An 81,231-nucleotide genomic window follows, 5' to 3' on the forward strand; every position below is an offset into this window, starting at 1 on the left:
GGCGAGGCACTTGCAGCCGGGGCGGGCGAAGCCGTCGGGGCCGGCGAGGGACTTGCCGATGCGGCCGGCGCCGGGCTCGCGGTCTGCGCCAGAGCGCCTGACAGCCCATGCGACAAGGCCGCAGCCGGGATCAGCGCGGCCAAAGCGAGGCGACGAAAAGTGTTCATTTTATTCTCCCCGAGGCCCGCTTCGTCGGGGCCTCAATTCATCAAGGCCTTACCCACCAAGGCCTTAACCCGTCCGCGCGTCCCGGTTCGCGCGAACCGCGCCGTTCTAACACGCGAGCGCCGAATTCGTCCCATGACAGATGCGTCATGGCAGGCAACTTGCCCGATGTCCCGACCCGGGTGGCAAATCACTGGCCAAGCGGCCGAGGATCGCCATATAAGGCAGGCGAAATTCGGGAATTTTCATGAGCGCGCTGGCCAACCACGCATTTGCCAAGATGAACGGCATCGGCAACGAGATCGTCGTTGTCGACTTGCGCGATTCGGCGGCCAAGGTCACGCCGGACGATGCCCGCGCCGTCGCGTCCGCGAACGGCGGCGTGGCTTACGACCAGCTCATGGTGCTGCAGAGGCCGCGGCTCGACGGCACCGAGGCCTTCATCAGCATCTACAACAATGACGGCTCGGAGGCCGGTGCCTGCGGCAACGGCATGCGCTGCGTCGTGCGCCGCATCTTCGAGAAGACCGGGCAGACCAGTGCGACCTTCGAGACGGCCGCCGGCCTGCTCAATGCCTGGCAGGGTCCGGCGCCCGACCTCTACACAGTGGATATGGGCGCGCCGAAATTCGGCTGGCAGGACATTCCGCTGGCGGAAGAGTTTCGCGACACCCGCTACATCGAATTGCAGATCGGGCCGATCGACAATCCCATTCTGCATTCGCCCTCAGTGGTGAGCATGGGCAATCCGCACGCGGTGTTCTGGGTCGACGACGTCAACGCCTACGATCTCGGCCGCTTCGGTCCGCTCTTGGAAAACCATCCGATCTTTCCCGAGCGCGCCAACATCACGCTGGCCCATATCGTCGATCGCGAGCACATCACGATCCGCACCTGGGAGCGCGGTGCCGGCCTGACCAAGGCGTGCGGGTCGGCGGCCTGCGCCACGGCGGTCGCCGCCGCGCGGCTGAAGCGCGCCGAGCGCAAGGTCGAGATCACATTGCCCGGCGGCAAGCTCGGCATCGAATGGCGCGAGCGCGACGACCACGTGCTGATGACGGGCACCGCGACCTTCGAATATGAGGGCAGCTTCGATCCGGCGCTGTTCGCGCCGGTCGCCTGATGGCCGTCGACATCGTCACCTTCGGCTGCCGCCTCAACGCCTTCGAGGCCGAGGTGATCCGCAGCAAGGCGGAAGTCGCAGGGCTTTCCGACACCATCGTCATCAACAGCTGCGCCGTCACCAACGAGGCGGTGGCGCAGGCGCGCCAGTCGATCCGCAAGTTGAAGCGCGAGCGCCCCGAGGCGCGCATCGTCGTCACCGGCTGCGCGGCGCAGACGCAGGCTGCGATGTTTGCGGGCATGGCCGAGGTCGATCGCGTCGTCGGCAATGACGACAAGATGCGCGGCGAAGCGTGGCGGGAGACGCGCCACGCTTTCGATCTTGGCGCCAGCGAGAAGATCGCCGTCAGCGACATCATGGCGGTGAAGGAGATGGCGCCGCACCTCGTCGATGGCTATGCGAGCGGCCTGCCGCGCGTCTTCGTGCAGGTGCAGAACGGCTGCGATCATCGCTGCACCTTCTGCATCATCCCGTTCGGCCGCGGCAATTCGCGCTCGGTGCCGATGGGCGCGGTGGTCGATCAGGTGCGCACCCTGGTCGAGCGCGGCCATGCCGAGATCGTGCTGACCGGCGTCGATCTCACGAGCTACGGCGCAGACCTGCCCGGCGCGCCCAAGCTCGGCCTGCTGACCAAGCAGATCCTGCGCCATGTGCCCGAGCTCAAGCGCCTGCGTATCTCCTCGATCGATTCGATCGAGGCGGATGACGACCTGCTCGATGCCATCGCGGAGGATGCGCGCCTGATGCCGCACCTGCACCTGTCGCTGCAGTCGGGCGACGACATGATCCTGAAGCGCATGAAGCGGCGGCATTCGCGGCAGGATGCGATTGGCTTCTGCGAGCAGGTGCGCCGCCTGCGCCCCGATGTCGTCTTCGGCGCCGACATCATCGCGGGCTTCCCGACCGAGACCGAGGACATGTTCTCGCGCTCGCTGGGTCTCGTGGACCAATGCGGCCTGACCTTCCTGCACGTCTTCCCTTATTCGCCGCGGCCCGGCACGCCCGCCGCGCGGATGCCGCAGGTGGCGGGGCCGGTCATTAAAGAGCGTGCGAAGCGGCTGCGCGCGGTAGGAGAGGCGGCGCTGCAGCAACGGCTGCAAGCCGAGATCGGCGCAAGGCGCGATGTGCTGATCGAGAGCGAGGGGCAGGGCCGCACGGAGCATTATCTGCCGGTGGCGATTGCGGGCGAGCGGGTGGGAAGCATCGTGCGGCTGAAGATTGCTGGCATTGATGGCGAGCGGCTCACGACGTAAGCAGCTGCTCTCTTCCTTCTCCCCTTGTGGGAGAAGGTGGCGCGAAGCGCCGGATGAGGGGTTGTATCCGCGCAATCGCATTGAGAGGTCATGCGCGGAGAGAGACCCCTCACCCGTCTCGCCGCTCTCGCGGCGAGCCACCCTCTCCCGCAAGGGGAGAGGGAAAACTACGACGCCCTGACCTGCCAGAATCGCAGCGTGCGCTTGGCGTTCTCCGCCGTCATTCTCGCAAAATGCCCCTGTGTCCTCGCGATGTCCGCGGGCGTCATCGCGCCTGTCGCGAAACGGCATTCGAGCACGGCCATGGTGGTCTCCCAGCTGAGCTGTGCGGCCTTGCACGGCACCAGCAGGCCGTCCTCGCGGAGACTCTGCATCAGCGGTCGGATCACCTCGACCGTCGATCCCGACAACGCCGCCAGCGCCGCCACCGTCTCCTCATAGCGCCGCTGTCTGGCGAAGCCGAGCAACGTCGCCTCGTCGAGCTGGCCTGTAGCCTTCAGGCCCGCAATGGCACGCTTGGCACCTTCGAAATCGCGCACCGCCGACATTTCGCGCTCGGCGCCGATGGCGACGGCGGCGATCGCGCTCTGGATCTCCTCGAACAGATGCGGCGGGGCGCGCGACAGCAGGCGGGTGCGCACCGCGTCCGTCGCCGAGCGCAGCAATTGGCGGCGCAGCTCCGAGGGCAAGTCGACGCGGACGCCGACACTGACTGCGAGCTCCGGGTCGCTTTCGGCCTGGCCGACGATGATGGCGAACCCTTTTCCGGAGACGCGCGCGCCGGGATTGGCCGCAAGCCGCCGGCTGACGCTGGGGTAGCGGCGCGCCAGCAGCGCGTCGGTGACGATCTCCTTCAGCCACCAGCGGCCGGCGACCGCGAGCAGATGCGGCTCGCCCTTAGCTGATGCGATCTTCACCAGCTCGCCGTCGTCGAGGCGGGCGGATTCCTGCAGCACGGGGCCGGCGATGTGGATCTCGTCATTGTTGGCGAGACGGCGGATCACCGCCGGCGGCGCCTGCGCGATCGGCGCAAGCTGCGCGCTGATCTCGACCAGCGCGATGCGTGCTGCCACATCGGCGATGGCGCGCAGCTCGATGGTGCCGATCAGGCGCTCGAGCACGTCGTCGAACAGCGCGATCTGCTCGTCGTCGAAATTGCCGGCGGAGGAGAGGAACAGCTCGGTGACGCGCCGGGCCGTCGCCAGGCCCTTTTCCGGCGAGCCGATCCGCAGTGCGGATTCGACCTCGTCGATGATCGATAGCCCGGAATTGGTCATCGCGCGCGGCTCGTCCTGAGCGGTTACGGAAGCTTTTTCTAAGCAACCGTTATCATTAGAGGCGAGCGCTGAAGGTTTCGTAAACCATGGCACGGTAGCCGAGCACAGCCGCTTCTCGACCGACCACCGCTCCTCATCCCGAGGAGCCCGCGAAGCGGGCGTCTCGAAGGATGGATACGACCGCGATGCGCCTGCGGGCCTCTATGGTTCGAGACGGCGCTGACGCGCCTCCTCACCATGAGGGTCTAAGAGGCTACTCCCCCTTCCACCCGCAGGCCCGGAGCTTCTCGTGCATATGCGGCGGGGCCGGCGCCACCACGCGGACCGGCTCCTTGTTCCGGGAGATCGGCACCACGATCTCGCGCGAATGCAGGTGCAGGCGCGGCTCGCCGAAGCGCGGACCGTTGCCGTAGATGTTATCGCCGAAGATCGGCCAGCCGCTCGCGGCCGCATGCACCCGCAATTGATGGGTCCGGCCGGTCACCGGTTCCATGGCAAGCCAGGTGAAACCGTCGCCCCGGCCCATCACCTTCCAGTTCGTGATCGCCTTCTGCCCTTCCGGATCCGGCTTCTGCCACCAGCCGCGTTCGGCATTGAGCCGGCCGAGCGGCATGTCGATGGTGCCTTCGTCCTCGGCAGGGCCGCCTTCGACCACGGTCCAGTAGGTTTTGCCGATCTTGCCGTGCTTGAACAAAAGGCCCAGCGATGCCGTCGCCTTGCGGTGGCGGCCGAGCACGAGGCAGCCCGAGGTGTCCTTGTCCAGCCGGTGGGCCAGCACCGGCGGTCGCGGCAGGCCGAAACGCAGCGCGTCGAAGGAATCCTCCAGATTGGGGCCACCCTTGGGGCCGCGATGCACCGGCAGGCCGGCCGGCTTGTCGATGACCAGCATCAGGCCGTCGCGATGGAGCACGCGGCCTAAGATCTCATCGGCGGTCAATTGGGGAACATCGAGCAATCGCAGGACTTTCGGTCAAGGCTTTCGTTTACGGGCCGGAACGGCTAACACGCCACCATGAACGATACCACCTCCGAGACCCCCAAGCTGAGCTGGTGGCGCCGCCTGTCCAACGGGCTGAAGCGCACCTCGTCCTCGCTCGGGACCGCGGTCGCCGACCTCGTCACTAAGCGCAAGCTCGACCGCGCCATGCTCGACGACATCGAGGACGTGCTGCTGCGCGCCGACCTCGGCACGTCAGTCGCGGTGCGCATTGCCGATGCCGTCGGCACCGGCCGCTACGACAAGGCGATCTCGGCGGACGAGGTCAAGGACGTCGTCGCCACCGAGGTCGAGAAGGTGCTGTCGCCGGTGGCAAAGCCGCTCGTGATCGATGCGGCAAAAAAGCCGTTCGTCATTCTCGTGGTCGGCGTCAACGGTTCCGGCAAGACCACCACGATCGGCAAGCTGTCGCAGAAATTCGCCTCCGAAGGCCGCAAGGTGATGCTGGCCGCCGGCGACACGTTTCGCGCCGCCGCCATCGAGCAGCTCAAGGTCTGGGGCGAGCGGACGAAGACGCCCGTCATCGCGGGCGCGCAGGGCTCGGATTCCGCAAGCCTCGCCTTCAACGCGCTCACCGCGGCGAAGGAGCAGAATGTCGACGTGCTGCTGATCGACACCGCGGGCCGCTTGCAGAACAAGGCCGAGCTGATGAACGAGCTCGAGAAGGTCGTGCGCGTGATCCGCAAGGTGGATGACACTGCGCCGCATGCCGTGCTGCTGGTGCTGGATGCGACCGTCGGCCAGAATGCGCTGTCGCAGGTCGAGGCCTTCCATCGCACCGCCGGGGTCACCGGCCTCGTCATGACCAAGCTCGACGGCACCGCGCGCGGCGGCATCCTGGTGGCGCTCGCGGAGAAGTTCAAGCTGCCGGTGCACTTCATCGGCGTCGGCGAAGGCGTCGACGATCTCGCGCCCTTCACCGCGCGCGACTTCGCCCGCGCCATCGCCGGAATCGAATAGCGTCATCCTTCGGGACGCCGCTTGCGCGGCTCCTCAGGATGAGGTCGTGCCACACATGAGGTCCTCATCCTGAGGAGACCGCGAAGCGGTCGTCTCGAAGGATGGGAGATACGGAAGAGAGAATGGACAAGACCCAGCCGCATCCGCTGTTCAAGCTCGCGACCGAGCTCGGTCCGCTGCTCGTGTTCTTCTTCGTCAATGCGAAGTTCAATCTGTTCGCGGCGACCGGCGCCTTCATGGTGGCCATCGCGGTCGCGATGGCCGCCTCTTACATCGTGACGCGTCACATCCCGATCATGGCGATCGTCACGGGGGTGATCGTGCTGGTGTTCGGCACGCTGACCCTGGTGCTGCACGACGAGACCTTCATCAAGGTCAAGCCGACCATCATCTACGGCCTGTTCGCCGCGATCCTCGGCGGCGGCCTGTTGTTCGGCCGTTCCTTCATCGCCGTGATGTTCGACCAGGTGTTCAACCTGACGCCGCAGGGCTGGCGCATCCTCACCTTGCGCTGGGCGCTGTTCTTCGCCGGAATGGCGGTGCTGAACGAGATCGTCTGGCGCACCCAGAGCACGGATTTCTGGGTGAACTTCAAGGTGTTCGGCGTCACTCCGATCACGATGATCTTCGCCATCGCCCAGATGCCGCTGACCAAGCGCTATCATCTCGCGCCGGTCTCGCTGGAGAGAAGCGAGGCCGAGGCGGGGGATGTGAGCAAGGGTTAGGCGAAGGACAGGCGAAGCGTCGCTCCACATACCGCTGTCATGCCCCGGCTTGACCGGGGCATCCAGTACGCCGCAGCTTCTCCGTATACGACTGGCGTCTCTGGAATACTGGATCGCCCGATCAAGTCGGGCGATGACAGTTGAGCGTGTGGTACGAGCGCGGCATCAGCTTCCTGCCTTCAGCGCCTTCTCCAGCTCCGGCATCAGCACGGCCTTGAGATTTTGCGGCGTGATCGGCCCGACCAGCTTGTAGACGATGGTGCCCTCGCGCCCGACGACGAAGGTCTCCGGCACGCCGTAAACGCCCCATTCGATCGAGGCGCGGCCGTTGGCGTCCACGCCGACATGGCCGAACGGGTTGCCGTAGCGGCCGAGGAAGCGGCGCGCATTGTCGGCGGCGTCCTTGTAGTTGATGCCGACCAGCTGGAAGCGCTTGTCTTTTGCCATTTCGGTCAAAAGCGGCGCTTCGTCATGGCAGGGCACGCACCAGGACGCCCAGACGTTGACGAGGCTGACCTTGCCCTTGAAGGCGGCGGGATCGAGTCCCGGGACCTGCGCGCCATTCTCTTGCAATCCCTGGAGCGGCGGCAGCACGGTTTGCGGTGCCGGCCGGCCGATCAGCGCGGATGGAATCCGCGAGGGATCGCCACTGCCGAGCCGGAACCAGAACAAAAGCGCGAGGCCGATGAAGACGATCAGCGGCAGCATCACCAGGAAGGCGCGGCGCTGTGGCGGAGCGGAGGCAGGTTGATCGCTCATCGCGGCTCCGTCGCGCTGCGGCCCGACCGGCGGGTGATGCCGCGCTGCTCCAGCTCGCGCAGGCGCTGCGTCTGGCTGCGATAATCGAGCATGACCCAGCCGATCAGGATCGCGATCACGAGGGCGACAGCTGCGTAAGACGCCACGATGAAAGAGGCATAAGGACCGAGCGACATCGTCATGCAGCCCCAGCTTCTTTGGACGCGTTGTCTTCACGCGAACCGGCGGCCATGTCGCTCGAAAACGCGATCCGGCTGGCCTGCATCATCTGCAGCGAGCGGACACGGCGGCGCAAAATCTCGTTGCGCATCGCGGCCAGGTGCAGCGTGACGAACAGCAGCGTGAAGGCGACCGCCATCACCAGCAGCGGAATCAGGAACGACTTGTCAAGCGCCGAGCCGCCCATGCGTATCACCGAGGCGGGCTGGTGCAGCGTGTTCCACCAATCGACCGAGAACTTGATGATCGGCAGGTTGATCGCGCCGACCAGGGTCAGCACCGCGGCAGCGCGCGCCGCACGCGAGGGATCGTCGACGGCACGCCACAGCGCCATCAGGCCGAGATACATCAGGAACAGGATCAGCACCGAGGTCAGCCGCGCGTCCCACTCCCAATAGGTGCCCCACATCGGCCGGCCCCAGAGCGAGCCCGTGAGCAGCGCGAGGAAGGTGAAGGCGGCGCCGATCGGAGCTGCGGCCTTGGCGGCGACGTCGGCGAGCGGATGCCGCCACACCAGCGTGCCCAACGATGCGATGCTCATCACGCCCCACACGAACATCGACAGCCAGGCATTGGGCACGTGGATGAACATGATCTTGACGGTCGCGCCCTGCTGATAGTCATCGGGCGCGAGCGCAGCTTGATAGAGACCGATCGTGAGCAGGATGATTGTCGCGGCCGCCAGCCACGGCAACACCCGCGCTGTCAGCGCGAGGAACCGCGTGGGGTTGGCGAGGTCGATCAGCGTCATGGTATCCTGATAATCACCGGGGGCCGCTCAGGCAATCAGCACGAAAGCCCGTCGCGAAAGTTGATCCGGGTCAAGGTTCGTCGAGCCCATCTCAGTCGAGGCCATGCCGCAGGCTTGCTGCGGCCGCGAACGGGCCGATCACGAGGCTGACCAGCGACAGCGCGCACAGGATCGAAAACGGCGCGCCGAAGGTCATGGGACCGACGATCACCGCCTGCGAGGCCGCAACGCCGAAAATCAGCACGGGAATCGACAGCGGCAGCACCAGCACCGCCATCAACAGCCCGCCGCGATGCAGCGTCACCGCCAGCGCCGCGCCGATCATGCCGGTGAAGGTCAGGGCCGGGGTGCCCGCCAGCAGCGTCAGCGCCACCGCGGCCGTGGCGATCATGTCGAGGTTGAGCAACAGGCCGAGCACGGGGGTTGCGACAATCAGCGGCAGGCCGGCGGCGAGCCAATGCGCCAGCGCCTTGGCGGCGCAGGCGAGTTCCAGCGGCGTCCGGCTCATCGTGATCAGGTCGAGCGAGCCGTCCTCATGGTCGGCCATGAACAGCCGGTCGAGGGTCAGCAGGCTGGCTAGGAGGGCGCCGAGCCAGAGGATCGCAGGTCCCAGCCGCGACAGCAGCGCCAGATCCGGCCCGACCGCGAACGGCATCAGCACCACCACGGTCAGGAAGAACAAGACCCCGATCAGCGCTCCGCCGCCGACGCGAAGCGCAATCCTGATGTCCCGGCGGATGAGGGCGGTGAGGGCGGTCATGAGAGGCTTCCAGCTTCTGGGAACGCATCCGACAGCCACAGGCACACTGCGCTCCCTTCCCCCTTGTGGGGGGAGGGAATGGAGAGAGCCGAGCCCGGCCGCTTGGAAAACTGAGGGTGCCTGAACTTCACGCCCCACCCCCGATCCGCAGCTCCCGCGATTCGATCCCGAGCGGGGCATGCGTCGCCGCGACGATCATGCCGCCGCCGGCCAGATGCTCGCGCATCAGGCCGGCGAACATGTCCTGACCGGCGACATCAAGCGCATTGGTCGGCTCGTCCAGGAGCCAGACCGGGCGGCGGACCGTCAGCAGCCGCGCCAGCGAGAGCCGGCGGCGCTGTCCCGCGGACAGGAATCCGGCGGGCAGATGGATGGCGTGGTCGAGCCCCACCTTGGCAAGGCTCTCGACGGCATCGAAAAGCTCGCCGCCGAGAAAATCAGCCCAAAACGTCAGGTTTTCGGCCACGCTCAGCGCCGGCTTCAGGGCATCGCGATGGCCGAGATAGTGGCACTGCTCCGCCAGGGTCAGCTCACTATGGCCTCCCTCCAGCGCAATCGTCCCGCCGGCCGGAACGAGCAGGCCTGCGATCAGCCGCAGCAGCGAGGTCTTGCCCGATCCATTGCGCCCCATCACCGCCACGGCCTCGCCCGACCCGGCCGCGAAATCGAGCCCGGCGAACACCTCGCGCCCGCCCCGCACGCATCTCAGCCCGTGACCTGACAGCCGCATGTCGCCTTGGTTCAGTCCGCTCACAGCCGGGCCTCAGGAAATCTTGGGGTAGCGCATGGGAATTTTTGGCTCGCGAATTGCTGCGGCACGATAGTGGCTGTGGCGGCGCGGTTAGAAAGCTTCTATAAGCCCGGAACTACTTGATGCAGCAACTCAACCTGCCCCTGCAAGCGGCCCAGCCTGATACGCTGACGGTGTTAAAATACCCTGCCGGGTATAACTAGCAATTGGGATCTCCTACATGACCTCGCTCGACAGCTTCAAATGCAAAAAGACTCTCAAGGTCGGCGCTAAGACCTATGTCTATTACAGCCTGCCCACCGCCGAGAAGAATGGTCTGAAGGGAATTTCGAAACTTCCCTACTCGATGAAGGTTTTGCTCGAGAATTTGCTGCGCAACGAGGACGGCCGCTCGGTCAAGAAGGAAGACATCGTCGCGGTGTCGAAATGGCTGCGCAAGAAGTCGCTGGAGCATGAGATCGCCTTCCGCCCGGCGCGGGTGCTGATGCAGGACTTCACCGGCGTGCCCGCGGTGGTCGACCTCGCCGCGATGCGTAATGCGATGCAGAAGCTCGGCGGCGAGCCTGAGAAGATCAACCCCTTGGTGCCCGTCGACCTCGTCATCGACCACTCCGTGATCGTCAACTTCTTCGGCGACAACAAGGCTTTCGGCAAGAACGTCACCGAGGAATACAAGCAGAACCAGGAGCGCTACGAGTTCCTGAAGTGGGGCCAGAAGGCCTTCTCGAACTTCTCCGTCGTGCCGCCCGGCACCGGCATCTGCCACCAGGTCAATCTCGAATATCTGGCCCAGACGGTCTGGACCAAGAAGGAGAAGATGACCGTCGGCAAGAAGACCGGCACCTTCGAGGTGGCCTATCCCGATTCGCTGGTCGGCACCGATTCGCACACCACCATGGTCAACGGCCTTGCCGTGCTCGGCTGGGGCGTCGGCGGCATCGAGGCGGAAGCCTGCATGCTCGGCCAGCCGCTGTCGATGCTGCTGCCCAACGTCGTTGGCTTCAAGCTGAAGGGCGCGCTGAAGGAAGGCGTCACCGCGACCGACCTCGTGCTCACCGTGACGCAGATGCTGCGCAAGCTCGGCGTGGTCGGCAAGTTCGTCGAGTTCTTCGGCCCCGGCCTCGACCACCTCTCGGTCGCCGACAAGGCGACGATCGCCAACATGGCGCCCGAATACGGCGCGACCTGCGGCTTCTTCCCGGTCGATGCCGCCGCGCTCGATTATCTCAAGACCTCCGGCCGTGCCTCGGCCCGCGTCGCGCTGGTGCAGGCCTATGCCAAGGCGCAGGGCCTGTTCCGCACGGCCAAGTCGCCCGACCCCGTGTTCACGGAAACGCTGACCCTCGACCTCGGCGACGTCGTGCCGTCGATGGCCGGCCCGAAGCGTCCCGAAGGCCGCATCGCGCTGCCGACCGTGGCGGACGGCTTCTCGCTCGCGCTTGCCAGCGAGTACAAGAAGGCCGAGGAGCCGGCCAAGCGTTTCCCCGTCGACGGCAAGAACTTCGACATCGGCCATGGCGACGTCGTGATCGCTGCGATCACCTCCTGCACCAACACCTCGAACCCGAGCGTCCTCATCGGCGCCGGCTTGCTCGCGCGCAATGCGGCTGCGAAGGGCCTCAAGGCCAAGCCGTGGGTGAAGACCTCGCTCGCCCCGGGCAGCCAGGTGGTCGCGGAATATCTCGCCAATTCCGGTCTGCAGCCCGATCTCGACAAGGTCGGATTCAACCTGGTCGGCTTCGGCTGCACCACCTGCATCGGCAATTCCGGTCCGCTGCCCGAGGAGATCTCGAAGTCGATCAACGACAACGGCGTCGTCGCGGCCGCCGTGCTCTCCGGCAACCGCAACTTCGAAGGCCGCGTTTCGCCGGATGTGCAGGCGAACTACCTGGCCTCGCCGCCGCTGGTGGTCGCCTACGCGCTCGCGGGCAGCGTCACCAAGAACCTCGCCACCGAGCCGCTCGGCGAGGGCAAGGACGGCAAGCCGGTGTACCTGAAGGACATCTGGCCGACGACCAAGGAGATCAACGCCTTCATGAAGAAGTTCGTGACCGCGTCGATCTTCAAGAAGAAGTATGCCGACGTGTTCAAGGGCGACACCAACTGGCGCAAGATCAAGACGGTCGAGAGTGAGACCTATCGCTGGAACATGTCTTCGACCTATGTGCAGAACCCGCCCTACTTCGAAGGCATGAAGAAGGAGCCGGAGCCGGTCACCGACATCGTCGAGGCGCGCATTCTCGCCATGTTCGGCGACAAGATCACCACCGACCACATCTCGCCGGCCGGCTCGATCAAGCTCACCTCGCCCGCCGGCAAATATCTCAGCGAGCACCAGGTGCGTCCGGCCGACTTCAACCAGTACGGCACGCGTCGCGGCAACCATGAAGTGATGATGCGCGGCACCTTCGCCAACATCCGCATCAAGAACTTCATGCTGAAGGGCGCGGACGGAAACATCCCCGAGGGCGGCCTGACCAAGCACTGGCCCGACGGCGAGCAGATGTCGATCTACGACGCCGCGATGAAGTACCAGGAAGAGAAGGTGCCGCTGGTGGTGTTCGCGGGTGCCGAGTACGGCAATGGCTCCTCGCGCGACTGGGCCGCCAAGGGCACGCGCCTGCTCGGCGTGCGCGCCGTGATCTGCCAGAGCTTCGAGCGCATCCACCGCTCCAATCTGGTCGGCATGGGCGTGCTGCCGCTGACCTTCGAGGAAGGCACCTCCTGGCAGTCGCTTGGGCTGAAGGGCGACGAGAAGGTGACCATCCGCGGCCTCGTCGGCGACCTCAAGCCGCGCCAGAAGCTGACCGCGGAGATCGTCTCCGGCGACGGTTCGCTGCAGCGCGTTTCGCTGCTCTGCCGCATCGATACGCTGGACGAGCTCGACTACTACCGCAACGGCGGCATCCTGCACTACGTGCTGCGCAAGCTCGCGGCGTAAACGCGGATTTGTGAATGATGGCTCACTGCGAAGTGAGTAGAAGCCTTAACGAAGGCGGCCTATCAAAGGCCGCCTTCGCGCGTTTGCGGTACGCTTCAGACGGGCCCGCCCGGCGGAAAACCTCCCTTTGGACGGTGGCCCGGATGGATGAATGTACCGCGCCCCGTAAGACTACGGTGACCATCCGGCGATAAGATTTCCCTCTGAGAGCAACGGTGTGCGGCGTTCGACATGACGACAATGACGGCTTCCCATCTGATTCCACGTTGGTCCGGCGCCCTCTGGTCGGGAGCTCTCGGCATATGTGCGATCATCGCCGTCATTCGTCCTGCCGAGGCTGAACCCCGCGCCGTCGTCGAATTGTTCACCTCGCAGGGCTGCTCCTCCTGCCCGCCCGCCGACCAGATCATCGGCGATCTCTCCAAGGACCCCTCCGTCATCGCGCTGAGCATGCCGATCGATTATTGGGACTATCTCGGCTGGAAGGACACACTGGCGGATTCGCGCTTCTCTGCACGGCAGCGTGCCTATTCGCGCATGCGCGGCGACCGCGAGGTCTACACGCCGCAGGTCGTGGTCAACGGCTCCACCCATGTCATCGGCAGCGATCGCACCGGCATCGAGAACGCGATCGGCAAGACCGACAAGGGCACTGGCGTGATGAGCGTGCCGGTGACGATGTCGCTCTCGGGCAAGCAGATCAACGTGTCGGTCGCCGCAAGCAAGGAGCCCACGGTCTCTAAGGGCGAGGTCTGGATCTGCTCGATCGCAAAGTCGGTGCCGATCGCGATCACCCGCGGCGAGAACAAGGGACAGCAGGTCACCTATCACAACGTGGTGCGCAGCCTGCTCAAGGTCGGCGACTGGACCGGCCGTCCGGAGAGCTGGACGGTGCCGATCGAGAACCTCACGCGCGACGGCGTCGACGGCGCGGTGGTCTACGTCCAGGACGGCAGCCGCGAAAGGCCGGGCCCGATGCTGGGTGCGGCCTACACGTCGCTGCATTGAAGCAGGCAGAACGTCTCAGCAATTGATGCTCGTCATTCCGGGGCGCGCCTCTTGGCGCGAACCCGGAATGACGGCAGACCGCAAACATCTCGGCACAAACAAAAAAGGACCAACTTGCGTTGGCCCTCCTTGTCGTACGTACAGACCCGATCCTGTTCGACCCCGGGGGGCTGGGGGCTGAGGAATCCGGAACCGAAAGGACCGGGTCAACGCACGTCACCCTTTTCGCAGTGCAGGGCGGCAGGCGGTTGGCGGAAAAGCGGCGATACTATGATTCCTGCTAACGATCCCGTGACGGTTTGCCGCGACGGAGTTCCACCCTTGCGTGTGTCCTGATGCGACGCCGATTCGATGGGTCGAGCCCCTTGCGATGCGGAACGGTTGGCGCAATCATGCAATTGTCACGAACGCGGTTCCGGGACGATCTTGGCGGACGCGGGTAGCCGTGCGATGAGGAGGCGCTTCCCATGAGTCTGACGTCGGAGGATGCCGATCCGAGCGAGCAGCGCGCGGCGGCGCGTCCTGCCGCGGCGCATGCGCAGCCGAACGGGGTGACGTTCAACCGGCTCGAGCTGCACCGGATTCTCAATCTCTACGGCCGCATGGTCGCCGACGGCGAATGGCGCGACTATGCCATCGACTTCCTGAAGGACCGCGCCGTGTTCTCGGTCTATCGCCGCGCCTCGGAAGTGCCGATCTATCGCATCGAGAAGGACCCGCGCCTGGCGCGCAAGCAGGGCATGTACAGCGTGATCTCGGCGACCGGCCTGATCCTGCGTCGCGGCCACGAGCTCGAGCGGGTGCTGCTGGTGATCGATCGCAAACTGGCGGTGGTTTAGCCGAACCATCGATCGTCATTCCGGGGCGCGACGAAGTCGCTAGCCCGGAATCCATCCCTCCCTCCACCGCCCCTGCCGTTCAATGGATTCCGGGTTCGATGCTGTGCATCGCCCCGGAATGACGGATGAACTACTTCCCCGGCACCGTGCTTGCGCCCTCGCCGAGGTCGCGCTGCATCATCACGGTGTCCAGCCAGCGGCCGAATTTCAGCCCGACACTGGGATGCGTGCCGATCATCTTGAAGCCGCACCTTGTGTGCACGCCGATCGACCCGGCATTGGCGGAATCGCCGATGACAGCGATCATCTGGCGAAAGCCGCGCGCTTCGCATTCGACGATCAGCCGTTCCAGCAGCATTGAGCCGACGCCGCGGCGGTGGAAGGACGGATCGAGATAGATCGAGTTCTCCACCGTGAAGCGATAGGCGGGCCGCGGCCGGTAGGCGCCGGCATAGGCATAGCCGGCCACGCGGCCGTCCAGCATGGCGACCAAATAGGGATAGCCGCCGTCGATCAGCGCGCGATAGCGGCGCGTCATTTCCGAGAGGTCGGGCGGCTCCAGCTCGAACGTCGCCGTGCCCTCGCGGACGGCCTGCTGGTAGATGGCGGTGACGGCGGGGAGGTCGGCCTCGGTGGTGGGCCTGATATCGGGTGCGGACATGGGGGGAGGATAGAGCGTTCCCTGAGGGGCCGGAAGAGGCTGCGCTGCCTCCACACCCGTCATTGCGAGCGCAGCGAAGCAATCCAGAAATGCATCTGCGGAGGGGCTCTGGATTGCGTCGTCGCATCGGCGCAAAATTGCTGCGCAATCTTGTCGCGAGCTCCTCGCAATGACGGGGAGAGGCCGTACCCTCAAAACAAAAACCCCGGCCTTTCGGCCGGGGTTCGTGTCCGTTCTCTCGTCTCAGAGCTTACTCGCGCTGGCCGAGGAGCTGCAGCAGCAGCGTGAACAGGTTGATGAAGTTCAGGTACAGCGACAGTGCGCCGGTGATGGCCGAACGCTCTGCGACGTCACCGCCGGCCGAGGCATAGCCGTAGATGTAGTCGTTCTTCAGCCGCTGGGTATCCCAGGCGGTCAGGCCCGAGAACACCAGCACGCCGACCACCGACACGATGAACTGCAGCATCGAGCTGGCCAGGAACAGGTTCACCAGGCTGGCGAGAACGATGCCGATCAGGCCCATGAACAGGAACGAGCCCATGCCGGTCAGGTCACGCTTGGTGGTGTAGCCGTAGAGGCTCAGCGCACCGAAGGTCGCCGCGGTGATGAAGAACACCCGCACGATCGAGGTGTGCGTGAACACCAGGAAGATCGACGACAGCGAGATGCCCATCAGCGCCGCGAATACCCAGAACAGGATCTGGGCGGTCGAGGGTGCCAGACGGTTGATGCCCGCCGAGATCACGAACACCATCGCGAGCGGCGCCAGGATGAACAGCCACTTCAGGGGGCTGACGAACATGGCGTAGCCGAACGGTGTCAGGAACACCTTGCCGACGCGGACGGCGTCCGCCGTCGGAACGTCGGTCACGGCGGCCATGTAGACGCCGAGCGCGGCAAGGCCGGTGATGGCCAGGCCAATGCTCATGTAGTTGTAGATGCGCAGCATATAGGCGCGCAGGCCGGCATCGACCGTCGCGGCGTCAACACGCCCGGCGGCCCTGCCGAAAGGAGAAGCGTAGTTACGGTCTAGGTCCGACATGGTCGAATTCCCGTTGGTTGGTCCGGTCCGGCACGAGGGTCGCCATGCCGCCGGTTCGTCAAATTCTATCTCGGAGACCGCTGCCAGCCGATTTAATTTTGGCTCACAATCGGGACTCCGAACCCATCCGATATGTGGGAAACTAACACATTCGCCGCAACCTTCCACGCGCGGCTGAATGTCGCCCTCGGCGTCAATCCTGACGCGAAGCTGACGGGGTAGCGTGGTTAATCGCGGAAACCGGGCCGATTCCGGGCAGCTCGATCCGCCGCTACATTTTGTCACAAATTTCGCAACACCGTCGCGGGCTTTTTGTTCAATGCCAGCAGCGTGCCGGCAAGCCCGAGCCCGACGGTCACGACCAGCGCGGCGGCGACCACGCCGGCGGCGCTGCCGGCCTGCCAGACGAAGCTCAGCGTCATCAGCCGCGTCACGATCAGCCAGGCCGCGATGCTGCCCGCGATCACCCCGAACACCGCGGTGGCAAGGCCGATCAGCAGGTATTCGAGGGCATAGGCGCCGAGCAGCCGCAGCCGCGTCGCGCCGAGGGTCTTGAGGATTACCGCATCATAGACGCGGTGGCGGTGGCCGGCGGCGAGCGCCCCGCCCAGCACCAGGATCGCCGAGATCAGCGTCACGGCGCTGGCGCCGCGGATCGCCAGGGCCAGATTGGTCACCACAGAGCCGACCGTCTCCATCACCTCGCGCACGCGCACGCTCGTCACCATCGGATAGGCGTCGGCGACCTCCTTGATGATCTTGCCGTCGCCCGCCGCCTTTCCGCCCGCTTCTGTCAGCGTCGCGATATGGGTGTGCGGCGCGCCCTTGAAGGCGTTGGGCGAGAACACCAGGACGAAATTGATGCCGAGACCCTGCCAGTCGATCGTGCGCAAATTGCTGATCTTGGCCGGAATGTCGCGGCCGAGCACGTTGACCACGACCTCGTCGCCGAGCTTGAGGCCGAGCCCGTCGGCAATCTTCTTCTCCAACGAGACCAGCGGCGGGCCGGAATAATCGGCGCGCCACCATTCGCCCTCGACCAACTTGGAGCCCTTCGGCAGCTCGGCGGTGTAGGTCAGGCCGCGATCGCTCTGCAGCACCCATTCGGAATCCGTGGTCGGCTTGAGCTCCTCGGCGCGCACCCCGCGCGCGGCGACGATGCGTCCGCGCAGCATCGGCACGTCCTCGATCCTGGCGCCGGGGGCGATCTGGCGCAGATAGCCATCGAACTGCTCGGCCTGCGCGCTCGGAATGTCGATGAAGAAGAACGATGGCGCCTGGTCGGGGAGCGCCGCCAGGAACTGCCGGCGCAGATTGCCGTCGATCTGGGTGATGGTGACGAGCACGGCGAGCCCGAGTCCCAGCGACAGCACGACGGACGGCGTCAGCGCGCCCGGCCGGTGGATGTTGGCGATCGCAAGCCGCAGCATCGGCAGCCGCGTCCGTGGCAGCCGTCGTGCGATCGTCATCAGCAGGGAGGCGATGCCGCGCAGCAAGGCGAACACGACCACTGAGGAGGCCACGAACACCGCGGCGATGCGCCTGTCGAACGACAGGCCGATCACGACCGCGATGAGGAGTGCGATCACGACGGCCATGAACACGAGATAGCTCGCGCGTGGCCGGTGCCATTCGGAGCTGATGGTGTCGCGGAACAGCGCGGCCACCGGCACGTCGTGCACGCGCGCGAGCGGCCACAGGCCGAAGGCGAGCGCGGTGAGGAGGCCGTAGAGGAAGGACAGCGCGAGCTCGTCGGTGTGCACGGCCGGCACCACCGGCAGCGGCAACAGCTTGCCGAACAGGCCAACGATCGCAAAGGGCATCGCGGCGCCGAGCGCCAGGCCGATCACGGACCCGATCGCGGCCAGCAGGACCACTTGCGCCAGGTAGATGCCGAACACGTCCCGGCCGGTGGCCCCGACGGCCTTGAAGGCAGCGATCACCTCGAGCTTGCGGTCGATGTGACTCTTGACGGCATTGGCGACGCCGACGCCGCCGACCAGCAGCGCGGCAAGGCCGACCAGCGTCAGGAACTGCGTGAAGCGGTTGATGTTGCGCTCGAGCTGCGGCGAGGCGTTGGAGCGGCTGCGGATCTCCCAGCCGGCCTGCGGCGCGGCGCTGCGCGCATCCGCGATGAAGGCTTCGGTGGCGCGCTCATTGTTAGCAGCCTCCGGCAGCTTGACCCGGTAGACCCAGCGCACCAGGCTGCCGGGCTGGATCAGGCCGGTGGCGCGCAAGGCCGCCTCGCTGATCAAAAAGCGCGGCCCGAAGCCGATGCCGCCGGCGAGCTTGTCCGGCTCGGCCTCGACGGTCGAGCGGATCTGGAACGTTGCGGACCCGATCGTGACGCGGTCGCCGGTGTTGAGCGAAAGCCGCGCCAGCAGCGTCGGATCGGCGGCGGCGCCGAACGCGCCGTCGCGTTCCGCGAGCAGATCGGACATCTCCAGCTGCGGCGCAAGCTTCAACTTGCCGAGCATCGGATAGGTGTTATCGACCGCCTTCATCTCGACCAGCGCCAGCTTGCCGTCAGCCGAACGCGCCATGCCGCGCAAGGTCGCAGCCGCCGACAGCGTGCCGCGCGAACGCAGGAACGCGACCTCTTCCGGCTTGGCCTCGCGCTGGAACAGCACGAAAGAGACGTCGCCGCCAAGCAGCGTGCGGCCTTCGCGCGCGAGACCGTCGCTCAGGCTCGCGGACACCGAGCCGACGCCGGCAATCGCCATCACGCCGAGCGCGATGCAGGCGATGAAGACGTAGAAGCCGCGCAGGCCGCCGCGCAATTCACGCAAGGCGTAGCGCAGCGACAGCGCGACGGCGTTGGGCTTCGGGAACGATTCGGCCGCGGCGCTCATGCGGGCGCAGACTGCGTGTCGATGCGCCCGGAACGCAGGCGGATGACGCGATCGCAGCGATGCGCGAGCGAGGAATCGTGCGTCACCAGCACCAAGGTCATGCCGCGCTCGGCATGCTTGCTGAACAGCAGATCGACGATCTGCTTACCGGTTGCTTCGTCGAGATTGCCGGTCGGCTCGTCAGCGACCAGGATCGCGGGATCCGGCGCCAGCGCGCGGGCGAGCGCGACGCGCTGCTGCTCGCCGCCGGAGAGCTGGGTCGGATAATGATGCAGGCGGTCACCGAGCCCGACCGATTGCAGCTCCTCTGCCGCGCGCTTGGCGGCATCGGGGTTGCCGGCAAGCTCGAGCGGGACCGCGACGTTCTCCAGCGCCGTCATGGTCGGGATCAGGTGAAAGGACTGGAAGACGATGCCGACCTGGCGGCCGCGGAAGCGCGCCAGCGCGTCCTCGTCGAGGGCATTGAAAGGCGTGCCATTCACCACCACCTCTCCGCTATCAGGACGTTCCAGCCCCGCCATCACCATCAGCAGCGTGGATTTGCCCGAGCCTGACGGGCCGATCAGGCCGATCGTCTCGCTCCGGCCGACCCGCAGGCTGATATCCTTGAGGATGTGAACGCGTGCCGCGCCCGCGCCCAATGAGAGGTTGACGTTGGAGATGGCGATGGTGTCCGCGGTAGCGGCGAGCGAAGAGGGGTCGATGCGAGTGTCCATGGTCCGGTCATATGGCAAGTCCGCACGCGGGGTCGAGAGGCGTTACGGATTGTTCATGCACATAGCCGTGTTGATGCTCGCCATCATGACGATGGCGAACCCCGCTTGGGCGGGTGCGACAAAACCGGTCAAGCTGGTCGTCCTCGGCGATTCCCTGAGCGCGGGCCTTGGCCTTCCGGCCCAGGAGGCGTTCCCCCAAAAGCTTCAAAAAGCCTTGCGGGCCAAAGGCATAGAGGTCGACATGACCAATGCCGGGGTGTCCGGCGACACCACCTCGGGTGGCCGCGACCGGCTCGACTGGTCGGTGCCCGATGGAACTGACGGTGTCATCGTCGAGCTCGGCGCCAATGACGCGCTGCGCGGCATCGATCCCGACGTGGCGCGCGCCGCGCTGACCGACATCGTCCAGCGGCTCAAGGCGCGAAAGATTGCGGTCATGCTCTGCGGCATGCTGGCGCCGCCGAATTACGGCGCCGAATACGCCGCGCGCTTCAATTCGATTTATCCGGATCTGGCGAAGACATTCGACGTGCCGCTCTATCCGTTCTTCCTCGAAGGCGTCGTGGCCGAGGCCAAGCTCAACCAGGCCGACGGCATTCATCCGACCGCTGAAGGCGTCGACATCATCGTCGGCAGGATCATGCCCATGGTGGAGGCATTCATTGGCACGATCGCTGAGCAACGGCGTTGAAACCAGGCAGCGCTAACCCTAATTCCCAGGGTTTTACCGGGGTGAGGCGCGGTGTGCTTCGCAGAGTCACACAACTGCGATAGGAATCAGGGTACCGGTGATTCGTCGCCGGCTCTAATTTGGATATGGTTCTCGCTGTTCGAGCACCGTACCCAAGCATCGGGAGTGCGAAACGATGCCGCGTTTGTTCACGGGTCTGGAAATTCCGGCCGAAATCGGCCAGTCGCTTTCCAACTTGAGAGGTGGCCTCCCCGGCGCCCGCTGGATCGATCCCGAAAATTATCACGTCACCCTGCGCTTCATCGGCGACATTGACGGGGCTTCCGCCAACGAGATCGCTTCGATGCTGTTTCGCGTCGACCGCAAGCCGTTCGAGGTGAAGGTGCAGGGGCTCACCAGCTTCGGCGGCCGCAAGCCCCGCGCGGTGGTCGCCACGATTGCGCCGAGCAAGCCGCTGATGGAATTGCAGGCCGAGCTCGAGCGCATGATGCAGCGGATCGGCCTCGACCCGGAGGGACGCAAGTTCATTCCGCACGTCACGCTTGCGAGGCTGCACGATGCCTCCGACCGCGACGTCGCCGATTATCTCTCGCTGCGCGGCTATTTCCCGAGCAAGGCGTTCATGGCCGAACGCTTCGTGCTGTTCTCCTCGCGCGCATCGACGGGCGGCGGCCCGTATGTGGTCGAGGATGCCTACGAGCTGTGTGAGTAATTTCTTTCTTAACCTCTCCCCGCTTGCGGGGAGAGGTCGGATCGCTCTCGCGATCCGGGTGAGGGGGACAGGTCTTTCGATGGATCTCATACGCGGATAGAGCCCCTCACCCCGACCCTCCCAGCGCGAGCGAAGCTCGTCGCGCCCCCGTAAGAACGGGGCGAGGGAGAAGAAACGCGCATACCTCTGACCCCATTTCACGGCTTGCAATTTCCGTCCGTCTCTGGCGGTAAAGAGCCATGCTCTCCACCCCAAATCCCTCATTCCGCGAGGCCTATCAGGCCGAGATCGCGTCCGGCGCGATCGAGCCGGATCCCGCGCAGGCCGAGGTCGCCGAGGCCTATGCGGCGCTGGACCTGCGGCTTTCGACCTACAAGCCCACCCGCAAGCAGGGCCTGCTCAGCCGCCTGTTCAGCTCTGGTGACAAGGACGAGGCGCCGCGCGGGCTTTACATCCACGGCGAGGTCGGCCGCGGCAAGACCATGCTGATGGACCTGTTCTTCCAGCACTCATCGGTCGAGCATAAGCGCCGCGCGCATTTCCACGAGTTCATGGCGGACGTGCACGAGCGCATCTACGATTATCGCCAGAGCATCGCGCGCGGCGAGATCGCCGACAGCGACGTCATCGCTCTGACGGCCAATGCGATCTTCGAGGAGAGCTGGCTGCTCTGCTTCGACGAATTCCACGTCACCGACATCGCGGACGCGATGATCCTGGGCCGCCTGTTCGCCAAATTGTTCGAGCTCGGCACCGTCGTGGTCGCGACCTCCAACGTCGCGCCCGACGATCTCTACAAGGGTGGCCTGAACCGCTCGCTGTTCCTGCCCTTCATCAAGCAGATCACCGACCACATGGACGTCGCGCGGCTCGATGCGCGCACCGACTTCCGCCTGGAGAAGCTGCAGGGCGTGCCGATGTGGCTGACACCGGCCGATGGCGATGCGGACGCCGCGCTCGATCGGGCCTGGAAGCGGATGACGGGCGGCGCCAAATGCCGCTCGCGTGACATTTCGATCAAGGGCCGCATTCTGCACGTGCCGTGCTCGGCCCATGGCGTGGCGCGATTCTCCTTCGCCGACCTCTGCGAGCAGCCGCTCGGTGCATCCGACTACCTCAGGCTGGCGCACGACTATCACACCCTCCTGGTCGACCATATTCCAGTGATGGACCTCTCCCAGCGCAACGCGGCCAAGCGCTTCATCACCCTGATCGATACGCTCTATGACAACGCCGTGAAGCTGATGGCCTCGGCCGACGCCAATCCGATCTCGCTCTACCTCGCGACCGATGGCACCGAGGCCATGGAGTTCAACCGGACCGCCTCGCGCCTGATCGAAATGAGCTCGGAAACCTATCTGGCGCTGCCTCACGGCCGCAAGGATTCCACCGCCAGCGGCTCGACCAAGGGCTTGGTCGAGACTTAAGTCCTATCCCCGCCGTCATTCCGGGGCGTCGCAAAGCGACGAGCCCGGAATCCATACTCCGGATGGTGGTTATGGATTCCGGGCTCGCGCTTCGCGCGCCCCGGAATGACGGCCGGGGTATGCTGGCTGCTATCTCGGCAAGCCCGACAATTGGGCATTGGGCGACTTGAACGGGGGAGACGAAAGGGATAACCACCCGTCTCAGTTTCCCCTCCTTACGTGTCTAAAGGACAGGTTCACATGGCGCGCGACAAGATTGCTTTGATTGGCTCCGGCCAGATCGGCGGAACGCTGGCTCACCTCATCGGCCTGAAAGAACTGGGCGACGTCGTGATGTTCGACATCGCCGAGGGCGTGCCGCAGGGCAAGGCGCTCGACATCGCGCAGTCCTCGCCGGTCGACGGCTTCGACGCCCACTACACCGGCGCGAACTCCTATGAGGCGCTCGACAACGCCAAGGTCTGCATCGTCACCGCCGGCGTGCCGCGCAAGCCCGGCATGAGCCGCGACGACCTCCTCTCCATCAACCTCAAGGTCATGGAGCAGGTCGGCGCCGGCATCAAGAAGTACGCCCCCGACGCCTTCGTCATCTGCATCACCAACCCGCTCGATGCCATGGTCTGGGCGCTGCAGAAGGCTTCGGGGCTACCGCACAAGAAGGTCGTCGGCATGGCCGGCGTGCTGGATTCGGCCCGCTTCCGCTACTTCCTCGCCGACGAGTTCAACGTCTCGGTCGAGGACGTCACCGCCTTCGTGCTCGGCGGCCACGGCGACACCATGGTGCCGCTGGTGAAGTACTCCACCGTCGCCGGCATCCCGCTGCCCGACCTCGTCAAGATGGGCTGGACCTCACAGGCGCGCCTCGACGAGATCGTCGACCGCACCCGCAACGGCGGCGCCGAGATCGTCAACCTGCTCAAGACCGGCTCGGCCTTCTACGCCCCTGCCGCCTCCGCGATCGCGATGGCCGAGAGCTATCTGAAGGACAAGAAGCGCGTGCTGCCCTGCGCCGCCTATCTCAACGGCGAGTACAGCGTGAAGGACATGTATGTCGGCGTGCCCGTCGTGATCGGCGCCAAGGGCGTCGAGCGCGTGGTCGAGATCGAACTCGCCGGCAAGGACCGCGAGGCGTTTGACAAGTCGGTCGGTGCCGTGCAGGGCTTGGTCGATGCCTGCAAGAAGATCGCACCCGATCTTCTCGGCCGCTAAGGCAAAGCAATACCCGCCGAAGATCGAAACCCGGTCTTCGGCGGTTTCACTTCCGGACCCCGGCTGACCGGGGTGGGGTTCCGGTCTCGGCAGATCTCGATTGTCAAAGAATCCGGGTTGCAGTTCCTGTGGTATATGGTATGCCAGCCACAAGACTGAGGTGGGCCCATGAGGTCACCGCCCGCGGGTTCAGGGAGCGACCATATGAATATCCATGAATATCAGGCCAAAGCGCTGCTGCATGAATTCGGCGTTCCGATTTCGCGCGGCGTAGCGGTTCTCAAGGCCTCGGACTCCGACGCCGCCGCAAGACAGCTTCCCGGCCCGGTCTGGGTGGTGAAGAGCCAGATCCATGCCGGCGGGCGCGGCAAGGGCAAGTTCAAGGAGGCATCCGCCGGCGACAAAGGCGGCGTCCGCATCGCCAAGTCGGTGGAAGAGGTCAACGAATTCGCCAAGCAGATGCTGGGCGCGACGCTGGTCACCGTGCAGACGGGACCTGCCGGCAAGCAGGTCAACCGCCTCTACATCGAGGACGGCTCCGACATCGACAAGGAATTCTACCTCTCGATCCTGGTCGACCGCGAGACCTCGCGCGTCTCCTTCGTGGTGTCGACCGAAGGCGGCGTCAACATCGAGGACGTCGCGCACAACACGCCGGAGAAGATCGTGACCTTCTCGGTCGATCCGGCGACCGGCATCATGGGCCATCACGGCCGCACGGTCGCGAAGGCGCTGAATCTGTCCGGCGACCTCGCCAAGCAGGCCGAGAAGCTCACCGCGCAGCTCTACGCGGCCTTCGTCGCCAAGGACATGTCGATGCTGGAGATCAATCCGCTGGTCGTGACCAAGCAGGGCGAGCTCCGCGTGCTCGATGCCAAGGTGTCCTTCGACGACAACGCCCTGTTCCGCCATCCCGAGATCGCGGTGTCGTTGCGCGATCTGACCGAGGAAGACGCCAAGGAAATCGAGGCGTCGAAATACGATCTCAACTACGTCACGCTCGACGGCAATATCGGCTGCATGGTCAACGGCGCCGGTCTCGCCATGGCGACGATGGACATCATCAAGCTCTACGGCATGGCGCCGGCCAACTTCCTCGACGTCGGCGGCAGCGCCAGCAAGGAGAAGGTCGCGGCCGCGTTCAAGATCATCACCGCCGATCCCAACGTGAAGGGCATCCTGGTCAACATCTTCGGCGGCATCATGAAGTGCGACGTGATCGCCGAGGGCGTCACGGCTGCGGTTCGCGAGGTCGGCCTCAGCGTGCCGCTGGTGGTCCGTCTCGAAGGCACCAACGTCGAGCTCGGCAAGAAGATCATCCGTGAATCCGGACTGAACGTGGTGCCCGCCGACAATCTCGACGACGCCGCGCAGAAGATCGTGAAGGCCGTCAAGGGAGGCTAGCGCCATGGCCCAGGACCATCTCGCCGCATCATCTCCGCTCCCCGAGCATGCGCGCCTCGCCGCGTTCGCCGGCGAATGGGATGGTGAGGAGATGGTCTTCCCGTCGCGCTGGACGGCGGGCGGCCCGGCGACCTCGCGCACCGTCGCGCGCATGGATCTCAACGGGTTCTATCTGATCCAGGACTCGATCCAGATGCGCGACGGCAAGCAGGTCTTCGCCACCCACGGCATCTTCACCTTCGACCGCGACGACCGGACCTACAAATTGTTCTGGTACGACTCGCTCGGCTACACGCCGCCTTCGCCCGCCTCAGGCGGGTGGGCCGGCAAGACCCTGACGCTGGTGCGCGGCTCGCTCCGCGGCAATGCGCGCCACGTCTACGAGATCATCAATGAGGATTCCTACTCGTTGAAGATTCAATTCTCGCCGGACGCGGAAGGCTGGTCCGACGTCCTCACCGGCGTCTACCGCCGCATCCACTGACCCACTCACTCTGTTAGTTTCGCGAAAGCAGACCTCATGTCCATCCTGATCGACAAGAACACCAAGGTCATCTGCCAGGGCTTTACCGGCAAGAACGGCACCTTCCACTCGGAGGCCGCGATTGCCTACGGCACCAAGATGGTCGGCGGCACCTCGCCGGGCAAAGGCGGCTCGACGCATCTGGGCCTGCCGGTGTTCGACACCGTGCGCGAGGCGCGTGAGAAGACCGGCGCCGACGCGTCGGTGATCTACGTGCCGCCGCCGGGCGCAGCCGACGCGATCTGCGAAGCCATCGACGCCGAGGTCCCGCTGATCGTCTGCATCACCGAGGGCATTCCTGTGATCGACATGGTTCGCGTCAAGCGCTCGCTGCTCGGCTCCAAGTCGCGCCTGATCGGGCCGAACTGCCCGGGCGTCATGACCGCCGGCGAGTGCAAGATCGGCATCATGCCCGCCAACATCTTCAAGACCGGCTCGGTCGGCATCGTCTCCCGCTCGGGCACGCTGACCTATGAAGCCGTGTTCCAGACCTCCCAGGAAGGCCTCGGCCAGACCACCGCGGTCGGCATCGGCGGCGACCCGGTCAAGGGCACCGAGTTCATCGACGTGCTGGAGATGCTGCTCGCCGACCCCAAGACCGAATCGATCATCATGATCGGCGAGATCGGCGGTTCCGCCGAGGAGGACGCCGCCCAGTTCCTCAAGGACGAGGCCAAGCGTGGCCGCAAGAAGCCGATGGTCGGCTTCATCGCCGGCGTCACCGCCCCTCCCGGCCGCCGCATGGGTCATGCCGGCGCCATCATCTCCGGCGGCAAGGGCGATGCCGGTTCCAAGACCGAGGCGATGAAATCCGCAGGGATTACAGTGTCCCCGTCGCCCGCCCGCCTCGGCCACACGCTTGCCGAAAAGTTGAAGGGCTAATTCAGTTCTTCGTGCTTTTCCGGGCGAAGTTTCGCAGCAAATAGGGTAAAGGGTGCCTGTCGCGTCGAGCCCTGTCGGGGGAGCTCGGCGCCAGCGCCGTTTGTTATGCGCGAATCGAAATCGCCAGGAACTCAAGTATGTCTCGCCAGGACGCGAACGCAGCCTTTGCCCTGTCATCCTTTTTGCAGGGCACCAACGCCACCTACATCGACGAAATCTACGCCCGCTACCAGAAGGACCCGTCCTCGGTCGATGCCGAGTGGCAGGAGTTCTTCAAGAGCCTGAACGACGCGCCGGCTGACATCAGCAAGAACGCGGAAGGCCCGTCCTGGGAGCGCGACAACTGGCCGCTGACCCCGAAGGACGATCTGACCTCCGCCCTCGACGGCAACTGGGCCGAGGTCGAGAAGACGGTCGGTGGCAAGATCGCCGCCAAGGCGCAGGCCAAGGGGGCCGACATCTCCTCCGCCGACCTGCTTCAGGCGACGCGCGATTCCGTCCGCGCCCTGATGCTGATCCGCTCCTACCGCATGCGCGGCCACTTCCATGCCAAGCTCGATCCGCTCGGCATCGAAGCCCAGCGCAACCGCGAAGAGCTCGATCCGCGCACCTACGGCTTCAGCGAAGCCGATTTCGACCGCAAGATCTTCCTCGATCACGTGCTCGGCCTCGAATACGGCACTCTGCGCGAGATCACCGCGATCTGCGAGCGCACCTACTGCCAGACGCTCGGCGTCGAGTTCATGCACATCAGCAACGCGGCGCAGAAGGCCTGGATCCAGGAGCGCATCGAGGGACCCGACAAGGAGATCTCGTTCACGCGCGAAGGCCGCAGGGCCATCCTGCAGAAGCTGATCGAAGCCGAGGGTTTCGAAAAATTCTGCGACACCAAGTTCACCGGCACCAAGCGCTTCGGCCTCGACGGCGGTGAAGCCCTGATCCCCGCGCTCGAGCAGATCATCAAGCGCGGCGGCAATCTCGGCGTGAAGGAAATCGTGCTCGGCATGCCGCATCGCGGCCGCCTCAACGTGCTGACCCAGGTGTTGGGCAAGGCCCATCGCGCACTATTCCACGAGTTCAAGGGCGGCTCGGCCAATCCCGACGCGGTCGAAGGTTCCGGCGACGTCAAGTATCACCTCGGCGCCTCCTCGGACCGCGAGTTCGACGGCAACCGCATCCACCTGTCGCTGACCGCCAACCCCTCGCATCTCGAGATCGTCGATCCCGTCGTGCTCGGCAAGGTCCGCGCCAAGCAGGACCAGCACGGCGATCCCCCTGACATGCGCATCTCCGTGATGCCGCTCCTGATGCACGGCGACGCCGCGTTCGCCGGCCAGGGCGTGGTTGCTGAATGCTTCGGCCTGTCCGACCTGAAGGGCTACCGCACCGGCGGCTCCGTGCACTTCATCGTCAACAACCAGATCGGCTTCACCACCTATCCGCGCTACTCGCGCTCCTCGCCCTATCCGTCGGATGTGGCGAAGATGATCGATGCGCCGATCTTCCACGTCAACGGCGACGATCCGGAAGCCGTCGTGTTCGCGGCCAAGGTCGCGACCGAATTCCGGCAGAAGTTCCACAAGCCCGTCGTCATCGACATGTGGTGCTACCGCCGCTACGGCCACAATGAGGGCGATGAGCCGGCCTTCACCCAGCCGGTGATGTACAAGCGGATCGCCGCCCATCCCTCGACGCTGACGCTCTACTCCAAGCGCCTGATCGCAGAAGGCGTCGTCACCGAGGGCGAGGTCGACAAGCTGAAGGCGGACTGGCGCGCCCGGCTCGATGCCGAGTTCGAGGCCGGCACCTCCTACAAGCCGAACAAGGCCGACTGGCTCGACGGCAAGTGGGCGGGCTTCAAGATCGCCGACCAGGAAGAGGATGCGCGGCGCGGCGTCACCGGCGTCGACATCGCCACGCTGAAGGACATCGGCCGCAAGATCACCAAGGTGCCGGACGGTTTCCGCGTTCACCGCACCATTCAGCGCTTCCTCGATAACCGCGCCAAGGCGATCGAGAGCGGCAACGGCATCGACTGGGCGACCGGCGAGGCGCTGGCGTTCTGCTCGCTGCTCAACGAAAACCACCACGTCCGCCTGTCCGGACAGGATTCGGAACGCGGCACCTTCTCGCAGCGCCATTCGGTCCTGATCGACCAGGAAGACGAAAGCCGCTACACGCCGTTCAACCATCTCGGCCACGAGCAGGGCCATTACGAGGTCATCAACTCGCTGCTGTCGGAAGAAGCCGTGCTCGGTTTCGAATACGGCTATTCGCTCGCCGAGCCGAACACGCTGACGCTGTGGGAAGCCCAGTTCGGCGACTTCGCCAACGGCGCGCAGGTCGTGTTCGACCAGTTCATCTCCTCGGGCGAGCGCAAATGGCTGCGCATGTCCGGTCTGGTCTGCCTGTTGCCGCACGGCTATGAGGGCCAGGGACCGGAGCACTCCTCGGCGCGCCTCGAGCGTTACTTGCAGATGTGCGCGGAAGACAACATGCAGGTGGTCTACCCGACCACGCCGGCGAACTATTTCCACGTGCTGCGCCGGCAGCTGCATCGCGAGATCCGCAAGCCGCTGATCATGATGACGCCGAAGTCGCTGCTGCGTCACAAGCGGGCGGTGTCGCGTCTGGACGAGCTCGCGAAGGGCACGACCTTCCACCGCATCCTCTACGATGACGCCCAGATGCTGCCGAACGAGGCGATCAAGCTCGTCCCTGACGAGAAGATCCGCCGCATCGTGCTGTGCTCCGGCAAGGTCTATTACGACCTCTACGAGGAGCGCGAGAAGCGCGGCATCGACGACATCTACCTGATGCGAGTCGAGCAGCTCTATCCGGTGCCGCTGAAGGCGCTGGTGGCCGAGCTGTCGCGCTTCAAGAAGGCCGAGATGGTGTGGTGCCAGGAAGAGCCCCGCAACATGGGTGCCTGGCACTTCATCGAGCCCTATCTGGAATGGGTGCTGAACCAGGTGAACGGCGCGAGCCGGCGTCCGCGTTATGTCGGCCGCGCCGCTTCCGCCGCGACCGCAACGGGTCTGATGTCCAAGCATCAGGCTCAGCTGAAGGCGTTCCTGGACGAAGCACTGAGCTGAGAAGTTTTTTTAGGACTCTGTCATGCCCCGCGAGGGCGGGGCATCCAGTACTCCGCGGCTTTCGTTCTGATCACGAAAGTCACGGCGTACTGGATTGCCCGTCTTCGCGGGCAATGACGTATGAATTCATGACCGCTACCTGCGATCCCTTGAGGAAGAGACCATGACTGAAATTCGTGTGCCGACGCTCGGCGAATCCGTCACCGAGGCCACCATCGGCCGCTGGTTCAAGAAGGCCGGCGACCCCGTCGCCGTCGACGAGCCCTTGGTGGAGCTCGAGACCGACAAGGTCACCATCGAAGTCCCCGCGCCGACCGCCGGCACGCTGAGCGAGATCATCGCTGCCGATGGTGCGACCGTTGCCGTGGGCGCGCTGCTCGGTCAGATCACCGATGGTGCCGGCGCAGCCAAGCCCGCCGGCGCGCCGGCCAAGGCTGCGGCGCCTGCAGCTGCTGCCGCCGCTCCCGCGCCGGCTCCCGCTGCCGCGAAGGCGCCGCCGGCCGATGCGCCGCTCGCGCCGTCGGTGCGCAAGCTCTCCGCCGAGACCGGCATCGACGCCTCGACCGTGCCGGGCTCCGGCAAGGACGGCCGCGTCACCAAGGGCGACATGCTGGCCGCCATCGAGCGCGCCGCCTCGGCGCCGACGCCGGTCAACCAGCCCGCCGCCGCCGTGCAGGTCCGCAGCCCCTCGCCGGCCGATGACGCCGCCCGCGAAGAGCGCGTCAAGATGACCCGGCTGCGCCAGACCATCGCGCGCCGGCTCAAGGACGTGCAGAACACCGCCGCCATGCTCACGACCTTCAACGAGGTCGACATGACCAACGTCATGGCGCTGCGCGCACACTACAAGGACGCGTTCGAGAAGAAGCACGGCGCCAAGCTCGGCTTCATGGGCTTCTTCACCAAGGCCGTCGTGCAGGCGCTGAAGGACATCCCGGCCGTCAACGCCGAGATCGACGGCAGCGACCTGATCTACAAGAACTACTACCACATCGGCGTCGCCGTCGGCACCGACAAGGGCCTGGTCGTGCCCGTGGTGCGCGACTGCGACCACAAGTCGATCTCCGACATCGAGAAGAGCATCGCCGATTTCGGCCGCCGCGCCCGTGACGGCCAGCTCAAGATCGACGAGATGCAGGGCGGCACCTTCACCATCACCAATGGCGGCATCTACGGCTCGCTGATGTCGACCCCGATTCTGAACGCGCCGCAGTCCGGCATCCTCGGCATGCACAAGATCCAGGAGCGGCCGATGGTCGTCGGCGGCAAGATCGAGGTCCGCCCGATGATGTATCTGGCGCTGTCCTACGATCACCGCGTCATCGACGGCAAGGAAGCCGTCACCTTCCTAGTCCGCGTCAAGGAGAGCCTGGAAGATCCGGCGCGCCTGGTGCTGGACCTCTAAGGGAGGCGACGATGGGGGAGCCGTCGCTCGCGCATGCGCTCATCTCCATGGTGCCGCTCCTGCTGACCACCCTTATCTTTTTCTTCTTTGCGATTCCGATTAGTCGCAGGAAAGGTAAGGGGGTCGGCTTCGCGGCCTTGTGCCTGATCCCGTTTCTCACGCCCTTCATTCTGTTCCATTTGATCAGCTTGACGGACAAGTCCGTGCTTGATCGCTTGGCGGCTCTTGAGGGCAGGACGTCGTAGTGCGCTCGAACTCGTGGGGATTGATGTGACGGATAAAGTCGTTGTCATCACCGGCGGCAGCCGCGGCATCGGGCGGGCGACCGCGCTTGCGGCGGCCGCGCGCGGTTTTCGCGTCGTGGTTGGCTATGCCAGCAACAAGCAGGCGGCCGACGAGGTGGTCGCGCAGATCGCGGCCAGCAACGGCAAGGCCATCGCTGTGAAATGCGATGTCGCCGAGGAAAGCGACATCCTCAATCTGTTCAAGGAGGCCGACAAGTTCGGCACGCTCGGGGCGCTCGTCAACAATGGCGGCATCGTCGGCAAGAGCGGCGTGCGCGTCGACGAGATGTCGGCCGAGCGCATCCAGCGCGTGATGGCCGTCAACGTCACCGGCTCCATCCTCTGCGCGCGCGAGGCGGTGAAGCGGATGTCGACCAAGCACGGCGGCACGGGCGGCGTCATCGTCAACCTGTCGTCCGTCGCAGCGCGGCTCGGCGCACCCAACACCTATGTCGACTATGCCGCGTCCAAGGGCGCGGTCGATTCCTTCACCGTCGGCCTCGGCTATGAGGTCGCGGGCGAGGGCATCCGCGTCGCCGCGATCCGTCCCGGCCTGATCGACACCGAAATCCACGCCGCCGGCGGCGAGCCCGACCGCGCCCATCGCCTGGCCCATCTGGTGCCGATGAAGCGCGTCGGCACTGCCGATGAAATCGCCAATGCCATCGTCTGGCTGATCTCGGACGAGGCCTCCTACGTCACCTCAGCCATTCTCGATGTGTCCGGCGGACGCTGACGCGCCGCGCGGGCGCTGACACATCCTCACCACGCCTAACCTTACGGGACTTTCTCTCATGGCTACCTACGATCTCGTCGTCATCGGCACCGGACCGGGCGGTTATGTCTGCGCGGTACGCGCGAGCCAGCTCGGCATGAAGGTCGCCGTGGTCGAAAAGAACGCGACCCTCGGCGGCACCTGCCTCAATGTCGGCTGCATGCCGTCGAAGGCGCTGCTGCACGCCTCCGAAATGTTCGAGGAAGCCGGCCATTCCTTCGCCGAGATGGGCGTCTCGGTCTCCTCGCCGAAGCTCGATCTGCCCGCGATGATGAACTTCAAGCAGCAGGGCATCGACGGCAACGTCAAGGGCGTCGAGTTCCTGATGAAGAAGAACAAGATCGACGTGCTCAAGGGCGCCGGCAAGATCTTGGGCACCGGCAAGGTCGAGGTCTCCGCCGACGGCAAGTCGCAGGTTGTCGAGACCAAGAACATCGTGATCGCCACCGGCTCCGACATCGCGCGCCTGAAGGGCATCGAGATCGACGAGAAGCGCATCGTGTCCTCGACCGGCGCGCTGTCGCTGGAGAAGGTGCCAGGCAGATTGCTGGTCATTGGCGCCGGCGTGATCGGGCTCGAACTCGGCTCCGTGTGGCGCCGGCTCGGATCCGAAGTCATGGTGGTTGAATTCCTCGATCGCATCCTGCCCGGCATGGACGGCGAGATCGCCAAGCAATTCCAGCGCATCCTTGAAAAGCAGGGATTTGCATTCAAGCTGGGCTCGAAGGTGACCGGCGTCGAGATGAACAGCAAGGCATTGCTTACGAAAATCGAACCGGCTTCCGGCGGTGCCGCCGAGACCATCGAAGCCGACGTCGTGCTCGTCTGCATCGGCCGCGTGCCCTACACCGACGGTCTCGGCCTCAAGGAAGCCGGCGTCGCGCTGGACGCGCGCGGCCGGGTCCAGATCGATCCGCATTTCGCCACCAGCCTGAAGGGCGTCTATGCCATTGGCGACGTCGTGGCAGGCCCCATGCTGGCGCACAAGGCCGAGGACGAAGGCGTCGCGGTTGCCGAGATCATCGCAGGCCAAGCCGGTCACGTGAATTACGACGTCATCCCGGGCGTCGTGTACACCACGCCGGAAGTGTCCTCCGTCGGCAAGACCGAGGAGGAACTCAAGCAGGCGGGCGTGGCTTACACGGTCGGAAAGTTTCCGTTCACCGCCAACGGCCGCTCCAAGGTCAACCAGACCACTGACGGTTTCGTGAAGATTCTCGCGGATGCGAAGACCGATCGCGTGCTCGGCGTGCACATTATCGGCCGCGAAGCCGGCGAAATGATCCATGAAGCGTGTGTTCTCATGGAATTCGGCGGCAGTGCGGAAGATCTCGCGCGCACCTGCCACGCCCATCCGACGCGCTCGGAGGCCGTCAAGGAAGCCGCGCTTGCGGTCGGCAAGCGAGCCATCCATATGTAACGACGCGCCCAGCGCCGAACCGGGCGGGAAACACATGCTGCGCCGCCTTCTTCAACCGGTCTGGGTCCTGCTTGCGATCATCTTCCTGATCGAAGCCTGGCTGTGGGATCATCTCGAGCCGATCGTCGCCAGGATCGTCGCAGCCATCCCGCTGGCGCGCTTCAAGCATTGGCTGACGGAGCGCGTCGATGCGCTCTCGCCGGCCATGACGCTGCTCGTGTTTGCGGTGCCCGTCGTCCCGCTGTTTCCGCTCAAGCTGGTCGGGCTGTGGCTGCTCGCGCATGAATACTGGACCGGCGCGTTCTTCACGATCGTGTTCGGAAAGCTCGTCGGCGTCGGCGTCACCGCCTTCGTGTTCGACGTCACGCGCGCCAAGCTTCTGGAGATGCACTGGTTCGAGCGGATCTACACGCTGGTGCTGAGGGTGCGCGCCAAGGCCGCCGAGCTGGTCGACCCGATCAAGCGCCGCATCCGCGCGCTGATCGCCGGCGACGGCGAGGGATGGTCCTACCGCACGCTGCGTATGATCCAGCGCTTCAGGAAGAGCGTGCACCAGGCGCGGTGATCTTCGCCACCACAAGGACCGTCCGTAGCCCGGATGGAGCGCAGCGCAATCCGGGACAGGCGTCCCCGCTCTATCCTCCGTCATTGCGAGTGCAGCGAAGCAATCCAGTATCTTTCCCCGGAGGCAGTCTGGATTGCTTCGTCGCAAGGGCTCCTCGCAAGGACGCGGTGAGAACCCGGCCTCAACACCTCAATGCAAATGCAGCAGATGTGGCCACCACAGGCCGAGCGCGGTCATGAACAGGCCGGCGATCGTCAGCGCGCCGCCGACATAGGCGAGCGCGATCATGCCGGTGATGATGGTGGCGGACGCCAGCACGATGCCGATCTGGAAGGCGGCCGAGGCCAGCTCGAAATGATGATATTTCGCGGTCGCCTCGTCGCGGGCGTGTTCGGCGTGCTTGGCCTTGTCCGCAAGCTGCTCGGTTCCTTCGCCGGTCTCGGGCTCGGAGCGGTAGCGCTGCGCGGTCTTGGTCCAGTCGTCGATCTGCTTCTGCACGGCGGGCTTCTGCGCCTCGGCCGCGGCGGCCAGTGTCAGCTTGCCCTGCTCCGCTGCGGTCACCACCACGGTGCGGCGGATGCTCTTGGCCTGGAAGAACGCCCAGAGATTGGCGGCTTCGACGTTCTTGCTGATCGATTCGGTCTGGGCACCCTTGCCGAGCGTCTCCGAGATCGCCAGGAACAGCGCCAGCACGGCGATCAGAAGCGCGATCTTCTTGTTCGAGCCGGACGCGTGTTCGGCGTGCTCGGCATGCTCCATGCTTTCATGTGCGCCCATAAATGTCTCCTGTGCTGGTTCCCACGATTTGACCGAACCGTGGGCGCTGCGCAAGAGGCACGCGAGCTATGACGAGAGTGTGTCAGCGCCGCGGATGGGCGCTGGCATACACTTCCAGCAGACGCTCGGAATCGATCCCGGTATAGACCTGCGTCGTCGAGAGCGAGGAATGGCCGAGCAACTCCTGGATGGCGCGCAGATCGCCGCCGCGCGAGAGCAGATGCGTGGCGAAGGAATGCCGCAGCGCGTGCGGCGTGGCGCTGTCGGGCAGCCCGAGCGCGCCGCGCAGCCGCTCCATCGCGAGCTGGATGATGCGCGGGCTCAAGGGGCCGCCGCGCGCGCCGACGAAGATCGGGCCGTCCGCCGGAAGCGGATAGGGGCACATCGCGACGTACTCCTGCACCAGCGCCAGCACGTTCTGCAGCACCGGCACCATGCGCGTCTTGTTGCCCTTGCCGGTCACGACCAGCACGTCGCCTTCGCCGGGCCGCGGCACCTCGCGGCGCTTGAGACCCAGCGCCTCGGAGATGCGCAGGCCCGAGCCATAGAGCAGCGCCATCACCGCGGCATCGCGCGCCAGGATCCAGGTCTCGCGCTCCTCGCCGGCGCGCTCGTCGGCGTCGGCAAGACGTTTGGCCGATGCCATCGGCAGCGGCTTCGGCAGGCTCTTGGCGACCTTCGGCGCGCGGATCGCCGACAATGCACCGACCTTGCCCTTGCCCTCACGCTCCAGAAAACGTCCGAACGAGCGCAGGCCCGCCAGGGCGCGCATCAGGCTGCGGCCGGCGATGTCGTCGGCGCGGCGCATCGCCATGAAGGCGCGCACGTCGGTGGCTTCCAGCGCTGCAAACCGCTCGAGCGTGACGCGCTCGCCCCAATGGGCACAGAGGAAATCCAGGTATTGCCGCAGATCGCGGCCATAGGCCTCCAGCGTCTTCGGCGACAGCCGCCGCTCGGCGCCGAGATGCGCCAGCCAGCGCGCCATCTCTTGCGCGATCGAGGGATCGGCGCTGGCGAGCTCGATGTGTGGGGCGGCCGCTTTGCTCATGCGCTCTGGACGTAGTGATTCCGCACAGTATATCGCATCACACCAGTTTACTGTTCGCTAAGGCCGCCGCGCGGCGCTAGCCTGAAGGCCTCAAGGTTCCGATTCCCGCTCATGGACCAATCGCCGCGCAACACCACTGCCCCCGCCACCCGCATGGTCGACGTGCTGGTGCCGGTCGCGCTCGACCAGACCTATTCCTACAAGGTGCCGCGCGGCATGGAGCTGAAGGCGGGCGATCTCATCAGTGTGCCGCTCGGTCCGCGCGAGGTGCTGGCCGTGGTCTGGGGCGAGAACGCCAATCCCGACCCGCGCCTGCATAACCGCCTCAAGGAGGTCAGCGAGAAGCTCGACATTCCCCCGCTCAAGCCGGAGCTGCGCTCGGTGGTGGACTGGGTCGCCAATTACACGCTGAGCCCGCGCGGCATGGTGCTGCGCATGTGCCTGCGCATGGGCGAAAATCTCGGCCCGGAGCGGGTGCGCGCCGGCGTGCGCCTGACCGGCAATCCGCCGAAGCGTCTGACGCCGGCGCGCCAGCGTGTCATCGCGCTGCTGTCGGACCGGCTGCTGCACGGCAAGTCCGAGGCGGCCAAGGAGGCCGGCGTCTCCTCGGGCGTGATCGACGGCCTCGTCGATGAAGGCACGCTCACGGTTGAGCCAATGCCGCCGCCGCCTCCGCCGCCGGCACCCGATCCGGAATTCGGCCGGCCGGATTTTTCGCCGCTGCAGCGTGCCGGTGTGGATGCGATGCGCGCGCTCGCGGCCAACGGCACCTTCCATGTCGCGCTGCTCGACGGCGTCACCGGCTCGGGCAAGACCGAGGTCTATTTCGAAGCGGTCGCCGAGGTGATCCGCCGCGGCAAGCAGGCGCTGATCCTGATGCCGGAGATCGCGCTGACCGGCCAGTTCCTCGATCGCTTCGCGCAGCGCTTCGGCGTCCGGCCGATCGAATGGCATTCCGAGCTCACCCCGCGCACTCGCGCGCGCAATTGGGCCGCGATCTCCGAAGGTTCGGCGCCGGTCGTGGTCGGCGCGCGCTCGGCGCTGTTCCTGCCTTACGCCAAGCTCGGCCTCATCGTCGTCGATGAAGAGCACGACCAGGCCTACAAGCAGGACGACGGCGTGCATTACCACGCCCGCGACATGGCGGTGGTGCGCGGGCACATCGCGAAAATTCCGGTCGTGCTGGCCTCGGCGACGCCGTCGGTGGAATCCGAGGTCAATGCGCGCAAGAACCGCTATCAGCGCATCGCGCTGCCCTCGCGCTTCGGCGGCCAGCACATGCCGCATATCGAGGCCATCGATTTGCGCCGCGAGCCGCCCGCGCGCGGCCGCTTCATCTCGCCGCGGCTTGCCGGCGAGATCAGAACCGCGATCGAGCGGCGCGAGCAGGCGCTGCTCTTCCTCAATCGCCGCGGCTATGCGCCGCTGACGCTGTGCCGTGCCTGCGGCCATCGCTTCGCCTGCACCATCTGCGATGCCTGGCTGGTCGATCATCGCTTTCGCCAGCGCCTGGTCTGTCACCATTGCGGCTTCTCGATGCCGCGCCCGCACATCTGCCCGAACTGTTCGGCCGAGGAATCGCTGGTCGCGGTCGGACCCGGCGTGGAGCGCCTGCAGGAGGAGGCGGCCGCGTTGTTCCCGCAAGCGCGCACCATGGTGCTCTCGAGCGATCTCATCACCTCGATCGAGACGATGCGAAGCGAGCTCGCCGAGATCGCGGAGGGCCGCGTCGACATCATCATCGGCACGCAGCTCGTGGCCAAGGGTCACAACTTCCCGCGGCTCAATCTGGTCGGCGTGGTCGATGCCGATCTCGGCCTTTCCAACGGCGATCCGCGTGCGGCCGAGCGTACCTGGCAATTGCTCAACCAGGTGATCGGCCGCGCCGGCCGCGAGCAGGGCCGCGGCGTCGGCTATCTCCAGACCCATCAGCCCGATCACCCCGTGATGCGGGCGCTGATCGCCTGCGACCGCGAGGCCTTCTACGACAGCGAGATCGAGCTGCGCGAGAAGACGCTCTATCCGCCATTCGGCCGGCTCGCCAGCCTGATCATCTCCGCTGGCGATCGCCCGGGCGCCGAGGGCTTCGGCCGTAAGCTCGTCGCGCTCGCGCCGCGCGACGAGCGCGTCGTCGTGCTCGGCCCCGCCGAAGCGCCGCTCGCCGTCATCAAGGGCCGCTACCGCTTCCGCATCCTGGTGAAATCGGCGCGCGGTTTCGACCTGTCGGACTACTTACGCAACTGGCTCGCGGTCTGCCCGAAGCCGACAGGCAATCTGAAGCTGGAAGTCGACGTCGATCCGCAGAGCTTTTTGTAGGGCCACCGCAGCCATACCCTCTACTGTCATTCCGGGGCGCGCGTAGCGCGAGCCCGGAATCCATCGGGCGGCAGAGTTTGTGGATGAATGGATTCCGGGTTCGCGCTCCGCGCGCCCCGGAATGACAAAACAAAAAAAGCCCGCGGTCCCCCAAGACCGCGGGCTTGTTTCACGTGCGCAGCAAACTGATGAAAACTGCGCGCTCGATCAGGCGCGGATCGCGCCTTTAGGAGACGACTTCCGCGGTGACGCGGCCGACGCCGCGACTGGTGAGGCCAATGGCGCGGGCGGCACCCGTGGAGAGGTCGAGCACACGCCCGCGAATGAACGGGCCGCGGTCATTGATGGTGACGATGACGCTCTGGCTGCCATGGGTGACGCGCAGCTTGGTGCCGAAGGGCAGCGAACGGTGCGCCGCGGTCATGGCGTTCTGGTTGAAGCGCTGGCCCGAGGCGGTCCTGCTACCGGACTCATTGCCGTAAAAGGACGCGATGCCGGAGAAGCTGCGGCCCGTGCCGGAGGTCGGTGTCATCGACGCATTGGCATTGCGCCAATCGGCGGTCGCGTTGGCCTCGGTCTGGGCGTGGTGGCGGTGGTGATGCCGGTGATGCCGGGATTTGGCGGAAGCTTCGGTGGCAGTTCCACCGACGAGGAGAGTTGCGGCGACGAAAGCAATCGCCGTACGCGGCCGGGTCGCAAAGCCCAGCGTCTTCAAAGACAGCATTTAATGGTCCCTAAGCTAGTATTGCCACATTTGTGGCAAGTGGAGCCCCCATCAGTTTGTGAGCGATTTGGCGTTTCGATTCCCAATGAGGCGTGAATTGGGCAGTAAATCCGGTATGTGTCGTCATGAAATATCTTGTTACCGTCGCGAGATATTCAGCCGATGTTCCGTAATCTTCGCCTTTAACGATTTATTAACCTCTATATTACTTGCGAATACTGTAAAGCGAAGTCATCGCCCCTAGCGTTTAGAATTCGCTAAGTATTCAGCGGATGGAACCGGTGGGAACGGATTCACGCCTCAGCGATCCGTGTTCATGGCCGCTATGCGCTGGGGGCAGGAACCAATGGAAGGTATCGCGGCAGGGCCGGCGCTGAATTCCGTGACGTGGCAGTCGCCGCCTCGGTCGGCCCCTCCCGCGCGCAATGTGTTGCGAGGCTGCGACGAACTGGCGACAGAACCTCATGCCTTTAGTTTGGCGTCATGTTGCACCTGCGCACCTGCTATGTTAGCAAAGCCGCGATTTTAACGAGCCCGGCACCTCGCGTGCTGGTCGAAAATCGAAGTCCCGCTTGAATTCCAAGGGCTTGGATCGCTAGGCGCCGCTTCGTGGCGACGGTTTTTCCCTTGCGAGTTTGACAGCAAAAAGAGCGCGTCTGTGGCTGCAGAAGATACGTCCGTTTCAGGTGTGTCCGGCCGTTATGCAACGGCCTTGTTCGAGCTGGCCCGCGACCAGAACGTGGTCGACGAGGTCAAAGCCGATCTTGATAAATTCGATGCCTTGCTGAACGAAAGCGCTGATCTCAAGCGCCTCGTCCGCAGCCCGGTGTTCGCCGCCGATGCCCAGTCCAAGGCCCTTTCGGCCGTGCTGGACAAGGTGGGCATCGCCGGCATCACCGCCAACTTTCTGAAAGTGCTGACCGCCAATCGCCGCCTGTTCGCGGTGGCCGACGTCAGCCGCGCCTACCGCGCCCTCGTGGCCCGGTTCAAGGGCGAGACGACGGCCGACGTGACGGTGGCGGAGGCGCTCTCTGACAAGAATCTCGATGCCCTCAAGGTTGCCCTGAAGTCGGTGACCGGCAAGGACGTCGCGCTGAACGTGAAAGTCGATCCCTCGATTATCGGTGGCCTCGTCGTCAAGCTGGGCAGCCGCATGGTGGATGGTTCGCTTCGCACCAAACTCAATTCGATCAAGCACGCGATGAAAGAGGCAGGCTGATGGACATCCGCGCCGCGGAAATTTCCGCGATCCTCAAGGACCAGATCAAGAATTTCGGCCAGGAAGCTGAAGTCTCCGAAGTCGGACAGGTGCTGTCCGTCGGCGACGGTATCGCCCGCGTCTACGGTCTGGACAACGTCCAGGCCGGTGAAATGGTCGAGTTCGAGAACGGCACCCGCGGCATGGCGCTGAACCTCGAAACCGACAACGTCGGTGTCGTTATTTTCGGTGCCGACCGCGAGATCAAGGAAGGCCAGACCGTCAAGCGCACCCGCGCCATCGTGGACGCGCCGGTCGGCAAGGGCCTGCTTGGCCGCGTCGTCGACGCGCTCGGCAATCCCATCGACGGCAAGGGCCCGATCCAGGCTGAGAAGCGCATGCGCGTCGACGTCAAGGCGCCCGGCATCATTCCGCGCAAATCGGTGAACGAGCCGATGGCAACCGGCCTCAAGGCCATCGACGCCCTGATCCCGATCGGCCGCGGCCAGCGCGAGCTGATCATCGGCGACCGCCAGACCGGTAAGACCGCGATCGCGCTCGACACCATCCTGAACCAGAAGCCGCTCAACGCGCAGCCGGACGAGAACATCAAGCTGTACTGCGTCTACGTCGCGGTCGGCCAGAAGCGTTCGACCGTCGCCCAGTTCGTGAAGGTGCTGGAAGAGCAGGGCGCGCTCGAATACTCGATCGTCGTCGCCGCCACCGCCTCCGATCCGGCGCCGATGCAGTACATCGCGCCCTTTACCGGCTGCACCATGGGCGAGTACTTCCGCGACAACGGCATGCACGCGGTCATCATCTATGACGATCTGTCCAAGCAGGCCGTCGCCTACCGTCAGATGTCGCTGCTGCTGCGCCGCCCGCCGGGCCGCGAAGCCTATCCCGGCGACGTGTTCTATCTGCACTCCCGCCTGCTCGAGCGCGCGGCGAAGCTGAACAAGGACATGGGCTCGGGCTCGCTGACGGCGCTGCCTGTCATCGAAACCCAGGCCAACGACGTGTCGGCTTACATCCCGACCAACGTCATCTCGATCACCGACGGCCAGATCTTCCTGGAAACCGACCTGTTCTTCCAGGGCATCCGTCCTGCCGTGAACGTCGGTCTGTCGGTGTCGCGCGTCGGTTCGTCGGCGCAGACCAAGGCCACCAAGAAGGTCGCCGGCAAGATCAAGGGCGAGCTCGCGCAGTACCGCGAAATGGCGGCGTTCGCGCAGTTCGGCTCCGACCTCGACGCCTCGACCCAGCGCCTGCTCAACCGCGGCTCGCGCCTCACCGAGCTGCTCAAGCAGCCGCAGTTCTCGCCGCTGAAGATGGAAGAGCAGGTCTGCGTGATCTGGGCCGGCACCAACGGCTATCTCGATCCGCTCCCGCTCAACAAGGTGCGCGCGTTCGAGGACGGCCTGCTGTCGCTGCTGCGCGGCAAGCACGCCGACATCCTCAACGCGATTCGCGACAGCCGCGATCTCTCCGACGATACCGCTGCCAAGCTGAAGTCGGTGGTCGAGGGCTTCGCGAAGTCTTTCTCGTAAGAAGGCCGTCATGGCCGGGCCAAAGCGCGAAGCGCGTCTTCGCAACTGAAGTCCCGGCCATCCACGTCTTGTGCGTGGAAGACGGAGAACGTGGATGCCCGGGACACGCCCGGGCATGACGAAAGGATAGGGTCGCGGTCGAGCCGCAGGCTGATCGCTGGGGACGAAGAATGGCGTCACTTAAAGACATGCGCGTCCGCATCGCCTCCACCAAGGCGACGCAAAAGATCACCAAGGCCATGCAGATGGTCGCGGCCTCCAAGCTGCGCCGCGCGCAGACCGCCGCGGAAGCGGCGCGTCCCTATGCCGACAAGATGAGCGCGGTGATCTCCAACATCGCCAGCGCCGCGGTCGGCTCGCCCGGCGCACCGGTGCTGCTGGCCGGCACCGGCCGGGACCAGGTTCATCTGCTGCTGGTCTGCACCGGCGAGCGCGGCCTGTCCGGCGCCTTCAACTCCTCGATCGTGCGTCTCGCCCGCGAGCGCGCTCTGGCGCTCGCTGCGCAGGGCAAGGAGGTGAAATTCTTCTGCGTCGGCCGCAAGGGTTACGAGCAGCTCCGCCGCCAGTTCGACAAGCAGATCGTCGAGCACATGGACCTGCGCAGCGTCCGCCAGCTCGGTTTCGTCAACGCCGAGGAGATCGCCAAGAAGGTTCTGGCGCGGTTCGACAACGGCGAGTTCGACGTCTGCACGCTGTTCTACTCGCAATTCAAGTCGGTGATCGCGCAGATCCCGACCGCCCAGCAGGTCATCCCGCTGGTCATCGAGGAGGGCGGTGCCGCCAACACGACGTCGTACGAATACGAGCCGGAAGAGGACGAGATCCTCACGCGCCTGTTGCCGCGCAATCTCGCCGTGCAGATCTTCCGCGCCCTGCTCGAGAACAACGCCTCGTTCTACGGTGCGCAGATGTCGGCGATGGACAACGCCACCCGCAACGCCGGGGAAATGATCCGCAAGCAGACGCTGGTCTACAACCGCACGCGTCAGGCTCAGATCACCAAGGAACTCATCGAAATCATCTCCGGCGCAGAAGCAGTCTGACCGGACACGAAATTCGGATCGAAGGAGACAGTAAATGGCTACAGCAGCCACACAGATCGGTCGCGTTACCCAGGTCATGGGCGCCGTCGTCGACGTGCAGTTCGAAGGCCACCTGCCGGCCATTCTCAACTCGCTCGAAACCAAGAACGGCAACAACCGCCTGGTGCTGGAAGTCGCGCAGCATCTCGGCGAGTCGACCGTCCGCACCATCGCGATGGACGCCACCGAAGGTCTGGTGCGCGGCCAGGAAGTGACCGACACCGGTCAGCCGATCTCGGTTCCCGTGGGGGACGGTACGTTGGGCCGCATCATGAACGTCATCGGCGAGCCGATCGACGAGGCCGGCCCGATCAAGTCGGAAGGCACCCGCGCCATCCACCAGGAAGCGCCGACCTACACCGACCAATCGACTGAAGCCGAAATTCTCGTCACCGGCATCAAGGTCGTCGATCTGCTCGCTCCGTATGCGAAGGGCGGCAAGATCGGCCTGTTCGGCGGCGCCGGCGTCGGCAAGACCGTGCTGATTCAGGAGCTGATCAACAACGTCGCGAAGGCGCACGGCGGTTACTCCGTGTTCGCCGGCGTCGGCGAACGCACCCGCGAGGGCAACGACCTCTATCACGAGTTCATCGAGTCCAAGGTCAACGCCGACCCGCACAATCCGGATCCGAGCGTGAAGTCGAAGTGCGCGCTGGTGTTCGGTCAGATGAACGAGCCGCCGGGCGCCCGCGCCCGCGTCGGCCTGACCGGTCTGACCGTCGCCGAGCACTTCCGCGACCAGGGCCAGGACGTGCTGTTCTTCGTCGACAACATCTTCCGCTTCACGCAAGCGGGTTCGGAAGTGTCGGCGCTGCTCGGCCGTATTCCTTCGGCGGTGGGTTATCAGCCGACGCTCGCGACCGACATGGGCGCGCTGCAGGAGCGCATCACCACCACGCAAAAGGGCTCGATCACCTCGGTGCAGGCCATCTACGTGCCGGCCGACGACTTGACCGACCCGGCGCCCGCAACCTCGTTCGCGCACTTGGACGCCACCACGGTGCTGTCGCGCGCGATCTCGGAAAAGGGCATCTATCCGGCGGTGGACCCGCTCGACTCGACCTCGCGCATGCTCTCGCCGCTGGTCGTCGGCGAGGAGCACTACACCGTCGCCCGTCAGGTCCAGCAGGTGCTGCAGCGCTACAAGTCGCTCCAGGACATCATCGCCATTCTCGGCATGGACGAGCTTTCGGAAGAGGACAAGCTGACGGTGGCCCGCGCCCGCAAGATCGAGCGCTTCCTGTCGCAGCCGTTCCACGTCGCCGAAATCTTCACGGGTTCGCCGGGCAAGTTCGTGGATCTCGCCGACACCATCAAGGGCTTCAAGGGCCTGGTCGAAGGCAAGTACGACCACCTGCCGGAAGCTGCCTTCTACATGGTCGGCACCATCGAAGAGGCTGTCGAAAAGGGCAAGAAGCTGGCGGCGGAAGCGGCCTAAGGTGCGAATGGCGAATAGGGAGTAGCGAATAGACGCGCTGCTCTCTTCGCCACTCGCCATTCGCTACTCACCATTCGCAAGGTTTCCCATGGCCACCTTCCATTTCGATCTCGTCTCTCCGGAAAAGCTCGCCTTCTCGGGTGAGGTCGATCAGGTCGACATCCCCGGCGCCGAGGGTGATTTCGGCGTGCTGGCGGGGCATGCGCCGGTCGTAGCTGCGATCCGGCCCGGCATCCTCACCGTCACCACCGGCGGCCGCCACGAGAAGATCATCGTGCTCGGCGGCCTTGCCGAAGTCTCCGAAAAGGGTCTCACCGTGCTCGCCGACGTCGCGACCTCGCTGGACGAGCTCGACCGTGTCCAGTTCGCCGAGACGATCGCGGAGATGGAAGAGAACTTGAAGGAGCACGAAGGCACCGAGCTCGATCAGGCCATCGAGCGGCTCGACCACTTCAAGAGCATCCAGCATCAGCTCAACGCCACGGCTATGCACTAAGCCCCGGGGCACCGCTCCGGGGCTCGATCTCCAAATTCCTGAACAGTTTCAGCGCTCGTCACGGTCGTGGCGGGCGCTGAACTTTATTGCGCTATCGCTGGCGCTGTCGCCTATTTTATCGCGGCGCGCCAGACACTTCGCTACTGTGCATGGGGTTGTTTTCGAGAGTTCAGTCGGCGAGGTGCGCAAACTCCTGTGCCACCGCGCGGTAGACCTCGCGGCGGAACGGCACCACGAGGTCGGCGACACGGCCGAGGCGCTCCCAGCGCCAGGCGTCGAACTCGGCGGGCTGGCCGTTGCGCGGCGTCAGCGGATCGATCTCGTCGTCCGTGCCGGTGAAGCGCAGCGCGAACCATTTCTGGCGCTGGCCGCGAAATTTCGCCAGCCGGTGCGTCTGCGGTCCGTCGTAAGGCGGGAATTCATAGGTGAACCAGTCGGTCTCGCCGAGATAGTCGGCACTGACGACGTTGGTCTCCTCCCACAGCTCGCGCATCGCCGCATCACGCAGGTTCTCGCCCTCGTCGACGCCGCCCTGCGGCATCTGCCAGTCGAGCCCCGGCAGGATGATCTCGGGTCCGTCACCCTTGAAGCGATGGCCGATCAGCACGCGGCCGTCGGCGTTGAACAGCGCGATGCCGACGTTCGGGCGGTAGGGTTTGTGGGTCGTCACGCGTAACCTTCTCTCGTCATTCCGGGGCGCGCGAAGCGCGAGCTCTGGTGCGCAATTGCGCACCTGAGAATCCATAACCACAGGCCACAATGGGTTGAAAGGCCGTGGCTGCTATCCTTCGCACAGCTTCTGCCTGGGAGTATGGATCCCCGCCTTCGCGGGGATGACGACCGAGCGAGCCGCGACAGGTGATCTGATCACCCCTCCGCCAGCGCAGAAAATTCCTGCACCACGCGCTCATAGACTGGGCGCTTGAACGGGATGATCAACTCAGGGAGATTCTTCATCGACTCCCAGCGCCAGCTCACGAATTCCGCCTTGTGGCCGCCGCCGCCGGGATGCTCGACGTTGATCTCGCTGTCCTTGCCGGTGAAGCGCACCGCGTACCATTTCTGGCGCTGGCCGCGGTAGCGGCCCTTCCAGGCGCGCCCGGCAACGGTGCGCGGAATGTCGTAAGTGAGCCAGTCCGGGACCTCGCCGAGCCGCTCGACCGAGCGGACGCTGGTCTCCTCGTAGAGCTCGCGCTTGGCCGCTTCCCAGGTGTCCTCGCCGGGATCGACCCCGCCCTGCGGCATCTGCCAGACGTGGGTGTCGTCGACATGCTCGATGCCGCCGGCGCGGCGGCCGATGAACACCAGTCCCTTTGGATTGATTAGCATCACACCGACACAGGTCCGGTAGGGCAGATCCTCGTAACGCGCCATTCCGCCAGACCTCTTGCCTGCTTCTTGGGAAGGCATGCCGGCCCCGCGAGACCCGCGCCGAACCAATTCGTTGATTTAGCTGGATTTTGATTTCAGCATCGCGGTTGTCAATGGCACCAAAAGGATACCTCGGTCGCCCAGTGTCTTGGTCCAGGCGCTGATGCGCTCGATCGAGACGGGCAGGGCGGAGGCCGTGCCGACGGCGATGCCGCGCTCGCGCGCCGCCGATTCCAGCTTGTTGAGGGCGCGGTCGATCTCGGTCGCCGTCGGCACCGCGTCGATGGCGATATCGCCCTTGCCGAACGGCACGGCCTGGTTCGCCGCGGCCTGGGGCGCGATGCTGCGGGGCGAGGAGCCGTCGTCGAAGAAGCCGAGCCCGCGCTTGGCCGCCTCGCGGATGATCGGCTGCATCGCCGGCTCCGTGGCGATGAAGCGGGCGCCCATGAAATTGGTGAGGCCGGCATAGCCCTGCATCCGGCTGAGGTGCCAGTACAGGCGGTCCATGTTCTGGTCGGGGCTGAGCGAGGTCAGCAGCGTCTGCGGCCCCGGATCGTTGTCGGGGAAGTCGTAGGGCTCCATCGGGATCTGGAGGAAGATCTCGTGGCGCTGCGCCCGCGCCCGCTCGGCGAGCTTGCCGGGGTCGGAGCCGTAGGGCGTGAAGGCCAGCGTCACCGCCGGCGGCAGCTTCATGATGGCGTCCAGGGTCTTGGCGGCGCCGACGCCGAGGCCGCCGATCACGATCGCGACCACCGGCATCTTGGCGGCCTTGGCGCGGTCGGCGTCCGCCGCATAGACGTTGAACGGCCTCAGCCCGTCGGCGACCACCGGGATCATGCCGTAGCGCGATTTCTCCAGCAGCTTCGGATTGATCCCGGTCATGACGGGCGGCGGGGCGGATGCAGCCTCGCCCTTGTCGGCGGCATCGCCCCCGCCGATCACCACGTCGCGGCGGGCGCCGGTGGAGCCATCGATCATGGTGATGGTCCTCTGCTCGCCGGGCGCGGCCTGCTTCGGCGTTTCCTTGGTCTCGTGCTTGGTTTCCTGGCCTTGGCCGATGGCAGACTTGTCGTCCGTGGCCTTCTCGGCCGGCCTGAGCTGGTTGATCGCGATCCGGCTCATCGGCTCACCGCCGAGCGGGTCCTTGTTGAAGATGGCGAAGCCGGCAAAGGTAACCAGGAACAGGCCGAGCAGAACAGCGAGCAGCTGCATAGACGTGAACGGCAGCCGCAGCCGCCGTTTGCGGCGCGGCTTATCCTGTCCGAGCGGGGCGCTCAGATCATCGGCCGTTTCAGTCATGCGCGATCCCGAATCACTCCAGCCGACGATACCACGCCGAGGTCAAGCGGCGGCAGGCCGGGATAGGCCGGAGGCAGCAGCAGTTCCCAAGCAAAAAGGCGGCTTCGGGAAGCCGCCCTTTCGCTGGATCGCGTGATACGCCGACCTAGTTCGCCGCTTTGGCCTTGTCGGTCGCCGCCTTGTTGTCGTTGCCGGGCGTCGGCGCCGCGGAGGCGCTGTTCTTGATGCCGTGGAGCAGGTCGCCGGCGAGCTTGAGCGCCTTGTCGTCCTTGGCGTCCGGCGGGACGTAGGACTGCGAGCCCGTCTTCTCGTCGCCGTCGTTCTTCAGGTGGCCGCGCAGCGAAGCCTCGCCCTTGGTGTCGGTGCGCGACTTCAGCTCGTCCGGCACGTCCTGCAGCACTTCGATATCGGGCACGATGCCCTTGGCCTGGATCGACTTGCCCGACGGCGTGTAATAGCGCGCGGTGGTCAGCCGCAGCGCGCCGTTGCCGCTGCCGAGCGGAATGATGGTCTGCACCGAGCCCTTGCCGAACGAGCGCGTGCCGACGATGGTCGCGCGCTTGTGGTCCTGCAGCGCGCCGGCGACGATTTCCGACGCCGAGGCCGAGCCGCCATTGACCAGCACGATGACCGGCCTGCCCTTGGTCAGGTCGCCCGTATGCGCGGCGCGGCGCTGGGTCTCCTCGGCATTGCGGCCGCGGGTCGAGACGATCTCGCCCTTCTCGAGGAACGAGTCGGAGACGGTGACCGCTTCCTCGAGCAGGCCGCCCGGATTGTTGCGGAGGTCGATGATGAAGCCCTTGAGCTTGTCGCCGCCGATCTGGTTCGTGAGGTTGCCGATCTCGCGCTTCAGGCCTTCGGTGGTCTGCTCGTTGAAGGTGGTGATGCGGATATAGCCGATGTCATCCTGCTCGACGCGCGCGCGCACCGAGCGGACGCGGATGTTGTCGCGCACCAGCGTGACGTCGAGCGGATTGTCCTGGCCCTTGCGGATGATCTTGAGCTTGATCTTGGTGTTGACTGGACCGCGCATCTTCTCGACCGCCTGGTTCAGGGTCAGGCCCTGCACCGCCTCGTCGTCGAGATTGGTGATGATGTCGTTGGCCATGACGCCGGCGCGCGAGGCGGGCGTGTCGTCGATCGGCGAGACCACCTTGATCAGGCCGTCCTCCATCGTGACCTCGATGCCGAGGCCGCCGAACTCGCCGCGGGTCTGCACCTGCATGTCGCGGAAGCTCTTCGCGTCCATGTAGCTCGAGTGCGGATCGAGGCCGGTAAGCATGCCGCTGATGGCGGATTCGATCAGCTTGGTGTCATCGGGCTTCTCGACATAGTCGGAGCGCACGCGCTCGAACACATCGCCGAACAGGTTGAGCTGGCGATAGGTGTCCGCGGTGGCGGCTCGCGCGCTGGAGCCCATGAACACCGCGCGCGGCTGGGTCACGAACAGCGTCAGCGCCGCACCGGTGGCGGCGCTGAGGAGGATTACTGAAGTCTTGCGCATCATCCGCGAACCTTCTCGCCTTCATTTGCGGCCCACCATGGGCCTGGATCGATTGGAGTGCCGTCTTTACGGAACTCGACATACAGCACAGGTTGACTCGCATTGGTGGCGAGAATGGAAGCGACCTGAGAGGTCGACCCCATGGTCGCGACCGGCTCCCCCGTGAGCACAAACTGGCCGATGTTGACCGAAATGCGCTCCATCCCGGCGATCAGGACATGATACCCGCCCCCGGCGTTTAGGATCAAGAGTTGTCCATAGCTGCGGAATGGGCCGGCATACACAACCCAGCCATCACACGGCGTCGTGACCTGGGCGCCGGGCTTGGTCGCCAGCGAAATGCCCTTCTGGACGCCGCCGACCCCGTCGGAACCGCCAAAGTCCCTGATCTTGTTACCGTTAACCGGAAACGGCAGGAGGCCCTTGGCCGAAGCGAAGGCGATCGCCGGGGTGGTGCGGGACTTGTCCTTGAACGCGCCCGGGCCCTGTTTGGCGCTGGCGGCCGCGTTTGCCGCCGCCAGTTTGGCCTCCTTGGCCTCGGCCTGCCTTGCGGCCTCTGCGGCCTTCTCGGCCGCCCTGGCGGCGGTTTGCAGATCCTGCTCCATCTTGGCGATCAGCCCCTGGAGATCGCCGACCTGCCTTGACAGCGCGATCGCGCGCGCACTTTCGGCGTCGAGGTCTTTTTCCCGCGCGGACTGCTGACGCTGCCGTTCCTCGATCAGGGCGGTGAGCCGGGTCTGGTCGCTCCTGACCTTGTCGCGGTCGGAGGCGAGCTGATCGCGCTCGGTGGCTATGGTCTTGCGCAAGGCCACGAGCTCGCCGAGCTCGCTTGCGATCTTCTCGGCGCGGCCGCGCAATTCCGGCACGACGGCGCCAAGCAGCATCGCGGTGCGCAAGGATTGCAGCGCATCTTCGGGCCGCACCAGCAGCGCCGGCGGCGTGCGCCGGCCGGCGCGCTGCAAGGCCGCCAGCACCTCGACGATGTCGGCACGGCGCGAATCCAGCGAAGCGCGCATCTGCTGCTCGCGGCCGTTCAGCGTTCGCAGCCGCGCCTCGGCCTCGTCGATCTTGGTTTCCACGGCGCGCACATTGGCGGCGGTGTCGATCAGCTGCTGATTGAGCTGGGTGCGGTCCTGGCCGAGCGCAGTGATCTCGGCCTTCAGCTTGGCCTGCGCTTCTTCCGCGCTTCGTTGCCTCGCGCGCGCGGCCTCCAGCTCCTGCTCGCGCTGCTTGATCGCATCGGGCGAGACGGCGGCAGTCTGCGGCGACGGCGCAACTGTCTGACCTTGCGTCTGGGCTTGCGCGAGGCTTTCTTCGGCGAAGAGGCTTGCGCCGGCAAGGCCGGTGATCAGCAGCAGGTTGAGGAGCGGCGCTCGCATCGTGTCGGCAAAGGTGCTCGTTGTGGCGCGCATCACGCGCGGTGATAGGGATGGCCGGCCAGGATGGTGGCGGCCCGATACAGCTGTTCCAGAAGCATGACGCGGATCATTTGGTGCGGCCAAGTCGCAGAGCCGAACGCGATCGCGAGCTTGGCCTTACGGCGCAATTCGGGCGAAAGTCCGTCCGCCCCTCCGATCACGAAGATAGTATGTCCGGCGCCCTCGTCGCGCCAGCGCGCCAGATGCCGTGCGAATACGGTGGACTCGAGATTCTGGCCGCGCTCGTCCAGCGCCACCAGGATCGCCTTATCAGGAATATGCGCCGAGATCGCCGCGGCCTCTTCGGCCATCCGTGTCGCGGCGTCGCGCGCGCGGCTTTCGGGAATTTCGTGGATGTCGAGCTCGCGGAATCCAAGCTTGCGGCCAGCCTCCTCGAACCGCTCGAAATAGCGGTCTGCAAGCTCCCGTTCGGGGCCCTGCTTCAGCCGGCCCACCGCAATGACAGCAACACGCATGATTCTTGAGTCGCGTTGACGAGACCGCGCGCAACAGGCGCGCGCACGACGCTAGCATGCGCGTCAGCCGATTCGAAATCGGCCAGTTGAGCCTAGATCGCCTTCGCCGCCCCTGGGCCCTGCGTGTACAACCTCTCGAGGTTGTAGAACTCGCGGACCTCGGGTCGGAACACGTGCACGATCACGTCGCCGGAATCGATCAGCACCCAGTCGCAATTGGGCAAGCCCTCGACATGGATGTTCTTGATGCCGTTTTCCTTGAGGCTCTTGGTGACGTTTTCCGCGATCGCGCCGACGTGCCGGTTCACCCGGCCGGTGGTGACGATCATGTAGTCGGAGTACGCCGATTTGCCGCGAAGGTCGATGGTGACCGTCTCTTCCGCCTTCATGTCCTCGAGGCGGGAGAGGATCAGGCTCAGCGTCTTGTCGGCGTCGGGTTGCGCCTTCAAGGCCGCAGCTTTGGTCGATGTTTTACGCGTAGGCTTGGCAACCTTGGGTAAAACAGACTTGGACAATACAGATGCGGTCAGGGACCATTCCTTTCACTGTATCGCGAACGCCGAATCCGGGCGCCCACTGGTTACACTACATCATGTGGGGTTAAGGGTTTCAATATGCCAGAGAGACCGAAATCCCCACCAGGTCGGCACACTTCGTCTCACTTCGTACCTTTCCAGCTCCCGTCCGGGTTCCGTAGGCCGGTCGAGGAGAGATTCAGCTTCAATCCGGTCAGGAACACCCAGGCCGGTGCTGGCCGATCCGCAAGCTGGACGGCCTTGTTCTCGGGCAGACGGTAGCGCGATAACGCCTGGGCCGCGGGCGAGCCGAGCGCGCGAAAACTCTGCGGGGGGCGATCGATCACGGCCATCGGCACCTGGGCGGCGATGCGCCGCCAGTCCTGCCAACGATGGAATTGAGCGAGATTGTCGGCGCCCATGATCCAGACGAAGCGCAAGCCAGGAAAGCGGCGGCGCAAGGTGTTGATCGTGTCGATAGTATAGCGGGTGCGAATGACGGATTCGAGACAGCTCACCTCGATGCGCGGATCATCGGCGACCTCGCGCGCGGCCTGCATGCGCTCGCCGAGCTCGTGCAGCGTGCCGTTCTCCTTGAGCGGATTGCCCGGCGTTACCAGCCACCAGACGCGATCGAGCTGCAATCGCTTCAGCGCGAAGCGGCTGATCGCGCGGTGCGCCTGATGCGGCGGGTTGAACGAGCCGCCGAGCAGGCCGATGCGCATGCCCGGCGTCGAGGGCGGAACCGCTTGCGCCACGAAGCGCGGCACGACGAGATTGTTGCTCAATGCCCGCGCCCCGCGACGTCTACGGCCGGGTCTGTCCGGTGCCGCGGACGCGATATTTGAAGCTCGTCAATTGCTCGGCGCCGACCGGGCCGCGGGCGTGGAAGCGGCCGGTGGCAATGCCGATCTCGGCGCCGAACCCGAACTCGCCGCCATCGGCAAACTGCGTCGAGGCGTTGTGGAGCACGATCGCGGAATCGACCTCGCTCAGGAACTTGCTCGCCGCAGCCTCATCCGCGCTCACGATTGCATCGGTGTGATGCGAGCCGTGGTCCTGGATGTGCGCGATCGCGCCGTCGACGCCGTCCACCACCTTCGCCGCGATGATCGCGTCGAGATATTCGGTGTCCCAATCCTCCTCGCTCGCCGGCTTGACGCGCGCATCGGCCTTCTGCACGGCCTCGTCACCGCGCACCTCGCAGCCGGCATCGAGCAGCATCTCCACCAGCGGCTTCAGGTTCTTGCCAGCGGCGGCACGATCGACCAGCAGCGTCTCGGCCGCGCCGCAGACGCCGGTGCGTCGCATCTTGGCATTGAGCACGATCGACTTCGCCATGGCGAGGTCGGCGCTGCCATCGATATAGACGTGGTTGACGCCTTCGAGATGCGCGAAGACAGGCACGCGCGCCTCCTGCTCGACCCGCGCGACGAGGCTCTTGCCCCCGCGCGGCACGATCACGTCGATGGCGCCGTTGAGGCCCGACAGCATCATGCCCACCGCTGCGCGGTCGCGCGTCGGCACCAGCGTGATCGCAGCTTCCGGCAGGCCGGCTTCGCGCAGGCCCTGCACCAGGCACTCATGGATGGCGCGGCACGAGCGGAAACTGTCGGAGCCGCCGCGCAGGATCACGGCATTGCCCGACTTCAGGCACAGCACGCCGGCATCGGCCGCGACATTGGGCCGGCTCTCAAAAATCACGCCGACGACGCCGAGCGGCACGCGCACGCGCTCGATGGACATGCCGTTCGGCCGCTGCCAGCGCTCGGTGACGACGCCGATGGGATCGGCGATGCCGCGCACAATGCCGATGCCTTCGGCCATGCCCTCGATGCGCGCCGGCGTCAGCGTCAGGCGATCGATGAAGGAGGAGGTGGCATTGCCGGCGGCACGGGCCTCCGCGACGTCCTCCGCATTGGCGGCGAGGATCGCGGCCGAGTTGGCGCGGATTGCCCGCTCCATGGCTTCCAGCGCGCGGTTCTTCTGCTCCGGCGGCGCCAGCGCCAGCACGCGCGCGGCAGCGCGGGCACGGGTTCCGAGATCGGACATCAGCGCCTGAAGATCGGCATTGCCGTCAACGGCTTTGAGGGGGGCGGCCATGGGGTCAAAACCTTCTGCTAAGACGGTGTCCTAGCACGGAAATCCCGCTTTTGCGAAGGGCGGGGAGGGTATGGCTGGTCTCCCGGCGGCGAGCGGGGCGGGGCCCTTACCCGCCCACCACCAGATCATCCCGGTGGATCATCTCGGCGCGGCCGCTGATGCCGAGGATGGTCATCACATCTGGGGAGGAGCGGCCCTTGATCCGCTCGGCATCATCGGCGTCATAGGCGATCAGGCCGCGGCCGACCTCGCTGCCGTCGGGGCCGCGCACGATCACGGCATCGCCGCGGGCGAACTGGCCCTCGACCTTGTTCACGCCGGCCGGCAGCAGGCTGGCCCCGGCCCGTAGCGCGGTCACCGCGCCGGCGTCGATGGTCAGCGTGCCCTTCGGCTCCAGCGTGCCCGCGATCCAGCGCTTTCGCGAGGTGATGGGATTGGCTGGCGTCAGGAACCAGGTGCAGCGGCCGCCATCGGCGATCGCCTGCAAGGGATGCTCGATCTTGCCGGAGGCGATCAGCATATGCGTGCCTCCGGTCGTCGCGATCTTGGCGGCCTCGACCTTGGTGCGCATGCCACCGCGCGACAGCTCGGACTCGGCATCGCCCGCCACCGCCTCGATCTCCGAGGAGATGCTGTCGACGACGGGAATGAGTTTTGCGTTCGGATTGTTCTTCGGCGGGGCATCGTAGAGCCCGTCGATGTCGGACAGCAGCACCAGCAAGTCGGCGCTCGCCATGGTCGCGACGCGCGCGGCGAGGCGATCGTTGTCGCCGTAGCGGATCTCGGTGGTCGCCACCGTGTCGTTCTCGTTGATCACGGGGATCGCGCGCCATTCCAGCAGCTTGCCGATGGTGGAGCGCGCGTTGAGATAGCGGCGGCGCTCCTCGGTGTCCTGCAGCGTCACCAGGATCTGGCCGGCGCCGATACCGTGGGCGCCAAGCACCTCCGACCAGATTCGCGCCAGCGCGATCTGACCGACGGCGGCCGCGGCCTGGCTCTCTTCCAGCTTCAGCGGGCCGCGCGGCAATTTCAGCCGGCTGCGGCCGAGTGCGATCGAGCCGGAGGAGACGACCAGCACGTCGCGCCCTTCCTTGTGCAGCTTGGCCATGTCGTCGGCCAGTGCAGCCAGCCAGGACGCACGCACCTCGCCCCTGTCGGAATCCACCAGCAGCGCTGAGCCGACCTTGACGACGATGCGGCGGAATTGGCTGAGTTCGGGGCTGGCCATGTCTCTTGTGTGCTGGCGCTGGATGCGAATGACGGCGGAGCGACAGGCGGCGCCGATGAGCCCTGCTTTTGCAGCAGGACGGTGACCGGCGCAAGTCAGCCGGGATGGTAAACGACGCATGTCGGCCTTGTGTCAGCCGTCCGTCTGGCTCTAATGGCGATCAACGATAAACGGGCCGAAAGAGGAAACGAATGGATCGCCGCAAATTCATGGCCGGATGCCTCGGCCTGCCGCTGTTCGCGCAGGCGGGTGGTGCGCGGGCGCAGGCCGGGCTGACGAAGATCATCTTCCCGTTTGCGGCCGGAGCCGGCGGCGACACGCTGTGCCGGCTGCTCGCGCAGGAGATGGCTCCGCTGCTGCAGCGGACCGTCGTGGTCGAGAACCGCACCGGCGGCGACGGCCTGATCGGCATCAAGGCGGTGAAAGGCGCGAGCCCCGACGGCAGCATGGTGCTGGTGACGACAGGGCCGACCATGTATCTGCTGCCAATGGTGGAGGCGACGCCGAGCTTCGACACGGCCAGGGATTTCATGCCGGTGTCGCTGCTGGCGCGCTTCGAGTTTGCGCTGGTGATCGGCCCGGGCATCGATGCTGCCGATTTCAAAGCGTTCGTAGCGTGGCTGAAATCGCATCCGGACAAGACCTCGTTCGGAGTGCCGAGCAACGGCACCATTCCGCATTTCACCGGCTCCAAGCTCGAGAAGGATCTCGGTATTCCCCTGACCCGCGTGCCCTATCGCGGCAGCGCGCCGATCCTTAACGACCTCGTCGGCGGCCACATTTCCTTCGGGATCACCACGCTGGCGGACGCGCTGCCGCAGCACCGCGCCAAGGGCGTGAAGATCATCGCCGTCGCGAGCGCGGAACGTTCACCCTTCGCGCCTGACGTGCCCACGCTGAAGGAGAGCGGCATCGATCTCGTTGCCGACGCCTGGTACGGCATGTGGCTTCCCGCCGGCAGCCCGCCGGAGTTCGCGAGCAAGCTCGGGGCGGCGGCGAGCGCGGCGCTTGCCAAGCCGGAGGTGAAGGAGAAGTTGACGGCGATCGGGCTGATTCCGATCGGCAGCAATGCGGACGCGCTATCCAAGGAGCTCGCCGCGAACACCGCGCTGTGGCAGCCGATCGTGAAGGCGACGGGCTACAAGATCACGAATTGAGGTCTCTCTCCCGTCATTGCGAGGAGCCCTTGCGACGAAGCAATCCAGACTGATCTGCGGAAACACTCTGGATTGCTTCGCTGCGCTCGCAATGACGGCGTGGATGGATGTTCGATTGTATCGACGATGCAGGCTCGCGAAGAGCAACTCACATCTTCGCGCGCTGGGCGATGCCGTCCTTGATCGCCGCGAGCTCTTTCTCGTCCCAGATGCCGATCAGGATGCCACCCTTCACCTGGAGCTGACTATCCGCATAGGCGGCGATCTTCTCGCGTGGTGTGGTGATATGATCGTTCGGATGCAGCGCCCAGTCGAACAGCTCGGCCTGGAGCCGCGCGATGATGCCGGCGCATTCCGGATCGTCGCCGCGATCCAGATATTCGTCCGGATCGGTTTCGAGGTCGTACAGCATCGGGCGGAAGCCGGAGGCGTGGATGTATTTCCAGCGCCCGTCGAACACCATGAACAGGCGGCAGCGCTCGATCGGCTGGTTCAGCTTCAACCGCACGTCCTGCATGGCATAGTCGTATTCGGAGAATGCGACCTTGCGCCAATCGCTCGGCCTCTGCCCACGCAGCAGCGGCAGCAGCGAACGTCCTTCGAGAATGTGGCCCGGCACCTTGCCGCCGAAATAATCGACGAAGGTCGGCGCGAGATCGATTCCCTCAACCAGCGCATCGCTGCGCGTGCCGCGCGTCGCATCGGCCTCTTTCGAAGGATCGATGATGATCAGCGGGATCTTTGCCGATTGCTCGTGGAACAGGTCCTTCTCGCCCATCCAGTGATCGCCGAGATAGTCGCCATGATCGGAGGTGAACACGATCATGGTGGTGTCGAGCAGGCCGCGCTCACCTAAAAACTTCATCAGCACGCCCATCTGATCGTCGATCTGGGTGATCAGGCCCATATAAGTCGGGATCACCTTCTCGCGTGCATCATCGCGAGCCATGTTGCGGGAATAGCGCATGTCCATGTAGGCGCCGAACACCGGATGCGGATTCTGCCGCTCGCGCTCCGAGCGGATCACCGGGATCATGTCATCCGTCGAATACATGCTGGCATAGGGCTCCGGCGCGATATAGGGCCAGTGCGGCTTGATGTAGGACAGATGCAAACACCAGGGGCGGCCGTCCGTTTCCGCCTCGCTGATGAAGTCCATCGCGCGCCGCGTCATGTAGGGCGTCTCGGAATGCTCTTCTGGCACGCGCGCGGCCTTGTCGGCGTGCACCAGCAGCCAGCCGTTCTGCAAGCTGCCATCCTCGGCAGCGCCGGAATTGGCCCAGTGCTCCCAGGGATTGGTGGCTTCAAAACCCTGCTTTCGCAGATATTCGTCGTATTTCGGGCGTGGCCGTCCGGTCGGATGCAGGCCGTCGTCGCGCTCGTAAGGCTCGAAGCCGCATTCGGCGACATGCACGCCGATCATCGATTCCGGCGGGATGCCGAGCGCCTTCATGCCTTCGATATCAGGCGCCATGTGGGTCTTGCCGACCAGCACGTTGCGCACGCCGATTTTTTTGAGGTGATCGCCGAGCGTGGGCTCGCCGACGCGCAGCGGCCAGCCGTTCCAATGCGAGCCGTGCGAGCGCATGTAGCGGCCGGTGTAGAACGACATCCGTGACGGGCCGCAGATCGGCGATTGCACATAGGCCTTGGTGAACAGCACGCCGCGCCTGGCCATGGCGTCGATGTTCGGGGTCTTCAACGTGGGATGGCCGGTGCAGCCGAGGTAGTCGTAGCGAAGCTGGTCGCACATGATCCAGAGAACGTTCTTCGCGCGCGCCATGCGTTGTCCCTGCCGTTTCTTGATTGTTTGATGCTGCGCTATCGCGGGCGCGAAGACAAGCCGGTGATGCGCGCGCTCGCAGCGATAGACTCCGCTGTCGTCCCCGCGAAGGCGGGGACCCATAACCACAGGGAGTCGTTTGGCGAAGACTCGTCGTTCGGTACTTCGACCCTTCGCAACAGATAGATCACGCGGTATGGGTCCCCGCCTTCGCGGGGACGACGTTGGGGAGAGAGTTTAAGCCGACCACGGCTCCGCTTCGGCCGCGCTCTTGGCCTTGGCGGAGACCGGGCTTTCGCCGATCACATCGGCCAGCGCGCGCAACGCCTCTTTGACGCCCTGGCCGGTGGCGCCCGACAGCAGCAGCGGCGTCTTCTTCGCGGCGCGCTTCAGGCGGTTCTTCTGCTTCTTCAGCTCGTCCGGCTCGACCGCATCGATCTTGTTCAGCGCGACGATCTCGATCTTGTCGGTGAGCTGCCCGCCATAGGCGTCGAGCTCCTTGCGCACGGTCTTGTAGGCCTTGCCGGCATGCTCGCAGGTGGCGTCGATCAGGTGCAGCAGCACGCGGCAGCGCTCGACATGGCCGAGGAAGCGGTCGCCGAGGCCGGTGCCTTCATGCGCGCCCTCGATCAGGCCGGGAATGTCGGCCAGCACGAATTCGCGGCCGTCGGCGTTCACGACGCCGAGCTGGGGATGCAGCGTGGTGAAGGGATAATCGGCGATCTTCGGCTTTGCCGCGCTGACCTTGGAGAGGAACGTTGACTTGCCCGCATTGGGCATGCCGACGAGGCCGGCGTCCGCGATCAGCTTCAGCCGCAGCCAGATCCAGCGCTCCTCGCCGGGCTGGCCGGGATTGGCGTTGCGCGGCGCGCGGTTGGTCGAGGACTTGAAATGCGCATTGCCGAACCCGCCATTGCCGCCTTCGGCCAGCACGAACTTTTCGCCGACCTTGGTGAAGTCGTGGATCAAGGTCTCGCGATCCTCGTCGAAGATCTGCGTGCCGACCGGCACCTTCAGCACGATGTTCTTGCCGTTGGCGCCGTGGCGGTCCGAGCCCGAACCGTTCTCGCCCTTCTGCGCCTTGAAATGCTGCTGGTAGCGGTAGTCGATCAGCGTGTTGAGGCCGTCGGCGACCTCGATGATGACATTGCCGCCGCGGCCGCCATTGCCGCCGGAGGGACCGCCGAATTCGATGAACTTCTCGCGGCGGAACGCCACGCAGCCGTTCCCGCCGTCACCGGAGCGGATATAGACCTTTGCTTCGTCAAGGAATTTCATGGGCCATAGGTAGGCCAGCCGGCCCCCTGCGGCAACCCGGATCGGTCCGCAAATCGGCTGAAATTCCGCCGACTGCTGCCCTTGCTTAACCGGTCGGTCGCCGCCGGATCAGGAATTTCTGCAGGCCGTCCAGCACCAGCTCCTTGCGCTGGTTGAACACGGTGCTGCGCAGCGTCACCACGCCGGTGCTGCGCCCCGGCACCAGCTCGGTGACTTCGAGCGCGGGATAGATGGTGTCGTCGGCGAACACCGGCTTGAGGAACCGGCTCGACTGCTCGAGGAAGCCGACCAGGGAGTCCTCGACCATGAACGGAAACAGGCCGGCGCCGGGCGCGGTGTGGATCAAGGTCTGGAAGCCGTGGGCGAGCAGATGCGGCATGCCGCGGGCGCGGCAATATTCCACGTCGTAATGCACGGGGTGGGTGTCGCCGCTCGCGGTCTGGAATGCGGCGAACAATGCCGAGGTTTGGGTGCGGCTCGGCAGCACGAAGCGTTCGCCGACGACGAAATCCTCAAACCAGCGTTGCGTCGGGATCATGCGATGCCGGGCCGGATCGAAATCGGTCATGTCAAAGCTCTCTTTTCGTCGCTGGGCGCTTATCGCTACCGCGATGCAAACAATGCGACAATCCGTTCAATTAGGCTTGCGCGGGCTTGCCGCGGCGGCTGCCGTCATTAAAACGACTGCAAGCGACTCTATTCGCCTGCTTTCGCCGCTATCTCCCCGTCATTGCGAGCGCAGCGAAGCAATCCAGAATCCCTCCCCGGAAAGATTCTGGATTGCTTCGTCGCAAGAGCTCCTCGCAATGACGAGCCCCCGAACCTGCAACTCGTCGCAATGCCCCTGTTCAAGAATCTCTCCGCCTATGACGATCGCTCCGCGCGCCTGGCCGGCATCGGGCTCATGGTGCTGTCGATCTTCATGTTCTCGTTCGGCGATGCCATGGGCAAGTTCCTGGTCGGGACCTATTCGGTGGGGCAGCTGCTATTCCTGCGCGCCTGCGCGGCACTGCTCCTGCTGTCGCCGCTGATCTGGAAGCAGCGTCACCAGTTTCTGCATCTGGAGCGGCCGGGCCTGCAGCTGGTTCGCGTCGTGCTGTCGACGCTGGAAGTCGCGGCCTTCTTTCTCGCAACCGTCTATCTGCCGCTCGCCGACGTCATCACCTATTATCTCGCCGGCCCGATCTTCGTCACCGCGATGTCGGCGATCTTTCTGGGCGAGAAGGTCGGCTGGCGGCGCTGGACCGCGATCCTGATCGGCTTCTGCGGCGTCTTGGTCGCGCTGCGGCCGTCGGCGCAGACCGTCAGCCTGCCGGCGTTGATCGCGCTCGGCGGCAGCCTCTCCTTTGCAACCCTGATGCTGATCACGCGCAGCCTGCGCAAGACGCCCGACATCGTGATGGCGTCCTCGCAATTCGTCGGCACGTTTTCGCTGGGCGCGGTGCTGTCGGCGTTCAACTGGGTGCCGCCGACGCCCGGCAGCCTCGTGATCTTCGCGCTCGCCGGATGCGTTTCGGTAACTGCGCTGTTCTGCGTCAACCGTTCGCTCAAGCTCGCGCCGGCCAGCGTCGTGGTGCCCTATCAATATTCGATGATCGTCTGGGCGGTGATCTTCGGCTTCGTCGTGTTCGGCGACGTCCCGTCCATCGCAACACTCGTCGGCGCCGCAATCATCATCGGCGCCGGGTTCTACATCTATCTTCGGGAGCGGGATTTGGGACGTGAGAGCGACGAGGTCAATCCGCCGGCGTAGCCACGCTCACAACGTCATCCCGGGGCGCGCGTAGCGCGAGCCCGGGATCCATACCCACAGGGAGCAGTTGAACGACGACCGGGAGTGGGCGCTTTGCCCCGCACTGCGCTCCGGGATTATGGATCCCGGGCTCGCGCTACGCGCGCCCCGGGATGACAATTGCGAGTGCGGCGCCTTCGCCTACCGCACCCTCCTCGCACTGCTCCAGCTCTTCAGCGAGGCCCACACGCCGCGCGACAGGCGGAAGCAGTCGACGGGGGTCGAGGAGCCGAGCGCCAGGAAGCGGTGCAGCTGCACGCCGCTCCACTGGAAGCCGCACTTCTCCAGCACCTTGCGCGAGGCCGGATTGGTGACGCGCGCGCCGGCGTAGAGATGCTCGTCCTCGAACTCCTCGAAGAAGAAATCGATCGCGCCGCGCGCCGCCTCGGTGGCAAAGCCCCGACCCCAATGCTCGACGCCGAGCCAGTAGCCGAGCTCGGCATTGCCGGGCTTGGAGCAATCGATGCCGACCATGCCGACCGGCCCGCTGTCGTGCTCGATCAGGAACACGGTCTCGCTGCCGAGTTCGGCGGTGGCGCGGATGAATTCGGCGGCGTCGTCCTGCGAATAGGGATGCGGCAGGCGGCGCGTGTTCTCGGCGACGCGGCGGTCGTTGGCGAGCCGGGCGATGGTCCTGACGTCGGCCAGCGTCGGCCGCCGCAAGGTCAGCCGCTCGGTGGCGACGACGCTTGGTCTCGCCTCGGCCAAGGTCACGCTCGAGAAATCCTGCAACATGTCCGGCTCCGTGAAAGTCACTAAGTCAAAGTGCAAAGAACAAAGTGAGCAAAGAAAAGGGGAGGCCGGTTTCCCGCCTCCCCTTGGAGCCTTCGATCTCTTGCGATCTCTAGGACTCCGCCGGTTCAGTCGGGACCGGCGGACTCCGTTTTTGTCCACCGTCTATTCAGCAGCCTCGGCAAGCGGGAGCACCGATACGAAGGTGCGGCCGTTGGCTTTGGCTTGGAACGCAACGCGGCCCTCGATCTTGGCGAACAGAGTGTGGTCCGTACCCATGCCGACATTGAGGCCGGGGTGCCAGGTCGTGCCGCGCTGACGCGCAATGATGTTGCCGGGCGTGACGATCTCGCCGCCGAACGCCTTGATACCGAGGCGCTTGCCCTTGGAATCGCGACCGTTGCGCGATGAACCGCCTGCTTTTTTGTGAGCCATGGCTCGTCTCCGAAATCCTGCGTAGTTCTAGGTCAATTCCTTGACGGAATCATTTCAAAACGTCGCACGCATCAATTCGTGAATTGGCGTGATCGGTTTTGCGTTACTCGGCGGCTTCCGCTGCCGGCTCCTTCGTCACCTTTTCCTTCTTCGGACGCGGGCCCTTGGTGGGCTTGGCGCCGTCCGTCAGAATCTCGCTGATGCGCAGAACCGTGATCTCGTCGCGATAGCCGCGCTTGCGGCGCGAGTTCTTGCGGCGGCGCTTCTTGAACGCGATGACCTTCGGTCCGCGCTTGTGGTCGAGCACCTCGACCGCGACGGACGCGCCTGCGACCGTCGGGACGCCCAGCACCGGCGTGTCGCCGCCGACCACAAGCACTTCATTCAGCTGCACGATCGAGCCGACTTCGCCTTCGATCTTGCCTACTTCGAGAACATCATCCGGCACGACGCGGTATTGCTTGCCGCCGGTTTTGATGACTGCGAACATCGTTCTTTCTCCGTGTTCAATCCCGGCCTCGGGACGCGGAGCGTCCGGGTCGGCTTTTTGTCAGTCGCTATGGTTTATGCGAGTCTGCGTGGGCGGGAGTTATCCCTTTGAAAACCCAAGCAAAAACAAGCGGCGCGAGAAACGCCCCGCGCCGGCTGTGGGACTTATAGCGGCCGAGCGCGCCAAGTCAAGGAAAACTGGGCGAAAACCGCCCGGATTTGAAGGCTTTGGCCGCGCTGAAAGCGCGCAGCCGAATCTCGGGTGGGCTTTGCAACAAACGGGTTCCCCCGCAGTTGTCCCGGCCGGAACAAGCAAGCGGGGCAAGGGCTCTCATGGCAACAGACGAACTGGTCAAAACAACGGGCATCGCCCAGCATGGCGCCGAACGGCTGCCGTCGGTCGACGTCGACAGCTTCAACATCGAGATCAAGGACGAGGACGGCTTTCTCGGCGACCGCGCCAGCAAGGGCGCGTTCCGGGAGGTGCTCGAGCGCTGGCGCAAGCCGCTGCGCAAGACGGGGGAGGACCCGTTCGGGAAGGTGCCGACCGAGGAGATCAACAAGAAGACGCTGGACGCCATCCTGATCGGCGACGACACCGAGGCCTCGGCCGTGGTGCACAGCGCGATCGAGGATTTCTCCCAGGAGCTCGCTTATGTCACGCGCCGATTCCTCAAGACCAAGGCCTGGGCCAAGACCGAGCGCATCGTCGTCGGCGGCGGCTTTCGCGATTCAAGGCTCGGCGAGCTCGTGATCGCCCGCGCCGAGATCATCCTGAAATCCGAGGGCTTCAAGATCGACCTGCAGCCGATCCGCCATCATCCTGACGAGGCCGGCCTGATCGGCGCGCTGCACCTGGCGCCGTCCTGGATCTTCGAGGCTCATGACAGCATTCTCGCCGTCGACATCGGCGGCACCAACATCCGCTGCGGCGTGGTGGAAACCGGCTGGAAGAAAGCCAAGGATCTGTCCAAGGCCAAGGTGGTGCATGCGGAGCTGTGGCGTCACGCCGACGACGAGCCGACGCGCGAAGGCGCGGTGAAGCGGCTGACCAAGATGCTGAAAGGGCTGATCACGGAGGCCGAGGCCGAAGGCTACAAGCTCGCGCCGTTCATCGGCATCGCCTGTCCCGGTGTGATCAACCCGGACGGCTCGATCGAGAAGGGCGCGCAGAATCTGCCGGGCAATTGGGAGAGCAGCAAGTTCAACCTGCCGGCGAGCCTGATCGAGGGCATCCCCGCCATTGGCGAGCACGACACCGCGATCCTGATGCACAATGACGGCGTGGTGCAGGGGCTCTCGGAAGTACCGTTCATGCAGGACGTTGACCGCTGGGGCGTGCTCACCATCGGCACCGGACTTGGCAATGCGCGCTTCACCAATCGCCGCAAGGAAGGCAACGGCAAGGACCGGGATTCCACGGAGAACGGGAAGAAAAAAGGTAAAGCGGACAAGGAGTAACCTTGACCGGTTAGGTTAAGGACCGGATTGCGTTGCGGACCGCCCGTCGCACGCTAGGGTCGAATCGTCGCTTCCACTCGGCCGGCGAAGCCGCCCTTCACGGCCAGTATTTCAATAAGCGGCACGGGACCGCCAGTGTTTACCGCGTCTGGCGGTCCCACCCCGTTTTTCTCCTCAGCTCCAGCCGATGCGCGCAAAGAACGCGGCGATCTCGCGTGCCGCGCGATCCGGATTTTCCCGATGCGGGAAGTGGCCGACGCCGGGAAACATCTCGAGGTCGAGATCGCTGAAGGTCTCGGACAGCCGGTCGGTCCAGCCAAAGGGAAACAGCGGATCGTGCTCGGCCCAGCGCACGCAGGTCGGCACCGCGATCGGCGGAAGTGGCGGCGCTTCGCCCTTCATCATCGCCACGCGCCCGGCATGCGAGGCGCGGTAATGCGCAAAGCCGCCGGCGAGGTTGCCGGCTTTCAGGAAATTGTCCGTGAAGGCGTCCAGCACGTCGTCGAAGGCATTTGTCCGGTGCGCCCAGCCTTTGAGGAAATGGCTGATGTAGAGCCGGCAGCTCTCCCGGCTCGCACCGATGAGCTGTGGCGCCATCTCCATCTGGTGAAAGGACTGGTACCAGATGTGGTTGAGCCTATCGGGCGCGGCCATGCGCGGCCCGATCCCGGGATAGACGAAATCGAAGAAGAAGAGGCCCGCCATCCGCTCGGGCGCCTGCCGGGCCAGCGGCTGCATGACAGCGCCGCCGACATCGTGGCCGACGACGCCGAATCGGTCGATGCCGAGCCGGTCCATCAGCGCCAGCATATCGGCGGCATGGCCGTCCGGTCCGTAAGGTCCACCTGGCTTGTCGCTGTCGCCGAAGCCGCGGAGGTCAGGCGCGACAAGCGTGAATCGGTCCGAAAGCCTCGATATCACCGGCTCCCAGGTCAGCCAGAATTCGGGCCAACCATGCAGCAAAAGCAGCGGTTTGCCGCTTCCGGCACGAGCCACGTGGAATTTGGCGCCATTGGCGGTGACCGTCAGATGCTCCATGGCAGTTCCTTCCCAAAGCGGGATAGTGGGCGAAAAGAGGCAGCGGATTTTCCCCTTTCGCGCCTTGTCTGGCCCGCCATCCTCGCCTATTAACGCCCCCAACCACAGGGGCCCAGCTCCTAATATGGCGCCTTCAGGAGAGGTGGCAGAGTGGTTGAATGCACCGCACTCGAAATGCGGCATAGGTGCAAGCCTATCGGGGGTTCGAATCCCTCCCTCTCCGCCAGCTCAGCGACCCCCCTCTCAATAGCTCCGCAAAATCAGCCTGATGCCGGTGCCGTTCGCCCCGCGAGCACCATCCGCGCCGTCGCCACAAACGCCTGCGCCGCGGGCGACAGCGTCCGGCCTTGGCGCTGCAGCAGCGACACGGGGCGGGTGAGGGCGGGTCGCACCAGCGGTCTTGCGATCAGTGTCGGGAACTGGTCGGCCGGCAGCATCGTCGCGGGAAGGATGGCGAGGCCGAGGCCCTGCGCCGTCATGGCGAGCGCGGTGTTGATCAGGGTCACTTCATAGGTCGGATCGAGGCGCTTGCCCTGCGCGCTCAGGGCCTGATCGATCTGCATGCGGATGCGTGTCTCGCTGCGCATCGCAATCGTCGGCAGTTGCACCAGCTCGTCCCAGGTTAGGGACCGACGCGCGGCGAAGTCCGCGGTGCGACGGCCGATCGCGCTCAGGCGGCCGCTCGTCAGCGTCTCGATCGTCATGTCCGCGAATTCGCCCTCCACGCTGCCGATCGCGAACTCGGCGTCGGTCGTGCTCAGCCGTGGCACGAGATCGTCGGCGGCGACATCGCGCATGTCGATCTCGATGTCGGGATGACCAGTGCGGAATTTCGCCAGGACCATGGGCAGCAGCGCCGATGCGGTGCCGGCCGAGGCGAGGAACACGACCCGGCCTGCGCGAGCCTGCGCGAGATCACGCATGCGGCGCGACAGGCCTTGCGCATCGCTCAGCATGCGCTCGGCGGCGGCGAACGCCTCGTCGGCGGCCAGCGTCGGCTGCACCGAGCGCGTGGAGCGGTCGAACAGCTTGACGCCGAGCTGGGTCTCGAGCTGCTGGATCAACAGGCTCGCCGCCGATTGCGTGATGCCGAGCTCGCGGGCGGCCCGCGTGATGCTGCGCGTCCGGTACACGCCGGTGAAGACGCGCAACTGGCGCAATGTGACATTCATGGCGAAATCTCATGAATTGATGAGTATTTTCCGGCTTATCTCATAAACGGACCTGCAATAAAATGCATGCTGTGCGGACGGAAAGAATCCGCGGCAAGGATTGGAGCGAGCATGAGAGCGCAAGTGCTGGTGGTGGGGGCCGGGCCCGTCGGATTGACCGCGGCGATGGATCTCGCTTCGCGCGGAATCGACGTCGTCGTCGCGGAGATCCGCCACGCCGGCGATCCGCCCAGCGTCAAGTGCAATCACGTGTCGGCGCGCTCGATGGAGATTTTTCGACGGCTCGGAATAGCCGCCCGCTTGCGCGATGCGGGGCTCCCTGCGGACTTTCCCAACGATTGCTCCTACCGGACCACGGCGACCGGGATCGAGCTTTGCCGCATCGACATTCCCTCCCGCGCGCGCCGCTATAGCGCGACCGGCGGCCCCGACACCTGGTGGCCGACGCCCGAGCCGCCGCACCGGATCAACCAGGTCTATCTCGAGCCGATCCTGTTCAGCCATGCCGCTGCCCAATCACGCATCAAGATCCTGGCGCGCACGGAAATCACCGACATCGAGCAGCACGACGACCATGTCGTCGCGCTGGCGCGCGATCTCGACAGCGGACATTCGCTCCGCATCGAAGCCAGCTTCGTGATCGGCTGCGACGGCAGCCGATCCCTCGTCAGAAAAGCAATCGGTGCCAGCCTGTCCGGCACGCCGGTGATCCAGCGCGTGCAGTCGACCTTCATCGAAGCGCCGCAACTTAAAGAGCTGATGGGGGCGCACAAGCCGGCCTGGATGGTGCTCTCGCTCAATCCGCGCCGCTCCGGCACTGTTGTTGCCATTGACGGTCACGACCGCTGGCTGATCCACAATCATCTGAAGCCGGACGAGCCCGAGTTCGACTCGGTCGATCGCGACTGGGCCATCCGTGCCATCCTCGGCGTCGACGAGCGCTTCGAATACCGCGTGCTCAGCAAGGAGGATTGGGTCGGACGGCGCCTCGTGGCTGACCGCTTCCGCGACCGCAGGGTCTTCATCTGCGGCGACGCCGCGCATCTGTGGATGCCCTATGCCGGCTACGGCATGAATGCGGGCATCGCGGATGCCGTCGATCTCTGCTGGCAATTGGCGGCGCATCTGAACGGCTGGGCGCCGGCTGCGATCCTCGATGCCTATGAGGCGGAGCGCCAGCCCATCACCGAGCAGGTGTCGCGCTTTGCGATGGACCATGCGATGAAGATGATGGCGCAGCGCGGCGGCGTGTCCGCCGAGATCGAGGACGACACGCCGCGCGGCCAGGCGGCGCGCGCGGCGCTGGCGAAAGCGGCCTACGATCTCAACGTGCAGCAATATTGCTGCGCCGGCCTCAACTTTGGCTACTATTACGACGCCTCGCCGATCATCGCCTATGACGGCGAGACGCCGCCGCCTTACGCGATGGGCAGCTTCACGCCATCCACCGTGCCGGGCGCCCGCGCGCCGCATTTGTTCTTGCGCGACGGACGCTCGCTCTACGACGCCTTCGGCCCCGGCTACACATTGCTGCGGTTCGATCCGGCAATCGGTGTGACGCGGCTGCAGGACGCCGCAAAGGCGCGCGGCGTGCCGCTCGCGCTGGTCGACGTCGCGCCGGAGGAGGCGAACGGCGCCTATGCCGAGAAGCTCGTGCTGGCGCGGCCCGACCAGCACATCGCCTGGCGCGGGCAGTCCGCGCCGGCGAACCCGCAAGGACTGCTGGCCCGTATCACTGGCGCTGCCGCGTAGGACGACACGAGCGAACGGCTTGGCGGCGCAGCTCGCCAGGTCGGTTTCAAGAACAGAACGCAAGGAGGAGACCGTGTTTCACGTTGCAAGACGACGCATCCTGGCCGCGCTGACGGTCGCCGCTTTCGCACTGTTGCCGGTGGCGGCGGCCCGAGCCGCCTATCCCGAGCAATTGATCAAGATCATCGTGACCTTCCCGCCCGGCGGCAGCGCCGACACGGTCATCCGCGCGCTCGAGCCGTTGGTCACCGCCGAGCTCAAGCAGGGCCTCGTCATCGAGAACCGCGCCGGCGCCGGCGGCAACATCGGCATGGCCGCGGTCGCACAGGCAAAGCCCGACGGCTATACGCTTGGGGTGGCGCCGGCGGGTGCGTTGACCGTGAATCCGCACCTCAATGCCTCGATGCCGTTCGCGCTGAAGGATCTCGCGCCCATCACCCTGCTCGCGGAAATTCCCTTTGTGCTGGTCGCGTCCGCGAATATTCCGGCGCGCACACCTGCGGAGACCATCGCGCTCGCCAAGGCGAAGCCGGGTGGGCTCTCGATCGGGCATGGCGGCAACTCGACGGCGATGCATTTGACCGCCGCGCTGTTCACGCAGAAAAGCGGGATCGCGATGGAGCTGGTGCCGTATCGCGGGACGGCGCCGGCGGCGGTCGATGTTCTCGCAGGCCATGTCCCGTTCGCGGTGCTGGATATTCCGGCATCGCGACAATTGATCCTCGAGGGCAAGCTCAACGCGATCGGCGTGTCCTCCGCGCGCCGTCTTGCGTCGCTGCCCGATGTGCCGACGCTGGCCGAGAGCGGCCTTGCCGGTTTCGAATCCGTCGGCTGGTTCGGGCTCGTTGCTCCCGCCGGCACGCCTGCGGATGTCATCGCCCGACTGAACGAGGCCTTCACCAAGGCGCTGAAGGACCCTGCCGTAGCGGAGAAGATCCGCACCCTCGGCGCGGAGCCTGCGCCGACCTCGCCCGAGCAGTTCGGCCGCTTCATTCAGGACGAAAGCGCGAAATGGGGCAAGCTGATCAGCGAGGCCGGCATCAAGGCAAACTAGAGCGGATCGATTCGATCTAAAGCCATTCCGCTTTAGCGCTTTCCGCTTCCCCGATAACGCACGTGATCGACCAGCGCGCGCAGCTTCGGCGGAAGATTCCGCCGATCCGGAAAGTAGAGGAAGAAGCCGGGGAAGAACGGGCAGAATTCCTCCAGCAGGGGCACCAATTCTCCGCGCTCGATATACGGCTTGAACGTCTCTTCCATGCCGAATGTCAGGCCGCCGCCCGCGCAGGCGGTCCGCACCATGACCCACATGTCGTTGGTCGTGATCCTCGGCTCCACCGCGACGTCGAACTCGCGCCCCCCTTCCGCAAATTCCCAGCGGTAGGGAGCGACGTGCGGCGCCGGCCGCCAGCCGATGCAGCAATGCTGTGAGAGCTCGCGCGGGTGCGAGGGCGCGCCGAACCGCTGCAGATAGGCGGGAGCTGCCACCACCAGCTGGCGCTGATCGCCCGAAACCGGCACGGCGATCATGTCCTGCTCGATCACTTCGCCAAGCCGGACGCCGGCATCAAAGCCCTCGGCCACGATGTCGAATTCCTCATCGGTCACGGTGACGTCGACCTGCACGCCGGGATTGGCCTGCGCGAATTCGGCCAGCAATGGACCGCGAATGAATCGCTCGGCGATCGACGACACGGCAAGACGCAGCTGCCCCGTCGGCTGCGCGTCACGGTCGCGGACGCCATTGATCGCCTGTTCGACTTCGGCGAGCGCCGGGGTCACGCGCTCGTGCAGGCGCAGGCCGGCTTCGGTGAGACTGACGCTGCGCGTCGTTCGCTGCACGAGAGCCACGCCCAACTGGTCTTCCATGCGCCGGATGGCCTGGCTCACGGCGGATCGGGTCACCCCGAGCCGCTCGGCGGCGCCACGGAAGCTCTTGGCTTCCGCGACCGCGATGAAAACGGCAACGAGGTTCAGGTCCGTGGTCATTGGTTAGCTAGGCTTACCACCCCAGTCATCATTGGCCAACTTCTCTCACCTCTCGCCGGGGGCTATCTCCGACCCATACGAAGGAGGCTCTGATGACGTCGCTCGATCAATACCGCCTGCTTGGCCGTTCCGGCCTGCGCATTTCCCCCCTTGCCCTGGGCACGATGACTTTCGGGACCGAGTGGGGATGGGGATCCGATCCCGGCGAGGCACGGCGGATCTTCGATCTCTACGTCGACCGCGGCGGCAATTTCATCGACACCGCGGTGAACTACACCAACGGCGCGTCCGAGCGCATGGTCGGCGAGTTCGCCCGCGACAAGCGCGATCGTCTCGTGCTCGCGACCAAATTCACCATGGCGCGCGATCCCGGCAACCCCAATTCCGGCGGCAACCACCGGCTCAACATGGTTCGTTCCGTGGAGCAGAGCCTGCGGCAGCTCGAGACCGATCGCATCGACCTGCTTTACCTGCACGCCTGGGATGCGACGACACAGCCGGATGAGGTGATGCGCGGCCTCGACGATCTCGTGCGCAGCGGCAAAGTCCAGTATGTCGGCATTTGCAACACGCCGGCATGGCGCATTGCACAGCTGCAGACGCTCGCAGACCTGCGCGGCTGGTCGCCCTTCGTTGCCCTGCAGATCGAATACAATCTGGTCGAGCGCACGGTCGAGCATGAGCTCATTCCGCTGGCGGCCAGCCTTGGCCTCGGCGTGCTGCCCTGGTCGCCTCTCGGCGGCGGCGTGCTCACTGGTAAATACAGCCGCGCCGATCTCCGGGATTCCAGGGAGAGTGCTGTCGGCACGACACGCGCCTCGATCATCGCGTCATCCGGTCTTCTCAACGAGCGATCGCTGGACGCGGCCGAGACGGTGCGAGCCGTCGCCTGGGAGCTCGGCGCAACGTCCTCGCAGGTCGCCATCGCATGGACGCTGGCCAATCCCGCGGTCACCGCGCCGGTGATCGGGGCCCGCACGCTGGAGCAGGCGGAAGACAATTTCGGTGCGGTCGGGATCTCGTTGTCTCCCGAGCAGATGGCGCGCCTCGACCAGGCCACCGCGCCCGATCCCATTTTCCCAGGCCGCTTTGTGCGCCGCCCGATGGTGGAGCAACTCATCTTCGGCGGCGCCAATGTCGCGCGGCGCGGCTAAAGCATCTGGCCGACGCGCGTGCATCACTTCGGGGCAGACGACATGTTGCACCAGAAAGGGAGACACCAATGGCAACCATGCTCAATCGCGCACTTGCGTCCTGCGTCTACGCGGTCATCGTGACGGCATCCACCCTGACGACGGCCGCACCCTGCGGACAGGCCAATTCCGTGCAGGACGACAACAAGCGGATCGTCACCGATGCGTTCGATCGCTGGGCGGCGGGAGGCACCACCTTCTTCAATGACCTGCTGCACGAGAGCGTGGTCTGGCGCATCAGGGGATCCGGCCCGAGCGCCGGCGAGTTCAGGGGCCGCGATGTCTTCATCGATCGCGCGGTCCGCCCGTTCGCCGGCCGGTTGTCGACCCCGGTCCGTCCGACTGCTGTGAGGATCTTCGCTGACGGCGACCACGTCATCGCGCATTGGGAAGGCAGCGGCGTCGCGCGTGACGGCAAGCCCTACGCGAACTCTTACGCGTGGATCCTGCTCATGCAGGACGGCAAGGCGGCGGAGGTCACGGCCTATCTCGACCTCGCACCCTATGACGACGTCCTGCGGCGCATTCCTTCGCCGGCGCAATAGGCCGCACATAAGAGTGATATCGCTTGTGGCCATCCTTCGAGACGCCCGCCGCTGGCGGGCCCTCAGGATGAGGACCGCGTGCGTGGCACTGGTTTCAGCGGGCTCCGATGCCGCTGAGCCTCATCCTGAGGAGGCGCGTAAGCGCCGTCTCGAAGGACGAGGCGCGCGCTCAGCTCGCGCCAAGAGCCATATGCGAAAGCCCACCGCGAGCAGGAGCTTGAACCCATCGCCCGCACGATCCGACCTAGCAAGGTCCCGCCATCCGGCGGGGCCTAAGTGATCCCAGGACGATGTTCGACAAAACCTACCGGCAGCGCCTCGAAGCCGATCTTGCGCGATGGGAGGCCGACGGCGTGATTGCGCCGGCGGCGGCCGTCGCGATCCGCAGCGCGCTGCCGCCGCGCACCGACGGCATCAACATCGCCGTGGTCGTCGGCATCGTCGGCGGCCTGCTGATCGCGGCCGCGTTCCTCGCCTTCGTGGCCGCGCACTGGACCGAGATCGCGCGGTTGGCGCGGTTTGCGATCCTGCTCGCCGGCATGACTGTCGCCGGCGGTCTCGGCGCCTGGTTCGCCGCGCGGGAGCGCACAATTCTCGCCGATCTCTGTGCCAGCGTCGGTGCGGTCATCTTCGGCGCCGGCATCGCGCTGGTCGGGCAGATGTATCACCTCGGCGAGGATTTTGCCGGCGGCATGCTGCTGTGGTCGATCGGCGCGTTCGCCGCGGCCCTGCTGACCGGCTCGCGCGGCGCGCTCGCAGTCGGTCTCGTCGCGGCCTCGATCTGGACCTGCATGCGGATCACCGATGCGTCCGACGTGCTGCATCTTCCGTACGTCTCGGTCTGGTTCATCGCCGCCGCACTCGCCTTCGCCTGGAATTCCCGCGTCGCCGCTCATCTCGTCGCGCTGGCGCTGCTGCCGTGGTGGATCGCGACCTCGCTCCGCTTCGAATTCGAGGGCACCCAGCCGTCCTTCGTGCTCGCGAGCGGTGCGGCGCTGCTGTTCGGCGCCGGGCTCGCGATCGCCGCCGCGCCGTCGCCGCGCGCGCTCCGGCTCGGCAGCGTCCTGTCGATCTACGGCGCGTTTTCACTGGCCATCGCCGCGTTCCTGGAGGTGACGACGGTCGACGATCTCGTCCGCTTTCGCGAAGGGTCCCTTGCGGGCCAGCCGCTTTGGGCGATCGTGTGCGGAAATGCCGGCGTGATCCTTGCGCTGGCCTCGGCTGCCATCACCCGGCGCGCGGGAGAACTGCTTGCAGCAGCCGCGATCGCCCTGGTCCTGCTCGCGGCGCCGGTCTGGCCGGCATCCATGGCCGGCGAATCCTGGCTCGCCTATGCCGCGCTGCTCTCGGCCATGCTGTGTCTCGTCGTCTCCGGCATGCTCGATGACGTGCGTCCGCGCATCGTCGCGGGCTGGCTCGGGATCGCCGGGGTCATCGCCGGCATCACCTGGGCGGTGAAGGGCTCGCTGCTGCGCCGCTCGGCCTTCTTGGCAGTGGCGGGCGTCGCCGCCGTCGCCTTCGCCACTGCGCTCAACCGCATGCTGCCGAGGGCCGCGCGATGAACGGGATGATCGCACCCCTGGCGGCGTTCTGGCAGCGCATCCCGAAAGCCGCGCTGTTTTGTGCCGCCATCCTGATCCAATGCGCGCTGCTGGTCCTGATGGTCGCCGACCGCATGCAGATCCTGCGTAACGGCGTCGAGGTGACCCTGCAGACGCAGCCCGTCGATCCCCGCGATCTCCTGCGCGGCGACTATGTCGTGCTCAGCTACGACATCTCGCAAGTGGCGGCAGGCAACCTCAAAGGCAAGGTAGCGGATGCGCGCCATCCTGATGTCTTCGTCAAGCTCGCGCCCAAGGCCGACGGCGCCTATCAGGCGGTCTCGGTGCATGCCGAGCCTGTTACGGTCACCGCGCCCGAAGTGCTGATCCGCGGCCGCGTCGGCAATTACGGCGGGTCCTGCGGCGACGACCGGCGAAGGTTCTGCGACAAGCTGCCGATCAAATATGGCCTCGAAAGCTATTTCGTGCCCGAAGGCGAGGGCAAGAAGCTCGAGGATGCCCGCAACCAGCAGAAGCTGCGCATTGTCGTCGCCGTGCTGCCCTCAGGCCGCGCGGCGATCAAGCGGATGCTGCTCGACGGCGAGCCGGTGTACGAGGAGCCGTTGTATTAGGGGGGAATGGCAATAGGACCGTGCCCGACGAATTGGCTCTTCTCTTCCGATCTTATGTAACCTATTGATGTGACGACATTTTTTTATGGTGCGCGGGGTTGTTTTCGCACTTTGTTGTCTGTGGCAGAACACGAGGCGTTCAGCCGCGAAGCAGCTATCGGGCAACTCTAATCCATTAGCCGCATCACTGCTCGGACCGCCGCGTTGCACTGGATGCGAGCCGCAGTCGCGGTTACAATCGACAATATGTAAAACAGGTTCGTGCACGCATTGCTTGGAATGCCGAACGTGGGGGATCTGCCAGGGGGATGGATAAGCGGGGGCTAAGCGAGCGCGACATTTGCACCAAGTTCATCACCCCAGCCCTGCGCGAGGCTGGCTGGGATGAGATGCTGCAAATCCGCGAGGAGGTCAGCTTCACAAAGGGCCGGATTATCGTGCGCGGCAAACTAGTCACGCGCGGCCGAGCCAAACGTGCAGACTATATCCTCTATTTCAAGCCCAACATCCCGATCGCCCTTATTGAGGCCAAAGACAACAATCACGGCGTCGGTCACGGTATCCAGCAAGGTCTCGACTACGCGGCTACTCTGGATATCCCGTTCGTGTTTTCCTCGAACGGTGATGGCTTCGTCTTCCACGATCGGACCGGCCAGAGGACCCCGGTCGAGGTCAATCTTGGGCTCGATTCTTTCCCATCGCCTGCTGATTTGTGGGCGCGTTATCGCGCCTGGAAGGGTCTCGACGCAGAAGCCGAAAAAATCGTGCTTCAAGACTATTTCGACGACGGCAGCGGCAAGTCGCCACGCTATTATCAGGTGAACGCAGTCAACGCGGCGATCGAAGCGATCGCTAAGGGGCGTGACCGCGTGCTGCTGGTCATGGCGACGGGCACTGGCAAGACGTACACCGCGTTTCAGATCATCTGGCGTCTGTGGAAGGCCGGCCGCAAGAAGCGCATCCTGTTCCTTGCCGATCGCAATGTGCTGATCGACCAGACGATGGTGAACGACTTCCGGCCGTTTGGCCCAGCGATGGCGAAGCTCTCGACCAACGCCAAGACCATCGAGAGGCAAGACGGCACCAAGGAAGACCTGACGCTGGCGCTCGACAAGAAGCGGCGCATTGACACCGCTTTCGAAATCTATCTCGGGCTCTATCAGGCGATCACCGGGCCCGAGGAACGCCAGAAGATCTATCGCGAGTTTTCGCCCGGGTTCTTCGATTTGATCGTGATCGACGAATGCCATCGTGGCAGTGCGGCCGAAGATTCAGCTTGGCGCGAAATTCTCGACCATTTTTCAGGCGCCACGCAGATTGGCCTCACCGCCACGCCTAAGGAAACCGCATACGTCTCCAATTCGGACTACTTCGGTCCACCGGTCTTCACGTATTCACTGAAGCAAGGGATCAGTGACGGTTTTCTTGCGCCCTACAAGGTCATCAAGGTTCACATAGATCGCGACGTGGAAGGTTATCGCCCCGAACTTGGGCAACTTGACCGAGAGGGCAACGAGGTCGAAGACCGCATCTACAATGCAAAGGATTTCGACCGGAACATCGTTCTCGATGATCGCACCTTGCTGACGGCAAAAAAGATAACGGAATTTCTCAAAGAAAGTGGCGACCCTTTTCAGAAAACGATCGTCTTCTGCGTCGATGAGGAGCATGCGTCCCGGATGCGGCAGGCGCTCGTCAACGAAAATGCCGACCTTGTCGCCGAAAACCAGCGCTACGTCATGCGCATCACCGGAAGTGACAAGGAAGGGCAGGATCAACTCGGCAATTTCATTGATCCGGAATCAAAATACCCAGTTCTTGTCACGACCTCGCGCCTTCTCTCGACAGGCGTCGATGCGCAGACCTGCCGGCTCATCGTGCTCGACCGTGCGGTAGGCTCAATGACAGAGTTCAAGCAGATCGTCGGTCGTGGCACCCGCGTCCACGAGGATACGAAAAAGTTCTATTTCACACTGATCGATTTTCGTGGCGCAACCGACCACTTTGCTGATCCGGACTTCGATGGCGAACCGGTTCAGATCTATGAACCCCGCGAAGGCGATCCAATCGCGCCGCCGGATGACGGTCCCGCCGATCTCAGCGAGAATGATCAATCACCCTACGGCATGGATGGCGACGAAGAGACCATCGTTGACCAACCAGCATTACCAACTCAGCCGGGCGATCGCGCGCGGAAGATCTACGTCGATGGCGTTGGCGCCCGCATCATAGCTGAACGCGTCGAATATCTCGATGAGAGCGGTAAGCTTGTCACCGAATCCTTGCGTGATTTCACCAAGGCGGCTCTGAAGAAACGCTACGCAAGCCTCGACGATTTCCTCAAGCGCTGGAAAACAGCCGAGCGCAAGCAAGCGATCGTCGAGGAACTCGAAGCCGAAGGTTTGGCTCTCGACGTCGTCGCAGAGGAACTCGGCAAGAATCTTGATCCATTCGATCTGATCTGTCACGTCGCTTTCGACAGGAAGCCACTGACGCGTCGAGAACGAGCCGACAACGTGAAGAAGCGCGACGTCTTCAGCAAGTACGGCCCACAGGCTCGGGCGGTCCTCGATGCACTTTTGACCAAATATGCCGATGAGGGTGTTCTCAACCTTGACGACGCCAATATCCTGCGTATTCCACCACTCAGCACGCTCGGCACCCCGTTTGAACTGATCAAGGCATTCGGCGATCGTCGCGGGTTCGAGCGCGCCGTGCACGAGCTGCAATCCTCTCTCTATCTGGAAGTCGTCTGATCATGTCCGTCCGCAACACCGTCAAATCCATCCAGGACATTATGCGCCAAGATGCTGGCGTTGACGGCGATGCCCAACGCATCAGCCAATTGTGCTGGATGTTCTTCCTCAAGATCATCGACGATCAGGACCAGGAACTTGAGCTAACTCAAGATGGCTACCGCTCGCCCATCCCCAAGAAGTATCAGTGGCGGTCCTGGGCGGCGAACCCAGAAGGGATCACCGGTGAAGAACTGCTCGCGTTCGTCAATGGCGATATGTTTCCGGCTTTGAAGGGCCTCGCAGTCTCCAGCAAGTCTGGTGACCGCCGCCGCGTGGTCAAGGACGTTTTCGAAGACGCTTACAACTACATGAAGTCCGGCCAGCTCATGAGGCAAGTCGTCAACAAGATCAACGATGTCGATTTCAACAACCTCACGGAGAGGCAGCATTTCGGCGACATCTACGAGCAGATCCTGAACGACCTACAGTCGGCAGGCAACGCCGGCGAATACTACACGCCCCGTGCCGTCACCGCCTTCATGGCCGATCGCATCGATCCGCATCCCGGCGAAATCCTGTTCGACCCTGCCTGCGGCACCGGCGGCTTTCTGACCTGCGCCATCCGACACATGGAGAAGAATTACGTCAAAACGCCCAAGCAACGTGAAAAGATGCAAGCCGCCTTGCGGGCGGTGGAGAAGAAGCAACTCCCGCACATGCTCTGTGTCACCAACATGCTTTTGCATGGTATCGAGGACCCGAGCTTCGTGCGTCACGACAATACTCTCGCGCGTCCCTTGATTTCCTGGGGTAGGGACGAGCGGGTAGATATCATTCTCACCAACCCTCCTTTCGGTGGTCGTGAGGAAGACGGTATCGAAAACAACTTCCCCACCTTCCGCACCAAAGAGACGGCCGATCTGTTCCTCGCACTCATCGTGCGCTTGTTGAAGGCAGATGGTCGCGCCGCCGTGGTGCTGCCTGATGGCACGCTGTTCGGCGAAGGTGTTAAGACGCGACTCAAGGAGCACTTGATGGAGGAATGCAATCTCCACACCATCGTTCGCCTTCCTAATTCTGTCTTCAAGCCATATGCTTCCATCGGAACAAATCTTTTGTTCTTCGAGAAGGGCACGCCGACAAGAGACATCTGGTTTTACGAGCATCGAGTGCCTGAAGGTCAGAAGGCCTACTCGATGACCAAGCCGATTAGACTGGAACATTTGCAGGGGTGCATCGACTGGTGGGGCGGCAAGGAGCGGAGAGGTCGAAAGGAAACCGCGCAGTCGTGGCGCGTCACCGCCGAAGAGGTCAAGGCACGGGACTATAATCTCGATATCAAGAACCCGCACACGAAAGCTGTCGATCACGGTGACCCCGAAACCCTGTTGGCTGATCTTGCCGCGGCCGAAATCGCGACGGATACCTTACGCAACCAGTTGAAGGCGATCCTTGCAGAGGCGCTCGCCCGATGAACGCAGAACGCCTGCTGGCGCATTACGAGCAGATCGCCGACGCGCCTGACGCAATTGCCCGTCTGCGCCGCTTCGTTCTCGATCTGGCCGTACGAGGTAAACTCGTACTGCAGGACGCGAGCGACGAGCCGGCCATGGAGTTGCTGAAGCGGATTGCGGTGGAGAAGGCGCGGCTGGTGAAGGCAGGGGAAATCAAATCCCCGAAATCAATCCCGGCTCTATCTGAAACACCGTTTCTGATACCCGCGAGTTGGCGATGGTCTCAGCTCGCCGAGATTGGGATTTTGAGTCCCCGCAACGATGCGCCCGATTCGCTCAAAGCGTCCTTCGTGCCGATGCCGATGATCGCCGCAGAGTACGGCGTTGCGAACGGACATGAGGTTCGTCCGTGGGGCGACATCAGGAAAGGCTATACACATTTTGCCGAGGGCGATGTTGGCCTTGCCAAAATCACTCCGTGCTTTGAGAACGGCAAATCGACCGTGTTTCGACACCTTACCGGGGGGATCGGCAGCGGGACAACGGAGTTGCATATCGTCCGTCCGCTATTCGTCTGTCCAGAATACATCCTACTCTTTCTCAAGAGCCCGCACTTCGTCGACGGTGGCGTCGCGAAAATGACCGGAACCGCTGGCCAAAAACGAGTTCCGAGCGAGTATTTTTCGCATTCTCCCTTTCCCCTGCCGCCCCTTGCGGAGCAATATCGCATAGTTGCCAAAGTCGATGAACTGATGGTGCTCTGCGACCGGCTGGAAGAAGCGCGGGAGATGCGCGAGGCCACGCGTGACCGGTTGGCCGCGGCGAGCCTCGACCGTCTCAACGCGCCCGATCCTGAAACCTTCCAGACCGACGTTCGCCTCGTGCTCGACGCGCTGCCCGCGCTCACTACGCGCCCCGACCAGATCAAGCAGCTTCGCCAAGCCATCCTCAACCTCGCTGTACGGGGCAAACTTGTGCGGCAAGACCCGAACGACGAACCGGCGGCGGAATTGCTGAAGCGGATTGCGGTCGAGCGCAGCGAACTCGTCAGGAAGAAAGTGATTAGGCGTGAAGAGCCATTGGATCCAATAGCATTGATTGAGATACCTTTTGATGTCCCAGCAAAATGGAGGTGGTCCCGCATCGGTGAAGCCGTCCTCTTCACCCAATATGGGACCTCGCAAAGAGCTAATCCCTCGGAGAAAGGGGTGCCTGTCCTCACAATGGGTAACATCCAAGACGGCTTGGTGGTCTGGAGCAACGAGAAGCGAATCCCCGAAACGTCCGATGACTTGCCCGCGCTCTATTTGCAGAAGTTCGACCTTCTTTATAACCGCACAAACAGTGCTGAGCTCGTTGGTAAAACCGGAATTTATCTTGGCGAAGACGGTGTTCGGACATTTGCCTCCTATCTGATCCGGCTTCGTCCGTCGCTTCGGTCCAGCGATCCGCGATTTTTGAACATTGCGATGAACGCACCCGAGTTTCGCGAAACGCAAATCGTCCCGCTCATCAAGAAGCAAACCGGGCAGGCGAATGTGAACGGCACGGCTCTCAAGAAGATGCTTATTCCGCTCCCGCCCCTCGCCGAGCAACGCCGCATCGTCGCAAAGGTCGATGAGCTAATGGCGCTGTGCGATCGGCTGGAAGCGAGCCTCATTGTCACCGCCGGCGTCCGCCGTCGCTTGCTCGACGCACTACTCGCCGAAGCCCTGACACCGGCCGAGGACCGCGAATTGCAGGCAGCTGAATGAGCGTCACTTTGAGCCTCTGGACGGCCTAATCGGCTCTGGGCTGCCGGCCGGCGCAGCCAAAGTTCATTGATCTGACACAGCGTCGTCGATGCCGGCCGCAACCGCCTCCCGTCGACCTTGCAAACCCACGCAATCATCCCGATGATCTCCGCGTCGTAGCATCGCTTTCGAGGCCTTCATGCGAAAATGCGAAGTCGCCGTGCTGGGTCTGGGGCTCATGGGCGGAGCGGCGCTGGGCGCGTTGCTGGATGCCGGCGTCGATGCGCTCGGCTTCGACCCTGTCGCAGCAGGTTCGGATCGGGGCTCGTCACATGGTTCATGTCGCATTTTCCGTCGCTTCAATTTCGAGAACCCCAATTACACCAGCCTGAGCGACGAGGCTCATGCCGGCTGGATCCGGCTGCAGACCGAAAGCGGTCAAACAATTCTGACGGAAACCCCTGTTTTGGAGGCCGGCCGCCCCGGCTCCGCCATGGTGGCGTCCTCGCGCGCGAACGCGATCGCGAAAGGGCGCCCGGATCCGATGTTGACCGCGGCTCAAGCGAACAAGGAATTTCCGGCTTTCAGCCTGCCCGACGACTGGGACGTCGTCGTGCAGGACGGCGGCGCGATCCTGCGCACCGAGGTCGTCATGAGACTGATGCGCGCACGCGCCGGGAATCGCGTGATTCCAGAACGCGCGAGCTTCGCGCCGCACCACGACGGCGTGTCGATCCGCACTGATACCGAAGAGTTCTTCGCCGAGCGCGCTATTCTGGCGCTTGGCCCATGGCTCGGTCGCGCACTCCCGCAACTCGCCGCGCTGCTGAACGTGACCCGACAGGCGGTCGGCTGGTTCGCGCCTGCTAACCCCGACAGCGTGGCGCTCGGTCGTTTCCCGATCTTCATTCTGGACCGAGGTCCTGATGACATCGTCTACGGCTTTCCGGACTTCGAACAGCGCGGCGTCAAAGCTGCGCCTCACAACCACGGGCCCGTGGTCGGCCCCGACGACTGGGGCCCGCAGGCCAGCGATGCCGAGCTCCGCCCGGTCGGCGACGCGTTGGCCGCCCTCGTCCCGGGCGCGGCCGGGCCCATCATCGATCGCGACGTTTGCCTCTACACCAACACCGCGCCCGCCGACATCAGGCTAGACGCGGGCGAGGAATTCATCATCGATCGCTGGCCGGAGTCCCGCCTGATCGTCTGCTCCGCGTGTTCAGGCCATGGTGCGAAATTCGCGCCCGCCATCGGGCAAAGGCTTGCTCGCCTTGCCACCGATCCGTCCTACCAGGCAGAACCGTTCTTTCGGCTGTCCCGATATTCTCGATTTGCCTGAGCGGATGCTGGATGTTGCGGTGAGAGCGCACGAAACGCGCGGTCCGGCGGCAGACGCCTTCGCGAGACCCGGGCGAAGGCCCTGCCTGTCCGACCTCCTGCGATGATGCCACTATGCTCCTGTTTTGCCCGACGAAGCAAATCGCGAGAGACGTCACTCGGAATGGGCGGCAACGATCGCCACCAATTGCCGTCAGCTCGCACAGGTGCGCCGGATAGCCGCGTCAAACCACGATCCCCCGACT

At 64.7% G+C, this 81,231-nt stretch carries 72 protein-coding genes and 1 tRNA gene; 40 read left to right on the top strand and 33 right to left on the bottom strand.

Annotated features, from left to right (window positions below):
* The first annotated feature begins 412 nt into the window (after positions 1–412).
* A complete protein-coding gene (dapF, locus tag I6F09_RS33995) occupies positions 413–1,288 on the top strand; it encodes a diaminopimelate epimerase (protein ID WP_036024567.1) in 876 nt (291 codons plus the stop codon).
* Positions 1,288–2,541 carry a tRNA (N(6)-L-threonylcarbamoyladenosine(37)-C(2))-methylthiotransferase MtaB gene (gene mtaB / locus I6F09_RS34000; protein WP_036008864.1) on the top strand — a complete coding sequence of 418 codons (1,254 nt, stop codon included), beginning with the start codon at positions 1,288–1,290 and terminating at the stop codon, positions 2,539–2,541. Before dapF ends, mtaB begins: the two co-directional genes overlap by 1 nt.
* A gap of 167 nt (positions 2,542–2,708) precedes the next feature.
* On the opposite strand, the gene I6F09_RS34005 is transcribed toward mtaB, so the two are convergent.
* Entirely contained in the window at positions 2,709–3,818 is a 1,110-nt protein-coding gene (locus I6F09_RS34005; RefSeq protein ID WP_225189971.1) for a DUF2336 domain-containing protein, read from the bottom strand.
* Between the two features lie 253 nt (positions 3,819–4,071).
* Complete coding sequence (locus I6F09_RS34010) at positions 4,072–4,773, bottom strand: RNA pseudouridine synthase (protein ID WP_192893016.1); 702 nt, start codon at positions 4,771–4,773, stop codon at positions 4,072–4,074.
* Positions 4,774–4,830: 57 nt separating this feature from the next.
* On the opposite strand from I6F09_RS34010, the gene ftsY reads away from it, so the two are divergent.
* On the top strand, positions 4,831–5,775 hold the full coding sequence (gene ftsY, locus I6F09_RS34015; protein WP_036008849.1) for a signal recognition particle-docking protein FtsY: 945 nt from the start codon (positions 4,831–4,833) through the stop codon (positions 5,773–5,775).
* Positions 5,776–5,897: 122 nt separating this feature from the next.
* Positions 5,898–6,500 (top strand): septation protein A, encoded by a 603-nt coding sequence (locus tag I6F09_RS34020; protein ID WP_036008846.1) that lies wholly within the window; start codon positions 5,898–5,900, stop codon positions 6,498–6,500.
* A 165-nt stretch (positions 6,501–6,665) separates the two neighbouring features.
* On the opposite strand, the gene I6F09_RS34025 is transcribed toward I6F09_RS34020, so the two are convergent.
* The 5 genes from I6F09_RS34025 to ccmA form a co-directional block, all read right to left on the bottom strand.
* Positions 6,666–7,259, bottom strand: a complete 594-nt coding sequence (locus tag I6F09_RS34025) for a DsbE family thiol:disulfide interchange protein (RefSeq protein WP_225132161.1) — start codon at positions 7,257–7,259, stop codon at positions 6,666–6,668.
* Positions 7,256–7,441, bottom strand: a complete 186-nt coding sequence (gene ccmD, locus I6F09_RS34030) for a heme exporter protein CcmD (protein WP_225145380.1) — start codon at positions 7,439–7,441, stop codon at positions 7,256–7,258. The genes I6F09_RS34025 and ccmD overlap by 4 nt, the downstream gene beginning before the upstream one ends.
* Positions 7,438–8,229: a heme ABC transporter permease gene (locus tag I6F09_RS34035; protein WP_225145381.1), complete on the bottom strand. Its 792-nt coding sequence runs from the start codon at positions 8,227–8,229 to the stop codon at positions 7,438–7,440. The genes ccmD and I6F09_RS34035 overlap by 4 nt, the downstream gene beginning before the upstream one ends.
* A 91-nt stretch (positions 8,230–8,320) precedes the next feature.
* Positions 8,321–8,989: a heme exporter protein CcmB gene (gene ccmB / locus I6F09_RS34040; protein ID WP_225130742.1), complete on the bottom strand. Its 669-nt coding sequence runs from the start codon at positions 8,987–8,989 to the stop codon at positions 8,321–8,323.
* A gap of 127 nt (positions 8,990–9,116) precedes the next feature.
* Positions 9,117–9,719 (bottom strand): heme ABC exporter ATP-binding protein CcmA, encoded by a 603-nt coding sequence (ccmA, locus tag I6F09_RS34045; RefSeq protein ID WP_225138545.1) that lies wholly within the window; start codon positions 9,717–9,719, stop codon positions 9,117–9,119.
* A 241-nt stretch (positions 9,720–9,960) separates the two neighbouring features.
* Between ccmA and acnA the strand changes: the two genes are divergently transcribed.
* The 3 genes from acnA (at position 9,961) to I6F09_RS34060 (ending at position 14,528) form a co-directional block, all read left to right on the top strand.
* A complete protein-coding gene (gene acnA, locus I6F09_RS34050) occupies positions 9,961–12,681 on the top strand; it encodes an aconitate hydratase AcnA (RefSeq protein WP_036040732.1) in 2,721 nt (906 codons plus the stop codon).
* Between the two features lie 231 nt (positions 12,682–12,912).
* Positions 12,913–13,689 carry a DUF1223 domain-containing protein gene (locus tag I6F09_RS34055; protein ID WP_225152569.1) on the top strand — a complete coding sequence of 259 codons (777 nt, stop codon included), beginning with the start codon at positions 12,913–12,915 and terminating at the stop codon, positions 13,687–13,689.
* A gap of 467 nt (positions 13,690–14,156) precedes the next feature.
* On the top strand, positions 14,157–14,528 hold the full coding sequence (locus I6F09_RS34060) for a DUF2794 domain-containing protein (protein ID WP_225189972.1): 372 nt from the start codon (positions 14,157–14,159) through the stop codon (positions 14,526–14,528).
* 130 nt (positions 14,529–14,658) lie between these two features.
* On the opposite strand, the gene I6F09_RS34065 is transcribed toward I6F09_RS34060, so the two are convergent.
* The 4 genes from I6F09_RS34065 to I6F09_RS34080 form a co-directional block, all read right to left on the bottom strand.
* The gene (locus I6F09_RS34065; RefSeq protein ID WP_225189973.1) at positions 14,659–15,189 is read right to left on the bottom strand and encodes a GNAT family N-acetyltransferase; all 531 of its coding nucleotides are present in this window, start codon (positions 15,187–15,189) and stop codon (positions 14,659–14,661) included.
* A gap of 250 nt (positions 15,190–15,439) precedes the next feature.
* Positions 15,440–16,231, bottom strand: a complete 792-nt coding sequence (locus I6F09_RS34070) for a Bax inhibitor-1/YccA family protein (protein WP_036008808.1) — start codon at positions 16,229–16,231, stop codon at positions 15,440–15,442.
* A 281-nt stretch (positions 16,232–16,512) separates the two neighbouring features.
* Positions 16,513–19,083, bottom strand: coding sequence for an FtsX-like permease family protein (locus I6F09_RS34075; protein WP_225189974.1), 2,571 nt, complete (start codon positions 19,081–19,083; stop codon positions 16,513–16,515).
* Positions 19,080–19,799 carry an ABC transporter ATP-binding protein gene (locus I6F09_RS34080; RefSeq protein ID WP_225189975.1) on the bottom strand — a complete coding sequence of 240 codons (720 nt, stop codon included), beginning with the start codon at positions 19,797–19,799 and terminating at the stop codon, positions 19,080–19,082. Before I6F09_RS34080 ends, I6F09_RS34075 begins: the two co-directional genes overlap by 4 nt.
* A gap of 55 nt (positions 19,800–19,854) precedes the next feature.
* Here I6F09_RS34080 and I6F09_RS34085 point away from each other — a divergent pair, with 55 nt between their 5' ends.
* The 13 genes from I6F09_RS34085 (at position 19,855) to I6F09_RS34145 (ending at position 34,191) form a co-directional block, all read left to right on the top strand.
* Entirely contained in the window at positions 19,855–20,490 is a 636-nt protein-coding gene (locus tag I6F09_RS34085; RefSeq protein WP_225189976.1) for an arylesterase, read from the top strand.
* Positions 20,491–20,665: 175 nt separating this feature from the next.
* Positions 20,666–21,202: an RNA 2',3'-cyclic phosphodiesterase gene (gene thpR, locus I6F09_RS34090; RefSeq protein ID WP_027572985.1), complete on the top strand. Its 537-nt coding sequence runs from the start codon at positions 20,666–20,668 to the stop codon at positions 21,200–21,202.
* Between the two features lie 239 nt (positions 21,203–21,441).
* Entirely contained in the window at positions 21,442–22,629 is a 1,188-nt protein-coding gene (zapE, locus tag I6F09_RS34095) for a cell division protein ZapE (RefSeq protein WP_225189977.1), read from the top strand.
* 240 nt (positions 22,630–22,869) lie between these two features.
* On the top strand, positions 22,870–23,838 hold the full coding sequence (mdh, locus tag I6F09_RS34100; RefSeq protein ID WP_025032846.1) for a malate dehydrogenase: 969 nt from the start codon (positions 22,870–22,872) through the stop codon (positions 23,836–23,838).
* A gap of 204 nt (positions 23,839–24,042) precedes the next feature.
* A complete protein-coding gene (gene sucC, locus I6F09_RS34105) occupies positions 24,043–25,242 on the top strand; it encodes an ADP-forming succinate--CoA ligase subunit beta (protein WP_036008785.1) in 1,200 nt (399 codons plus the stop codon).
* A gap of 4 nt (positions 25,243–25,246) precedes the next feature.
* The gene (locus I6F09_RS34110) at positions 25,247–25,726 is read left to right on the top strand and encodes a DUF1579 family protein (RefSeq protein WP_036008783.1); all 480 of its coding nucleotides are present in this window, start codon (positions 25,247–25,249) and stop codon (positions 25,724–25,726) included.
* A gap of 36 nt (positions 25,727–25,762) precedes the next feature.
* Entirely contained in the window at positions 25,763–26,647 is an 885-nt protein-coding gene (gene sucD, locus I6F09_RS34115; RefSeq protein ID WP_036008780.1) for a succinate--CoA ligase subunit alpha, read from the top strand.
* 137 nt (positions 26,648–26,784) lie between these two features.
* Positions 26,785–29,742, top strand: coding sequence for a 2-oxoglutarate dehydrogenase E1 component (locus I6F09_RS34120; RefSeq protein ID WP_036024619.1), 2,958 nt, complete (start codon positions 26,785–26,787; stop codon positions 29,740–29,742).
* Positions 29,743–29,905: 163 nt separating this feature from the next.
* Positions 29,906–31,147 (top strand): 2-oxoglutarate dehydrogenase complex dihydrolipoyllysine-residue succinyltransferase, encoded by a 1,242-nt coding sequence (odhB, locus tag I6F09_RS34125; RefSeq protein WP_225189978.1) that lies wholly within the window; start codon positions 29,906–29,908, stop codon positions 31,145–31,147.
* Positions 31,148–31,158: 11 nt separating this feature from the next.
* Positions 31,159–31,392, top strand: coding sequence for a hypothetical protein (locus tag I6F09_RS34130; protein WP_036024626.1), 234 nt, complete (start codon positions 31,159–31,161; stop codon positions 31,390–31,392).
* A 25-nt stretch (positions 31,393–31,417) separates the two neighbouring features.
* Entirely contained in the window at positions 31,418–32,167 is a 750-nt protein-coding gene (locus I6F09_RS34135; RefSeq protein ID WP_225152554.1) for an SDR family oxidoreductase, read from the top strand.
* A 58-nt stretch (positions 32,168–32,225) separates the two neighbouring features.
* Entirely contained in the window at positions 32,226–33,626 is a 1,401-nt protein-coding gene (gene lpdA / locus I6F09_RS34140) for a dihydrolipoyl dehydrogenase (RefSeq protein ID WP_225189979.1), read from the top strand.
* 34 nt (positions 33,627–33,660) lie between these two features.
* Positions 33,661–34,191: a hypothetical protein gene (locus I6F09_RS34145; RefSeq protein WP_225137144.1), complete on the top strand. Its 531-nt coding sequence runs from the start codon at positions 33,661–33,663 to the stop codon at positions 34,189–34,191.
* 189 nt (positions 34,192–34,380) lie between these two features.
* Here the strand turns inward: I6F09_RS34145 and I6F09_RS34150 are convergent, their stop codons facing one another.
* Together I6F09_RS34150 and I6F09_RS34155 are read right to left on the bottom strand one after the other, a co-directional pair.
* The gene (locus I6F09_RS34150) at positions 34,381–34,968 is read right to left on the bottom strand and encodes a DUF4337 domain-containing protein (protein WP_036008765.1); all 588 of its coding nucleotides are present in this window, start codon (positions 34,966–34,968) and stop codon (positions 34,381–34,383) included.
* Between the two features lie 82 nt (positions 34,969–35,050).
* A complete protein-coding gene (locus I6F09_RS34155) occupies positions 35,051–36,016 on the bottom strand; it encodes a tyrosine recombinase XerC (RefSeq protein ID WP_225189980.1) in 966 nt (321 codons plus the stop codon).
* Positions 36,017–36,127: 111 nt separating this feature from the next.
* On the opposite strand from I6F09_RS34155, the gene I6F09_RS34160 reads away from it, so the two are divergent.
* Positions 36,128–38,332: a primosomal protein N' gene (locus tag I6F09_RS34160; protein ID WP_225189981.1), complete on the top strand. Its 2,205-nt coding sequence runs from the start codon at positions 36,128–36,130 to the stop codon at positions 38,330–38,332.
* Positions 38,333–38,558: 226 nt separating this feature from the next.
* Here the strand turns inward: I6F09_RS34160 and I6F09_RS34165 are convergent, their stop codons facing one another.
* Positions 38,559–39,056: a septal ring lytic transglycosylase RlpA family protein gene (locus I6F09_RS34165; protein ID WP_225189982.1), complete on the bottom strand. Its 498-nt coding sequence runs from the start codon at positions 39,054–39,056 to the stop codon at positions 38,559–38,561.
* Between the two features lie 658 nt (positions 39,057–39,714).
* Between I6F09_RS34165 and I6F09_RS34170 the strand changes: the two genes are divergently transcribed.
* The 5 genes from I6F09_RS34170 to I6F09_RS34190 all read left to right on the top strand — a co-directional run bounded on the left by I6F09_RS34170 (position 39,715) and on the right by I6F09_RS34190 (position 44,820).
* Positions 39,715–40,275, top strand: a complete 561-nt coding sequence (locus I6F09_RS34170) for a F0F1 ATP synthase subunit delta (RefSeq protein ID WP_057026555.1) — start codon at positions 39,715–39,717, stop codon at positions 40,273–40,275.
* On the top strand, positions 40,275–41,804 hold the full coding sequence (atpA, locus tag I6F09_RS34175) for a F0F1 ATP synthase subunit alpha (protein ID WP_036008755.1): 1,530 nt from the start codon (positions 40,275–40,277) through the stop codon (positions 41,802–41,804). Before I6F09_RS34170 ends, atpA begins: the two co-directional genes overlap by 1 nt.
* 170 nt (positions 41,805–41,974) lie before the next feature.
* Positions 41,975–42,847, top strand: a complete 873-nt coding sequence (locus I6F09_RS34180) for a F0F1 ATP synthase subunit gamma (RefSeq protein WP_225114554.1) — start codon at positions 41,975–41,977, stop codon at positions 42,845–42,847.
* 34 nt (positions 42,848–42,881) lie between these two features.
* The gene (atpD, locus tag I6F09_RS34185) at positions 42,882–44,324 is read left to right on the top strand and encodes a F0F1 ATP synthase subunit beta (protein ID WP_036008750.1); all 1,443 of its coding nucleotides are present in this window, start codon (positions 42,882–42,884) and stop codon (positions 44,322–44,324) included.
* A gap of 88 nt (positions 44,325–44,412) precedes the next feature.
* Complete coding sequence (locus I6F09_RS34190; RefSeq protein ID WP_036008748.1) at positions 44,413–44,820, top strand: F0F1 ATP synthase subunit epsilon; 408 nt, start codon at positions 44,413–44,415, stop codon at positions 44,818–44,820.
* 169 nt (positions 44,821–44,989) lie between these two features.
* On the opposite strand, the gene I6F09_RS34195 is transcribed toward I6F09_RS34190, so the two are convergent.
* From I6F09_RS34195 to proB, 10 genes are all read right to left on the bottom strand, one after another.
* Positions 44,990–45,490 carry an RNA pyrophosphohydrolase gene (locus I6F09_RS34195; RefSeq protein WP_036024643.1) on the bottom strand — a complete coding sequence of 167 codons (501 nt, stop codon included), beginning with the start codon at positions 45,488–45,490 and terminating at the stop codon, positions 44,990–44,992.
* Positions 45,491–45,687: 197 nt separating this feature from the next.
* Positions 45,688–46,194 (bottom strand): RNA pyrophosphohydrolase, encoded by a 507-nt coding sequence (locus tag I6F09_RS34200; RefSeq protein ID WP_036024645.1) that lies wholly within the window; start codon positions 46,192–46,194, stop codon positions 45,688–45,690.
* Between the two features lie 75 nt (positions 46,195–46,269).
* On the bottom strand, positions 46,270–47,490 hold the full coding sequence (locus tag I6F09_RS34205) for a divergent polysaccharide deacetylase family protein (RefSeq protein ID WP_109141814.1): 1,221 nt from the start codon (positions 47,488–47,490) through the stop codon (positions 46,270–46,272).
* 145 nt (positions 47,491–47,635) lie between these two features.
* A complete protein-coding gene (locus I6F09_RS34210; protein ID WP_036008736.1) occupies positions 47,636–48,997 on the bottom strand; it encodes a S41 family peptidase in 1,362 nt (453 codons plus the stop codon).
* On the bottom strand, positions 48,994–50,373 hold the full coding sequence (locus I6F09_RS34215) for a peptidoglycan DD-metalloendopeptidase family protein (protein ID WP_225152573.1): 1,380 nt from the start codon (positions 50,371–50,373) through the stop codon (positions 48,994–48,996). The genes I6F09_RS34210 and I6F09_RS34215 overlap by 4 nt, the downstream gene beginning before the upstream one ends.
* A 32-nt stretch (positions 50,374–50,405) precedes the next feature.
* Complete coding sequence (gene rlmH, locus I6F09_RS34220) at positions 50,406–50,888, bottom strand: 23S rRNA (pseudouridine(1915)-N(3))-methyltransferase RlmH (protein ID WP_109145535.1); 483 nt, start codon at positions 50,886–50,888, stop codon at positions 50,406–50,408.
* Between the two features lie 92 nt (positions 50,889–50,980).
* Positions 50,981–51,337 carry a ribosome silencing factor gene (gene rsfS, locus I6F09_RS34225; protein ID WP_024338888.1) on the bottom strand — a complete coding sequence of 119 codons (357 nt, stop codon included), beginning with the start codon at positions 51,335–51,337 and terminating at the stop codon, positions 50,981–50,983.
* A 209-nt stretch (positions 51,338–51,546) separates the two neighbouring features.
* The gene (locus I6F09_RS34230; RefSeq protein ID WP_036024650.1) at positions 51,547–52,191 is read right to left on the bottom strand and encodes a nicotinate-nucleotide adenylyltransferase; all 645 of its coding nucleotides are present in this window, start codon (positions 52,189–52,191) and stop codon (positions 51,547–51,549) included.
* A gap of 19 nt (positions 52,192–52,210) precedes the next feature.
* On the bottom strand, positions 52,211–53,506 hold the full coding sequence (locus I6F09_RS34235) for a glutamate-5-semialdehyde dehydrogenase (protein WP_225148668.1): 1,296 nt from the start codon (positions 53,504–53,506) through the stop codon (positions 52,211–52,213).
* A gap of 106 nt (positions 53,507–53,612) precedes the next feature.
* A complete protein-coding gene (gene proB, locus I6F09_RS34240; protein WP_036008728.1) occupies positions 53,613–54,734 on the bottom strand; it encodes a glutamate 5-kinase in 1,122 nt (373 codons plus the stop codon).
* Between the two features lie 191 nt (positions 54,735–54,925).
* On the opposite strand from proB, the gene I6F09_RS34245 reads away from it, so the two are divergent.
* Positions 54,926–55,891 (top strand): Bug family tripartite tricarboxylate transporter substrate binding protein, encoded by a 966-nt coding sequence (locus tag I6F09_RS34245; protein WP_036024653.1) that lies wholly within the window; start codon positions 54,926–54,928, stop codon positions 55,889–55,891.
* Between the two features lie 148 nt (positions 55,892–56,039).
* Here the strand turns inward: I6F09_RS34245 and I6F09_RS34250 are convergent, their stop codons facing one another.
* The 3 genes from I6F09_RS34250 to I6F09_RS34260 all read right to left on the bottom strand — a co-directional run bounded on the left by I6F09_RS34250 (position 56,040) and on the right by I6F09_RS34260 (position 59,520).
* The gene (locus tag I6F09_RS34250) at positions 56,040–57,674 is read right to left on the bottom strand and encodes an alkaline phosphatase family protein (protein WP_225189983.1); all 1,635 of its coding nucleotides are present in this window, start codon (positions 57,672–57,674) and stop codon (positions 56,040–56,042) included.
* A 237-nt stretch (positions 57,675–57,911) separates the two neighbouring features.
* Positions 57,912–58,952, bottom strand: a complete 1,041-nt coding sequence (obgE, locus tag I6F09_RS34255; protein ID WP_225189984.1) for a GTPase ObgE — start codon at positions 58,950–58,952, stop codon at positions 57,912–57,914.
* A gap of 85 nt (positions 58,953–59,037) precedes the next feature.
* On the bottom strand, positions 59,038–59,520 hold the full coding sequence (locus I6F09_RS34260) for a MaoC family dehydratase (RefSeq protein ID WP_225189985.1): 483 nt from the start codon (positions 59,518–59,520) through the stop codon (positions 59,038–59,040).
* 270 nt (positions 59,521–59,790) lie between these two features.
* Here I6F09_RS34260 and I6F09_RS34265 point away from each other — a divergent pair, with 270 nt between their 5' ends.
* Positions 59,791–60,705: a DMT family transporter gene (locus tag I6F09_RS34265; protein ID WP_057026543.1), complete on the top strand. Its 915-nt coding sequence runs from the start codon at positions 59,791–59,793 to the stop codon at positions 60,703–60,705.
* Positions 60,706–60,885: 180 nt separating this feature from the next.
* Here the strand turns inward: I6F09_RS34265 and I6F09_RS34270 are convergent, their stop codons facing one another.
* The 3 genes from I6F09_RS34270 to rplU form a co-directional block, all read right to left on the bottom strand.
* Entirely contained in the window at positions 60,886–61,479 is a 594-nt protein-coding gene (locus I6F09_RS34270; RefSeq protein ID WP_036024657.1) for a GNAT family N-acetyltransferase, read from the bottom strand.
* A gap of 162 nt (positions 61,480–61,641) precedes the next feature.
* The gene (gene rpmA / locus I6F09_RS34275) at positions 61,642–61,911 is read right to left on the bottom strand and encodes a 50S ribosomal protein L27 (RefSeq protein WP_025032812.1); all 270 of its coding nucleotides are present in this window, start codon (positions 61,909–61,911) and stop codon (positions 61,642–61,644) included.
* Positions 61,912–62,014: 103 nt separating this feature from the next.
* Positions 62,015–62,401, bottom strand: a complete 387-nt coding sequence (gene rplU / locus I6F09_RS34280; protein ID WP_036008712.1) for a 50S ribosomal protein L21 — start codon at positions 62,399–62,401, stop codon at positions 62,015–62,017.
* Positions 62,402–62,733: 332 nt separating this feature from the next.
* On the opposite strand from rplU, the gene I6F09_RS34285 reads away from it, so the two are divergent.
* Positions 62,734–63,861 (top strand): ROK family protein, encoded by a 1,128-nt coding sequence (locus I6F09_RS34285; protein WP_036008710.1) that lies wholly within the window; start codon positions 62,734–62,736, stop codon positions 63,859–63,861.
* A gap of 174 nt (positions 63,862–64,035) precedes the next feature.
* Here I6F09_RS34285 and I6F09_RS34290 read toward each other — a convergent pair whose 3' ends face one another.
* On the bottom strand, positions 64,036–64,899 hold the full coding sequence (locus I6F09_RS34290) for an alpha/beta hydrolase (RefSeq protein WP_109141810.1): 864 nt from the start codon (positions 64,897–64,899) through the stop codon (positions 64,036–64,038).
* A 136-nt stretch (positions 64,900–65,035) separates the two neighbouring features.
* Here I6F09_RS34290 and I6F09_RS34295 point away from each other — a divergent pair.
* Positions 65,036–65,125: transfer RNA gene (locus I6F09_RS34295), tRNA-Ser, on the top strand.
* 34 nt (positions 65,126–65,159) lie between these two features.
* On the opposite strand, the gene I6F09_RS34300 is transcribed toward I6F09_RS34295, so the two are convergent.
* A complete protein-coding gene (locus tag I6F09_RS34300) occupies positions 65,160–66,071 on the bottom strand; it encodes a LysR family transcriptional regulator (protein WP_225174304.1) in 912 nt (303 codons plus the stop codon).
* A gap of 111 nt (positions 66,072–66,182) precedes the next feature.
* On the opposite strand from I6F09_RS34300, the gene I6F09_RS34305 reads away from it, so the two are divergent.
* Together I6F09_RS34305 and I6F09_RS34310 are read left to right on the top strand one after the other, a co-directional pair.
* Complete coding sequence (locus I6F09_RS34305; protein ID WP_225189986.1) at positions 66,183–67,823, top strand: FAD-dependent oxidoreductase; 1,641 nt, start codon at positions 66,183–66,185, stop codon at positions 67,821–67,823.
* A 73-nt stretch (positions 67,824–67,896) separates the two neighbouring features.
* A complete protein-coding gene (locus I6F09_RS34310; RefSeq protein WP_225189987.1) occupies positions 67,897–68,877 on the top strand; it encodes a tripartite tricarboxylate transporter substrate binding protein in 981 nt (326 codons plus the stop codon).
* Positions 68,878–68,909: 32 nt separating this feature from the next.
* Here I6F09_RS34310 and I6F09_RS34315 read toward each other — a convergent pair whose 3' ends face one another.
* Entirely contained in the window at positions 68,910–69,812 is a 903-nt protein-coding gene (locus I6F09_RS34315; protein WP_225189988.1) for a LysR family transcriptional regulator, read from the bottom strand.
* A 92-nt stretch (positions 69,813–69,904) separates the two neighbouring features.
* Between I6F09_RS34315 and I6F09_RS34320 the strand changes: the two genes are divergently transcribed.
* The 8 genes from I6F09_RS34320 (at position 69,905) to I6F09_RS34355 (ending at position 80,987) form a co-directional block, all read left to right on the top strand.
* Positions 69,905–70,966, top strand: coding sequence for an aldo/keto reductase (locus I6F09_RS34320; RefSeq protein ID WP_225189989.1), 1,062 nt, complete (start codon positions 69,905–69,907; stop codon positions 70,964–70,966).
* A gap of 68 nt (positions 70,967–71,034) precedes the next feature.
* Positions 71,035–71,550, top strand: coding sequence for a nuclear transport factor 2 family protein (locus I6F09_RS34325; protein WP_225189990.1), 516 nt, complete (start codon positions 71,035–71,037; stop codon positions 71,548–71,550).
* A gap of 290 nt (positions 71,551–71,840) precedes the next feature.
* A complete protein-coding gene (locus I6F09_RS34330) occupies positions 71,841–73,112 on the top strand; it encodes a DUF2157 domain-containing protein (RefSeq protein ID WP_225189991.1) in 1,272 nt (423 codons plus the stop codon).
* Positions 73,109–73,723 (top strand): GDYXXLXY domain-containing protein, encoded by a 615-nt coding sequence (locus I6F09_RS34335; RefSeq protein ID WP_225189992.1) that lies wholly within the window; start codon positions 73,109–73,111, stop codon positions 73,721–73,723. Before I6F09_RS34330 ends, I6F09_RS34335 begins: the two co-directional genes overlap by 4 nt.
* Before the next feature lie 308 nt (positions 73,724–74,031).
* The gene (locus I6F09_RS34340; RefSeq protein WP_225189993.1) at positions 74,032–76,479 is read left to right on the top strand and encodes a DEAD/DEAH box helicase family protein; all 2,448 of its coding nucleotides are present in this window, start codon (positions 74,032–74,034) and stop codon (positions 76,477–76,479) included.
* A gap of 2 nt (positions 76,480–76,481) precedes the next feature.
* Positions 76,482–77,936, top strand: coding sequence for a class I SAM-dependent DNA methyltransferase (locus tag I6F09_RS34345; protein ID WP_225189994.1), 1,455 nt, complete (start codon positions 76,482–76,484; stop codon positions 77,934–77,936).
* The gene (locus I6F09_RS34350; RefSeq protein WP_225189995.1) at positions 77,933–79,669 is read left to right on the top strand and encodes a restriction endonuclease subunit S; all 1,737 of its coding nucleotides are present in this window, start codon (positions 77,933–77,935) and stop codon (positions 79,667–79,669) included. Before I6F09_RS34345 ends, I6F09_RS34350 begins: the two co-directional genes overlap by 4 nt.
* 199 nt (positions 79,670–79,868) lie before the next feature.
* On the top strand, positions 79,869–80,987 hold the full coding sequence (locus I6F09_RS34355; protein ID WP_346730137.1) for an FAD-dependent oxidoreductase: 1,119 nt from the start codon (positions 79,869–79,871) through the stop codon (positions 80,985–80,987).
* The last annotated feature ends 244 nt before the right edge of the window (positions 80,988–81,231 follow it).

It is taken from the genome of Bradyrhizobium sp. IC3195 (assembly GCF_020193585.1).
Classification (GTDB): domain Bacteria; phylum Pseudomonadota; class Alphaproteobacteria; order Rhizobiales; family Xanthobacteraceae; genus Bradyrhizobium; species Bradyrhizobium yuanmingense.

Coding starts and splice junctions, on each gene's coding strand:
- dapF (WP_036024567.1), top strand. CDS start 413: ATGAGCGCGCTGGCCAACCACGCATTTGCCAAGATGAACGGCATCGGC.
- mtaB (WP_036008864.1), top strand. CDS start 1,288: ATGGCCGTCGACATCGTCACCTTCGGCTGCCGCCTCAACGCCTTCGAG.
- I6F09_RS34005 (WP_225189971.1), bottom strand. CDS start 3,818: ATGACCAATTCCGGGCTATCGATCATCGACGAGGTCGAATCCGCACTG.
- ftsY (WP_036008849.1), top strand. CDS start 4,831: ATGAACGATACCACCTCCGAGACCCCCAAGCTGAGCTGGTGGCGCCGC.
- I6F09_RS34020 (WP_036008846.1), top strand. CDS start 5,898: ATGGACAAGACCCAGCCGCATCCGCTGTTCAAGCTCGCGACCGAGCTC.
- I6F09_RS34025 (WP_225132161.1), bottom strand. CDS start 7,259: ATGAGCGATCAACCTGCCTCCGCTCCGCCACAGCGCCGCGCCTTCCTG.
- ccmD (WP_225145380.1), bottom strand. CDS start 7,441: ATGACGATGTCGCTCGGTCCTTATGCCTCTTTCATCGTGGCGTCTTAC.
- I6F09_RS34035 (WP_225145381.1), bottom strand. CDS start 8,229: ATGACGCTGATCGACCTCGCCAACCCCACGCGGTTCCTCGCGCTGACA.
- ccmB (WP_225130742.1), bottom strand. CDS start 8,989: ATGACCGCCCTCACCGCCCTCATCCGCCGGGACATCAGGATTGCGCTT.
- ccmA (WP_225138545.1), bottom strand. CDS start 9,719: ATGCGGCTGTCAGGTCACGGGCTGAGATGCGTGCGGGGCGGGCGCGAG.
- acnA (WP_036040732.1), top strand. CDS start 9,961: ATGACCTCGCTCGACAGCTTCAAATGCAAAAAGACTCTCAAGGTCGGC.
- I6F09_RS34055 (WP_225152569.1), top strand. CDS start 12,913: ATGACGACAATGACGGCTTCCCATCTGATTCCACGTTGGTCCGGCGCC.
- I6F09_RS34060 (WP_225189972.1), top strand. CDS start 14,157: ATGAGTCTGACGTCGGAGGATGCCGATCCGAGCGAGCAGCGCGCGGCG.
- I6F09_RS34065 (WP_225189973.1), bottom strand. CDS start 15,189: ATGTCCGCACCCGATATCAGGCCCACCACCGAGGCCGACCTCCCCGCC.
- I6F09_RS34070 (WP_036008808.1), bottom strand. CDS start 16,231: ATGTCGGACCTAGACCGTAACTACGCTTCTCCTTTCGGCAGGGCCGCC.
- I6F09_RS34075 (WP_225189974.1), bottom strand. CDS start 19,083: ATGAGCGCCGCGGCCGAATCGTTCCCGAAGCCCAACGCCGTCGCGCTG.
- I6F09_RS34080 (WP_225189975.1), bottom strand. CDS start 19,799: ATGGACACTCGCATCGACCCCTCTTCGCTCGCCGCTACCGCGGACACC.
- I6F09_RS34085 (WP_225189976.1), top strand. CDS start 19,855: ATGCACATAGCCGTGTTGATGCTCGCCATCATGACGATGGCGAACCCC.
- thpR (WP_027572985.1), top strand. CDS start 20,666: ATGCCGCGTTTGTTCACGGGTCTGGAAATTCCGGCCGAAATCGGCCAG.
- zapE (WP_225189977.1), top strand. CDS start 21,442: ATGCTCTCCACCCCAAATCCCTCATTCCGCGAGGCCTATCAGGCCGAG.
- mdh (WP_025032846.1), top strand. CDS start 22,870: ATGGCGCGCGACAAGATTGCTTTGATTGGCTCCGGCCAGATCGGCGGA.
- sucC (WP_036008785.1), top strand. CDS start 24,043: ATGAATATCCATGAATATCAGGCCAAAGCGCTGCTGCATGAATTCGGC.
- I6F09_RS34110 (WP_036008783.1), top strand. CDS start 25,247: ATGGCCCAGGACCATCTCGCCGCATCATCTCCGCTCCCCGAGCATGCG.
- sucD (WP_036008780.1), top strand. CDS start 25,763: ATGTCCATCCTGATCGACAAGAACACCAAGGTCATCTGCCAGGGCTTT.
- I6F09_RS34120 (WP_036024619.1), top strand. CDS start 26,785: ATGTCTCGCCAGGACGCGAACGCAGCCTTTGCCCTGTCATCCTTTTTG.
- odhB (WP_225189978.1), top strand. CDS start 29,906: ATGACTGAAATTCGTGTGCCGACGCTCGGCGAATCCGTCACCGAGGCC.
- I6F09_RS34130 (WP_036024626.1), top strand. CDS start 31,159: ATGGGGGAGCCGTCGCTCGCGCATGCGCTCATCTCCATGGTGCCGCTC.
- lpdA (WP_225189979.1), top strand. CDS start 32,226: ATGGCTACCTACGATCTCGTCGTCATCGGCACCGGACCGGGCGGTTAT.
- I6F09_RS34145 (WP_225137144.1), top strand. CDS start 33,661: ATGCTGCGCCGCCTTCTTCAACCGGTCTGGGTCCTGCTTGCGATCATC.
- I6F09_RS34150 (WP_036008765.1), bottom strand. CDS start 34,968: ATGGGCGCACATGAAAGCATGGAGCATGCCGAGCACGCCGAACACGCG.
- I6F09_RS34155 (WP_225189980.1), bottom strand. CDS start 36,016: ATGAGCAAAGCGGCCGCCCCACACATCGAGCTCGCCAGCGCCGATCCC.
- I6F09_RS34160 (WP_225189981.1), top strand. CDS start 36,128: ATGGACCAATCGCCGCGCAACACCACTGCCCCCGCCACCCGCATGGTC.
- I6F09_RS34165 (WP_225189982.1), bottom strand. CDS start 39,056: ATGCTGTCTTTGAAGACGCTGGGCTTTGCGACCCGGCCGCGTACGGCG.
- atpA (WP_036008755.1), top strand. CDS start 40,275: ATGGACATCCGCGCCGCGGAAATTTCCGCGATCCTCAAGGACCAGATC.
- I6F09_RS34180 (WP_225114554.1), top strand. CDS start 41,975: ATGGCGTCACTTAAAGACATGCGCGTCCGCATCGCCTCCACCAAGGCG.
- atpD (WP_036008750.1), top strand. CDS start 42,882: ATGGCTACAGCAGCCACACAGATCGGTCGCGTTACCCAGGTCATGGGC.
- I6F09_RS34190 (WP_036008748.1), top strand. CDS start 44,413: ATGGCCACCTTCCATTTCGATCTCGTCTCTCCGGAAAAGCTCGCCTTC.
- I6F09_RS34200 (WP_036024645.1), bottom strand. CDS start 46,194: ATGGCGCGTTACGAGGATCTGCCCTACCGGACCTGTGTCGGTGTGATG.
- I6F09_RS34205 (WP_109141814.1), bottom strand. CDS start 47,490: ATGACTGAAACGGCCGATGATCTGAGCGCCCCGCTCGGACAGGATAAG.
- I6F09_RS34210 (WP_036008736.1), bottom strand. CDS start 48,997: ATGATGCGCAAGACTTCAGTAATCCTCCTCAGCGCCGCCACCGGTGCG.
- I6F09_RS34215 (WP_225152573.1), bottom strand. CDS start 50,373: ATGCGAGCGCCGCTCCTCAACCTGCTGCTGATCACCGGCCTTGCCGGC.
- rlmH (WP_109145535.1), bottom strand. CDS start 50,888: ATGCGTGTTGCTGTCATTGCGGTGGGCCGGCTGAAGCAGGGCCCCGAA.
- I6F09_RS34235 (WP_225148668.1), bottom strand. CDS start 53,506: ATGGCCGCCCCCCTCAAAGCCGTTGACGGCAATGCCGATCTTCAGGCG.
- proB (WP_036008728.1), bottom strand. CDS start 54,734: ATGGCCAGCCCCGAACTCAGCCAATTCCGCCGCATCGTCGTCAAGGTC.
- I6F09_RS34245 (WP_036024653.1), top strand. CDS start 54,926: ATGGATCGCCGCAAATTCATGGCCGGATGCCTCGGCCTGCCGCTGTTC.
- I6F09_RS34250 (WP_225189983.1), bottom strand. CDS start 57,674: ATGGCGCGCGCGAAGAACGTTCTCTGGATCATGTGCGACCAGCTTCGC.
- obgE (WP_225189984.1), bottom strand. CDS start 58,952: ATGAAATTCCTTGACGAAGCAAAGGTCTATATCCGCTCCGGTGACGGC.
- I6F09_RS34260 (WP_225189985.1), bottom strand. CDS start 59,520: ATGACCGATTTCGATCCGGCCCGGCATCGCATGATCCCGACGCAACGC.
- I6F09_RS34265 (WP_057026543.1), top strand. CDS start 59,791: ATGCCCCTGTTCAAGAATCTCTCCGCCTATGACGATCGCTCCGCGCGC.
- I6F09_RS34270 (WP_036024657.1), bottom strand. CDS start 61,479: ATGTTGCAGGATTTCTCGAGCGTGACCTTGGCCGAGGCGAGACCAAGC.
- rpmA (WP_025032812.1), bottom strand. CDS start 61,911: ATGGCTCACAAAAAAGCAGGCGGTTCATCGCGCAACGGTCGCGATTCC.
- rplU (WP_036008712.1), bottom strand. CDS start 62,401: ATGTTCGCAGTCATCAAAACCGGCGGCAAGCAATACCGCGTCGTGCCG.
- I6F09_RS34285 (WP_036008710.1), top strand. CDS start 62,734: ATGGCAACAGACGAACTGGTCAAAACAACGGGCATCGCCCAGCATGGC.
- I6F09_RS34290 (WP_109141810.1), bottom strand. CDS start 64,899: ATGGAGCATCTGACGGTCACCGCCAATGGCGCCAAATTCCACGTGGCT.
- I6F09_RS34300 (WP_225174304.1), bottom strand. CDS start 66,071: ATGAATGTCACATTGCGCCAGTTGCGCGTCTTCACCGGCGTGTACCGG.
- I6F09_RS34305 (WP_225189986.1), top strand. CDS start 66,183: ATGAGAGCGCAAGTGCTGGTGGTGGGGGCCGGGCCCGTCGGATTGACC.
- I6F09_RS34315 (WP_225189988.1), bottom strand. CDS start 69,812: ATGACCACGGACCTGAACCTCGTTGCCGTTTTCATCGCGGTCGCGGAA.
- I6F09_RS34320 (WP_225189989.1), top strand. CDS start 69,905: ATGACGTCGCTCGATCAATACCGCCTGCTTGGCCGTTCCGGCCTGCGC.
- I6F09_RS34325 (WP_225189990.1), top strand. CDS start 71,035: ATGGCAACCATGCTCAATCGCGCACTTGCGTCCTGCGTCTACGCGGTC.
- I6F09_RS34330 (WP_225189991.1), top strand. CDS start 71,841: ATGTTCGACAAAACCTACCGGCAGCGCCTCGAAGCCGATCTTGCGCGA.
- I6F09_RS34335 (WP_225189992.1), top strand. CDS start 73,109: ATGAACGGGATGATCGCACCCCTGGCGGCGTTCTGGCAGCGCATCCCG.
- I6F09_RS34340 (WP_225189993.1), top strand. CDS start 74,032: ATGGATAAGCGGGGGCTAAGCGAGCGCGACATTTGCACCAAGTTCATC.
- I6F09_RS34345 (WP_225189994.1), top strand. CDS start 76,482: ATGTCCGTCCGCAACACCGTCAAATCCATCCAGGACATTATGCGCCAA.
- I6F09_RS34350 (WP_225189995.1), top strand. CDS start 77,933: ATGAACGCAGAACGCCTGCTGGCGCATTACGAGCAGATCGCCGACGCG.